At 72.8% G+C, this 113,457-nt stretch carries 85 protein-coding genes and 2 tRNA genes (2 of these 87 running past the window's edge); 61 read left to right on the top strand and 26 right to left on the bottom strand.

Annotated elements, in window-relative coordinates:
• From NQZ70_RS15955 to NQZ70_RS15925, 7 genes are all read right to left on the bottom strand, one after another.
• Positions 1-528, bottom strand: the 5' portion of a protein-coding gene (locus NQZ70_RS15955; protein WP_129574974.1) for a hypothetical protein. Its footprint begins 126 nt before the window's first position; only the first 528 of its 654 coding nucleotides appear in the window; it begins with the start codon at positions 526-528; its stop codon lies off the left edge, out of view.
• The gene (locus tag NQZ70_RS15950) at positions 525-1,508 is read right to left on the bottom strand and encodes a peptidyl-prolyl cis-trans isomerase (RefSeq protein WP_129574973.1); all 984 of its coding nucleotides are present in this window, start codon (positions 1,506-1,508) and stop codon (positions 525-527) included. The genes NQZ70_RS15955 and NQZ70_RS15950 overlap by 4 nt, the downstream gene beginning before the upstream one ends.
• Positions 1,505-1,687 (bottom strand): hypothetical protein, encoded by a 183-nt coding sequence (locus NQZ70_RS15945; RefSeq protein ID WP_020735049.1) that lies wholly within the window; start codon positions 1,685-1,687, stop codon positions 1,505-1,507. Before NQZ70_RS15945 ends, NQZ70_RS15950 begins: the two co-directional genes overlap by 4 nt.
• Positions 1,688-1,781: 94 nt before the next feature.
• Positions 1,782-2,612, bottom strand: a complete 831-nt coding sequence (locus NQZ70_RS15940) for a hypothetical protein (protein WP_129574972.1) — start codon at positions 2,610-2,612, stop codon at positions 1,782-1,784.
• Between the two features lie 10 nt (positions 2,613-2,622).
• Positions 2,623-3,474, bottom strand: coding sequence for a tRNA 2-thiocytidine(32) synthetase TtcA (gene ttcA, locus NQZ70_RS15935; RefSeq protein WP_129574971.1), 852 nt, complete (start codon positions 3,472-3,474; stop codon positions 2,623-2,625).
• 3 nt (positions 3,475-3,477) lie between these two features.
• On the bottom strand, positions 3,478-4,962 hold the full coding sequence (locus tag NQZ70_RS15930) for a leucyl aminopeptidase (protein ID WP_129574970.1): 1,485 nt from the start codon (positions 4,960-4,962) through the stop codon (positions 3,478-3,480).
• 296 nt (positions 4,963-5,258) lie between these two features.
• Entirely contained in the window at positions 5,259-6,185 is a 927-nt protein-coding gene (locus NQZ70_RS15925; protein WP_129574969.1) for a class I fructose-bisphosphate aldolase, read from the bottom strand.
• Between the two features lie 308 nt (positions 6,186-6,493).
• Between NQZ70_RS15925 and fbp the strand changes: the two genes are divergently transcribed.
• Positions 6,494-7,546: a class 1 fructose-bisphosphatase gene (gene fbp, locus NQZ70_RS15920; RefSeq protein ID WP_129574968.1), complete on the top strand. Its 1,053-nt coding sequence runs from the start codon at positions 6,494-6,496 to the stop codon at positions 7,544-7,546.
• A 66-nt stretch (positions 7,547-7,612) separates the two neighbouring features.
• Here fbp and NQZ70_RS15915 read toward each other — a convergent pair whose 3' ends face one another.
• The 3 genes from NQZ70_RS15915 to nadC form a co-directional block, all read right to left on the bottom strand.
• Positions 7,613-8,266 (bottom strand): radical SAM protein, encoded by a 654-nt coding sequence (locus NQZ70_RS15915; protein WP_129574967.1) that lies wholly within the window; start codon positions 8,264-8,266, stop codon positions 7,613-7,615.
• A gap of 118 nt (positions 8,267-8,384) precedes the next feature.
• Positions 8,385-9,206, bottom strand: a complete 822-nt coding sequence (locus tag NQZ70_RS15910) for a biotin--[acetyl-CoA-carboxylase] ligase (RefSeq protein ID WP_129574966.1) — start codon at positions 9,204-9,206, stop codon at positions 8,385-8,387.
• Positions 9,203-10,054: a carboxylating nicotinate-nucleotide diphosphorylase gene (nadC, locus tag NQZ70_RS15905; RefSeq protein WP_129574965.1), complete on the bottom strand. Its 852-nt coding sequence runs from the start codon at positions 10,052-10,054 to the stop codon at positions 9,203-9,205. Before nadC ends, NQZ70_RS15910 begins: the two co-directional genes overlap by 4 nt.
• A 309-nt stretch (positions 10,055-10,363) precedes the next feature.
• Between nadC and NQZ70_RS15900 the strand changes: the two genes are divergently transcribed.
• The 3 genes from NQZ70_RS15900 to NQZ70_RS15890 all read left to right on the top strand — a co-directional run bounded on the left by NQZ70_RS15900 (position 10,364) and on the right by NQZ70_RS15890 (position 13,683).
• Positions 10,364-12,421, top strand: coding sequence for a serine/threonine-protein kinase (locus NQZ70_RS15900; RefSeq protein ID WP_165373979.1), 2,058 nt, complete (start codon positions 10,364-10,366; stop codon positions 12,419-12,421).
• Positions 12,422-12,454: 33 nt separating this feature from the next.
• Entirely contained in the window at positions 12,455-13,381 is a 927-nt protein-coding gene (locus NQZ70_RS15895; protein ID WP_129574963.1) for a hypothetical protein, read from the top strand.
• A 98-nt stretch (positions 13,382-13,479) separates the two neighbouring features.
• Positions 13,480-13,683, top strand: coding sequence for a hypothetical protein (locus tag NQZ70_RS15890; protein ID WP_129574962.1), 204 nt, complete (start codon positions 13,480-13,482; stop codon positions 13,681-13,683).
• Positions 13,684-13,729: 46 nt separating this feature from the next.
• On the opposite strand, the gene uvrA is transcribed toward NQZ70_RS15890, so the two are convergent.
• The 3 genes from uvrA to NQZ70_RS15875 all read right to left on the bottom strand — a co-directional run bounded on the left by uvrA (position 13,730) and on the right by NQZ70_RS15875 (position 21,153).
• Positions 13,730-19,084 (bottom strand): excinuclease ABC subunit UvrA, encoded by a 5,355-nt coding sequence (gene uvrA / locus NQZ70_RS15885; protein ID WP_129574961.1) that lies wholly within the window; start codon positions 19,082-19,084, stop codon positions 13,730-13,732.
• Positions 19,085-19,388: 304 nt separating this feature from the next.
• Complete coding sequence (locus NQZ70_RS15880; protein ID WP_129574960.1) at positions 19,389-20,774, bottom strand: collagen-like protein; 1,386 nt, start codon at positions 20,772-20,774, stop codon at positions 19,389-19,391.
• A 13-nt stretch (positions 20,775-20,787) separates the two neighbouring features.
• Positions 20,788-21,153, bottom strand: a complete 366-nt coding sequence (locus tag NQZ70_RS15875; protein WP_272828461.1) for a hypothetical protein — start codon at positions 21,151-21,153, stop codon at positions 20,788-20,790.
• 323 nt (positions 21,154-21,476) lie between these two features.
• Here NQZ70_RS15875 and smpB point away from each other — a divergent pair, with 323 nt between their 5' ends.
• From smpB to NQZ70_RS15860, 3 genes are all read left to right on the top strand, one after another.
• Entirely contained in the window at positions 21,477-22,031 is a 555-nt protein-coding gene (gene smpB / locus NQZ70_RS15870) for an SsrA-binding protein SmpB (RefSeq protein ID WP_129574959.1), read from the top strand.
• Positions 22,028-22,339: a hypothetical protein gene (locus NQZ70_RS15865; RefSeq protein WP_129574958.1), complete on the top strand. Its 312-nt coding sequence runs from the start codon at positions 22,028-22,030 to the stop codon at positions 22,337-22,339. The genes smpB and NQZ70_RS15865 overlap by 4 nt, the downstream gene beginning before the upstream one ends.
• A gap of 201 nt (positions 22,340-22,540) precedes the next feature.
• The gene (locus NQZ70_RS15860) at positions 22,541-23,995 is read left to right on the top strand and encodes a DUF362 domain-containing protein (RefSeq protein ID WP_237245340.1); all 1,455 of its coding nucleotides are present in this window, start codon (positions 22,541-22,543) and stop codon (positions 23,993-23,995) included.
• Here NQZ70_RS15860 and NQZ70_RS15855 read toward each other — a convergent pair.
• From NQZ70_RS15855 to NQZ70_RS15825, 7 genes are all read right to left on the bottom strand, one after another.
• Complete coding sequence (locus tag NQZ70_RS15855; protein WP_129574956.1) at positions 23,973-24,515, bottom strand: hypothetical protein; 543 nt, start codon at positions 24,513-24,515, stop codon at positions 23,973-23,975. The two genes, NQZ70_RS15860 and NQZ70_RS15855, sit on opposite strands and share 23 nt — an antisense overlap.
• A gap of 45 nt (positions 24,516-24,560) precedes the next feature.
• On the bottom strand, positions 24,561-24,974 hold the full coding sequence (locus NQZ70_RS15850; RefSeq protein WP_129574955.1) for a hypothetical protein: 414 nt from the start codon (positions 24,972-24,974) through the stop codon (positions 24,561-24,563).
• 154 nt (positions 24,975-25,128) lie between these two features.
• Positions 25,129-25,893 (bottom strand): hypothetical protein, encoded by a 765-nt coding sequence (locus tag NQZ70_RS15845; RefSeq protein WP_129574954.1) that lies wholly within the window; start codon positions 25,891-25,893, stop codon positions 25,129-25,131.
• Positions 25,883-27,052: an ABC transporter ATP-binding protein gene (locus tag NQZ70_RS15840; RefSeq protein ID WP_129574953.1), complete on the bottom strand. Its 1,170-nt coding sequence runs from the start codon at positions 27,050-27,052 to the stop codon at positions 25,883-25,885. Before NQZ70_RS15840 ends, NQZ70_RS15845 begins: the two co-directional genes overlap by 11 nt.
• Complete coding sequence (locus tag NQZ70_RS15835; protein ID WP_237245339.1) at positions 27,049-27,789, bottom strand: hypothetical protein; 741 nt, start codon at positions 27,787-27,789, stop codon at positions 27,049-27,051. Before NQZ70_RS15835 ends, NQZ70_RS15840 begins: the two co-directional genes overlap by 4 nt.
• Positions 27,790-28,000: 211 nt before the next feature.
• Entirely contained in the window at positions 28,001-29,293 is a 1,293-nt protein-coding gene (locus NQZ70_RS15830; protein WP_129574952.1) for an SUMF1/EgtB/PvdO family nonheme iron enzyme, read from the bottom strand.
• A gap of 4 nt (positions 29,294-29,297) precedes the next feature.
• Positions 29,298-30,737 carry a sigma-54 dependent transcriptional regulator gene (locus tag NQZ70_RS15825; protein ID WP_129581378.1) on the bottom strand — a complete coding sequence of 480 codons (1,440 nt, stop codon included), beginning with the start codon at positions 30,735-30,737 and terminating at the stop codon, positions 29,298-29,300.
• Positions 30,738-31,001: 264 nt separating this feature from the next.
• Between NQZ70_RS15825 and NQZ70_RS15820 the strand changes: the two genes are divergently transcribed.
• From NQZ70_RS15820 to cyaY, 12 genes are all read left to right on the top strand, one after another.
• Positions 31,002-31,868, top strand: a complete 867-nt coding sequence (locus NQZ70_RS15820; protein WP_129574951.1) for a lipopolysaccharide assembly protein LapB — start codon at positions 31,002-31,004, stop codon at positions 31,866-31,868.
• Between the two features lie 154 nt (positions 31,869-32,022).
• Complete coding sequence (locus NQZ70_RS15815) at positions 32,023-33,237, top strand: hypothetical protein (RefSeq protein ID WP_237245338.1); 1,215 nt, start codon at positions 32,023-32,025, stop codon at positions 33,235-33,237.
• The gene (locus NQZ70_RS15810) at positions 33,234-34,550 is read left to right on the top strand and encodes a hypothetical protein (RefSeq protein ID WP_129574950.1); all 1,317 of its coding nucleotides are present in this window, start codon (positions 33,234-33,236) and stop codon (positions 34,548-34,550) included. Before NQZ70_RS15815 ends, NQZ70_RS15810 begins: the two co-directional genes overlap by 4 nt.
• Positions 34,551-34,561: 11 nt before the next feature.
• The gene (locus NQZ70_RS15805; protein WP_129574949.1) at positions 34,562-35,143 is read left to right on the top strand and encodes a hypothetical protein; all 582 of its coding nucleotides are present in this window, start codon (positions 34,562-34,564) and stop codon (positions 35,141-35,143) included.
• Between the two features lie 667 nt (positions 35,144-35,810).
• Positions 35,811-36,509, top strand: coding sequence for a response regulator transcription factor (locus NQZ70_RS15800; protein WP_129574948.1), 699 nt, complete (start codon positions 35,811-35,813; stop codon positions 36,507-36,509).
• 3 nt (positions 36,510-36,512) lie between these two features.
• Positions 36,513-37,883: a histidine kinase dimerization/phospho-acceptor domain-containing protein gene (locus tag NQZ70_RS15795; protein ID WP_129574947.1), complete on the top strand. Its 1,371-nt coding sequence runs from the start codon at positions 36,513-36,515 to the stop codon at positions 37,881-37,883.
• Positions 37,884-38,168: 285 nt separating this feature from the next.
• Positions 38,169-38,909, top strand: a complete 741-nt coding sequence (gene uppS / locus NQZ70_RS15790; protein ID WP_129574946.1) for a polyprenyl diphosphate synthase — start codon at positions 38,169-38,171, stop codon at positions 38,907-38,909.
• Positions 38,910-39,034: 125 nt separating this feature from the next.
• Positions 39,035-39,108, top strand: a tRNA-Arg gene (locus NQZ70_RS15785).
• 64 nt (positions 39,109-39,172) lie between these two features.
• Entirely contained in the window at positions 39,173-39,454 is a 282-nt protein-coding gene (locus NQZ70_RS15780) for a hypothetical protein (protein WP_020735016.1), read from the top strand.
• A gap of 106 nt (positions 39,455-39,560) precedes the next feature.
• The gene (gene phnA / locus NQZ70_RS15775) at positions 39,561-40,838 is read left to right on the top strand and encodes a phosphonoacetate hydrolase (protein WP_129574945.1); all 1,278 of its coding nucleotides are present in this window, start codon (positions 39,561-39,563) and stop codon (positions 40,836-40,838) included.
• A 32-nt stretch (positions 40,839-40,870) separates the two neighbouring features.
• Positions 40,871-42,319, top strand: coding sequence for a phosphonoacetaldehyde dehydrogenase (phnY, locus tag NQZ70_RS15770; RefSeq protein WP_129574944.1), 1,449 nt, complete (start codon positions 40,871-40,873; stop codon positions 42,317-42,319).
• Between the two features lie 57 nt (positions 42,320-42,376).
• Positions 42,377-42,715, top strand: coding sequence for an iron donor protein CyaY (cyaY, locus tag NQZ70_RS15765; RefSeq protein WP_129574943.1), 339 nt, complete (start codon positions 42,377-42,379; stop codon positions 42,713-42,715).
• Positions 42,716-42,725: 10 nt separating this feature from the next.
• Here the strand turns inward: cyaY and NQZ70_RS15760 are convergent, their stop codons facing one another.
• Positions 42,726-44,366: a hypothetical protein gene (locus NQZ70_RS15760; RefSeq protein WP_165373977.1), complete on the bottom strand. Its 1,641-nt coding sequence runs from the start codon at positions 44,364-44,366 to the stop codon at positions 42,726-42,728.
• A gap of 457 nt (positions 44,367-44,823) precedes the next feature.
• On the opposite strand from NQZ70_RS15760, the gene NQZ70_RS15755 reads away from it, so the two are divergent.
• The 8 genes from NQZ70_RS15755 (at position 44,824) to NQZ70_RS15720 (ending at position 58,887) form a co-directional block, all read left to right on the top strand.
• A complete protein-coding gene (locus tag NQZ70_RS15755; protein ID WP_237245337.1) occupies positions 44,824-47,031 on the top strand; it encodes a pseudouridine synthase in 2,208 nt (735 codons plus the stop codon).
• A gap of 239 nt (positions 47,032-47,270) precedes the next feature.
• Positions 47,271-48,758: an HD domain-containing phosphohydrolase gene (locus NQZ70_RS15750; RefSeq protein WP_129574941.1), complete on the top strand. Its 1,488-nt coding sequence runs from the start codon at positions 47,271-47,273 to the stop codon at positions 48,756-48,758.
• A 3-nt stretch (positions 48,759-48,761) separates the two neighbouring features.
• On the top strand, positions 48,762-49,610 hold the full coding sequence (gene lipB, locus NQZ70_RS15745) for a lipoyl(octanoyl) transferase LipB (RefSeq protein ID WP_129574940.1): 849 nt from the start codon (positions 48,762-48,764) through the stop codon (positions 49,608-49,610).
• A gap of 118 nt (positions 49,611-49,728) precedes the next feature.
• Positions 49,729-51,990: a hypothetical protein gene (locus tag NQZ70_RS15740; RefSeq protein ID WP_129574939.1), complete on the top strand. Its 2,262-nt coding sequence runs from the start codon at positions 49,729-49,731 to the stop codon at positions 51,988-51,990.
• A gap of 199 nt (positions 51,991-52,189) precedes the next feature.
• Positions 52,190-52,888, top strand: a complete 699-nt coding sequence (locus NQZ70_RS15735) for a hypothetical protein (RefSeq protein WP_129574938.1) — start codon at positions 52,190-52,192, stop codon at positions 52,886-52,888.
• A 127-nt stretch (positions 52,889-53,015) separates the two neighbouring features.
• A complete protein-coding gene (locus NQZ70_RS15730) occupies positions 53,016-53,570 on the top strand; it encodes a hypothetical protein (RefSeq protein ID WP_129574937.1) in 555 nt (184 codons plus the stop codon).
• Between the two features lie 54 nt (positions 53,571-53,624).
• On the top strand, positions 53,625-56,648 hold the full coding sequence (locus NQZ70_RS15725; RefSeq protein ID WP_129574936.1) for a hypothetical protein: 3,024 nt from the start codon (positions 53,625-53,627) through the stop codon (positions 56,646-56,648).
• Between the two features lie 145 nt (positions 56,649-56,793).
• The gene (locus NQZ70_RS15720; protein ID WP_129574935.1) at positions 56,794-58,887 is read left to right on the top strand and encodes a prolyl oligopeptidase family serine peptidase; all 2,094 of its coding nucleotides are present in this window, start codon (positions 56,794-56,796) and stop codon (positions 58,885-58,887) included.
• Between the two features lie 124 nt (positions 58,888-59,011).
• Here the strand turns inward: NQZ70_RS15720 and NQZ70_RS15715 are convergent, their stop codons facing one another.
• Positions 59,012-59,731 carry a hypothetical protein gene (locus tag NQZ70_RS15715; RefSeq protein ID WP_129574934.1) on the bottom strand — a complete coding sequence of 240 codons (720 nt, stop codon included), beginning with the start codon at positions 59,729-59,731 and terminating at the stop codon, positions 59,012-59,014.
• 170 nt (positions 59,732-59,901) lie between these two features.
• Here NQZ70_RS15715 and NQZ70_RS15710 point away from each other — a divergent pair, with 170 nt between their 5' ends.
• Together NQZ70_RS15710 and NQZ70_RS15705 are read left to right on the top strand one after the other, a co-directional pair.
• Positions 59,902-60,708, top strand: a complete 807-nt coding sequence (locus NQZ70_RS15710) for a hypothetical protein (RefSeq protein ID WP_129574933.1) — start codon at positions 59,902-59,904, stop codon at positions 60,706-60,708.
• A 39-nt stretch (positions 60,709-60,747) separates the two neighbouring features.
• Positions 60,748-62,991, top strand: a complete 2,244-nt coding sequence (locus NQZ70_RS15705; protein WP_129574932.1) for a type VI secretion system Vgr family protein — start codon at positions 60,748-60,750, stop codon at positions 62,989-62,991.
• Between the two features lie 260 nt (positions 62,992-63,251).
• Here NQZ70_RS15705 and NQZ70_RS15700 read toward each other — a convergent pair whose 3' ends face one another.
• Positions 63,252-64,103 carry a hypothetical protein gene (locus tag NQZ70_RS15700; protein ID WP_272828456.1) on the bottom strand — a complete coding sequence of 284 codons (852 nt, stop codon included), beginning with the start codon at positions 64,101-64,103 and terminating at the stop codon, positions 63,252-63,254.
• Positions 64,104-64,767: 664 nt separating this feature from the next.
• Here NQZ70_RS15700 and NQZ70_RS15695 point away from each other — a divergent pair.
• From NQZ70_RS15695 to NQZ70_RS15665, 7 genes are all read left to right on the top strand, one after another.
• A tRNA-Arg gene (locus NQZ70_RS15695) sits at positions 64,768-64,901 on the top strand.
• Positions 64,902-65,034: 133 nt separating this feature from the next.
• Positions 65,035-66,630: a TROVE domain-containing protein gene (locus NQZ70_RS15690; RefSeq protein ID WP_129574929.1), complete on the top strand. Its 1,596-nt coding sequence runs from the start codon at positions 65,035-65,037 to the stop codon at positions 66,628-66,630.
• A gap of 168 nt (positions 66,631-66,798) precedes the next feature.
• A complete protein-coding gene (locus NQZ70_RS15685; protein WP_165373976.1) occupies positions 66,799-69,465 on the top strand; it encodes a DUF2169 domain-containing protein in 2,667 nt (888 codons plus the stop codon).
• Positions 69,452-70,516 (top strand): pentapeptide repeat-containing protein, encoded by a 1,065-nt coding sequence (locus tag NQZ70_RS15680; protein ID WP_129574927.1) that lies wholly within the window; start codon positions 69,452-69,454, stop codon positions 70,514-70,516. Before NQZ70_RS15685 ends, NQZ70_RS15680 begins: the two co-directional genes overlap by 14 nt.
• An 18-nt stretch (positions 70,517-70,534) precedes the next feature.
• Entirely contained in the window at positions 70,535-71,203 is a 669-nt protein-coding gene (locus tag NQZ70_RS15675) for a DUF3540 domain-containing protein (RefSeq protein WP_129574926.1), read from the top strand.
• 22 nt (positions 71,204-71,225) lie between these two features.
• Positions 71,226-71,618: a DUF4150 domain-containing protein gene (locus NQZ70_RS15670; RefSeq protein WP_129574925.1), complete on the top strand. Its 393-nt coding sequence runs from the start codon at positions 71,226-71,228 to the stop codon at positions 71,616-71,618.
• A 268-nt stretch (positions 71,619-71,886) separates the two neighbouring features.
• The gene (locus NQZ70_RS15665; RefSeq protein ID WP_165373975.1) at positions 71,887-73,344 is read left to right on the top strand and encodes an SBBP repeat-containing protein; all 1,458 of its coding nucleotides are present in this window, start codon (positions 71,887-71,889) and stop codon (positions 73,342-73,344) included.
• A gap of 79 nt (positions 73,345-73,423) precedes the next feature.
• On the opposite strand, the gene NQZ70_RS15660 is transcribed toward NQZ70_RS15665, so the two are convergent.
• Both NQZ70_RS15660 and NQZ70_RS15655 read right to left on the bottom strand, forming a co-directional pair.
• Entirely contained in the window at positions 73,424-74,266 is an 843-nt protein-coding gene (locus NQZ70_RS15660; RefSeq protein WP_129574923.1) for a hypothetical protein, read from the bottom strand.
• A gap of 404 nt (positions 74,267-74,670) precedes the next feature.
• Complete coding sequence (locus NQZ70_RS15655; protein WP_129574922.1) at positions 74,671-75,918, bottom strand: aspartate kinase; 1,248 nt, start codon at positions 75,916-75,918, stop codon at positions 74,671-74,673.
• 397 nt (positions 75,919-76,315) lie between these two features.
• Between NQZ70_RS15655 and NQZ70_RS15650 the strand changes: the two genes are divergently transcribed.
• The 11 genes from NQZ70_RS15650 (at position 76,316) to NQZ70_RS15600 (ending at position 89,196) form a co-directional block, all read left to right on the top strand.
• The gene (locus NQZ70_RS15650; RefSeq protein WP_237245336.1) at positions 76,316-77,503 is read left to right on the top strand and encodes an ATP-binding cassette domain-containing protein; all 1,188 of its coding nucleotides are present in this window, start codon (positions 76,316-76,318) and stop codon (positions 77,501-77,503) included.
• Between the two features lie 5 nt (positions 77,504-77,508).
• Positions 77,509-78,243 carry an ABC transporter permease gene (locus tag NQZ70_RS15645; protein ID WP_129574921.1) on the top strand — a complete coding sequence of 245 codons (735 nt, stop codon included), beginning with the start codon at positions 77,509-77,511 and terminating at the stop codon, positions 78,241-78,243.
• Positions 78,244-78,251: 8 nt separating this feature from the next.
• Positions 78,252-80,093: a GldG family protein gene (locus NQZ70_RS15640; protein WP_129574920.1), complete on the top strand. Its 1,842-nt coding sequence runs from the start codon at positions 78,252-78,254 to the stop codon at positions 80,091-80,093.
• A 27-nt stretch (positions 80,094-80,120) separates the two neighbouring features.
• Positions 80,121-81,227 carry a DUF4340 domain-containing protein gene (locus NQZ70_RS15635; RefSeq protein WP_129574919.1) on the top strand — a complete coding sequence of 369 codons (1,107 nt, stop codon included), beginning with the start codon at positions 80,121-80,123 and terminating at the stop codon, positions 81,225-81,227.
• Positions 81,228-81,569: 342 nt separating this feature from the next.
• Positions 81,570-83,375 (top strand): fatty acyl-AMP ligase, encoded by a 1,806-nt coding sequence (locus tag NQZ70_RS15630; protein WP_129574918.1) that lies wholly within the window; start codon positions 81,570-81,572, stop codon positions 83,373-83,375.
• Complete coding sequence (locus NQZ70_RS15625; RefSeq protein ID WP_129574917.1) at positions 83,362-84,246, top strand: class I SAM-dependent methyltransferase; 885 nt, start codon at positions 83,362-83,364, stop codon at positions 84,244-84,246. The genes NQZ70_RS15630 and NQZ70_RS15625 overlap by 14 nt, the downstream gene beginning before the upstream one ends.
• 3 nt (positions 84,247-84,249) lie before the next feature.
• A complete protein-coding gene (locus tag NQZ70_RS15620) occupies positions 84,250-84,501 on the top strand; it encodes an acyl carrier protein (protein ID WP_061617417.1) in 252 nt (83 codons plus the stop codon).
• A complete protein-coding gene (locus NQZ70_RS15615; protein WP_129574916.1) occupies positions 84,498-85,376 on the top strand; it encodes an acyl-ACP desaturase in 879 nt (292 codons plus the stop codon). Before NQZ70_RS15620 ends, NQZ70_RS15615 begins: the two co-directional genes overlap by 4 nt.
• Positions 85,377-85,428: 52 nt before the next feature.
• Positions 85,429-86,736 (top strand): beta-ketoacyl synthase, encoded by a 1,308-nt coding sequence (locus NQZ70_RS15610; protein ID WP_129574915.1) that lies wholly within the window; start codon positions 85,429-85,431, stop codon positions 86,734-86,736.
• 73 nt (positions 86,737-86,809) lie between these two features.
• Positions 86,810-88,999: a thioredoxin domain-containing protein gene (locus tag NQZ70_RS15605; protein ID WP_129574914.1), complete on the top strand. Its 2,190-nt coding sequence runs from the start codon at positions 86,810-86,812 to the stop codon at positions 88,997-88,999.
• Entirely contained in the window at positions 88,996-89,196 is a 201-nt protein-coding gene (locus NQZ70_RS15600) for a hypothetical protein (RefSeq protein WP_129574913.1), read from the top strand. Before NQZ70_RS15605 ends, NQZ70_RS15600 begins: the two co-directional genes overlap by 4 nt.
• A gap of 81 nt (positions 89,197-89,277) precedes the next feature.
• Here the strand turns inward: NQZ70_RS15600 and NQZ70_RS15595 are convergent, their stop codons facing one another.
• Positions 89,278-91,032 (bottom strand): OmpA family protein, encoded by a 1,755-nt coding sequence (locus NQZ70_RS15595; RefSeq protein ID WP_237245335.1) that lies wholly within the window; start codon positions 91,030-91,032, stop codon positions 89,278-89,280.
• A gap of 255 nt (positions 91,033-91,287) precedes the next feature.
• Between NQZ70_RS15595 and rpmH the strand changes: the two genes are divergently transcribed.
• From rpmH to NQZ70_RS15525, 14 genes are all read left to right on the top strand, one after another.
• Complete coding sequence (gene rpmH, locus NQZ70_RS15590) at positions 91,288-91,437, top strand: 50S ribosomal protein L34 (protein WP_012235155.1); 150 nt, start codon at positions 91,288-91,290, stop codon at positions 91,435-91,437.
• Between the two features lie 10 nt (positions 91,438-91,447).
• Positions 91,448-91,987 carry a ribonuclease P protein component gene (rnpA, locus tag NQZ70_RS15585; protein ID WP_129574912.1) on the top strand — a complete coding sequence of 180 codons (540 nt, stop codon included), beginning with the start codon at positions 91,448-91,450 and terminating at the stop codon, positions 91,985-91,987.
• Positions 91,988-92,051: 64 nt separating this feature from the next.
• Positions 92,052-92,435 (top strand): membrane protein insertion efficiency factor YidD, encoded by a 384-nt coding sequence (gene yidD / locus NQZ70_RS53075; protein ID WP_129574911.1) that lies wholly within the window; start codon positions 92,052-92,054, stop codon positions 92,433-92,435.
• A 155-nt stretch (positions 92,436-92,590) separates the two neighbouring features.
• A complete protein-coding gene (yidC, locus tag NQZ70_RS15575; protein ID WP_129574910.1) occupies positions 92,591-94,372 on the top strand; it encodes a membrane protein insertase YidC in 1,782 nt (593 codons plus the stop codon).
• Positions 94,365-94,928, top strand: a complete 564-nt coding sequence (locus tag NQZ70_RS15570; RefSeq protein WP_236644599.1) for a R3H domain-containing nucleic acid-binding protein — start codon at positions 94,365-94,367, stop codon at positions 94,926-94,928. The genes yidC and NQZ70_RS15570 overlap by 8 nt, the downstream gene beginning before the upstream one ends.
• Before the next feature lie 324 nt (positions 94,929-95,252).
• A complete protein-coding gene (gene rplS, locus NQZ70_RS15565) occupies positions 95,253-95,606 on the top strand; it encodes a 50S ribosomal protein L19 (RefSeq protein WP_020734977.1) in 354 nt (117 codons plus the stop codon).
• Between the two features lie 282 nt (positions 95,607-95,888).
• Positions 95,889-97,040, top strand: coding sequence for an FHA domain-containing protein (locus NQZ70_RS15560; RefSeq protein ID WP_129574909.1), 1,152 nt, complete (start codon positions 95,889-95,891; stop codon positions 97,038-97,040).
• 228 nt (positions 97,041-97,268) lie between these two features.
• Positions 97,269-99,413 carry an FHA domain-containing protein gene (locus tag NQZ70_RS15555; RefSeq protein WP_237245334.1) on the top strand — a complete coding sequence of 715 codons (2,145 nt, stop codon included), beginning with the start codon at positions 97,269-97,271 and terminating at the stop codon, positions 99,411-99,413.
• Between the two features lie 42 nt (positions 99,414-99,455).
• Positions 99,456-101,819, top strand: coding sequence for a PP2C family serine/threonine-protein phosphatase (locus NQZ70_RS15550; protein ID WP_129574907.1), 2,364 nt, complete (start codon positions 99,456-99,458; stop codon positions 101,817-101,819).
• Between the two features lie 174 nt (positions 101,820-101,993).
• On the top strand, positions 101,994-102,128 hold the full coding sequence (locus NQZ70_RS15545) for a hypothetical protein (protein WP_257792778.1): 135 nt from the start codon (positions 101,994-101,996) through the stop codon (positions 102,126-102,128).
• Between the two features lie 226 nt (positions 102,129-102,354).
• A complete protein-coding gene (locus tag NQZ70_RS15540; RefSeq protein ID WP_129574906.1) occupies positions 102,355-105,402 on the top strand; it encodes an FHA domain-containing protein in 3,048 nt (1,015 codons plus the stop codon).
• A 4-nt stretch (positions 105,403-105,406) separates the two neighbouring features.
• Entirely contained in the window at positions 105,407-108,235 is a 2,829-nt protein-coding gene (locus tag NQZ70_RS15535) for a TonB-dependent receptor domain-containing protein (RefSeq protein ID WP_129574905.1), read from the top strand.
• A 1-nt stretch (position 108,236) separates the two neighbouring features.
• Positions 108,237-109,433, top strand: a complete 1,197-nt coding sequence (locus NQZ70_RS15530) for a hypothetical protein (RefSeq protein ID WP_129574904.1) — start codon at positions 108,237-108,239, stop codon at positions 109,431-109,433.
• A 575-nt stretch (positions 109,434-110,008) separates the two neighbouring features.
• On the top strand, positions 110,009-113,457 hold the 5' portion of the coding sequence (locus NQZ70_RS15525; RefSeq protein ID WP_129574903.1) for a PAAR-like domain-containing protein. 859 nt of this gene lie beyond the right edge of the window; only the first 3,449 of its 4,308 coding nucleotides appear in the window; its start codon is at positions 110,009-110,011; the stop codon falls past the right edge of the window.

Genomic DNA, 113,457 nt, shown 5'->3' with positions numbered 1-113,457 from the left:
CATCACCTCGATCGGCTGCCAGCCGCCGGCCCCGCGGAGGCGGGCTGGGCGGCCCCGATCCGAAGCCTCGGTCTCGACGTCGACGCAGTACCACCGCGTGGTGCGGGAAGTGGCCCAGCCTGCCTCGGCGCAGAGCCGCGCGTCGGCCTCCTGCAGCGCGCGGTGGGACGCCGCGAAGGCAGCCCGCGGATGCAGCACGAGGACCAAAGCGTAACCCGGTTGCAGCTGTCGAACGATATAGCTCCGGCGATGCGCGCGCACCGTGATCTGGCGCGGCGCGCCGAGGGGCCAGCCGGCGACCTCGGCCAACACGATCTGCCAGTGGGCCGCCGTGACCTTCACGTCGAAGGGATCGAGCCGGCCCGCATAGTCGATGGTCTCCCCCTCGAAATCCACGAGCGCGGCGGCATGCGCGCCCGGAATCGCGCACAGAAGATCCTCGAGGATCGAGGTGAACGAGGAGGGCGCCTGGTCGCGCGGCAGCCCGCGCTGGCTCCGCTTACGAGTTCCGTTGCGCGAGGTCGTCATGGCTCGATCCGAACGAGCTCGAGCAGCGCGTCGACGCCACCGACGATCTTCGGCTCGCGCCGCAGCACCTCGAGGAGCCTGGCCTGCGCGGCGCGCGCGCGCTCGGTCACGACCTCGTCGCGCACCAGACCGCGTCGCTCCTCGACAGGTATCACCTGCGCCGGGATGCGCTCGAGGAGCATGATGACGTGCACGCCGAACGACGACGCGACCGGCGCGCCGAGGTCTCCGCGCGCGTTCAGCGACGCCGCAGCGCGCGAGAACTCGACGTCGAAATGCTGCGGCTCCGGGCTGAGCACGCGGCCCGCGGCCGTCACCGGCGGGAGCGCCTCCGCGACGACCTCGAGGCCCTCCGCAGGCACGCCCTTCGCGGCGCGGATGAACGCGTCGGCGGCCGGATCGCTGGGAGCTTGCCGCGCCCCCGCGGCGGGCGGCGGCTCGGAGCTCCGGGCGACCTCGCGCGAGGACAGCACCGCCGTCCGGATCGCGTCGGCGAGCGCCCGCGCCTTATCACGGGTGGCCTCGCCGGCGTCCGCCGAGAGCCGCACGACGGCGTGAACGGTGCGGTATCCCTCGGGTCGATCGAGGTCGAGCCAGTGCCGTTCGGTCGCCGCGCGCAGCTCGTCGTCCGTCACGGGGCCGGCGTTCTCCGCCTCCTCTTTCAGTCGGTGGAGCAGGCGGCGCGCGAGCACCGCGCTGATGTCGCGCTGCACGTCGGCGTCGCGATCGAGGCCGCGGTCTCGCGCCGCGGCGGCGAGGAGCGCGTCGCGGATCGCGGCGTCCCGGGCCTGCGCGGGCGAGATGTGCTGCGCCGCCGCGATGCGAGCCACCGATTCTACGGAGATGTCGAGCGCGCCCACGCGGGCCGCCACGTCGGCCGGGAGCGGCGGCGCCCCCCGCGCGGACGTCGACGACGCGGCCCAGGCCGCGCACGCGCACAGGCACGCGACGGCCGCGATCCCTCGGCGCCCAGGGCTCACGCGCTGCCCCCGCGGGGGCGAAGGATCTCCGTGGACGCCTTGAGCGAGAGCCCGCCGATCACCAGGAGGTAGATGGCCTTGAAATCCTGGCGATCGCCGAGCGCGTGGACACCGAAGGCGAAGGAGAACGCGGCGGCGACGAGGAGCAGAATCGCGAAGACATCGACTGCGCGGGACACGCGCGTGAGTGTAACGCGATTTGACGTGGAACCGGCGGGGATGCGGGGCCGCTGCAGGGCAGCGGCTCTCGGCGAGCGGCGGCCGGGCCGCTGCTCAGCGCAGCATCATCACGACCGCCCCCAGGACGGCGAAGACGATCAAGACCAGCAGCTGCCGGACGGCGCGGTGGGTGAGCCGCCGCGCGCCCGCCGTGTGTCGGCGGCCGCGGGCGACCGCGACGCCGGAGGCCGCGGTGATCAGGGCGACGGCGCAGGCCACGGCGACGGCCTGGGCCAGGAGGGCGCGGTCCGGGTCCCGGACCCGCCACGCGAGCACGAGGATGGCGAGGCTCACCAGCGCGCCGAACGCGACGATCACGGCGGCGAGCGGGGGCAGGTGGGCCCGAGGCTGCAGGAGGGGGACGTCCGGGTCCGGCTCCGGCGGGCGCCGCACCTCCCAGCGGTCGCGCCAGGAAAGCGCGAAGAGGCCCCAGGCGATCCCACCGATGGCCGCCCGGACCGGGTCGAGGCGGGACGGCTGAAGGGAGGGCGCGGCGAGCAGCCACGTCAGCGTGACGAGCGCCAGAAAGACAGAGATGCCGAGGTGCCGCGCCGCCCGGCGGTGGGAGGCGGCGAGCAGCGGCGCGGCGATGCCGCACAGGAAGGCGAGCGAGGCGGCGACGCTGGCGGACACGGGCGCGCCGCGGCCGAACCCGGCAGGAGCGACCGTGATCATCCAGGCGACGACCGCCGCCAGCAACGCCTGCGGGGCGCGCCCCTCCCCGAGGCCCCGGCGCCCCGCTCCGGGCTGCGCCGGCTCGGGGCCATCCGCCGCGGACGGTCCATCGCCCCTGCGCGCCAGCGTTCCGCCGCGCTCGCCGGACGCGGTCGCCTCCGCCTCGCGCGGAGCGCCGATCGAGATCGCGCCGGGAGCCTCCGTGCTCATGCGCGAGCCGCTAGGCCAGGTTTCTGAGCAGGTGGCCCACGGGCAGCACATCCGGCGCCGGCGCGCCGGCGCCTGCCTCGCTGCTCGCGCCCCCCTCCTCCCGGGCGACCTCGAGCCCGAGCCGCTTCCAGAGGCCCGTGTCGAAGAGGTGGCTCGGGCGCACGTTGCCGAGGGCGGCGAGCATGTTCTGCCGGGCCCCGGGGTGGCGCTCGTCGAGCTCCGCGAGCAGCCGGCTCACGGCCTTGCGCTGGAGGTTCTCCTGTGACCCGCACAGATCGCAGGGAATGATGGGGAAGCGCTCCTCCGCGGCGAACGCGGCGAGCTCGGCCTCGGCGCAGTAGATGAGCGGGCGGATCACGACGTTGTCGCCGTCGTCGGAGATGAGCTTCGGCGGCATGGACTTCAGCTGGCCGGCGAAGATCAGGTTCAACAGCAGCGTCGTCACGGCGTCGTCGCGGTGGTGGCCAAGGGCGATCTTGGAGCACCCGAGCTCGCGCGCGACGCGGTAGAGGATGCCTCGCCGCAGGCGGGAGCACAGCGAGCAGTACGTCTTGTTCTCGGGGATCTTCTCGGTGACGATCGAGTAGGTGTCCTCGGAGATCATCCGGAACTCGTGGCCGCCCGCGGCCATGTAGTCGGACAGGAGGTGCCCGGGATAGCCAGGGTGTCCCTGGTCGATGTTGACCGCGATCACGCTGAACCGGACCGGCGCGCGGCGCGCGAGGTCGACGAGGAGCGCGTGCAGCGCGTAGCTGTCCTTGCCCCCCGAGACGGCGCAGAGGATCCGATCGCCGTCGGCGATCATGTCGAAGTCGGTGATGGCGCGGCCCATGGCGCGCGCGAGCTTACGGCGGAGTTGCACGGTTCAGCCGGTGAAGCCTTCGACGAGGCGGAGGAAGGTAAGCACGCCGTGACCCGTCCCGCCCTTGGAGAAGATGCCGTAGGGCTTGCTCGCCATCGACGGGCCGGCGATGTCCACGTGGGCCCAGGGGACGTCCCCCACGAACTCGCGCAGGAACAGGGCCGCGGTGATCGCCCCGCCCCAGCGGTCGGCCGTGTGCTTGATGTCGGCCCAGTCGCTCTTCAGGCCGTCGCGGAGCTCGTCGACCAGCGGCAGCTGCCACATCGACTCGCCCGCCGCCTTCGCGGCGCCCCGCAGGCGATCCGCGAGATCCTCGCGGTTCGAGAAGAAGCCCGACACCGTGGGGCCGAGGGCCACGACGCAGGCGCCCGTGAGGGTCGCGTTGTCGACGATGAGATCCGGCTTGAGCGCGCGCGCATAGGCGAGGCAGTCGGCGAGGACGAGGCGCCCCTCGGCGTCGGTGTTGATGATCTCCACCGTCCTGCCGTCGAGGGAGCCGAAGATGTCGCCCGGCCGGTAGGCCGCGCCGTCGGGCATGTTCTCGGCCGTGCCGATGATGCCGTGGACCTCGACGCTCGGCTTGGCGGCCGCGACGGCGGCCATCAGCGCGATCACGTTCGCGGCGCCGCCCATGTCGCCCTTCATCTCTTCCATGCCCTGAGCGGGCTTGATGCAGAGGCCGCCGCTGTCGAACGTCAGCCCCTTGCCCACGAAGACCAGCTTCCCCTTCGGCTTGCCGGGAGGCGCGTAGATCATGTGGACCAGCCGGGGCTCCCGCGCGCTCCCCTGCCCCACCGCCATGATGAGCTTCATGCCCCGCTTGATCAGCGCGGCCTTGTCGAACACCGTCACCTTGAGGCCGTGCTGCTTGCCGACCTCGGCGGCGACGCGCGCGAGCGCCTCCGGATACATCTCGTTCGGCGGCTCATTGACGAGGTCGCGCGCGACGCAGATCGCCTCGCCGACCTGCTGGCCGAGCGCGACGGCGTCGCGCGCCGCCTTGCCCGGCTTGCCCTCGACGACCACGGTGCCGCGCGCGAGCCCGAACTTGGGCACGCGATCGCCCGTGAAGTAGCGGGTGAACCGGTAGGACCCGAGCACGAGGCCCTCGGCGGCAGACCGCTCCGCGCGCTCGACGCCGGGCGGCACCACGACCGCGACGCTCTCGGCGCGCACGCCGCTCGCGAAGCGCGCCCCCTTCGCCGCGAGCAGCCGGACATCGACGTCGGTGAGCTTGCCGGACCCGAGCCCGAGCAGCAGCACGCGGCCAGGCTTCAGCGCGCCGCGCGTCGTGAAATCGACGCTCTGATCCCTCTTCCCCGTGAAGTCGTCACGCTTGACCTGGTGGGCCACGGACTCGCCAAGCGCCTCCACGAGCCTCGCGAGCACGCCCTCACCCGTCGAAGCGCCTTCAGGCACGCCGATGACGAGGACGTCGACGGCGAGGCTCAGCGGGTCTGACGAGGCGAGGTTCACTTTGATCGGCATGCGGTCTCCTGAGCCCGGACGGGGGGGGTGTATCCAGCGCGGCATCTAATCACGAAGGGCTAACCCCGTCGACGTGGACGATGCCGCAGGCGATCGGCCCGAGGCGCGGGGGAGCGCGCTCCCGGGCGCGGGGGGTGCGGCGCCGCTCGGGCTTGGCGATCGGCGACCGGCAGCGACGGGCGCCGCGGCGCCTCTGCGGCGGGTCGCGCGGCGCCTCCGCCGGCGGTGCCCCGCGCGGCGACGCTCACGGGGACGGCGGCCCGAGCGTCCCGCCCCGAGCGGCTGATCGATGGGCGTCAGCGCCCCGACCTGTAGATGTGGATGACGTCGGCGAGGAGCTTCAGCGCCTCGGCGCGCGGGCGCTGGAACGCGTTGCGCCCCATGATCGAGCCAAAGGACCCGCCCGCGGCCATCTCGCGCACCTCCTCCAGCACGGCGTCCGTCGCCTTGGACTCGCCGCCCGAGAAGATCACCACCCGCTTCCCGTTGAAGGTCGCCTGCACGACGTGGCGGACCCGCTCGGCGAGCGTCTGGATGGGGATTCCGTATTTTTCGTACATCTTTCTCGCCTCCTCCTGCTCGACATGAGCCGTCGGCGGCTTGACCTTGATGATGTGCGCGCCGAGCTGAGCCGCGATGGTCGCCGCGTAGGCGCAGACGTCGACGGCCGTCTCGCCCTGCTTCGACAGCCCGGCGCCGCGCGGGTAGCTCCAGACGATGACGACCAGGCCCTTGCGCCTGGCCTCGAGGGCGATCTCGCGGAGGTCCTCGTACATCCGGTTTCTCGCGCCGGACCCGGGGTAGATGGTGTAGCCGACGCCGACGCAGCCGAGTCGGAGCGCGTCGTCGACCGATCCGGTCACCGCGGACAGGGGTTGCTCCACTTTCGCCAGCGTGTCGCTGTTGTTGAGCTTCAAGATCAGCGGCACCTGCCCCGCGAACCTGGCCGCGCCCGCCTGCAACGACCCGAGCGGCGCCGCATACGCGTTGCACCCAGCGTCGATCGCGAGCTGAAAGAGGTAGTCGGGATCGTAGGCTTCGGGGTTCGGAGCGAACGATCGCACGGGGCCGTGCTCGAAGCCTTGGTCCACGGGCAGGATCACCATCTTGCCGGTGCCCGCGAGCGCGCCGTGGTTGAGCAGCCGGACGAGGTTCGTCAGCGTGCCGGGGTTCTCCGAGGCGTACCAAGAGAGGATCTGCTCTACGCGGGAGGTGAGCGCCATGAATCACTCCGTGGAGGGGTTGCTGCCGGAACGCGCGGCCGACCTGGGCGTGAGCCCGAGCCGCCCTGCCCGTGGCCCCGGGCCGAGGCCAGCGAGCGAGGGAGCCCTGGCATCGTCCGAGGACCCGAGACGAACGTATCGAGCCGAACACCCCGGTAGATCAGCGCTTGGAGGATGTTGTACGGAGCCGTCGGATACGCAATTCTCGTGGCCGCGCCGTTCGGCTCTGCGGGAGCAATCAGCAGCAGAGGCCGCGAGCGCGAGCACGTGGCGGGGCGGCGACGTCCTTGCCATCACGCGGAGGGATCATGTCGCTCTCATCGGACCAACGGAATCTGAGCTGGAAGCCGCCCGACGCGCAGTCGCGCGTCGGGATCACGCTCGAGACGTACATCCTCGAGGGAATGCTCGGGTTCCCCGCGGCGACGGGGGCGTTCACCTCCCTGCTGAACCAGTTTGGCCTGGCGGCGAAGCTCGTGACGTCGAAGGTCCGGCGCGCCGGCCTCGCCAACGTCCTCGGGTACACCGGGCAGACGAACGTGCAGGGCGAGATCGTGCAGAAGCTCGACGAGGTCGCCAACGAGACGCTGCTCAGCGTGCTCGGACGGCGCGGGCACTGCGCCGCCGTGGTGAGCGAGGAGCTCGGCGAAATGAGGCTCCTCTCCACGGATCCGCGCGCCAAGTACATCGTCGTCGTGGACCCGCTCGACGGATCGTCGAACATCGACGTGAACATCTCGATCGGCACGATCTTCGGCGTGCTCCGCAAGAGCGACGCCAAGATGGGCGCCGATCCCTCGGATTTCCTGCGCCCCGGCCGCGATCTGGTCGCGGCCGGCTACGTGCTCTACGGGTCGTCGACGCTGCTCGTCATCACCACCGGCCTCGGCGGCGTGCACGGGTTCACGTACGATCCGACCGTCGGCGAATTTTTCCTCTCTCACGAGAACATCCGGATCCCGGAGCGCGGCTCGACCTACTCGATCAACGAGGGCCACAGCGCGCGGTGGCCCGAGGACGTGCGCCGCTGGAACACGTGGATCAAGGAGGAGAACAAGCACGAGGGGAGGCCCTACGGCGCCCGGTACGTGGGATCGCTGGTGGCGGATGCGCACCGGACGCTGCTCAAGGGCGGCATCTTCGCCTACCCCGCCGATCGAAGCGGCCAGGGCAAGCTGCGGCTGCTCTACGAGGCGAACCCGTTCGCCTTCATCTTCGAGGCCGCCGGCGGCAAGGCGAGCACGGGCTCCGATCGCATCCTCGATCGGGTGCCGAAGTCGCTCCACGAGCGCGTGCCGCTCGTCCTCGGCTCGCCCCGCGACGTCGACGACTTCGAGCAGTTCCTGCGCGGCGAGCGCTGACGCCGCGAGGGAACGCCGCCGCCCCTCCCCTCACGAGCCGAGCGTGGAGGGGGGCGGCCCCGCGGGTCAGACCCCCTGCGCGTCGGCGCCCCAGATCACCTTGTGGAGCTGGACCTGCACACGGACGCGAAGGCCGTCGTCGAGCACCCACTGGACGAGATCTCTCGGCGCGAGCTTGCCCCAGACGCACGAGGCGAGCAGCGTCACGCCGCGCGCGTCGAGGCGGCGCTCGCGGATGGTGTCCCGCATCCATTCGTAGTCCGCCCGATCGGCGAGCACGAACTTGATCTCGTCGCGCGGCGTGAGATGGTCCAGGTTCGACCAGCGGTTCCGGTGGGATTCCCCGGATCCGGGCGCCTTCAGATCCATGATCTTGTGCACGCGCGGGTCGACCCGCGACACGTCCGCCTCGCCGCTGGTCTCGACGAGGACCGTGCGGCCGGCGTCGCAGAGCTCCTTGAGGAGCGGGAGCGACCCGGGCTGGAGGAGGGGCTCCCCGCCCGTGAGCTCCACGAGCGACGTGCCGAGGGCGAGCGCGCGCTCGAGGACGTCGCTGCGGCGGAGGCGCTTGCCGCCGTAGAACGCCTGCGAGGTGTCGCACCAGGCGCAGCGCAGGTTGCACCCGGTGAGCCGGACGAAGGTGCACGGCAGCCCAGCGAACGTCGATTCGCCCTGCACGCTGGCGTAGATTTCGTGGACGACGAGGGTGTCTTCTTTCAAGGAAGCGACGCCTCCGAGGAGCCCGGGCCGGCCTCGGCGGCTCCGCGCCGCCGGCGACCCGCGATGGGGGCGCAAGCTTTGGCCGCGCCGACCGCGCAACGCAAGCGGCGCGAGGCGCTCAGCCGGTGATGACGCTGACCTCGCCCGCCGCCACCGCGCGGAGGACGCCGTCCCCTCCGCGGATCAGCAGGTGCCCCTCCGGGTCGATCCCCGCCGCGACGCCGGCCACGCCGGCGACCTCGACGCGGCGGCCGCGCAGCCAATCCATCCGGGCGAGATCCTCCGCGAAGGGCGCGAGCCTCCCCGCCTCGAACCTCGCCGCGGCGTCGCCGATCGCCTGGAGCAGCTCCGCCGCGAGGAGCTCGCGCGGGACGTCGTCGATCCCGAGCATCGCGAGCGACGTGGCCCGGCCCGAGAGCTCCGGCGGGAAGCTCGACGCGTGGACGTTCAGCCCGACGCCGACGATCACGCTGCTCACCGATTCGCCGCGCAGCTGGGCCTCGACCAGGATCCCCGCCAGCTTGCGGCCCCCGGCGAGCACGTCGTTCGGCCACTTGAGCCGCACCTCGGCGGCGGCGCCGTCGCCGCGGCGCGAACCGGGCGCGAGCCGCGCGAGCCGTTGCTCGACGACCGACGCCACGGCGAGCCCCATGACGAGGGCGATGGGGGCCACGCTGCTCGCCGGCAGGCCGGGGCGCAGCACGACCGACAGGTACAGGTTCTCCCCGGGCGGAGAGTGCCATGCGCGCCCGCCGCGCCCGCGGCCCTGGGTCTGCGCGTCGGCGAGGAACGCCGCCCCGTGCGGCGCCCCGGCGGCCGCCGCGCTCCGGGCGTCGTCGTTCGTCGACGCCGTCTCCGGCGCGACGGCGAGCGGCCTCCCGCTCGGCGCGCCGAGGCGCGCGAGCTCGCGCTCGATGGCCCCGGCGTCGAGCCGCCTCACAGCGAGAGATCCAGCGCGATGTCGGCCGAGCGCGCCGAGTGCGTCAGCGCCCCGACGCTGATGATGTCGATGCCCGCCGCGGCGAGCTCGGGGATGCGCTCCAGCGTGATCCCGCCGGAGACCTCGAGGAGAGGCCGGCCGTGCTGCGCCGACCGGACGCGCGCGGACGCCGTCTTGACGTTGGCCAGCGTGAAGTTGTCGAGCATGATGATGTCCGCGCCGGCAGAGAGCGCCTCGTCGAGCTCGCGGAGCGAGGCGACCTCGACCTCGATCTTCGTCGTGTGCGGGGCGCGCGCCCGCGCGCGGGCGATGGCGGTGGCGATGCCGCCCGCCGCGACGATGTGGTTGTCCTTGATGAGCACGGCGCTCCCGAGGCTGTCGCGGTGGTTGTGCGCGCCTCCGACGCGCACCGCGTAGCGCTCCAGCGCGCGCAGGCCGGGCGTCGTCTTGCGGGTGTCGGTGATGCGCACGCCGGACCCCTGCGGGATCGCCGCGGCGTAGCGGCGCGCCTCGGAGGCGACGCCGCTCATGCGCTGCGCGAAGTTGAGCGCGGTGCGCTCCGCGCTGAGGAGCGTGCGCGCGAGGCCGCGCACCGTCCAGAGCACGGCGCCGGTGTCGACCGCGGTGCCGTCCGCGATCAGCACCTCGCCCTCGACCTGCGGATCCAGTCGCTGAAAGACGCGGAGAAACACGTCCCCGCCGCAAACGACGAGCGGCTTGCGCGCCACCGCCTTCGCGGTCGCGCGCGCTGAAGCCTCGACACAGGCCTCGGTGGTGAGATCGCCTCCCGCGAGGTCTTCTTCCAGAGCGCGATCGATCAGGGCATCGAGCAACGGCGCAGCCAGCACAGGCATCTCCTCGAGCGCCGCAACCCCGGCGGCGCCCCCAGGTATACTCGTTCCCGCACGCGCGCATCAGCGCCGTCGCACCTACCCGAGGCGGGCGACGCAACGCGTTATCAAGGGTCGTGCCAGGGCGTGCGAGCTCGGCGGCGAGGCTGCCCGGGACGGGAGCCCGGCGGCGCGGAGGGGGCCCGCGGGGCCGAAAAGCGGTGCGGATCGCGACCTTCGCGACGCTGTGTCGCACAAATGGGGCTGACGTTCGTCTACCAGCCTGTGAGACTCTCCGAGCAACTCCAGCGCCCTCAACGGAGATCGATGCGTCCGCAGGCAGGCCAGGTCATCCACAACAAGTACCGACTCGTGCGCCTCATCGGCGACGGCGGCATGGGGAGCGTCTACGAAGCCCGCCACGAGGTGCTGGGGACGACGGTCGCCCTCAAGTTTCTCCACCCCGAGCTGTCTCGCCGCTCCGGCCTGGTGCAGCGCTTCCTGCAAGAGGCGCGCGTCTCCGCGCAGATCCAGAGCGCGCACGTGGTCCGCGTCGTCGACGTCGACCAGACCGCCGGCGGCCTGGCGTTCATCGTGATGGAGTACCTGGAGGGGAAGACGCTCCAGACGCTGTACGAGGAGCTCTACCGGGCCGGCATCCGGCTCGCCTACGCCGACGCCCTCGAGTACGCGATGCAGATGCTCGAGGGCGTCGAGGCCGCCCATCGCGCGGGCGTGGTCCACCGGGACCTCAAGCCGGACAACGTCATCATCACGAGGACGGCCAAGGGAGAGCCGCTCATCAAGCTGCTCGACTTCGGCATCGCCAAGCTGAAGGTCACGGGGGAGCTCGATCGCGGGCTCACGCGACCGGGCGTGATCATGGGCACCCCCGAGTACATGGCGCCCGAGCAGGCCTACTCGGCGGACTCCGTCGACGCGCGCGCGGACATCTTCTCGCTGGGCGTCATCATCTTCGAGATGCTGGCCGGCCGCCGGCCGGTCGGCGGCGACGAGCCCCAGCAGATCGCGGGCGCCTACCTGTCGGGCCAGATCTCGCGGCTCTCAGACCTGGCGCCGGAGCTCGCGCCGGGCCTCTGCGCCGCCGTCCACCGCGCGATGGCGGCCTCGCCGGCCGACCGGTTCGCGACCACCGCCGAGCTCCGCGGCGCCCTCGAGCCGTTCGCCCGCGCCGCCCGCGCCCCCTCGGCGCTCACCCCCTCGCCCTCCGAGGTCAGCGTGGCGCGGTCGTCCGGGCCCGCCCTGCCGGCAGCCCTCGCCGCACCCGCGATGCACGCGGCCTCCGCGGCGGCCGCAGCCAACGCGATGGGCGACGGTCGCACGAGCTCCGTCCCCAAGACGATCCCGCCCGAGAACGGCGGCGCGCAGCACGCGGCGAGCGGCCCCCCGGGCGCGCTCGGGCCCGCGACGCCCCTGGGCGGCTTCGCCTCGGACGCGCGGGGTCCCTCGGCGTCGACGCCGGGGGCGCCAGGGTTCACGCCCAGGCCAGAGCCCTCCTCGGGCCCGTACTTCGCTCAGGGCGGCTACCCCCCGGTCGGCCAGCCGGCGACCGTGAGCGCCGCGCCCTACATGCCCCCGCAAGGGGTGCCCGGGGTGCCGGCGACGAGCTACGAGCCCGGACCGTTCGATGTGGCGCCTCGCCCAGGAGGCACCGCGGTCGGCAACGTGCCCTTCATGGACCGGAGCTCGGCCGGCGCGTTCAACGGAGCTCCGGCGCCCGGCTACGGCGGCGCCTACGGGGGCGGCGTGCAGGGGTACGTCCCTGGGACGGCGCCGATGGATCCGCTGCCCAGGGCCTCGCACGCCGCCTCGGCGCACGGGGCGAAGCAGCCCGCGCGGCGCGGGACCTCGCTGTTCACCATCCTGCTGCTCGCCACGGGGATCACCGGGGCCGTCGTGGGCGGCGTCTACATCGCCAGCGAGCTCGGTCGGAGCGAGCAGGCCGACGTAGCGCCGGCCATGCCGACGTTCCAGCCGACCGCGACGGTGCCGTCGGAGCCGACCACCCCCGCGACGACGGCGCCCCCCGCCGTGACGCCGCCCCCGGTCGAGCCGCCGCCGGTGGTCGCCAAGCCCCAGCCCCGGCCGACGTCGACCTCGACCTCGAAGCCGCCGGCGACGCCGAGCGCGACGGGGACACAGCCGGCGCCGACGACGCGCCCGAGCGGGACGTCGATCCTCCCCAACCTGCCGCCGATCGTCATCCCGTCGACGTTCCCGTTCCCGTTCCCCGCGCCGACCGGCGCGCAGCCGCCGGCCAACCCCCAGCCCACCCCGAACACGACGACCCCGGCGCCGACGACGCCGGCCACCACGCCGTCCAGCAAGCCGCCACGGCGCGTGATCATCGTACCGAACAACTGACTCGCCCGGCGCAGGCGGTAGGATGCGATCTCGATGAGCAATCAGAATAGCGGTCCGCCGCCCGGATGGCCTGCGCCCCCGAGCGGCATGTACGGCCCTGGCAAGACCGTGCCCGGCGAGCCTCCGCTCGCAGGGCTCGACTCGTCTCAGGGCGCCTTCCCCGTGCCGCCAGGCACCGCGCCGCACGATCCAGGCGCCGCGGGCGGAGCCGTCCCGCGGACGATCGTCGAGGGCGGAGGCAACAGCGCGCCCCCGCCCGGCGCGCCGGCCCCTTACGGCTCGCCGGCAGGCGCGTACGGCGCGCCGCCGGCCGGCGCGCCCGGCCCGTACGGCCCCGGCGCAACCGCGACGTACGGCGGCCCTCCCGGACCAGGGGGCGCCTACGGGCAGCCGCCCCCGCCTCCCGCGAGCCCGTATGGCGGCTCGCCGTTCGGGGCTCCGAGCGGAGCCGCCGGCGCGCCGGGGTTTCACGGCGGCGCTCCGGCGCTGCCGGGCAGCGGCGGGCCGTACGCGGCGCCGATCCCCGCGCGGCCTCGCCCGAAGAGCTCCGGCCCGACGCTCGCGCTGATCGGGCTCGCCGCCTTCGTGGTCATCGGGGGCATCACGACCACCCTCTTCGTGATGCGCAGCGGAAGCTCGTCCGACGACGCGACGGTGCTGCCGCCGATCGACGCGCCCCCGGCGCCGGCGTCGGTCGCCGGCGATCCAACGCCGCCGCCCCCGGCCGCGACCACGACGCCCGAGCCGCCCCCGCCGGAGCCGGTCCCCGTCCCCGCGGCGGCCCCGAAACCGCCGCCGAAAGCGCAGCCCAAGCCGGCGAACCCGACCACCACGCCGACGATCCCGTCGACGACCGCTCAGCCGACGATCCCGACGACGCCCAGCGCGACGACCCCGACGACCACCCCGTCCGCATCCTCGACGGGCCGGAAGAAGATCATCCTGCCCGGCAGGAATTGAGCGGATCTCCGCGGCCCACCGCGCCGCCGTGGGCACAATCCGAAGCTCTCGCCCGAGTCCGCTTGACAAGGCGGTCAGGGTGATCAGCTTCCGACCTCATGAGCAAATCCGGGATCGCCGCAGTTCTGTCCTTCCTCATTCCGGGCGTTGGGCAGCTCTACAACGGCGCTTTTCTGCGCTGCATCTTCTGGCTGATCGTCACCCCCGGCCTGTGGATCGGCACGGGCGGATGGCTCGGCTGGGTCTGCCACCTGATCTCGGCCTACACCGCGTACCAGTACGCGAAGCGCTCGGGCGGCTGAGCCGCGACCCGCGAGGCGGCGCGCCGGGGCGAGCCGGCGCGCCCGCTCACGTCGCCTTCGCGAAGATCCTCTTCAGCACCTCGCCCGTCGCCGTCGGCTGACGCGAAAGCTCGCGCGGGGTGCCCTCGGCCACGATGCGCCCCCCGCCGGCGCCGCCCTCCGGGCCCAGCTCGACCACGTGATCCGCGCAGGCGATGACCGCCGGGTGGTGCTCGATGATCACCAGCGTGTCGCCGCGCTCGACCAGGCGGTCGAGCACGCGGACGAGGCGCGTCACGTCCGCGAGGTGCAGGCCGGTCGTGGGCTCATCGAGGACGTAGAGCGTCGGCTTGGGCCGCGCGCCGGCCGTCAGCTCCGCCGCGAGCTTGAGCCGCTGGGCCTCGCCGCCCGAGAGCGTGTGCGAGCCCTGGCCGATGTGGAGGTAGCCCACGCCGAGATCGCACATGGTCGAGAGCGGCGCGCGGATCCGCGGGTGCGCCGCGAAGACCTCGACCGCCTCCTCGGCGGTGAGATCGAGGACATCGCCGACGGACAGGCCGAGGTAGCGCACGTCGAGCGTCGCCGGCTCGAAGCGCGCGCCGCCGCACGCCTCGCACGGCGTGGTCACGTCGGGCAGGAACGACATCTCGTGCGCGATGACGCCCTGCCCCTCGCACACGGGGCACCGCCCACCCGAGGCCGTGTTGAACGAGAACCGCGCGGGGCCGTAGCCGCGCACCTGCGCGTCGGGACAGGCGGCGTAGAGCTTGCGGACCTCGTCCCAGACGCCCAGGAACGTCGCCGGGATCGAGCGCGGCGTCCGGCCGATGGGCGACTGGTCGACGGCCACCGCCCGCAGGATGCTCTTCGGCAGCCGCAGCGCCTTGTGCGGGCCCGGCTCGGGCGCCTCGAGCTTCAGCGCGCGGCGCGCGGCGGGGTAGAGCACCTTCTGGATCAGCGTGCTCTTCCCGGAGCCGGACACGCCGGCGACCACCGTCATCCGGCCCGCGGGGATCCGGAGCGCGTCGCCCTGGAGGTTGTGCGCGCGGGCGCCGAGGAGCTCGATGTGCTCGCGCGCCGGCGGGCGCGCCGGGCGCGCGCTGAGCAGGGCGTCCTCGCCGGCGAGCGCGCGCGCGGTCGGCGAGTCGGGGTTCGCGAGCACCTCGCGCGACGGCCCCGCCGCGACGATCCTGCCGCCCTTGCGGCCGCCCGACGGGCCGAGGTCGATCAGGTGGTCCGCGGCGCGGATCGTGTCGGCGTCGTGCTCCACCATGAGCACGGTGCTCCCCATGGCGGCGAGCCGACGCAGGTTGGAGAGCAGCCGATCGGTGTCGCGCGGGTGGAGGCCGATCGTCGGCTCGTCGAGCACGTACAGCGCCCCGGTGAGGCCGCTGCCGAGCTGCGCCGCGAGCCGCAGGCGCTGCATCTCGCCGCCCGAGAGGGTCGACGCGCGCCGATCGAGCGTGAGGTAGCCGAGGCCCACCTCGCAGACGAAGTCGAGCCGGCGGCAGAGCTCCTTGTGCGGCGCCTCGGCGATCAGCGCGCGATCGCCCGTGAAGCGCAGGCCCCTCGCCCAGGCGGCGGCGGCCGCCACCGACCGGCCCGACGCCTGGTGGTAACGCTCGCCGGCGAGCCGGACGGCCCGGGGGATCGGCGCGAGGCGCGAGCCGCCGCACGCCTCGCACGGATCGGGCGTCGCGAGCGCGTCGTCGTCGAAGTCCGAGGCGCCGGTCCCCTCGCACGCCTCGCAGCGGCCCTGCTTCGTGTTGAACGAGAACCAGCGGGGATCGAGCTCCGGGACGCCGACGCCGCAGCGCGGGCAGGTGCGCGTGGTGGAGAGCAGCTGCTCGCCGCCACGGCCGCCGGCGAGCTTCACCGCGCCCCGCCCGAACGCGAGGGCGCGATCGAAGAGCGCGCGATCGAGGGCGTCCATGCGCCCCTCGTAGATCACGAGGTCGATCGAGTGCTCCCGGCGCTTGTCGAGGCGGGGAGGGCTGTCGGTCGCGCACGGCTCGCCGTCGGCGAGCGCGCGGGTGATGCCGGCGCGGGCGGCCGCGGTGAAGACGTCGAGGTACGTCCCCTTGCGCGCCACGACCGCGGGGGCGAGCAGCGTCCGCGCGCCGCGCGTCGCGAGCAGCGAACGATAGACCTCGTCCGGCGAGCGCGCCTCGATCGGCACGTCGCAGTCCGGGCAGCGCGCCTCGCCGACCTTGGCGTAGAGCAGCCGCAGGTAGTGCGCGATCTCGGTCACGGTCGCGACGGTGGAGTTGGCGCCGGAGCGCGTGGTGCGCTGCTCGAGCGCGATCGACGGGGGTACGCCGGTGACGCGATCGACGTCCGGCCGCGGCAGCGTGGGGAGGAACTGGCGCGCGTAGGGGGTCAAGGTCTCGAGGAAGCGCCGCTGGCCCTCGGCGAAGACCACGTCGAACGCCAGCGTGCTCTTGCCGGAGCCGCTCGGGCCGGTCACGACGACGAGCTCGCCGTGCGGGATCACCGTCGAGACCTCGGCGAGGTTGTGCTCGCGGGCGCCCTCCACCTCGATGCGCCGCCGGTCGAGCGAGGCGCGCGCCGCGCCGTTGCCGCTGCGCTTGCCGGATTTCGCGGCGGCGGCGGGCGCCGCGGCCTTGGCGCCGCGCCGCGGCCTCGGCGACGCGCCGTCGCCGCGCAGCGCGAACCACTCGGCCAGCGCGCCGCCGGTCCGCGTCGCCGTCCTGGCCACCGCCTCGGGCGTCCCCTCGGCGACCACGCTCCCGCCCTCGCTGCCCGCGCCCGGCCCGAGATCGATGACCCAGTCGGCCGCCGCGACGACGTCGAGGTCGTGGTCGACCACGATCACGGAGGCGCCCTCGGCCACGAGCACCGAGAGCGAAGCGTTGAGGTGCTTCACCTCCTCCGGGTGCAGGCCGGCGCTCGGCTCGTCGAGGAGGAAGAGCGCGCCCGCGCACGGCTCGCCGAGCGCGCGCGCGATCTTGAGCCGCTGCGCCTCGCCGCCGGAGAGCGTCGAGAGCGGCTGGCCGAGCGTGAGGTAGCCGAGGCCGAGCTGCTTGAGCGGCGCGAGCGCCCGCCGGATCGCGGGCTCCCGCTCGAAGGCCGCGAAAGCCTCGTCGATCGAGAGATCGAGCACGTCGGCGACCGAGCGGCCGTCGAGCTTCACCTCGAGCACCTCGTCGCGGAAGCGCTTGCCCTTGCAGGTCGGGCAGGTCAGCGACACGTCGGCCAAGAACTGCATCTCGATCGTCTCGCTCCCCTCGCCGGCGCACGCCTCGCAGCGCCCGAGCGCGACGTTGAACGAGAAGTGGCCGGGCCCGAGATCCCGCGCCGCCGCCTCGGGCTGCTCGGCGAAGAGCGCGCGGACGCGGTTCCACGCGCCGGTGTAGGTCGCGGGGTTGCCCCGCGAGGTGCGCCCGAGCGGCGCCTGATCGACGAGCGTGACGGTGCGGATGTCGGCCGTGCCCTCGATGCGCCGGTACAGGCCCGGCGCATCGATGTCCTTGTAACCGCGGGCCCTCGCGATGTGCCGGTAGAGCACGTCGTTCACCAGCGTGCTCTTGCCCGACCCGCTCGGCCCCGTGATCGCCACCACGACGCCGAGCGGGACGTCGACGGAGACGTCGCGCAGGTTGTTCTCGCGCGCGCCGTGGATCGTGATCTTGCCGCTCGGCGACCTTCGCTCCGCGGGCGCCGCGGGCAGCGGCCTCTGCGCGGCGAGCCCCTCGGGGGGTCCGTCGAAGGTGACGCGCCCGCCCTGCTTGCCCGCGCCGGGGCCGAGCTCGACGACGCGATCGCTCGCCCGGATGACGAGCGGCTCGTGCTCGATGACGAGCACGGCGTTGCCGCGGTCGGCGAGCTCGCGCATGGCCGCGATGAGCGGCGGGATGTCCGTCGGATGCAGCCCGACGGTCGGCTCGTCGAGCACGAAGAGCGCGCCCGTCAGCGACGTGCCGAGCGCCGCGGTGAGCGCGACGCGCTGCGCCTCGCCGCCCGAGAGCGTGCGCGCCTGGCGGGAGAGCGAGAGGTAGCCGAGCCCGACGCGCTCGAGGTAGCCGAGCCGCGCGATGAGCTCGCGGCGCGCCATCTCCCCCTGGCCCGTCTGGGGGCGCTCGGCCTCGATCCGCGCGCGCGCCTCGCGGAGCTCGAGCTCGTGCCACGCGGCGAGATCGAGGCCGCCGACGCGGTAGAGGAGCGACTCGGGCGAGAGCCGCTTGCCGTGGCACGCGCCGCACACGTCGTAGGTGCGGTAGCGCGCGAGCAGCACGCGGACGTGCATCTTGTAGGTGCGCGTCTCGAGCCAGCGGAACCAGGCCTTCACGCCGGGGTACTTGCCCTGGCTCCACGTGCCCTCGCCCTCGAGCACGAGCGCGCGCTGCGCCTCGGAGAGGTCGCGCCACGGCCGGTCGGTGCGGATCCCGTTCCGCTCGCAGAAGGCGCGGAGCACCTTCCGCTCCCACGTGGTGGAGCGGCCGTTCCAGGGGCGGATCGCGCCGCCCGCGATCGATTTCGACGGGTCCGGGATCACCTTGTCGTAGTCGATGCCGAGGGTGCGGCCGAAGCCGCGGCACGAGGGGCACGCGCCGGTCGGCGACTGGTACGAGAAGAGCCCCGGGCGCGGCGGATCGAAGGCGCGCGCGCACGAGGGGCAGGCGAGCCCGCGCACGAGCCGGAGCCGCGTCGACCCCGCCCCGTTGCCGCCCGGCTCCTCGGCCTTGCGCTGCAGGTGGAGCGACGCGTCGCCTCCGCCGCCCTTCCACGCCTCCTCGATGGCGGCGCCGAGGCGCCGGCGCTCCCGCGGGGCGACTCGGACGCGATCGACGATGACCTCGACCTTGTCGGTGCCGCTCATCGCCTCGGAGGGCGCCACGCCGTCGAGGTCGCGCGCCTCGCCGCGGACGAGCAGGCGCCGGTAGCCGGCGGCGAGCAGCGACTCGCGCACGTCGAGGAACCGCTCGGTCCCCGCGACGGCGATCGGGTACGTGACGAGCGCGGTCGCGCCCTCGTGCTCGCTCGCGGCGAGCTCGGCCGCCCGCACCGGGTCGGTCCGCGCGGCCGGCGCCTCGCAGGACGGGCAGACGGGCACCGCCTCGCGCGCGAAGAGCGCGCAGAAGTACGGCTCGAGATCGGCCATCGTGGCGACGGTCGACCGCGAGCTCTTGACCGGCGCGCGGCGGTCGACGGCGACGCCGGCCGCCACGGGCTCGAGCGCATCGATCGGCGGCCGCTCGAGCCGCTCGAGGAACTGGCGAGCGTACGGGCTGAAGCTCTCGACGAACCGGCGCTGCCCCTCGGAGTAGAGCGTGTCGAGCGCGAGCGAGGACTTGCCGGCGCCGGACACGCCGGCGATGGCCACGAGCTCGCCGGGCCGGAAGTCGAGGTCGATGCCCTGGAGGTTGTGCGTGCGGGCGCCGCGGAGACAGATGGATTGCATAGGAGGCGCGGATGGGTGGGCCCCGCGGGGGTGGCGTCCCGGGTGGACAGGCCCGCGTGAAACCGCGAGTGTTTAGCCCCCTTTCCGCCCATCGTCGCGGACGATCGTACGTGACGGCGCGCAGAGCGCGCGCCTCGCGGCATTGCGCCCTTCGGCGCGGGATTCTCGCGTTCGTGTCGAGGCGTGCGCGGAGGGAGCGCGCGTGCTCCGAGCTGCCCCCGTCTGCCCGTGCGTCCGTCGCGACCGACGGACTCAGCGGCTGGCCGCGCTGGACTCAGCACCTAGCCGCGGGCGGACCCAGCGGCTAACCGCCGTTGACGAGGATGAGCGAGAGGTAGCCGTAGTCGTTGCTGGTCCAGTTCGGGCTCAACGTCTGGCCGCACATCCCGATGTTGTACGTGCCCGGGCTGAGGCCGGTGATGACGGCGTTGACCCCGAAGGGCACGCGCGTGCCTGCGGGGACCCGGCCTCCGGTCATCCCGAGACCGACCGCCTTCGGCGCCTCGAACACCGGGCCGGACGGCTCGGAGCGAACCCGCTGGTAGCACATGAACAGGCTGAGGCTGTTCGCTGGCTGGGTGCCCGATCCCAGGTACCGATGCGCCGTCGCGTAGATCGACTGGCTCGCCGACGAGACCTCCACCGAGCCCGTCGGGCCGAAGAAGTCGACGCCCGCTCCCACCGGGAGCGTGACGTGGTCGCCCGCGCCGCTGACCATCAGCGAGAGCACGACCCCCTGGGGCCCGGTCGGCCCGACGGGGCCCGTGAAGCCGCGGGGCCCCTCAGGCCCGATGGGGCCCTCGGGACCGGCCGGGCCCATCGGCCCTTGGGGGCCCGTCGGACCGATCGGCCCCTCCGGGCCGATCGGACCTATCGGACCTATCGGACCTATCGGACCTTGGGGGCCCACCGGACCGATCGGGCCCATCGGCCCCTGCGGGCCCATGGGGCCGACCGGGCCCTCCGGCCCGATCGGGCCCACCGCTCCCGCAGGCCCGACCGGGCCTTCGGGGCCTCTGGGGCCGGCCGGCCCTTGCGGCCCCGTGGGGCCTTCCGGCCCCGTTGCGCCCGTCGGCCCCGCCGGCCCCGTCGGCCCTTCCGGGCCCGTCGCGCCGGTCGGCCCGGTGGGGCCCGGCGGCCCTTCCGGGCCTTCGAGCCCTGCCGGCGAGCCGACCCACTCGCCGTCCTCGTTGATCACCTGGCCGCCGTTCACGGAGACCCCGCTCGCGTCGATCACCACCGTGCTGCCGTTCGCGGTGTTCACCGTGACCGACGTCGGCGTGATGTCGCCGTTCACGTTCCCGGCGAGGAGCGCGTAGGGCACGCTCGCGACCGTCGCGCGCGGCTTCAGCTCGACGTCGTCGCCGACCGTGATGCCGAGGTACCGCTCGGCGCCGTCGAAGATCGCGCCCTGGAACGGCGTGATCGAGCCGAGGCGCACCGAGAAGAAGCCGTCCTCGAACGTGATCGCGTGGACCTCGCTCCAGATGGGCGTCGACGCGTCGCGCGCGTCGTACAGGGCGAAGACGACATCGATCGTCTCGTTGATCGGCGCGTCGCGATCGTCGAAGAGCCGGCCCTGATGGGTGATGGTCGCCGGCACCGCCGCGGCCGCGGTCCCTGCGCCCGCGAGAGCGCCCGCCGCCAGGGCGGCGGCCGTCATGCGCCGCGCGATCCTCGATGTCCTCATCGCCACATCCTCGTCATGGCAAGCTCCCGTTGGCTCCGAGGAGCCCACCCTGCATCCGCACCTTGGGCGAGGCCGACGTCCCCTGGTTCTGCGCCGGCTGGCCGAGCGTGAACACCATCCGGTAGCGGGAGCTCCTCGCGACCTCGCCGGCGGTCACCGTCTCGGTCGCCTCCACGCCCGTCTCGGCGGGCGCGCTCCCGCCCTGCCCCTCGCCGCCGTGGCCGCCGCCGCCGACGCCGCCCTCCCCGCCGCTGCCCGCGCTCGCGCCCTGACCGCCGTCGCCCCCGACCCCGGCGCCGCTCGCGGCGTACGGCGCGTCGACCATCGAATCGGCGGCGCAGCTGCAGCTGCACGCGGGGGCCACCGCAGAGAGCGCCACCAGCGCTCCGAGCCAGGCGGAAAAGCCCCGTCCGCGATTCACTCCGTCCTCCGGTCCGACAGCACGTCGCGCTCGATGCATCCCATTGGACGAGCAGCGGCGCTCGGCGTCAAGCGACCGCACCGCGGCCGCGCGGCACAGGAGCGACGGCACGGCGCGGCGCCGCGGGGCGCGCACGGCCCCCCACAGGGCCGCGCCGCCCCGGCGCGCCGGCGCGAGCCGCCGCCCCGGCGCGCCGGCGCGAGCCGCCAAGAGACCGCCGTCGACGGCGCCGTGCGCGGAGAGGCGGTGGACAGACGGCGGCGCGCGCGCTATGCGGCCGCGTGAGCCGCGCTGGCAAAGAGAAGGAACGAGAGGGGGAGAAGCTCATCGTGCGCAACAAGCGCGCGACGTTCGACTACACCCTCGACGATCGGTTCGAGGCGGGGTTGGTGCTGCTCGGCAGCGAGGTGAAGATGCTCCGCGAGGGCGCCGCCGAGCTGACGGACAGCTGGTGCGCCATCGAGCACGGCGAGGTGTTCCTGAAGGGCGTCAACATCCCCGTGATGCCCGGGGCCGCCTTCGGGCACGAGGCGAAGCGCCCGCGCAAGCTGCTGCTCCACGAGAGCGAGATCGAGGCGATCCGCAAGGGCGTGGAGCGCGAGGGCATGACCGTGATCGCGACCCGCCTCTACTTCAAGAACGGCCGCGTGAAGGCCGAGATCGCCCTCGCGAAGGGGAAGAAGACCGTCGACAAGCGCGAGAGCCTGAAGGAGAAGGACGCCGCCCGCGAGGCCCGCGCGGCGATCGAGCGGGCCCGCGGCGGCGACCGCGGGCGCAGCCACGCGCCCCGCGCGGCGCGCGGCGAGGCTCGCCCGAACCCCCGGAGGCCGGAATGACCTGGCACCTCACCTGGTCGAGGGGCGGCGAGGCGGAGCTCGTCGAGATCGACGGCGACCGCGTGCGGCTCCGCTCGACCGCGTCGTCGGCCCCCGGCGCGCGCGTCGAGGGCGCGCTCCGGTCGACGGGGACGGCGATCCGGCTGAAGGTGGCCCGGTGCCGCCTGCGCGCCCCCCACGAGCCCGGCGAGCCGGCGCCGGCCGACCGCATCTACGAGCTCGAAGGCCGGCTCATCGACGCGACGCGTGAGGTCCGCGCCGAGCTCGCGCGGCTGGTCGCCGACGAGCCGCGCGAGCGTCCGGGCTGATCCGCGCCGCGCGGCGGAGCTGGCCGCGCTGCACCACGGCGAGCGTCCGGGCCGATCGGGACCCGCTGCGGCCCGTCCGGCAGCAGGTGTTGCGGTGACTCACGGCGACACTTACGCTGGTGATCCATGAAAATCGCGTCGCGCCCTCGTGTCATTTTGCGGCGTTGCTCGACGTATGATGTGGAGAAGATCCGCAGCATCGTGCGCAGCGGTCTCGAGGAGCTCTCGCTGCGCCCGCGCGGCCGGACGCTCATCAAGCCGAACGTCGTCGCCTCCGGCGCGCACTTCCCGCACGCCTATACGCGGCCCGAGTTCATCGAGGGGGTGATCGGCGCGCTCAGGGATCGCGACGACGGGCGCGTGACCGAGCTCGCCGTCGGCGAGCGGTGCGGCATCACGCTCCCGACCCGCATGACGTACGAGGGCGCCGGCTATTACCCGATGTTCCGGCGGACCGGGGTCAAGCATTACCACTTCGAGGAAGAGCAGCAGGTCGAGATCCGGCTCACGCACGAGGGCCGGCTGCGTGACTACCTGTTCACGCCGGAGCCCGTCGCGAAGGCCGACTTCTTCGTGAACTGCCCCAAGTTCAAGTCGCACCCCTGGACCACCGTCACCTTCTCGATGAAGAACTACATCGGGATCCAGGACGACCGGCACCGGCTCATCGATCACGACCACCGGCTGAACGAGAAGGTCGCCGACCTCCAGTACATCGTGCAGCCGCAGTTCATCGCGATCGACGCCATCACCGCCGGCGAGGGCCGGATGCTCACGCCGACGCCGTTCGACCTCGGCCTCATCCTCATGGGGAACAACCAGGTCGCCTTCGATTCGGTGTGCTGCCAGATCATCGGCGTCGATCCGAGGAGCGTCGACCACATCCGCCTGGCCTCGGAGCGCGGCTTCGGCCCGATGGACCTCGGCGAGATCGAGATCACCGGCGACGTGACGCTCGAGGAGGCGAGGCAGAAGGCCAAGGGGTTCAAGGTGGGCCTCGTCCGCGTCGAGAAGTACTTCGAGGGCACCAACATCACCGCCTACGCGGGCGCGCCGCCCGAGCCCGAGCACACCGACTACTGCTGGGGCGGCTGTCCAGGCGCCATCGAGGAGGCGATCGAGATCCTGCGCGAGTACGACAAGGAGTGCGACGCGAAGATGCCGCGGATGCACGTGGTGTTCGGCGCCTACGAGGGCCCCATCGACGCCAAGCCCGGCGAGAAGGTGGTCTTCATCGGCGACTGCGCGACGTACAAGGGCAAGATCGGCGATCAGCTGATCAGCATCGACAGCCTGTACCGCGAGCGGAGCGCGCGCGACCCCTACACCGCGAAGCACGACGACGTGCTGGCGAAGATGGTGAAGGTGACGACGAAGCTCGCGAAGGCCCGGAACGAGAGCGTCATCCGGCTCGAGGGCTGCCCGGTGAGCGTGGCGGAGCAGGTGCTCACGCTCGTCACGCTGGGCAAGACGAAGAACCCCTACTTCGCCGCCGATCAGGTGCTCGAGTTCAACAAGGCCTACGTCGCCTGGCGCGGGGCCTCGCTCGTGAAGCGCCTCGCCGGCAAGCCCTACCAGGTCCACGGGGCGTGCTCGCGCGGCGAGGCCGCCCCGGAGCTCCCGGCCGAGCCGCCTAGCCCGCCGGCCGCAGAGTGAGGTCGAAGAGGACCTCGAGCTCGTCCCGCACCTTGAAGGCGCCGAGCGGCCCCTTGACCTCGCGCACGCCGAGCGCGGCCAGCGAGACCTGACAGCCCCCCGTCACCCCGATGCGCCCCTCGCCGAGATCGCGCGAGGACAGGCGCGCCGCCAGCGCGGCGCTCCCCGAGGCGACCTGCACGCGCACGTCGGCGCGATCGCGCGCGGCCCCCGAGGCGCGGACCTCCACGACCTCGGTGCCCCCGAGCACCTCGCCCTGGATGCGGCGCTCGATGTCGCGGCGATCCCCGGCCGAGAGCGCATCCGGGTCGAGCCGGTCGCCGCGCAGGACCCCCGCGACGCGGAGATCGGCGACGCGGATCTCGAGCTCGGCCGTCCACGCGTCGCCGTCGAGCCGCGCCCGGCCGCGCAGCGCCGGCGCGGCGATCTCGAGGTCGTGCGCGAGCCGCGCGAGCATCCCGGCGGCGCGGGTGCGGATCGTCAGACGGGACGCGGCAGGCTCGAGGTGCAGCTCGTTCACGGGACGGGGATCCTTGTCACGCTTTCAGGAAGGAGGACGCCGCGCTCAGCGGCGCTTGGAGCGGCGCGGTCCGTCGGGGACCAGCACGTACCGGCTCGAGGACGGCTCGGGCTGGCGGAGGAGCTCGGCGCGGAGCAGCGCCTCCGAGAGCCGCGCCTCGATGACCTCGTCCGTGACGCCGGGCTCCAGGGTCACCACCGCGGCCTGGATGTCGCGCGCCAGCGCGTCGAACTCCGCGCTGTCGAAGGCGTAGATGTCGTCGGGGAACAGCAGCGCGAGCGGCTTCCGCTCCACGGCCGTGTTCGTCAGCGTCGCGAGGTCGCTCTCGACGATGAGCATGACGCGGGCCCGCAGGCACATCCCCCTGCAGCGCGCCGCGAGCGCCTCCGCCGAGCCGACGAGCAGGACCGAGCGAGGCGTGTTGACCGCCTTGGTGGCCTCGTCGTCGTCGTGAGTCATTCCTCGAAGAGTACGTGAGAACGGGCGGATGAAGCCATCCCCCTCGCGTGGCCGGCGGCTCCGCGCCTCGGAACGGAGGTCGAGCGGCCGGCCGCGGCAGCTGGACCGGCGGCGGAAGCCGTAACGCGCGCCCCCGCCGCCGCGGCGCGCGACGCTACTCCCTGCAGCGCGCCGCCGCGGCGAGCGCGAGGAGAACGGCGCTCAGCGCGAGCCAGCCGGCGCTCGCCGCCTGGCCGAGCCCGAGCGGCGCGGGACCGCCGAGGAGGTTCACGGCGTTGCCCCGCGGCATCAGCGCGCCGACCACCCCGGCCGAGCCTCCGAAGAGGAAATCGGCCGCGAGCGGCGCGAAGCGGCCGAGGCCGCGCCGGTGGAAGGTCGCGCCGAGCGAGAACCAGCCGGCGTAGGCGGCGCCGGTGAGCGCGCCGATCCACCCACTGATGAGCATGTCATGGACGAACGGCGCAGCGCCGGGCCCCCGGGCGGTCGCGACGACGACGACGGCGAGCAACGCGCCCACCACGGCGGCGGCGAGGGCCGTGGTCAGTGCGATGCCGAGCGCGACATGGTGGGAGGAGGCGCCGAAGCGGGCCGCCGGCCAGGCCGCGTCGCGCAGCGCGGTCCGATCGGCGGCGTCGGCGGCGAGGGCGAAGATCGTGAGCGGTGTGACCAGGCGGAACGTGGCGAGCAGCGCCCGGTCGACGGCGCCGGACGACCCGAACGCGACCTCGATGACCGCCGCCGCCACCGCGAGCGCCACGCCGAGGCCGAGCGCCAGCAGCGGGCGCCGCGCGCGGAGGCGGCTCAGGGCCATCTCCATGCCGAGCCGGACGCCCACCCGCGCGGGCGTCCCCCGCTCGGAGCCCCCCTCCGCGGGGGGAGCCGGCTGCGCTGCGTCCATCGGGGCGCTCTCACCCACCATGCTGGCGTCCTGTCTCCGCGGCGCGCGGCGAGCCGTCGGCGGCCGGCGCGTCGAACGCCGCCACGGCGACGGGGCCCTCGGGCGGCGCGCCGGGCAGCGGCGCAGCGCCGTCCCCCGCAGGCGCGCCGAACGGCCGGCGCGGGCGAACGGCGGCGAGGTGCAGCGCGGTCGCGGCCCGCACGTCGTGCAGCGACGGCGCCGGGGAGGAGATCGCGATCAGCGCGACGTCCTCCCGCGCGGCCGCATCCACGAGCGCGAGCGCCGCCGCCTCCCGGTCCGCGGCCCGGATCCGCAGCGTCGACGACGCCTCGGCCGGCCCCGGCTCCCACGCGCCCGCGCGCACCGCGGGGGAGCGCGCGAGCGCGGCGGCGAGCACGCGAGCGCCGGGCGCGCCGGGCGCGCGCTCGTGGACGAGCACGTGGAGCTCGAGCTCGGGCCCCGCGGCGCCGGGCGCGGCCGGGCTCGGGGCGACCGCGAGGCGCTCGCCGTCGCCGGGCTCGGTCCGGGCGATGACGCCGCGATCGAGCACGTGGATGCGATCGGCGAGGGCGCGCGCGTCCACCGCCGAGGACGTGATGAGCACGACGCAGGCGCCGCCCGCCGCGAGCGCGCGCAGGCGCTCCCGGACCGGCGCGGGCGACGGCACGGCGACGTCGGCGAACGGCTCGACGAGGCAGAGCAGGAGCGGCTGCGGCCCCCCCAGGGCGAGCGCCAGCTCGATCGCCCGCGCCTCGGCGAAGCCGAGCGAGGCCCGGCGGCGGGCGAGGAGCGGCGCGACGCCGAGCGCGTCGAGCAGCGCGGCGGCGCCGCTCGCGGGCGCGCCGCGGGCGCGGAGCGCCACCGACATGGACGACGCCACCGACGCGCCGTCGGGCAGCTCCGGGGCGATGGAGAGGACGCCGATCCGCGCCCGCGTCGCCGCGCTCCGGTGCGGATCGCGCCCCCCCACGAGGACGCGGCCGGCGAGGGGCGCGGCGCGCCCCGCGAGCACCTCGGCGAGCGCCAGCGTCCCGTCCTCCGGCGCGCCGAGGACGGCGTGCACGCCCGGGCCGAGCGCCGCCGCCGCGCCGAAGAGGCTCCCGCGGGGGCGCCCCGCCTCGCCGGCGCTGTCGCGCGCGCGCACGCCCTCGAGCGCCGCGATGGGCGCGCCCGGGGTCATCCGGCGGGGCCCCCGGCCGAGCGGGCCGCGAAGGAGAGGAACGCGCCGAGCGCGCCCGGGATCGACCAGCGCGCGTCGCCGGCGAGGTCGGCGAGGGCCCAGGGGACGAGGGTCAGCGAGAGGAACAGGGCGCGCCCGCGCGCGCCGGCGACGCGGCCGCTCGCCGCGGCGAGCCCGCCGAGCGTCACGCCGGAGACGGCGCCGAACAGGGCGAGCGCGGCGCCGAAGGCGAGGTGCTGGAGCGCGAGCAGCACCGAGCCGGAGAGGAGCGCCGCGAGCGCCGAGAGCGCGGCCAGCGGGAGCGCGACGACGCGCGCGATCTCCAGCATCGCGGCGAGGCTGCGCGCGCCGTGCAGCGAGGCCCGCGAGATCCCCCGCGCCGCGGCGAGCGCCTCGACGCCGTCGCGGCGGTCGGACGCGGGCCGGTCGTGCGCCGCGGCGAGGGCGATGGGGCCGGCGGCGCCCCACGCGAGCCAGCGCGCCGCGGACCCGAGCAGCCCCTCGAGCGACGCCGTCCCGTCGTCCAGCCGGAGCACGAGCGCGGTGGCGCCGTACCCGAGCGAGATCAGCGCCGCCATGGCGAGGCCGACCTGCCCGCCGCGCGCGCCGCGCAGCCGCGCGCACGCCAGCGCGACCGCGGCGCGCAGCGCCTTCCGCGCGGCCGCGCGCCGCCGCCCGGGATCGTCCGGACGCCTGCTCGGCGCGTCGCGCGGTTCGGGGTCGTGCGGGCGGGTCATCGAAGGGGCGTGCCGAGAGAGCGTGCAGGCGGGCGCGCGGGCGGAGCGGCGCGCTGCTAGCGCTGCCCTTCCAGGCGCGCGGGCGCAAGGCCAATGTGCCACGGGCCGGCGCGCCGCTGGAATGTGATCGCCGCCGCGCGAAAGCGCCACCCCCGCTGGGACGAAGCGCCCGCGCGCCGCGTGGACACGCGCACCCTGCCCAGGCCGTCGCCTAGTCGAACGAGAGCCCGCGACGGCCCTTGTGCCTGCGCTTGCGCTCCTTGTCGGCGACGCCGATCTTCCCCCACTCGTAGGTGATCCGGCGGCGGAAGACGCCCAGCGCGTCGCCGCCGTAGAGCAGGAGCTCGCGCGGGGAGTCGGTCTCCCCGAGCGTGGGCTCCCAGAGGTCCGTCGAGACGAACGCGAGCAGCGCGGGCGTGCTCAGGCGCATCCGCGCGACGAGGAGCCCGCACGTCGCCTTGTCGCCCGGCCGCGCCCGCTTCGCGCGCTTGCCGCGGCCGCGCGCCTCCTCCTTCGCGCCGCCCGGGCGCGCGCAGCCGCCGCCGAGCACGAGCTCCTCGTTGCCCCGGGGGTGCCAGGTCCACATGCGCTCGACCTTGAACGTGGCCTCGGGCGATCCGGCCTGGGCCGCGGCGCGCGCCTCCTCCGGCGCGAGCTCGGCGAGCTGCGCCGCCGCGCGCGGGTCGACGAGCGGCTCCAGCCGGAGCGGGCGATCGCGCTTCACATCGAGCACCACCTCGAAGCTGTTCACCTCCCCGGCGCAGCAGCGCACGCCGACCTCGGGGCGGCGCGTGTCCGGCTTGACGCCGCGCCCGTGGGCGCAGCGCCCCACGAGATCGCCCGAGGGCCCGTTGCCCCCGCGCAGCGTCACGAGCCCCGGCTTGCTGGGGTCGCGCTGCCACTGGCTCGAGGTCCAGGTCCACACACCGCCGTGGAGATCGTGCACCCCGAACGCGCTCGTGCACCCGGCGTTCACGCCGTTCGGCGTCAGCACCCGGCTCTGCCCGGTCGCGCACACCGCGGCCTTGTACGTGTCGCCGTACTCGTACGTGGTGTTCGCCGGCCCCTTGCAGGCCCGCTCGATCTCGAGCTCCGTGCAGAGGCGCTTGCCCTGCGCCTCGCAGAGCGCGCGCGCCTCGTCCTGCGTGACGTTCGTGGTCGGGATCGCGCCGACCTCGTTGGGGTACGAGAAGACGTCGATGTAGAAGCCGTGCATCACGACCTGCGCGCCCGCCATCTCCTCGTCGGCGATGCGCGGCAGGCGATCCGGCGGCGTGCCCGCGATGAGCACGCCCTTCGGGATCCACGCCATGCCGGGGCGCGGCTCCGGCTCGGCCTGGGCCACGTCCCAGGGCGGCGCGGCGTCGAGGTCGCCGTCCGTGCCCGGCGCGGCGCCGCCGCGCTCGCAGCCGGCGGTGGCCGAGAGGAGGGCGGCGAGCGACGCGGCGGCCGCGAGGGCCTTCCCCCTCAGCGCGCGGACGGAGCGCTGCTCGCCGGGGCCCACGGGCTCACTCGGGGTCGCGCTCGCGGAGGTTCAGCTCCTTCATCTTGAGCTGGAGCCCCTTGCGAGAGATCTTGAGGAGCCGCGCGGCGTGGGTGACGTTGCCGTGCGTCTGCTTGAGGGCGCGCTCGATGAGGTCGCGCTCCAGCTTGCTCATCGCCGCCTTGACCTGCTCCTTCAGGCCGTCGGGCGTCGACGGCGCGAGGGCGGTGTCCGCGGCCGCGGGCGGCATCGACGCGCCGGGCGCCGACGCGGCGCCGCTGCGGATCTCCTCCGGCAGATCGTCGAGGCGGATGCGCGCGCCGTCGGCGAAGAGCAGCGCGCGCTCGACGACGTTCTCGAGCTCGCGGATGTTCCCCGGCCACGCGTGCGACGACAGGCGCTCGAGCGCCTCGGGCTCGGTGCCCTCGATGCTCTTCTTGAGGCGCGCGTTGAACTTCGCGACGAAGTGGGCGCAGAGGTGGGGGATGTCGCTCCTCCGATCGCGCAGCGCGGGGAGCGCGATCGGGACCACGTTGAGCCGGTAGAAGAGGTCTTCCCGGAACGTGCCCGCCGCGATCTCCCGCTTGAGATCGCGGTTCGTGGCGGCGACGAGCCGGACGTCGACGTGGATGGTCTTGATGCCCCCGACCCGCTCGAACTCGCTCTCCTGCAGGACGCGCAGGAGCTTCACCTGCATCTCGGTCGGGATCTCGCCGATCTCGTCGAGGAAGAGCGTCCCGCCGGAGGCGAGCTCGAAGCGCCCCGGCTTGGAGGCGACCGCGCCCGTGAAGGCGCCGCGCTCGTAGCCGAAGAGCTCCGACTCCATGAGATCCTTCGGGATGGCGGCGCAGTTGACCTTGATGAACGGCCGGTCGCGCCGGCTGGAGTTCTCGTGCAGCGCGCGCGCGACGAGCTCCTTCCCGGTGCCGCTCTCGCCGCTGATGAGCACCGTGGTCGGCGTGTCGGCGACCCGCTCGAGGATCGCGTAGAGCTCCTGGATGGGCGGGCTCTCGCCGATGATGCCGAAGCGGTCCGAGCCGCCCCGGGGCGGCGCCGCGGAGACGTCGCGCGTGGCGTCCGCGCTCGCGAGATCGCGGGTGCGGAGGGCCTTCTTCACGACGACGCGCACCTCGTTCTGATCGAACGGCTTCGTGATGTAGTCGAACGCGCCCGTCTTGAGCGCCTCGACGGCGTTGTCGACGGTCCCGTGCGCCGTGAGGAGCACGACGGGGCGCGAGGGGTCGTCGCGGAGCGCGGCCCGGAGCAGGTCCATGCCGTCGACCTTGGGCATCCGGAGATCGGTGATGACCAGGTCGATGTGGTGCTCCTTGAGGAACGCGAGCCCCTCCTCGCCGTCTTCGGCGGTGTGGACCTCGTAGCCATCCCGGCCGAGCTGGGCGCTGAGGACCCGCCGGAGGTTCGCCTCGTCATCGACGACGAGGATCTGCTTCTTTTCGGGGAGCATCACCGGGCGAGACTAGCAGAACCGGCAACCGGGCAAGCGCCGTGACCGATCCCTGGCGCTCCGGGGTCGTCGACCTCGACCAGGCCCGCGCACGGCGTGGTCGCGCCGGCGGGCGCTCGGCTCCTGCCCGCCGGCTCGCTCGGCCGGCCGTCCCGCGGTCGACGGGCCGAGCGCATTGCCCCGAGGTCCGCCGTGATGCCTTTTTCTCGCTGCCGGCGAAACGGATCAGTATGCTGCGCCCACTTCTCGTGGAGGGCGGCTCGGATGCGTGTGCTTCGGACTTGGCTGGTCGGTCTCGGCGCGGGGATGTTCCTCGCCGCGGGGTTGGCCGTAGCAGGAGATCCGGCCATCGAGTACCCCGAGTGCAACCGCACCGCGACACCCGCTGATCTGGAAGGCGCCAAGGGCGCGCACAAGGCCGCCACGCAGTTCTACGAGCGGGCCGACTACGACCGCGCCATCCAGTACTGGAAGGACGCTTACCGGCTCGACTGCGCGGCGCACGCCGTGCTCATCAACATCGCCAACGCGTACGAGAAGAAGGGCGACCGCGCCGAGGCGGTCACCGCGCTGGAGACGTACCTGGCCCGCATGCCGGACGCGACCGACGCGCAGACGATCCAGGACAAGATCCAGAACCTCAAGAACTCCATCCGGCCGGCGCCGACCCCGACCGCCAGCGAGTCGGCGTCCGCGCCCGTGCCGCCTCCGACGCTCCCCACCGCGTCGGCGGCCCCGAGCCTCTCCGCGGAGCCGCCCCCGCCGCCGCAGCCCCCTTACGGGTATGCGCCCTGGGTCGCGACCGGCGCCGGCGTGGTCACGCTGCTGGTCGGCGGCATCTTGACCTCGAGCGGCTTCGCGGACATCGGCGCCGCCGAGGACAGCTGTCCGATGCGCGTCGACTGCGAGCCGGACGTGGCGGATCAGGGCAACCAGGGCCGCACGCAGGCGACCGTCGGCGGCGTGCTCCTCGGGCTGGGCGCCGCCGGCGTCGCGGGAGGCCTCATCTGGGAGCTCGGGTTCAACCAGCCCCGGCCGGTCTCCAGCGCGCCTGCGCCCTCCGCCGGGATCCGGCTGACCCCGGTCGCCGGCCCAGGCGCAGCCGGGGTCGGCGTGTCGGGCCGCTTCTGAGCAAGCTCCCCGGCGCGCCGCCGGTCTCCGAGCGGGCGCCGGCGTGACGCGCGCGGCGCGACCCGCTGCCCTGGCCCGCGGGGGTGCACCCCCGCGGGGAGCGCCGTACCGCCCGCGAGCGAGCGCTCGCGGGCACATCGTCTACTCTTCCATCGTGCGTCTCAGCTCCTACGCCCGCTTGCTCCTCACACGGACCTCTCTGAACAGAATCGCGCTTCCGGGCGCGCTGCTCGCCGCGCTGTCGGTCGCGGGCGCCGCGGTGCTCGCCCGCGGCGACACCCCCGCGCCCGCGCTCGCGCGGATCGGCCACCTCCTCGTGCCCGCGGCCGCCGCGGCGCCCGCTGCGGCGGCCGCGGCCGCCCGGGTCGCGATCCTCGCGACCTCGCCCGGGGCGACCCGGACCACGCTCCACATCGCCGCCGTCGGGGGCGCCCAGGCCGGCCCCGCGCTCGCCACCCTCCAGCACCTCGGCGACGCGGTCGTCCGTGCCCGCGTCGTGCCGCGGACGCCGATCGTCGTCGCGACCGCCGACACGCGCCCGTCGCGCGATCGCTCGTTCAACGCGACCCTCTTCCGCGTCGAGCCGCACGCCGAGCCGGTCGCGCTCTGCGACGGCGTGGTGCACGCGAGCCGCCCGCTCGTGACCGCCGACGGGCGCGTCTTCGTCTCGCGCGGCGTCGCCGGCCCGGAGCCGCCGATGGACGGCGACCTCGCGCGGCTCCGGGTCGACGCGCTCACGATCGACGAGGTCGATCTCGCCACCGGCGCGACGCGCACCGCGCACCGGCACACGGGCTACCTCGCCTTCCTCGCCGGCGAGTGGAACGGCGAGCTCGTCGTCTACCGCGTCTCCCCGGGGTCGGCCGACCTCGTCCTCGTGAACCCCGACTCCGGCGCGACGCGGGTGCTCGCCCCGTCGATCCCGCCGTTCGCGCGCGATTTCTCGATCGACGCGACCACGGGCGCGCTCGTGTTCCAGGAGCGGCACGAGGCCGATCCCGGCCTCTGGGTCATCGATCGCCTCGATATCGCCCGCGGCAAGCGCGCCCGGCTCGAGGTGAGCGCGAACGGCGGCCTCGCCCCGCACGCCTGGCCGGGCGGCGGGCTCGCGTACACGCCCGATCGCGCCGCCGGGCTCCGCGTGGTCGGCGCCCGCGCGCAGGTCCGCGGCCCGCTCGGCGCCGGCGTCGACGCCATCCAGGCCGTCTCGCCGGACGGGGCGTGGGTCGCCGCGCTGCACACGAACCCCTCCGCGTTCGCCGTCCCCTTCGCGATCCACGCGGAGAGCGGCGAGGCGTTCGCGATCCCCGCGCCGTCCGGCGCGCGCATCGCCGTCGCCGGCTTCGCCACCGCCAAGGAGGAGCCGTGAGGCGCCGCCTTCCCCTGGTCGCGGCGGCCATCTCCGCGGCCGCGCTGGCGGCGCCGGCCGCCCGCGCGGCGTACTGCCCCTGCTTCACCGCGTCGAGCGCCTACAACGATCGCGGCTGCGCGGTCGAGGCCGTGCCCGGGATCAACCCGTCGGTCGCGGAGTGGAACGCCATCTTCGATCTCGTCTCGCGGGGCCCGGCGGCCTGGGGGGACGCCGGCCCGGAGACCATCGGTCTCGGTCAGGGCTGCGAGAAGCCCGAGGCGCAGCGGCAGGTCGACGCGACGTTCCCGTGCGAGCTGCTGAAGGCGATCGCCATGCAGGAGTCGGGGTGGCAGCAGTTCTGCGCGCCGGACCGGCCGATGGACCAGGCGGGGGCGAGCTCGCGGACGATCATCTCGTTCGACTGCGGCTACGGCGCCTCGCAGATCACGAGCGGCATGCGCGGCGGCGACAGCCCGGCTTTCGATCCGCGCCGCGTTGCCGCGGACCCGACGTACAACGCGGCCACGGGCACGCACATCCTCGCGATGAAGTGGAAGGCCACGCGCTGCGTCGGCGATCGGCAGCCGGCGATCGTCGAGCACTGGTACAGCGCCGTGTGGGCGTACAACGGGCTGTCGTACGTCAACAACCCGAACAACCCCAACTACGACGCGGGGCGCGGCGTCTACGATCCGGCGATCGGCGGCGCCGCCCCGTACCAGGAGCGGGTGTTCGGCCGGATGGAGCACACCGGCGGGCGCTGGGAGAAGATCGAGGTCGCCTACCCGGCCCTCGGCGAGATCGGCGCCGGCGGCGCGCCGGCCGCGCTCTCCGATCCGCGCTGCGCTTCGCCGACGGACTGCACGCGCACGCGCCCCCTCCACGTCACGCGCTGCGCCGACGACGGCGGCCCGACGGGCGACGGCGGCGCGGGCGGCGCGGGCGGCGGCAGTACGGGTGGCGGCGACAGCGGCAGCACAGGTGGCGGCGACAGCAGCAGCAGCGGCAGCGCAGGCAGCGGCGGCAGCACAGGCAGCGGCGGCAGCGGCGGCAGCGCAGGCAGCGGCGGCAGCGCAGGCAGCGGCCGACCGGGCGGCAACGCTGGAGGCGCGCCCGTGACCGCAGGCCAGGGAGGCTCCGGGCGCCCCGTGGACGACGAGGGCAGCGACGACGGAACGACCACGACCACGGTGGGCCTCTACGGCCGGTGCTCCTGCGACCTGCCCGGGAGCGGCGGCGCCGCGGGCGCGGCGTCCTGGATGGCGCTGGGCGCCGGCGCGCTCGCCGCGGCGTGGCGGCGGAGGCTTCCGAGCCGCCGTCGCGGGGATTAACCTCGCAGGCCATGCCGCCTTCGCTCGGCTCCGAGCTCATCGCAGCGTGGGCTGCCCGGCGGGGCCTCGCCTTCACCGCGCGCCCCGACGAGGCCTGGTTCCGTCGCTGGGAGCCGTACGACACGATCGCGCCCCCCTCCGCCTATCTCTCCTCGTGCACGTGGACGGCGAACCCCGGGCACGCGGTCATCGCCGAGCCGTGGTACGCGGACGGCGACGCCGAGCCGCTCGAGCGATCGCTGCTCGGCTTCGCGGCGCACCCGGCGCTCCAGCGCCGCGCGTCCATGCGCGTCGGCGAGCATTTCCTGACCCGCGTCGCCTTCATCGAGAGCGCCCCGCCGCCCCGGGTCGTCCTCGGCGACGCGCTCTGGGACACCCACGTGACGACCTTCGCCGCCTCGCCGCCCGAGGCCGCCGCCGCGTTCCACCCGCGCTTGCGCAAGCTCCTCGCCCGCCGCGGCTTCCAGGGTCACCTCGAGCTCCGCCCCGGCGGGCTCGTGGTGCACTGCGCCGGCCTGCGGCCGATCCCGGAGCACTACGACCGGCTGCTCGGCATCGTGCGCGAGATCGTGAACGCGGCCGTCGGCTCGTGAACCTGGGAGGAGGATCCGTACCGGCCGACGCAGCGCTTGCCCTGGCCGACGACGATCTTCTGCGCACGGGTCGGCCGGGGCGCGCGCGCCTAGACCATCGATCACGTTGCTCGAGCGAGAAATGAACCGCCAAGCCGCCAAGGACGCCAAGAAGACGACAATGTCTTGGCGTCCTTGGCGGTTCGAAAGTGGGCGGTCCGACCGCCTGTTGCACCTCGCAGGGACACGTCGGTGGGCGGTCCGACCGCCCGTGATCATGCGGATCCACACCTCGCTGGGCGGTCCGACCGCCCGTTGCACCTCGCAGGGACGCCTCCGAGGGCGGTCCGACCGCCCGTTGCACCTCGCAGGGACGCCTCCGAGGGCGGTCCGACCGCTCAATGCACCTCGCAGGGACGCCTCCGAGGGCGGTCCGACCGCTCGATGCACCTCGCAGGGACGCCTCCGAGGGCGGTCCGACCGCTCGATGCACCTTGCAGAGACACCTCGGAGGGCGGTCGGACCGCCCGTTGCGACGCGCAAGGACACCTCGGTGGCCGATCGGACCGCCCGTCGCCAGGCTGCACGAGCGCAGCCATGGAAACACGGAGCACCGCCCGAGCGCGCGCCGCCCTGATCCAGCCAGCCCTGTCGACGCGTCCGACACGCCGGTCTAGGCTCCCCGACCATGGCCAAGGTCCTGGTCGTCGAGGATGAGCCGGCCATCGCCGAGTCGATCGCCTACTTCCTGCGCCGCGACGGGTTCGCGGCCACGGTCGTCACCACGCTCGCGGCCGCCGAGCGGGAGATCGACAAGGCGGACCTCATCATCCTCGACCTGATGCTCCCCGACGGCAGCGGCTTCGATCTCATCGGCCAGGTGCGGCGGAGCGGGGCGCGCGCCGCGATCATCGTCCTGTCGAGCCGCGACAGCGAGGCCGACCGCGTCGCCGCGCTCGAGACCGGCGCCGACGACTACGTGACCAAGCCGTTCTCGCCGCGCGAGATCGTGGCCCGGGTGCGGGCCGTCCTGCGCCGCGCCGCGCGGCCGCAGGCGCCCGACGCCGCCCCGGCGCCGCTGCCGCTCATGGTCGACGAGGCCACGCGGAGGGCGCACGTCAACGGCCAGAAGGTCGACCTCACCCGCGTCGAGTTCGACCTGCTCGCCTGCATGCTCGCCGCGCCGGGCAGGGTGTTCACGCGCGCGCAGCTCATCGACCGCGTCTGGGGCGACGGGTTCGCCATCACCGACCGGACCATCGACTCGCACGTGAAGGGGCTCCGGAAGAAGGTCGTCGAGGCCGGGGGCGACGCCGACCTCATCGAGACGGTGCGCGGCGTCGGCTACCGCGTCACCGACAAGCCGAGCCCCCCGGAAGGCGGCTAGCCCATGGTGCGCCTCGTCGTCACCGCGGCGGCGGCGGTCTCGATCATCCTGCTCGTCGCGCTGTTCGCCTCCCGCCTCGTCCGCGCCCGGACGGCCGGGATGAGCATCCGGATGCAGATCTTCATCGCGCTCGGCGGCATCGTCGGCGCGTTCGCGTTCGGGCTCGGGCTGCTCGTCATCGATCGCATCGAGGCGCGCGCGACGCTGCTCGCCGAGGGCAGCGCGCGCGACGAGGCGGCCGCGTTCGCCGCCGTCGCCGCGATGGAGATGGAGGTCCGCGACGTCGACCTCGCGGCCGTACGCGCGCTCGACGGCGAGGGCCCGACGGCCCAGAACATCGCGCTGCTCGACCCGGAGGGGCGCGTGCTCCGGGCCCGCGGCGCCTCGCCGGGCGAGCCCGGGACGGTCTTCGTGACCGCGCCCATCGAGGTCCGCGGCCGGCGCGTCGGGAGCGTGCAGGTCGTGAAGCCGACCATCGTCGTGCAGCGGATGGTCGCCGACTTCGCCCCGCCGATCCTCGTGATCAGCACCGTGCTCGGCGCCGCGGCGGCGCTCTCGTCCTTCCTGATCGGCCGCGCCATCGCGACGCCGATCGAGGCGCTCACCGAGTTCGCCGTGCGCGTGAGCGAGGGGGAGGTGCGCGCGGCGCCGCCGCCGGCCCAGGGCCGCGAGGTCCAGCGGCTGACGCGCGCCATCGACTCGATGCGGCGCCAGCTCGAGGGCCGCCCCTTCGTCGAGACGTTCGCCGCGGATCTGTCGCACGAGCTCAAGAACCCGGTCGCCGCGATCCGCGCCAGCGCCGAGGTGCTCTCCGAGGGCGCGCTCGACGACCCCGAGGAGGCCGCGCGCTTCGTCGCCCGCATCCGCGAGGCGATCACCCGGATCGAGGCGCTCCTCGGGGAGCTCCTGTCGCTCGCCCGCCTCGAGGCGCGCGGCGTGGAGCACGCCGCGGTCGTCGACCTCGTCGCGATCGCGCAGGCCGCCGCGGCGCGGGCGCGGGAGCGCGGCAGCCGGGTCGAGCTCGACGCGCCGAGCTCGGCGGCCGTGCGCGGCGACGAGCTCTGGCTGTCGCGCGCGCTCGACAACCTGCTCGACAACGCGCGCACGCACGGCGACGCCGCGGCGCCCATCCACATCGCCGTGTCCCGCCTGGGCGGACAGGTCGCGATCGCGATCCGCAACCGCGGCGAGATCGGGCGGCACGTCGCCGGCCGCCTGTTCCGCAGGTTCGTGACGACCCGCGCCGACCGGGGCGGCACCGGCCTCGGCCTCGCGATCGTCAAGGCGATCGCCGAGGCCCACAGCGGCTCGGCCGAGTGCACCCACCGCGGGCCGCCCGAGGTCGAGTTCAAGATCTCGCTGCCGGGTGCCTGAGCCCGCTCGGAAACCGCGAGCTCCCCCGCTCCATCGTCACCCCCGGGGAGCATCTTGGTTTCCGGGAGGTTTCTCCGGTTTGACAGCGCGCCCGATCGGTGGTGCGAAGACGCGGCCGGCCGCCCGGCGGAGCGCTCCGCCGGGCGCGCGCTAAGGTCCACGGGCGGCGGCCCTTGAGCTCATCCGCGGCATCCTCCACAGAACCTCCACAATCGCATCACCGTCTGCCCCCCTACCGCGCCGAAGCTCGGCGCAAAGTGGGTCGTCGTCCCCACCAGGAAAACCATGACGTCCAGCACTCTCCCCAAGCACGTCGCGATCATCCTCGATGGCAATGGCCGCTGGGCAGCGGCGCGGGGTCTCCCCCGGATGCAGGGGCACCGGCACGGCGCGCAGGCCGTGCGCCTCTCGGTGCGCGCCTGCCGCGATCGCGGCATCCCGTACCTCACGCTCTACGCGTTCAGCGTCGCGAACTGGTCGCGGCCCAAGGACGAGATCGACGCGCTGATGCGCATCTGCCAGGAGTTCGCCGAGGGGGAGCACGACGAGCTGATCCGGCGCGGCATCGCGGTGCAGATCGTCGGCGACCTCGAGGACATCCCGACCCCGACGCGGCGCGCGATGGAGAAGCTCGTGGAGGACACCTCGGGCGGCACCGAGATGACCCTGGCGCTCGCGCTGAGCTACGGCGGCCGCCGGGACATGGCGAACGCGATGCGCGCGCTCGCGGTCCGCGCGCGCGCCGGGCTCGTCATCCCGGAGGAGATCAACGAGAAGTCGCTCCGGAACTTCCTGACGACCAGCGCGATGCCGGATCCGGATCTCATCATCCGCACGGGCGGCGAGAAGCGCCTCAGCGACTTCCTGCTCTTCGAGGCCGCGTACGCGGAGCTGTTCTTCACCGACACGCTCTGGCCCGATTTCACCGAGGCGACCTTCGACGAGGCGCTCGCGATCTACGCCCGGCGCCAGCGGCGCTACGGCCGGACCGGCGAGCAGGTCCGGCGGATGGCCGCGTCGGGCTGAACCGGCGCCGCGCGGCCTCCACGCCGCGCGCGCAGCGGCGCTCGCGGCGCTCGTGGCGCTCGTGGCGCTCGTGGCGCTCGATTCCGGGGCCGCGATGCAGTACGAAAGACGCGCTTGTCGTCCACGCGCCCGTAGCTCAGCTGGATAGAGCAGCGGCCTTCTAAGCCGCGGGTCGCAGGTTCGAATCCTGCCGGGCGTGCCGAACGTCCTCGGTGCGTCGCTTGACGGTCCTGCCCGCAGCGGACCACCATGTTCCTGGCATCATGGAGAAGCGGGTCGTGCTCGTGCTGGGCGGTCTGGTGCTGGGCGCGGCCTGCGCGCTCGCGGCGGGGCGGGTGCGCGCCCAGGGGGTCGCGCCGAGCGCCCCCGCGCCGCGGTGGGAGCAGGACTGCGAGCAGGCGCACGGCGTCGAGGAAGCGCGCGCCGTCGCGAAAGCGCGCGGGGAGAGCGGCTGGGAGCTCGTGGCGCTCGACGCCGGCGTGATGTGCTTCAAGCGGCCGGCCCCGGCGCCTCCGAAGCCGGCCGATCCCTGGCCGGGCTACTGACCCGCCGCCGCGGCGCGCGCCGCGCCCGCCGTTCGAGGCGGAGCGGCCCCGGCGGCGCCGCGGCCGCCGCCCTTCTCGGCCCGCGCGCTGCGTGTCAGCGTTCGGCATGATCGATCTCTGCGATCGGCGCTACGCGCTGCCCGCGCGCAAGACCGTGGTGTTCTGCGTCGACGGCTGCGCGCCCGAGTACCTCGACCAGGCGCTCGCGGACGGGCAGATGCCTCGGCTCGCGGCCACGCTCGCCGGAGGCGGCCTGTACGTGCGCGGCCGCGGCCAGATCCCGAGCTTCACGAACCCGAACAACGTGTCCATCGTGACCGGCCAGCCGGCGCGCGTGCACGGCATCTCGGGCAACTACTACTTCGACGCCGCCTCGGGGGAGGAGGTGCCGATGAACGACCCGCGGTTTCTGCGCGCGCCGACGCTCTTCGAGAAGATGGAGCAGGCGGGCGTCCGGACCCTCTGCATCACGGCCAAGGACAAGCTCCGCGCGCTGCTCGGCGCCTGCCGCGACGGGGGGCCGCGCCCGATCTCGCTGTCGGCCGAGAAGGCGCACGAGCAGGCGCTCCCGGAGCACGGCATCGCCTCGATCACCGCCGCGGTCGGCCGCGAGAACCCGTCGATCTACGACTGGGACATCTCGCACTACGCGATGGAGATGGGCCTCGCGCTGCACGAGCGGGTCTCGGCCACGCTGCTCTACGTGTCGCTGACCGACTACGTGCAGCACAAGGAGCCGCCGCGCGGGCCGATGTCGGATCGGTTCTACGCCCGCTTCGACGCGCTCTTCGGCGCGTACCTCGACGCCGGGTTCGTCTGCGGCATCACCGCGGATCACGGCATGAACGACAAGACCGCGCCGGACGGCTCGCCGAACGTGCGCTACCTCGAGGACGCGCTCCGCGAGGCCGGCCTCTCGGGCTTCCGGGTGCTCCTGCCGATCACCGACCCGTACGTGGTGCACCACGGCGCGCTCGGATCGTACGCGACCGTGTATGTCAGCGCCTCGGCGCAGCCGCGCGCCGCGGAGGTCCTCGCGCGGCTCCCGGGCGTGGAGCTCGTCCTGCCCCGCGACGAGGCCGCGCGGCGCTTCGAGCTGCCGCCGGACCGGATCGGCGACCTCGTGATCCTCGGCGATCGGAGCACGGTGCTCGGCAAGAGCGCGGCCTACCACGACCTCTCCGCCGTGCGGCGCGGGCTCAGGTCCCACGGGGGCCTGCACGAGGCCGACGTGCCGATCCTCGCGAGCCACCCGCTCCGGCCCGAGGAGCGCGCGAGGCTCCTCGGCGCGGACGCGGACGTGGCGAGCGGGCGGCCGTGCGCGCTGTCGAACGCGGACGTCTTCGATCTCTTGCTGAACCGACTCTCGATCGCCACGGCCTAGCGCCATCGATCGAGCACCTGAAGGGGGACAGGATGGGCTCGACGCTCTCCATCGAACGACCTGGGTTCCATTTTCCGTGCCTGATCGGGGGCAGGCCGGTGAGCCGGGACGAGCGCATCCTCGTGCGCTACCCGTTCACGGGCGAGGTGATCGGCAGCGTGCCGAGGCTCGACGAGCGGGAGGTGACGCGGGCGATCGAGACCGCGTCGTCCGGCCCGCCGCGGCTCTCGCGCCACGAGCGCAGCCAGATCCTCCTTCGAGCCGCGGCGCTCATCGAGGCGCAGGCGGACGCGGTCGCGCGGCTCATCACGTGGGAGAGCGGGCTCTGCCTCAAGGACACGGCGTACGAGGTGCGGCGCGCGCTCGACGTGCTCCGGTTCGCCGCGTACGAGGCGCTCCGCGACGACGGCCAGTGCCTCGCGTTCGACATCTCGGCGAACGGCAAGCCCCGCCGCGGCTACACGCTGCGCGAGCCGCTGCGCCTCGTGACGGCGATCACGCCGTTCAACCACCCGCTGAACCAGGTCGCCCACAAGGTCGCGCCGAGCATCGCGAGCGGCAGCGCGATGGTGCTCAAGCCGTCGGAGAAGACGCCGCTCTCCGCCGTCTACCTCGCGGCCGTGCTGCACGAGTCGGGGCTGCCGCCCGGCATGCTCAGCGTCGTGACCGGCGACCCGGCCGAGATCGGGCGGGCGCTCGTGACCCACCCCGCGGTGGAGCTCGTGAGCTTCACGGGCGGGGTCGAGATCGGCAAGCGCATCGCGGGCATGCTCGGCTACCGGCGCGCGGTGCTCGAGCTCGGCGGCAACGATCCGCTCATCGTGCTCGACGACGCGGATCTGGACGAGGCGGCGCGGCTCGCCGTCTACGGCTGCTACAAGAACTCGGGGCAGCGCTGCACGGCGGTGAAGCGGCTCATCGTGAGCGAGCGCGTCGCGGACGAGTTCGCCGCGCGCCTCGCCGCCGCGTCGGCAGAGCTCAAGGTCGGCGACCCGCGCGACCCCGCGACGGACATGGGGACGGTGATCTCCGAGGCCGCGGCGCGGCAGCTCCAGGCGGCCGCGGCGGACACGCTCGCGCGGGGCGCCAGGCTGCTGTTCGGGAACGCGCGCCGCGGGGCGCTGTACGGCCCCACCGTGATGGATCGCGTGCCGCGCGACGCACCGTCCGTGCAGCAGGAGACCTTCGGCCCGCACGCGCCGATCCTCCGGGTGAGGGACGTCGACGAGGCGATCGCGGTGGCGAACGGGACGAGCTACGGCCTCTCCGCCGGCGTCTGCACGAACGACATGAGGCACGTCCACCGGCTCGTCCGGGAGCTGCGCTGCGGCACGGTGAACGTGCGCGAGGTGCCGGGGTACCGCTCCGAGCTGTCGCCGTTCGGGGGCATCAAGGACAGCGGCACCGGGGTCAAGGAGGGCGTCGTCGAGGCGATGAAGGCGATGAGCAACGTGAAGCTCTACACGGTGCCCTGGGAGTGAGCGGCCCCCGGCGCTTCCCCATACCGCCGCGGCGCGCGACGTTGTAAGCCGATCGGCATGAGCGGAGAGCCCCTGTCGGAGCGAGAGTTCGACGCCGTGGCCGATCGGTCGCTGCGCGCGCTGGATCGGGCGATCAACGAGATCCCCGACGGCGTGGAGGCCGACCTGCAGAGCGGCATCCTCACCCTGGAGTTCGAGGACGGCATCAAGTACGTCGTCAACAGCCACCGCGCGGCGCGGCAGATCTGGATGGCCGCCGAGCGGGCGGCGTGGCACTTCGACTACCTGCCGTCCGAAGGCCGCTGGGTGGCGCAGCGGACCGGAGAGGAGCTCTGGAGCACGCTCGAGGCCGTCGTCTCCCGGAAGCTCCGCCGCGACGTGAAGCTCGAGCGCTGAGCCCCGCCGCTCACAGCGCGAAGCGGACGCCGAGCGCGCCGAGCGGACCCGTCACGGAGGCGCCGACCCGCAGATCGAAGGCGACGCGGTCCCATGGGCGGAACGAGAGGCCGAGCTCGGGGAAGACGACCCACGGATAGACGACCGGCTTCAGGCCCTGGGGCTTTCCCTTGGGGCGGGTGAACCAGCTCGGCTCGGCGTAGCCGGGGTAGTGATCCGCGTCGTAGTCGAGCTGGTTGCAGTACCGGAAGCTCCCCTCCGGGTTGTTCGGTCCGCGGCACTTCTTGTAGCGGTACGGGTCCCCCGGCACGAAGGTGCTCTGGTCGCCGGCGACGGCGTCCCCGGGGTAGGCCTGGGTCCGGTAGAGCTCACCCATGAACATCCAGCCCACGCCGAGGCCCGCCCCGACGCGGAAGGCGAACCGCTCGTCGCGATCGAGCGGAATGTTCCAGACCAGACGGGCGTCCGCCTGGAGCGCCTGGAGGTCGCTCTCGATGATCTCGTAGTCGGTGTCGGGGTGCCCGTTCGGCAAGAACGGCGTCTCCTGCAACCGGAAGCGCGCGTAGGCGACCGAGAAGACGAGATCGAACCGCCCGAGCCGCGTGGACAGCGAGACGTCTCCGCCGGGGAAGAAGGCGTGCCGCCCGCCCTCTCCGAAGAGCTCGAACATGACCTGGGGGACGAAGAAGCCCCGGAAGCCGGCGCCGAGCCACACGTTCCGCTGCTTGCGCGCGGCCGGCGACGTGGGCTCGGGCAGCTCGTCCGGCGGCGTGGGCTCGGGCATCGCGACCGGCGGCTTCGCCTTCGCGTCGGGCCCGGCCGCGACGCGCGGCTCGTCTTCCGCCGGCTCCTTCGCCACGGGCTTCGTCGGCTTCTTCTCCGGCGGCTTCGTCGCCACCGGCTTCTGCGGCTTCTTCGCCGGCGGCCTCTTCGCCACGGGCTTCTGCGGCTTCTTCGCCGGCGGCTTCGTCGCCAGCGGCTTCTTCTCCGGCGGCTTCGCCGCCGCAGGCTTCTCCGGCGGCTTCTTCTCCGGGGGCTTCTTCTCCGGCGGCTTCGCCGCCACGGGCTTCTCCGCCGGCTTCGCCACGCCGGGCTTCGGCTTGAGGCGCAGCTTGAGCTCGCGCCGTTGCTTCTCCTTCAGCGTGATCTTCTGCGAGAGCTCCTCGTACCCCTCGGCCCTGGCGACGACCGAGATCGGCTTGCCCGGATCGAAGCGCCGCGGCGTCGATGGGTCGCTGATCGCCTCGCCGTCGATCTCGACGACGAGCCCCGCGTAGGGCTCCGCCGGCGCGACGACCAGCGTCGGGATGCGCGCGTCGAGCTGCGCCGCCTTCTTCTTGGCCAATGTGATGGCCACGACATCCCGGCCGGTGTACCCGGGCGCCTTCTTCTCGCTCGCGACCGTGTGATAGATCTCGCTCGCCTTCAGCAGCTCGCCCTGCTTCGCGTAGCAGTCGGCGAGCGGGACCGCAGAGCTCGGGCGGTGCCGCTGGCCCTCGGCGGACTCGAGGAGCGGGATCGCCCTCTTGCAGAACCCGCCCCGGGCCGCGTTGATGCCCTGGTTCGCCTCCTTGTCGCCCGGCGCGGCGAGCGCCGCATGGGCGAACAGCACAGCCAGGACGCCGACGAGAGAAGCGATCGGAAGACGCAAGAGGCGCTCAGTCTACCACCTCATCCACGGCGCGCGCGGGACGGACGCGTCGATCGCGCCCACGGATGTCGCGAACGGCACGGCGGCCCGAGGTAAGGAGCCGCGCGGGCGCCAATGTGGCGGCGCCTCGCGCCGCTCCTTACCTCGGCTCGACCTCGGCTCGGGCCGCCTCGACGGAGCGAACGCGGCCTGGACGGCCCGCCGTCCGGGCGGCCGCGCAGGCCGCCGGGGAAACACGGGGCTTTTCCGGGATCCCGAGCGCCCCCGGACGCGTGCCCGGAACGCCGAAGCGCTGCAGACGAAAAGCTCGACGGACTCCTCTTTACACCTTCGACGCTGACCGAGAGCCCCTGTAAGCTCCCCCGGAATGGCTTCCGGCGCAGGTATCGAAGAACCGCACGGGCTGGGCGAGAGCACCGGCGCAGAGGGATCGGGCGGCGGCGTTTTGTCCGGACCCGTGCGGCGCACATTGAAGGCAGGCGAGATCCCGAACACGTTGATCGAGTGCGTGCACTCGGTCGAGTGCGCGGGCTGTCCGCTCATCGCGGGCGATTACGCAGAGCAGCTCAGCACGAAGCGCGCGCGGGTCGTGTCCGCGGCCGCGCACTATCCGTCGCTCGAGCTGCTCCAGACGAGCCCGGTCATCCCGGCTGATCCGATCACCGGCTATCGCGGCCGAGCGAAGCTCATCGTCGCCCCCTCCGGCGCGATCGGGCTGTACGGCCGCACAGGGCATCACGAGGTCGTCGACATCCCGGGCTGCCGGGTCCTCGCCCCGGCCCTCGCGGCGGTGACCTCGCGGCTCCGCGAGCTGATCGCGTCCCCGCCGCCGGAGGTCCGGCCGCTGCTCTTGCCGTACGATCCGGCGAGGGGCGGCGTGCTCCGCGCCCTCGACCTGCGCGAGGTCCACCTCGCGCCCGGCACGCCGCTCTACGCGGAGATGGGCGCGACCGAGGACAACCCGGCGTTCGTGCTGATCACGTTCGTCCTCCAGCGCGAGCGCGCGTGCACGCGCGACGAGCTGCGCGAGGCAGGCCGCGCCATCCGCCCGATGCTCCCCCGCGTCATCGGCGTCGCGGCGAACTTCCACGACGCGGAGGCGCCGCAGATCCTCGGCCCCGAGACGACCGTGCTCGACGGCGTCTCGCACGCGGAGGACCGGATCGGGCAGACCTACCACATCGCCGCGTTCGGCTCGTTCGTGCAGGCGCACCGCACGCAGGCCGCGCGCGTGCACGCCCTCCTGCTCCGCGAGATCGCGTCGCTCGAGAACGACGGGCCCGTGATCGAGGGCGAGGCCCCGATGGGCCCGGCCTCCCGGCGCAAGGAGCCGCCGCGCATCCTCGATCTGTACGGCGGCTCGGGCGCGATCTCGCTCGCCCTCGCGCAGGGCGGCAACCGCGTCCTGATGGTCGAGTCGTTCGCGCCCGCGGCGGCGAACGCCCGCGCGGCGGCCGAGGCCCAGGGGCTGAGCCAGCGCGTGGAGGTGCGCACCGGCGACGTCGCGGAGATCGTGAGCTCCCTCGTCAACGGCTCGGAGAAGTTCGACGGCATCGTGGTGAACCCGCCGCGCCGCGGCGTCTCCCCGACCGCGCGCGAGGCGATCGCGCGCCTCGGCGCGCCGCTGCTCGTCTACGTCTCGTGCGATCCCGACACGCTCGCGCGCGACCTCGATCACCTCTGCCGCCTCGGGTACTCGTCGACGGAGCTCACGCCGCTCGACATGATCCCGCTCACGGAGGAGATCGAGACGATCGCCGCCCTCCGGAGGACGCCGCCGCCGGCGCCGAAGGTCATCTACGACGACGACGGCGTGCTGGTCGTCGAGAAGGGCCCGCACGAGCCGGTGGCCCCGCAGCCGGAGTACCTCGGCTCGCTGCTCGCCCGCTGCGCCCGCATCCCGGGCAGCACCACGACGCCCGTGGTCGTGCACGCGCTGGATCCGGGCACGAGCGGCCTGGTCATGCTCGCGCGAAACGAGGAGGCGGCCGCGCGCTGGGGCGAGGCGCTCACGAAGACGGGGCGCCTCATCTACCTGGCCGCGGCCAAGGGCGTGACCCCGGGCAAGGGCGCGATCACCCGCGACCTCCGCGAGGGGACGCGCACGTACACCGCGCGCACGCGGTACCGCCGCCTCGCCGTCGCCTCGGGCCACTCGATCCTCCGCGTCATCCCGGACGGCGGGCGCACGCACCAGATCCGGCGGCACCTCGCCGCGATCGGCCACCCGATCCTCGGCGACGAGCGCTACGGCCACGTGCCCACGAACCGCTACTTCGAGGAGAAGCACGGGCTCGATCGCTCGTTCGTGCACCTCGTGCGCATCGAGATCGAGCACCCGCGCACCGGCGTGAAGATGATCATCGAGTCGACGCTGCCCGGCGACCTGCGCTCGGCGCTCGAGCGCTCGACCGGCCCGTCGGTCCTGCGCTTCCTCGAGCAGAAGCACGCCCTCGGCGAGCAGCGGGCCGTCGCCGTGCTGACGACGGCCACGGACGAGCCCGCCCCGAGCAGCAGGATGATCCCGCTGCGCACCGAGGACTCCGAGTCCGCGCCGCCGCCCTCCATCCGCAGCCCCGGGCCCATCTCGATCCGCGTCCCGGATCTGGACGAGTCGCCCCGGACCATCCGGCACCCCATCATCTCGACCGGCGACGAGGACTGAGCGGCCCGCGCCGCCGTTCCCGCGCGCGCAGCCGGCCGGCCGCCGCGGTCGGCGGCCGCGTCGCCCTCGGCCGCGACCACCTCGCTCGCGGCGGTCGCTCCCCTACCCGCGACGCCGTCCGCCTTACCCGAGCGCCTCAGGGTGGGCCGGTCCTCGCGGGGCGCGGGTCCGTCCGTGTGCCCGACCCGCCCACCTTGGAGCGATGGGCTGCGAGCGGATCTGGTAGGCTTGACGGCCGCATGTCCACGTTTCCAGAAGACCGCCCTCGCATCCTCGTCGTGGACGACGAGAAGGTGATCCGCGACATGCTGGCCGACTTCCTCGGCATGGAGGGCTACTACGTCCGCACTGCGGAGGACGGGACCAGCGCGCTGAGCGAGCTCACGAAGGGCCATTACGACCTCGTGATCAGCGACCTCAAGATGCCGCGGATGGGCGGCATCGCGCTGCTGGACGAGATCGGCAAGACGGCGCCGAACGCGCTCACGGTCATCATGACGGGCTTCGGCACCGTCGAGACCGCGATCGACGCGATGAAGCGCGGCGCCTACGACTACGTGCTCAAGCCGTTCAAGCTGGACGAGGTGGTGCACGTCGTCCAGCGCGGCATCGAGAAGCAGCGGATGGCCGCCGAGAACATCCGGCTGCGCGAGGCGGTGTCGCTCTACAAGGTGAGCGAGGCGATCGCGGCGAGCCTGTCGCTCGACCAGGTGCTCGAGACCGTCGCGGACAGCTGCCTGCACGAGGTGCGCGGCGATCTCATCTCGACCTGGCTCGACGACGGCGAGGGGAGCTTCTTCGAGCGGCAGCACCTCCGCGGCTCGTCGCTCCCGCCGGAGGCCGATCTCGGGCGGCTCGATCCGGCGGTCGTGCTCGATCATTTCCGCCCCGAGGCGCTGCTCCTCGAGCAGGGCATGAAGGGGCTCAGGTTCTTCGCGGCGGAGCCGTCGCTGCCGCTCCAGTCGCTGGTCGCGGTGCCGCTCCGCATCCAGAAGCGGCTCATGGGCTTCGTCGCCGTCGCGTCGTTCACCCGGACGAAGCGCTTCGACGAGGGGCAGCGCAAGCTGCTCAGCATCATCGGCTCGCGCGCCGCGGCGGCGATCGAGAACGCGCGCCTCTACCAGGACCTCCAGGCGACGTTCCAGCAGACGATCGAGGGGCTCGCCAAGGCCATCGACAAGATGGACCGCTACACCGCGGGCCACTCGGATCGGGTCGCCGTGTACGCGGTGATGCTGGCGCAGCGGCTCGGCCTCGGCCCGCACGAGATCGAGATCGTCCGGCAGAGCGCGCTCATGCACGACATCGGCAAGATCGGGTGCGTGCTCAACCTGAACAAGCCGGGCAAGCTCACGAACGACGAGTACGAGGTGTTCAAGCGGCACCCCGTCTACGGGCGCGACATCCTCGATCCGATCAAGTTCCTGCACCCGCTCATCCCCGGCGTGCACCTGCACCACGAGCGCTGGGACGGGCGCGGCTACCCGCTCCGGATGCGGGGCAACGAGATCCCGATCATCGCGCGCATCATCTCGGTGGCCGACACGTACGACGCGATGACGAGCGACCGCTCGTACCGCCGGGCGCTCCCGCACGAGGTCGCGGTGGCCGAGATCGAGCGGTGCTCGGGCTCGCAGTTCGACCCCGAGGTCGCGGCGAGCTTCACGACGCACATCGAGGCCTACCGCGACGAGCGGCGCGCGCACGGCCAGAAGATCCCGGAGTAGACCATGCCGAACACCTCGCTCCGCGATCTCCTGGAGCCGCCGCGGGACCAGGATGCCCAGCTCGGGCCGCCGAAGCCGCGGCGCGCGCGCGCCGTGTGGATCGGCCGGCGCCGCTACGCCCCCATCCACGATCTGCAGAAGCAGCTCGTCGAGGCGCGCGCCGAGGGGCGCGTCGGCGACACGATCCTGCTCCTGGAGCACGACCCCGTCATCACGCTCGGTCCGCGGGCGAACCCGGAGAACGTGCTGCTCGACTCCGGCGCGCTGAACGAGCGCGACATCGACCTCGTCGCGACGGGCCGCGGGGGCGACGTCACCTACCACGGCCCCGGCCAGCTCGTGTGCTACCCGCTGCTCGATCTCCGGCCGGACCGGTGCGACGTGCGCAGGTACGTGCGGTCGCTCGCGGAGGTGATGATCCTGCTCGCGCGCGAGCACCACGTCGAGGGCGGCGTGGTCGACGGGATGATCGGCGTCTGGGTCGATCGCGCGGCCCCGGAGCAGTGGGGCGGCTCCGCGTGGGCGGGCGAGCTCGCCAAGCTCGGCGCGATCGGCGTGCGCCTGTCGCGCTGGCTCACCATGCACGGCTTCGCGTTCAACATCGCGGTGGACCTCAAGGCGTTCGAGCTGATCGTGCCCTGCGGCATCCGTGACCACGGCGTGACGTCGCTCCACCAGCTCACCGGGAGGACGCTCACCGTCGCCGAGGTCGCCCTCGCCAGCGCGCCGCAGCTCGCCCGCGGGCTCGAGATCGAGGTCGACCGCGTCGAGGATCTCTCGGCGGTCGCCGACCTCGCCGGGGCGCTGCTCGCCCCGGACGCCGCGGCCGGCGAGAGCCGCAGCGCTCCGTAGCGCGGCGCGACGCGGCGAGCGAAGGCGGCGAGCGGCCGGCGACGCCGCGCGGCCGAGGCGGCGGGCCGCGCCGCCGAGGCAGTGTCGCTCGGCCGTGCCGTGGGCTAATAGCGGTCCCGTGCGCGCGCAGCCCACGACACGGCCCCGTGAAGGCGACGGCTCCCTCCTGCGCCGCGGCCCCGCGGCCCCGCGGCCGCGCTGGCGGCGCGCCCTCGCCCTGGTGCTCGCCACGGCGACCGTGGCGCTCGTCGTGTTCGCGCTCCTCGCGCCCGTCGCGGTGGTCTTCGCCGGCAGGCGCAGCGCCGCGGCGTGCCTCGCGTCGATCGAGGCGCCGCGCGGCCCCGCGCTCCCCGACTGCCGGCCCGAGATCCGCTGGTTCGCGCTGCCGTCGCGGCTGCCGTGGACCTACGGCGCGGCGAGCGCGCTGGCCGAGGAGCTCGGCGCGCGCGCCGCGGTCGCCGAGTACGTCGACGCCGCCGTCGGCCGGCCCGATGGCGCGGCGCTCGCCCGGGCGGCCGATGCGGTGGCGGCGGCCGAGGCCACGGTCGCCGCCGGCTCCAGGCGCATCACGTTCGACGAGCTGGGGCCCTCGTGCGGCGCGCCGAGCCTCGCGCGCGAGGCGGCGCGGCTCGGCGACCGCCGCGCGCTCCTCGGTCAGCCGGATCGCTGGCCCGACTGGCACGTGCGCGTGCACACCCTCCGCGCGGCGCTCGCCGAGGGCGACCTGCCGCGCGCGCTCGCGATCGCGAACGGCTACGCGGGGATGGACCCCCGCGACGAGGATCTGCGCACGACGGTCGCCGCGATCCTCTGCCTCGGCACGAGCGCGGACGCGAAGCGCGGCGCCGAGCTCCTGACGCTGATCCAGGACGACCGGGCCTCGAAGCGCCACGCGGGCATGGTGCGCAACTGGGGCGAGGTCCGCGCCGTCCTCGTCGCCTGCGCCGCCCGGGCCGGCGTGGAGCCCCCGCCGATGCCGGAAGCCCCCGAGGCCGGCGCGGCCGACGTCGTGGAGGTGCGGCTCGCGCAGCGCGCCCGCCTCGCCGCCGCCCGCGGGGACGCCGCCGAGGCGAAGGGGCGCGCCGTGCGCGCGATCCGGGACCTGCTCGCCTCCGCCGACGCGCTCGATCCGGACGCCCGCGGCGATCTGCTCGCCGTGGCGCTGGCGGAGGACGGCGCGCTCGACGCCGTCGAGGCCGCCGCGCTCGCGTGGCCGGAGGGCGACGCGACCGAGGCGGCCGGCGCGGACGCCCTCGCGGTCGTGGGCGCCGGAGCCGGCGCTGCCCCGGCGCGCCCGGCGGCCGGCGCGGCGCTCTCGCGGAGCGCGGGCTCGCTGCGCGCGCTCGACTGGCTGCCGGAGCGCGGGCTCGCGAGGCCCGTGGTCGCCGGCTCGCTGCGCGCGCGCGCCGCGGCGCGCGCCGCCGAGCTGGCCGCCGCCCCCGAGCTCTCGCCGCCCGACGGCGACGCCCTGCGGGCCGCCGCGGGCGCCCTCGCGTTGGCGGCCGCGCGCGAGCTCGCCCTCGAGGGCGACGCGCCCCGCGCGATCGACGCCCTGGACCGCGTCGGCGCGCTCGCGCCGGAGGCGGCCCGCGCGCTCGCGCGATCGAGCGCGTGGACCCTCGCCGGCGATCGCGCGCGCGCGCTCGACCTCCTCGAGCGCGCCGATCTCGCCGCGGCGTCGCCGGCCCTCCGCGCAGCCGTGCACCTGCAGCGCGCCGAGCTCCTCGCCTCGCTGGGGCGCCGGCTCGACGCCGCGCGCGCGGCGGTGCTCGCCGACGAGGAGGCCGCGGCCGCGCGCGCCGCGAACGCCGACGACGCGCCGCCGGGGCTCGCCGGGCTCGCGCTGCTCGAGGCGCGCGCGCGGTGGACCCGGCTCGCCCTCGCCGCCCCCCATGGCGGCTCGCCGCTCCGGCAGGGCGGCCCGCCCGCGCTGCTGCCGGCGGACCTCTCGGCCGCGTGGCCCTGGGTCGGCTTCGCGCGCCTCGACGCGCCCTGGGCGCGCGGCGACCAGCCGGCGTTCGCGCGCGCGCTCGCCGCCTGGAGCGCCGCGCGCGGCGCGCCGCCGGCCACGCGCCGCGCGCTCCGCTACGCCGCCCTCCGCCGCCGGGGCGACGCGCCGCCCGCGCTCGTCCCGTACGCCGCGCTCGCGGCGCAGCTGCTCGTCGAGGGCGAGGGGGACGCCGAGGTGTGGCTCGACGCCTTCCTCGCGCTCGACGCCCCCCGCTTCTCGCTCCGACACGTCGCCTTCGCCCGGGCCGAGGCGGCGCGGTGGCGCGGAGACGACGGCAGCGCGGCCGCGTGGCAACGCCGGTACGAGGCCCTGCGCGCCGTGGCCTCCGACCCGGCCCGCGCCGAGATCGCGCGCTACCTCGGCCTCTGAGGCCCGCGCGCGCCTCTGAGGCCCGCGCGCCCGCGCGCGCCGTGCACATCGCACCGGGACGGACCCCATCGCGCCGGCGTTCCGCGGCGTGCCCCCGAAAAACCTGGAGAGCACATCATCGTACATCTGGCGGTGGGGGTGCTCGGTTCCTACGCTACAGCCTGGCTCGCGAAGAGAGCTGCTCGCGGAGAGAGTCGTCATGTGTCCTCATTGCGGAAAGAACGCGCCGGTCATCCACCGCGGGCTCGCGGCGTACTGCACCGCGTGCGGCCGGGAGCGCCTGCCCTTCGCGGGCAAGTCGGTCAGCCTGGCGGGGAAGCCGTCCAGGGTCGGCGGGGCCGTCGCGGGCGCGCTCGGCTGGCTGGTCCTCATCGGGGGCACCGCGCTGGCGCTGCTGCTCGGGCTGGGCGCTGCCGCGCTGTTCCCGGGCTCGATCGCCGGCCTCGCGATCGGCCTGCCGATCGGGTTCGTCGCCCTGACGCTCGGCCTGCTCCTCCTCATCAGCGGGCGGAAGCTCTCCCGATCCGGGGTGAAGGCCTCCCGCGACGCGCAGGTCCAGGCGATCTTCTCCCTCGCGTCGCACCGCCGCCGCCCGCTCACCGCGCAGGAGGTCGGCGTCGCGCTCGACCTGCCGGCCCCGGAGGCCGACGCCCTGCTCACCGAGCTCGCCAAGGAGCGCCCCGACGACGTAGGCGTCGAGATCGGCGAGCGCGGCGAGATCCTCTACACCTTCCCCGGCGTCGCCGGGGCGACCGGCGTCCGCTTCCCCCAGCCCTCGCTCCGCATCGATCCGGGCCACGGCGCGGCCGACCCTGCGGCGCGGATCTACGCCGACGAGCTCGAGGAGGAGGACGTGGGCGCGTCCCGCGCCTCCCCACGCCGCGAGCAGCTCCGCTGAGCATGTCCCGCGGCGCGCGTGCTAGCCTCGCGCCGCGCGCGCCCCTCGAGCGCCCGGCGCGCGCCGTCGTCGCCCTCGCTCCCTGGTTCGGCGCGGGGGCGCCCTGGGCTGCTCGCCGCCACCGACCATGAGACGCTCCCCTGCCGCCCCGCTGACCGCCGCCGCCGCGCTCGCGCTCGCCGCGCTCCTCACCCCCTCGCGGGCCGACGCCTTCGAACGGCAATGGCACGCCGGCGCCAGCATCGGGTACGCGCTCCTCGCCGACGGCGGGACGTACCCGGGGCTCGGCGGCGGCCTGCACGTCGCCTACGGGCTCACGGACGCGTTCAACGCGATCGTCGAGCTCGACACCGCGTCGCACCCGGGGGGCGATCTCATGTTCCTCGGCGCCTCGGCCGGCGCCACCTACGTCATCGATATCCTGCAGTGGGTGCCGTACATCGGCGTCATGACCGGCGCGTACGACAGCGTGCGCCTCGCGCCGTGCGGCTCGTATGGCCAGCCGAGCTGCCACCGTGGGCAGTTCGGGGTCTCGGTCCCGTTCGGCATCGACTACGCCTTCAACCGCCAGTTCGCCGCGGGCTTCGCCGGCAAGTACACGCTGCTCCTCCCCGGCGCGGGCGACGGTCCGGGGAGCTACTTCACGGCGTTCGCCCGCGCGGAGTTCCTCTGGGGCTACTAGGTCGCCGCGCGCACGGGGGAGAGTTGACCGCGAGCCCTACGGAAGGAGCGGACCGTGGAACAGCTTTGGCAGCGCGTCTCTGAGGGCAGGCACACGGCCTTGCTCGACATCGTCCCCGGCGAGCCTCCGCCCCACCTCGGGCTGCGCGTCCTGCGCGTGCGCTGCGACGTGCCGGAGGTGACGCTGGGGCCGCTGCACGAGGTGCGGACCAAGGTCGAGCGGCTCGTCGGCGGGGCGCCCCCGCTGCTCGATCAGGCGCGGAGCCGCGTCGTCTCGGGGCTCCGGCGCCGGCTCCTCGGCGACGTGCACGAGCGGATGGTCGACGTCGAGTTCATCGAGACCGCGAACCGCCTCGCGCAGCAGACCGATCGCCGGTGGGCCATCGTCTTCGACGCGGTGGAGCTCGCCGATCACGCCTCGCTCGACGTGCTGCGGCGGGTGGTGGCCCGCCCCGAGGCGCTCCGGGTCGCGCTCGTCCTGTCCTTCCGCCTGCACGCGCCCGCCGGCCCCGCCGGCGAGCTGCTCAACGCGGTGCGCGCCGCCCTCGGCGCCGACGCGATCCTCCGGCCGCCGGAGGCGACGACCACGCTGACGAGCGTGAGCGCGCCCCCGCCGCCCGCGCAGATCGCGCTGCGCGAGCTGCCCGGCGAGGTGCTCCGGGTGCTCCGGGCCGGCGCGATCGTCGGCTCGGGGTTCGAGAGCGAGCTCGTCGCCGCGCTCCTCCGCGTGGACGCGGTCGACGTGCTCGAGGCGCTGCAGCGCGCCGCCGACGCGGGCGTTCCGGTCGAGGACCGCGGCGAGGGGCGGTTCCATCTCCCGCCGGCGACCGTCGAGGCGCTCCGCGGGTCGATCCTCCCGTCGCTCGCGCGGCTGTGGCACCGGCGGCTCGCGACGCTCCTCAGCGAGGAGCCGGTCGCGCCGGACGCCCCCGCCGCGCACGAGCCGCGCGCCGCGGCGAGCGCCTCCGCGCCCGACCCCGCGAAGAGCCTCACCGCGGCGCCTCCCGCGCCGCCCGCGCCCAGCGCCGCGCCGCCGGCGCACGCCGCGGCGCCGCCGACCCAGCACGCGGCCGCCCTGGCGCCGGCCGTCGAGCGGCACCTCGCCAGCGGCACTGGCCTGAGCGCGCCGCGCGGCGACGAGGCGGCCGCGCGGGCCGCCGGGCTGGCGAGGCCCGGCGCGGCGGGGCCGATCGCGGCCACCCCGTCGTCCACGTCGATCCCCGCCGTCGCGACGCCGCGCACGAGCGCCGCGATGCCCCCGCCGACGGCCGCCTCGCCGGGGGCGCCCGCCGCCGCCGCGCTGCACGGCCACGAGGGCAGCGGCGCGGCGGCCGCCGACGAGCGGGACAAGGGCGCCGACGCCGCGCTCCTGGCGGCGCGCGGCGGAGTACCTCGCGCGGCGGAGACGCTGCGGCCGCCGCCGGCCGCGGCTTATGCCGGCGGCCCGCCCATGAACAGCGCGCGCCGCGCGCCGCCGCGCGTCGGCCAGGACCGGTCCACGCCGATCGCGCCCGCCGGGCCGGGCAACCCGCCGTGGCCCTACGCCGAGCTGTTCCACCGCAACCCGGAGAGCCGCCGCCTCTCCGAGCCGCCCGAGTCCGTCCGGTTCGACGCCCCGCCCGACTCGCTGGACGCGCCCATCCCGGGCCCGGTGCGGGTGCCCCGCGATCTCGCGCCCGGCGGCGCCGGCGCCCCGGCGGACGAGCCGAGCCGCTCGCTCCGCGGGGCCGCGCTGCGCGTCCCCGCCGCGCTGTCCGAGCGGTCGTCTCCCGGCGGATCCCGCCCGTCCTTCCGGCCTCCGGCGGCCGACGCCGCCGGCGGAGCGCGCGTCGACCCGGCGCGCGCGGCGGCCGAATCGCTGCGCGGCGCGGCGCCGCTCGGCGTGTCCATGCACCCGGCCCCGCCGGAGCCCGACCCCGCCGAGGCGCCGAGCGCCGCGCCCGGCGCCGGACGCCGGCCCCACGACGCGCGCGCGGCAGCCCACCTGACCGAGGCCGGCGAGCTCGAGGAGGCGGCGCGGCGTTACCGCGCGGCCGCGGCGGAGGCGGCCGCCATGGGCGCGTACCCCCAGGCGCTGAGCTACGGGCAGAAGGCGCTCGCGCTGCTCGACGGCCTGCCGTCCACCCCCGCGCGCCGGCGGCTCCGCATCGGCGCGCTCGCGGGCATCGCCCGGGTGCAATGGCAGGCGGCCGTCCCGGATCCGGCGTTCACGCTCGCGGGCGCGCTCGAGGTGCTCGACGCCGCGCGGGCGCTCCTCACGCAGGGCGACCCGCCGGAGCTGCACGCCGAGGTCGCCGCGCTCATCGCGAGCGTCTGCTACGACGTCGGCGACCTGCGCTCGCTGGAGCGCGCGCTGGAGGAGCTCACGACGGCGAGCCGCCTGCTGCTCGACGCCGGGGACGCGCTCGGCTCGGCCCGGCTGCTCAACGATCAGGCGGCGGTCTACGTGCGCATGGGCGATCCCGTCCGGGCGACGCACCTCCTCACCGAGTCGCGCCGGGTCTTCGAGGAGCGGGCCCGGGTCGATCCGCTGGCGCGCGTCGAGCTGGCCGAGACGGATCACCTCTTCGCGCGGATCCCGCTCCACGTCCCCGCCCGGCCCGGGCGCGAGTCCGACGCCCTGTCGATGGGCATCGATCACGCGCTCGCCGCCGAGCGCACCTACAAGCAGCTCGGCGACACCCGGGAGCTCGCCCGGGTGTGGGAGACGATCGGCCGGCTGGAGCTCCGCAAGGGCCGCCTCGATCGCGCGACGCAGCGCCTCACCGCGGCGATCGAGGCCGAGGAGGCGCTCGGCGATCTCATCGGGCTGGCCCGCTCGACGGCCGCGCTCGCGGAGGTGCTCTCGGCGAAGGGGCTGCACCGCGAGGCGCTCTCGCTCCTGGCCGAGTCCATGGCGATGAACCTGGAGAAGGGCTCGCCGCTCGGGCTCGCGTACAACCGCCGGGCCTTGAACGCGCTCGTCCCGAACATCTCGCTCCAGGGGGAGGAGGCCGAGCTGCTGCGGAATATCGCGGCGGAGCTCGCGGCGGCGGAAGCGGCCCTCGGCCGCCTGAAGCTCCCCGGCGAGCCCGACTGAGCCGCCCCGCGAGCCCGACGGAGCAGCCCCGGTCGCCGCCGCGGCCTCGGGCGTCGCCGGGGCGCCGCCGCGCCGGCGATCCGGGCCGGTCGCGCCGCGGCCTTTGACCTTGCCGGGGCGCGGCCGCTCCGGCGAAATGCGCCGCATGTCGTCCCGCTCGACGCGGCGCCCGCGCCACGACGGCGCGCTGCGCCCCTTGCTCGGCTTGTTGGCCCTCTCCGCCGCGTGCGCGCCCGCCCCGACGGCCCCTGCGCCGGCCGCGCCCCGGCCCGCAGCGCCCGCGCCTTCGCCGTCGGCCCCCGCCGAGGCGGCGCGGCCTGCGCCCGCGCCGGAGCGGCCGGGGTACGAGGGGCACGGCGCGGCGAGCGTCGCTCCCGAGATCCTGGCGCGTTACGCCCCGCCTCCGCTCCCGGACGACGTGTCGCGCCGGATCCAGGCGCTGCTCGACGTGCGCGCGCCCGGGGGCGGCGTCCTCGGGCCGGACGGCAAGGCGCTCTACTTCACCTGGACGATCACGGGGACGAGGCAGGCCTTCCGGCTCGACGGGCCGCAGCGCTTCCCGCTGCAGCTGACGGGCGGCGAGGATCCGACGGTGGTGGTGGACGTCACGCCGGGCGGCGCGCACCTCGTCCTCTCGCGCGATCGCAAGGGCGAGGAGAACCCCGGGCTCTATCTCCAGGACGCGAAGGGCGGGCCGCTCCTCGCCATCCAGCACGAGCCCGGCGTGCAGACGCAGCTGCAGCTCGTCTCCGACGACGGGCGAACCATCTATTACCGGGCCAACGACATCAAGAAGGACGCGTATGCCATCTACCGGTATGACATCGCGTCGAAGCAGCGCGAGCTCGTGTTCGATCGCGAGGGCATCTGGCGCGCCGTGGACGCCGCGGCCGGCGGCCGCCTGCTGCTCGCCAAGGACGTCGGCTCCAACATGAGCGAGCTCTACGAGTGGGCGCCGGGCGCGCCGGGCGCCGCGAAGGCCGATCCCGCGGCCGGGACGCTGACTCCCCTCTTCGGGCAGGGCGAGCGCGAGGACTACAGGGCCCTGTACGGCGCGGCGCCCGGCGAGGTCCTCGTCCTCACGCCGCGCCTCGGGGAGCACCGCCGGCTCTACAGCTGGAAGGCGGGGAAGCTCACGCCGATCACGCCGGAGATCCCGTTCGACGTCAGCGCCTTCTCCATCGATCGGGCGCGGAGGCGGGTGCTCTACACGGTGAACGAGCGGGGCTACACGCGGCTCCGCGCGCTCGACGCGAGGTCGTACCGCGAGGTCAAGCTGCCCGCGCTGCCGGCGGCGGATCACGTGGTGCCGGTCGCGACGACGCCGGACGGCCGGTTCACGACGCTGCTCCTGGAGACCTCGAGGGCGCCGGCGGCGAGCTATGTCCTCGACTGGACGACGGGCAAGCTGACGCAGTGGCACACCCCGAGCACGCCCGAGATGCCGCCGGACGCGTTCGCGGCGGTCACGCTGGAGTCCTATCCGGCGCGCGACGGCGCGCAGATCCCGATGTTCGTGCGGCGCCCTGCCCAGTGCGAGCGGCCGTGTCCGGTGATCGTCCATTTCCATGGCGGTCCGGAGAGCCAGACCAGGGCGGGGTTCAACGCGCGGGCGCAGATCTTCGTGGACGCGGGGTTCGTGTTCGTCGAGCCGAACGTCCGGGGGAGCGACGGATACGGCAAGACGTGGCTGCACGCGGACGACGGCGCGAAGCGGCTCGACGTGGTCACGGACATCGAGGACGCCGCGAAGTTCGTCAGGGCGAGCTTCGGTCACGAGGGCCGGCCGCCGAGGGTCGGCGTCTTCGGCGGCAGCTACGGCGGCTACGCCGCGCTGATCGGCATGACGATGTTCGCCGGCGCCTACGACGCGGGCGCGGCCGTCGTCGGCATGAGCAACCTGGTGACGTTCCTCCAGAACACCGCGCCTTACCGGCGCATCCTCCGGATCTCCGAGTACGGTGATCCCGAGAAGGACCGGGAGGCGCTGCTCAAGCTGTCGCCGATCACGTACCTCGATCGGGTGAAGGCGCCTCTGCTGATCATGCAGGGGGTGACCGATCCGCGCGTGCCCGCGGGCGAGTCGGTGCAGATCCAGCAGGCGCTGGAGGCGAAGGAGATCCCGTCGGAGCTCATCCTGTTCGCCGACGAGGGGCACGGGGTGCAGAAGCGCGACAACCAGGTGCTCCAGTACGGGCACCTGGTGCGGTTCTTCCGGGCGCACCTCGGGGCGCGGTAGGCCCGTATTCCCGACGGCTCGACATCGGTGCTCCCCGCGCCGCGCGGCGAGCGCGCTCGCCTCGGCCCCACGGCGTGAGGCCTGCGCGTCGGACGCGGTCAGGCGCCGGAGAGGACAGGAGGCTTCACGCGGCGCGGGTGGCCGGACGCTGCGCCGGGCTCACCGGCTCGCCGGGGGCGCGGCCCGCGCCGGCGAGATCGTCGAAGATCTGCGGCATCAGGGCCACCTTGCCGTGGAGCCGGAGCACGCACTCCACGAGGAGCTTCGCCGCACCGTAGACGGTGAGCCACTCGGCGCGCGCGGCCTTCACCTCGGGGGTCATCGTGCGGCGGGCGAGCCGGGTCTTGCGCACGCTCCGGAGGAACGGATCGAGGGCACCCCGGGCGCGCTCCAGCTCGGCCCCCCACGCCTCGCCCTCGGGCAGCGGACGCTTGCGCTGCTCGAGCACCTCCGCCGCGTGCGCCAGCGCCTCGGCGAGCTTCGCGGGGCGGGCGCGGAGCACCGTGGCGAGGCTCTGGCCCTGAAGGAGGTCGCGGGCGAGCGCGACCCCGCCGGGCCGAGACGCGGCGCGCTCGACGAGGCGGCGCAGCAGGTCGCGGCCCCGCGCGACCGCGTCGGCCTGGCGTCTCCTCGCGGCGCTGGACGCCGGGGCCGCCGCCGCAGCCGCGATCGCCTCCAGCATCGCCTTGCGCGAGGCCGCGGTCGCGGCGTCGAGCCGCGCCGCGACGGCGCGCAGCGCCTGCTGGAAGCCCGCGTCGACCGGCACGACGAGCTTCCGGATCTGCGACGCGGTGAAGCGGCCGTATTCCTCGATATCGCGCTGATAGATGTAGGAATCGGACATGGGGGCAGCTCCACGGCGCAACGGGCGGGCCCAGCCAGAGCTCTCTACCCGAGCCGCGCGAGCGGCGGGAGGGGATTTCGTGGTCCGCGACGACGCCGGCACCGTGGTACCTGTCGTGGACCTCCACGACGGCAAGCCGGCCTGGGGAGCATCGGAGCGGCGGGACAGCGATGATCACGAAACAACTCAAGAGCCTGCTGATGATCCCATCGCCCAACGCGTCTCGCCCCCGATCTAGCGCGCTGCCCCCGGAGCCGGCGGGCGCACGCGTGGAGGGAGCCGCCGCGGCTCGCCCGGAGACGGCTCCGCCGGCCGGGCCGAGCGAGCCCCCCGCGCCCAGACCGACCGGCGACGCTGCCCAGCGCCGCGCGCCGGCGGTGCCCAGCTTCCTGCGCGCAGCGCCGACCGCCGCCGAGCCGACCCGCGCGCCGCCGGCGCCGGCCGACCCGGCGTCGCTGGTCCCGCCGGGCATGCGCAAGTTCACCGATCTCCGGGCGACGCAGCCCACCTCCGACGCCGCGTCCTCCGCGCCCGTGCTGCCGTTCGGCCTCCCTGCGCCGCCGGAGCCCGCGCGCCTCGGCGCAGCCGCGGCCGAGGTGCCCAGGGGCATGCGCCACTTCACCAGCTTGACCGGAACGCAGCCGACGTCCGGAGCGCCCGCGGGCGCGGCGTTGCCGTTCTCGTCCAGCGCGCGCGCCGCGCCGGCTGCGCCCGCGGGCGCAGCCGGCGCGGCGCGCGCGCTGTCCCTCGAGCAGTACGCCGCCCTCTGCGCCGACCTCGCCGTCGCCCCCGCCAGCGCGGAGGCCCTCTTCGCGCAGTACGGGCTCCGGGAGCCCGAGGCGCGCCTCGCGGTGGACGGCTTCTGGCGCGATCGCCTGGCGCGCGACCAGGCGGCCTACCAGCGCTGGCAAGAGCTTTACTGGCAGCACCGGTCCCGCTCTTCTCCCGCCGGGAAGAGCCCGAACGAGCCGAAATGACCGCCGCGCCCGGCGGCGCGCCCCCGAGGAGACCCGATCATGGCCATCGACGTGCGCCTGACGTTCCCCCGCTCCGGAGTCACCGGCTTCGAGGTCCACCAGCTCGACTACAGGGACGCGCTCAACGAGCTCTTCGAGCTGACCCTCGACGTGGTGAGCACCGATCCGGAGGTCGATCTCTCCAGCGTGGTGGGCGAGGAGATCGCCGTCGAGCTCGACGGCGAGCCCCTCCTCAAGGAGGTTCACGGCATCGTGCGGCGGGTGCGGCAGCTCTCGGCGGAGCCCACCGGCGTGTCGCGCTACGAGCTCGCCGTCGTGCCGCCGCTGTGGCTCGCCACGCGGGGCGCGGACCACCGCATCTTCCAGGACCTCACGGCGGACGACGTCTGCAAGGCCGTGGCGGGGGCATACGGCGGCCGGATCCCGGCACCGCGATCGCTCATCGCCTCGCCGGACCGGCCGGCGCGCGAGTACCGCGTCCAGTACGGGGAGACCGACTTCGACTTCATGTTCCGCGCCCTCGCGGAAGAGGGCCTCATCTCGTATTTCGATCACGGGTCCGGGAGCAGCGACTGGGTGCTCACCGAGGACACGGCCTTCACCGACGGCGGCGCGCCCCGCGTGCCGTTCGTGCCGCCGGCGGGCGCCGGCATGAGCGCGGCGGGCCCGACGGTCTCGTTCATCGCGATCACCTCGTCGATCGAGACGTCGATGGTCACGGTGCGCGATTACGACTTCAAGAAGCCGGAGTACGTCCTCGAGCAGCGGGCCGAGGCGTCGCAGAGGGCCTTCGTCCGCGAGGCGACGCTCGAGCGGTACGAGTTCGCGACGAACAGGTTCACCGCTGCCACCGAGAAGCACGGCGAGGCGCTCGCCCGGCGGGCTCTGGAAGAGGCCCGGTCGGAGCGGCGCGTCCTAGAGTGCCACACGAGCTTCGCGCTCGGCGCCGGCGGCCGCTTCACGGTCGAGGAGCACCCGCGCGCCGACGTCAACGGCCAGCTGCTCGTGATCCGGTCGCGCTGCACGGTGACGGAGGGGGCCGACGGGCACCCGGTGCGGCGGCACGCGCTCGTCTGCGTGCCCGCGGGCGACCCGTGGCGCCCTGCGCGCCGGCCCAAGCCGCGCATCTTCGGCACGCAGACCGCGTTCGTGGTCGGAAGCAAGGCCGGCGTGGACGAGATCGACGTCGACGAGCACGGCCGCGTCAAGGTCGAGTTCCGGTGGGATCGCCGCGATCTGCACGAGGGCAACCCGACCCGCTTCGTCCGCGTCTCGCAGGGCTGGGCGGGGCTCGACTACGGCATGGTGATGCTGCCGCGCGTGAACGAGGAGGTCATCATCGCGTACCTCGACGGCGACCCGGACGAGCCCGTCGTCGTCGGCCGCCTGCACAACGCGTGGAGCGCCTCGCCGCTGAAGCTGCCGGCGGAGAAGACGCGCTCGATCTGGAAGAGCAAGACGTCGCCCGGGGGCGAGGGGTTCAACCAGATCATGATGGAGGACAAGAAGGGCGAGGAGCTGCTCGAGCTCCACGCCCACCGCGACAACGTCGTCACGGTCGGCGCGCAGCAGGCGGTGGACGTGGGCGGCGACCAGAAGGTCCACGTCGGGGGCAAGCGGGGCGACCACGTCGAGGGCGCGGTCGAGGAGGACTACGACACCTCCCTGAAGACGACCATCGGCGGGAAGCAGGAGACGACCGCGAAGGCCGTGGTCGAGCGCTACGCCAGCCAGGACACCGAGATGGCGGGCAGGAAGCACACGAAGGCCGGCGCCGTGGACGAGGATTTCGAGAGCCTCGAGACGACGGTCGAGGGGCTGCACAAGGACAAGTTCGGGACGATGAAGCTGGAGGGCGGGGGCGTGGAGTGGCGGGTCGGCGCGCTCGACTGGGAGGCGAAGGGGCTCAAGTGGACGCTCGGCGGGGGCGGCACCATCAAGGCGCCGAGCTTCGTGATCGACGCGCCGGAGTTCAAGGTGACCAACGCGGGGAGCCACAAGGAGGTCACGGGCGCGTGGGAGACGTTGCGCGCGTCGTGGAAGGACACCACCGCGCACAAGGCAGCATTCCTCACATCCGACACGAAGGGCGTTACCGTAGAGCACAAGTTCTTCGGCACCAGCCACAACTTCGGCGTGCAAAAGCTCGACGTTACCGTCATGAAAGTCGACCTTGCCGGCTTCAAGCTCCAGAACAATGCTTACAACCTCAAGAAACTCGGAGAGGTTTCGGACATCGCCGGAGTGAAGACAATGATTGCCGGCATCTTTTCCATCGCGTGAGCATCGCCACGCCCTCTCTGGAAGCATATCATTCGAGCAAGGAGGGAATGGGGTCGACGTAAGTTAGCCCAGGCTTTCCAGGAACCATCCAGGCACGCACCCTGCCCCCCTCGCCGCCAAGCTCATCAAACCGCCTCCTGTCGAGAGCCCAAAGATCTGCGCGCGCGAGCACGTCGGCGGGCCGATTGGGCGACGTAATCAGCACTTCCGTGCGGAACCCCGAACTCCAGTGCGCAGACAAGCGACCGACGACTTCGTTCTCAGGACGGCATATGCGCCAGTAGCGCATTCTCGTCCATAGCCACAAACATAAGAACACAGCAGCAGGAACGCCAAAACCTACAAACATCGCCGTGTCGCCGTGCTCGAACCAGACTGGGGCGAAGAGGATAAAAAAAACCACCCAGGATTCCTAGGATGCCACCTATGGTGACGGCAGGCATCTGGAATCGTAGGATATTGGCCGGCCCCCGCCGCGGGTCGTCCGCCGCGTGCACGACGAGCCACCATCGCCTCTTGACGCGCGGCGGGTGCAGCGCAGCCCAGACCGCGTCGGGCAGCGCCACCCGCGCCGAGCAGTAGCCGCACGGCACGATCCGGCTCGACCCGTCCGCGACGAGCGGCCCGCCGCACTGGGTGCACGCGACCTGCACAGGCTCCCGCGGCCGCTCCTCGGCAACGGCGGGCTCGTCGCTCACGAACCCGAGCACCGGGCTGCCCGGCGGCAGCCACGGCGGCTTCGGCAGGATCGCGCGCCCCGCGCCGCACGCGGCGCAGACGCAGCCCCCCTGCGGCACGAGGCGCATCGGCCGCTGGCAGCGCGGGCACGGCGGCGCGTCGTGGCCGCGCTGCCACGCCACGTGCGGCCCCGGCGGCGGCCCCCCCTCGCCCCACTCCGGACCGTGCCGCAGGTACCCGGGCGCGAACTGCACCACGTCCTTCTCAACGCCGCGCAGCGCCTCGTCCCAGGCCGACGGCGGCAGCGCCGACTCCATGAGGCAGCTCGAGCAGCGGCACCGGTCGGTCAGCGTGTTGACCGCCATCGGCGCGCTGCAGTGGGGGCACGGGCTGAGGAGCTCGATGCCGGCAAACTCGACGGTCGCGGTGCTCATCCTGTCCTGGGTCGACGGCGCGCTCGGGCGCGTTGCGTGAACTGTACACGAAGCGGCAGCGCGCAACGCGGCTCGGCGGCGCCCCTCCGCAGGCTCGACCACGACGACCCCGACCTCACCCCCTCGTCTCGGAGCCCCTGCGGAGGCCGCAACCAATCCACCCCCTCGTTTCGCAGGCCCCGCCCACATCGCGACCTGTCCGTTCCGTTGAAATCATGCTGCGCGATAGGTCGCGACCTGTCCTTTCCTTCAAAATTACGCTGAGCGATAGGTCGCGACCTATCCGTTCCGTCGAAATCATGCGGTGCGATTGGTCGCGACCTCCGCGCGCGCTCGTCACGAGCGCCCGCCACGGTCGCCATCCCCCGGCCCCCTTCCGGCCATCCGGCCGGTGCCGCGCCGGCCCCATCCCCGGCCGTGCGCCCCGGCGCGCCCGCCCCACAGCCCCCATCGCTCACCGCCGGCCGGGCGGCGGGAGCTCCGCCGGCCGCGGCGCGCCCCCGCGCCCGCCGCGGCGGGCTCCCCCATCTATCCCAAGGTCTACGGTTTTATCCTCCAGGATAGGCCACCACCGAGCCCCGCGCTCGCTCCACGCGGCTCCCCCCCGGAAAACCCCGCCCGAGGCCGCCTGGCATCCTCCCTGCAATAACCCTTCAGCGTCCACGCCAGAGTAGCTCAGCGGTAGAGCGCGATAACAACTCCGGACGGTGTTCTCCGGCGCGATGAGCGCCGGCAGTGAGCTCCGGGGTTACTTCCCTCCTAAGGACGAGGTCGCGGGTTCGAATCCCGCCTCTGGCACAAGGGCGCAGCGCGGCAGTGAGCGTCACGGCTCCTTCGTTTCGACACGACAACCCCCGTGACCACCGTCCTCCGCGCTGCGCCCGCTCTCTCGACCCCTCGTCGCGCGTGCGCCGAGGGAGGAGGTGTCATCATGGCGTTCTTTCAGCATCTCAAGCGTAAGGCTCAGCGCGACGGCGCCTCGCACCTGAACTGGATGGGCGGGCGCTCCTACGACATCGCCGATCCGCTGAAGCGCCTCCGCCTCGCGGCCTCCTCGTGCTTCTTCGGCGAGCCCATGTACTACCACCGCGATCCGGCGGACCCGCGCCCGGCGAAGGCCAAGAAGAAGGCCGCCGACCGCGCGCGCCTCTCCGACGCGGACGTGAAGCGCCTGCGCGAGACGCTCGGCGCCGTGGATCCGGCCGAGTGGCGCGCGCTCTCGCCGGCGGCGCTGATCGAGAAGGCCATCGACGAGGCGCTCGCGTCCGACCCGGAGGCGACGCTCGCCGAGGCGGCGCGGCTGCGCGAGGAGGAGCACCTCCGCACGACGCCGCAGGTCATCCTGGTGCGGGCGGCGAACGCCGCCGCGGCGCGCGGGACCGGCCTCGTGCGCCGCTTCGCGCCGCGCATCCTGAAGCGCGCGGACGAGCCGGCGGTCGCCCTCGCGTACCAGCTCTACCGCTTCGGCAAGCCGGTGCCGAACGCGCTGAAGCGCGCGCTGCGCGACGCCATCGAGCGCTTCGACGATCACGCCCTCGCGAAGTACCGGCTCGAGGGCAAGGGGAGCAAGACCGTGGACGTCGTGAACCTCGTGCACCCGAAGAGCCCGAGCGTCGACCGCCTCGCGAAGGGCGCGCTCCGCGCGACCGGCCGCACCTGGGAGGCGATCGTCTCGGCCCGCGGCTCGAACCGGTGCGCGTGGCGCAAGGCGCTGCCGGCCATGGGCCACATGGCCCTCTTGCGCAACCTGCGCAACCTCATCGAGGCGGGCGTGCCGGCCGAGGCGTTCCTGCCGAAGCTCGTGGCGACGGCCGCGGAGGGCAAGCAGCTGCCCTTCCGGTACTACAGCGCCTACCGAGCGGTGAAGGGCTGCGCGCCGGGCGCCGTGCTGGACGCGGTGGAGCAGTGCCTGCACCGCGCGCTCGGCGAGGTGCCGCGCTTCCCCGGCCGGGTGATGGTGCTCTGCGACAACAGCGGATCCGCGCAGGGCACGACCACGAGCAGCCTCGGCACCATGCGCGTCTCCACGATCGCGAACCTCACGGGGGTCGTGGCCGGGATGCGCGCGGACGACGGGCACCTCGGCGTGTTCGGCGACCGGCTCGAGACCTTCGCGGTGCGCAAGCAGGAGAGCGTGTTCTCGCAGCTCGACCGCGCGGAGCAGATCGCCCGCACGATCGGCATGGCGACCGAGAACGGCGTGTGGCTGTTCTGGGATCGCGCGATCCGCGAGCGGCAGCGCTGGGACGCGGTGTTCGTGCTGAGCGACATGCAGGCCGGCCACGGCGGCCTCTACGGGTCGCGCCCGAAGGACTACGCGGACTTCGCCTGGAACGGGCACTACATCGACGTGGCGAAGCTCGTCGCGGCGTACCGCGCGGCCGTGCACCGCGACGTGCGCGTGTTCCTGGTGCAGGTCGCCGGCTACCAGGACACGCTGGTGCCCGAGTTCTACGATCGCACGTACATCCTCGGCGGCTGGGGCGAGGGGCTCCTGCGCTTCGCCGCGGCGATGGCGCAGGCGTAGCGGCGCGCGCCGGACATGCGTGGCGGGATTCCGGCCGCTGCATTGACGGACGCGAGCGGCTCGGAGACAGTGCCGCCGCGGCGCAGGCCGCGGCGACCCGGCTCCACGGCCTCGCACCCCTCGGCGCGGGGCCGTGGGCCCGCCCTCCCGCGGCGCGCCACTCTCCCCATGAAGACGATCAAGCCCCAGAAGCTCGGCCTCCTCCACAGGGTCTTCGAGGATGGAAGCGACTGCTACCTGTCGGTCACCATCCTGGCCTTCTTCTCGTTCGGCCCCGAATCGGCCCTTTTGTCCGAGATCGATCTCTGGAAGTTCGCCGCGGCCGAGCTCGGCAAGGACGCCGTGCTCGACATGGGCATGCCCAAGCCGAGAGGAGAGCTCTTGATCTCCGGGCGGGCTTACCCGCGAGAGCGCCCAGCGCAGGCCTGCGCGGTGAGGGCGCGGCTCGGCGCGGTGGACAAGACGCTCTACATCATCGGCGACCGGACCTTTCGGCGCGGCGTGCCCACCGAGCCGGAGCCGTTCACCGAGATGCCGATCGTCTGGGAGCGCGCCTTCGGCGGCCCGGGGTTCGCGCCCAACCCCGTCGGCAAGGGTCTCCAGCGGATCGAGACCGAGGCGGGAGAGATCCACCCGCTCCCGAACATCGAGCTGCCGAGGCATCTGATCACCTCGCCGAGCGATCGCCCCGCGCCCGCGGGCCTCGGCCCGATCGATCTCACGTGGCCGCAGCGCTTCGCCAAGATCGGCACGTACGACCAGAAGTGGCTCAAGGAGCGGTTCCCCGGCTTCGCCGAGGACACCGATCTCGGCGTGTTCAACGCCGCGCCGGAGGACCAGCAGATCCAGGGGTTCTTCCGGGGGGACGAGCCGATGGTGCTGGAGAACATGCACCCGGAGAGGCCGGTGCTCGAGGCGGCGCTGCCGGGGATCGCGGCGCGGGCGTTCATCAACCGCAAGAGCGGAGAGGCGGAGACGTTCAGCGAGATCGCGACGCACCTCGAGACCGTGCACCTCTTCCCGCACGCCGAGCGCGGGGTGCTCCTGTTCCGCGGGCTCGCGCTCATCGACGAGGACGACGCGGCCGACGTGCTGCAGATCGTGATCGGCGCGGAGGCGCTCGGCGAGCCCAGGACGGTGGAGCACTACCGCGAGGTGCTGCGGCAGCGGCTCGACCCCAAGGCGGGGCACCTCGCCGCGCTGCGCGACGGCGATCTCCTGCCGCCGCTGCGCTCGGGCGCGCGGCCGCCGCGCGACAGGTCCGACGTCGAGCGGCTGCTGGAGAGCGACGATCTCCTCCGGAAGAACCTCCGGGACGGCGCGCGGCGCCGGGCGGAGGCGAACCGCCGAGCGGCGCGCGCCACCGTCGTGGAGCTCGGGCTCGACCCGGCGCAGTTCGGCCTGGACGAGCCCGAGGAGCCGCCCGTCGAGGAGGCCATCCCCGACATCGAGGACCTGGGGCCGTTCGTCGAGGAGCTCGAGGCGCGCGCAGAGCGGGAGCGGGCCGAGGCGGAGAGCCGCCGGGCGAGCGCTGAAGCCGAGGCGCGCGCGGCCTACGCCGCGGCCGGGATGGACTACGACGCGCTGCAGGCAGACGCGATGAAGCAGGCCGCCGGCCCGCCGAGGTTCTCGGCGAAGGCCGAGCGCGAGCGGCTGGAGGATCTCGCCACGCTGCTCGCGAACGCCGGCTCCCCGAACGCCGCGCTCGAGGAGACGCTCGCCGACCCCGACCTCGATCGGAAGCTCGCCGAGATGGAAGCGCAGGTGCTGGAGGGGTACCGGCAGACCGCGCACCTCGGCCCCGCGGCCGGCCGGCTCGCGGGCGAGGCCGCGCAGCGCGTCCGCGACGAGGTGGTCGAGGCGCACCGCGCGGGGCGCTCGCTCGCCGGGCGCGATCTGACCGGCGCCGACCTCTCCGGCCTCGATCTCCGCGGCGCGATCCTCACCGGCGCGCTGCTCGAGGGCGCGAGCCTCGCGGGCGCCGACCTGGAGGGCGCCGATCTGGAACGGGCGGTCCTCGCGCACGCCGACCTCCGCCGGGCCGCGCTGCGGGGCGCGAGGCTCGAGGACGCGAACCTGGGGCTGGCGACGCTCCGGGGCGCGGACCTCTCCGGCGCGGACCTCTCCGGCGCCGTGCTCTACCGGGCGGACCTGACGGGTGCCTCGTTTCGCGGCGCGGAGCTCACCCTCGCCGACCTCTCCGAGGCCATGTTGCGCGACAACGATTTCTCCGACGCGCTGGCGCAGCTGCTCACGCTGCTCCGGGTAGACTTCGCGGGGTCGAAGCTCGCGGGCGCGGATCTCTCGCGGTCCACGTTCATCGAGTGCAAGCTCGGCGGCGTCGATCTCTCGGGCGCCCGGCTGATCTCGACGGCATTCTTCTCGTCGGAGGGCCGAGGCGCCGTGTTCCGGGGCGCCGTCGCGGAGAACCTGCGCATGGTCAAGGAGTGCGCCTTCGACGGCGCCGATTTCCACGGCGCCACGCTGACCGGCGCGAACCTCCGGGGGACGAGCCTCCCCGGCGCCGATTTCACCGAAGCGCGGATGAACGGCAGCGATCTCAGCGACTGCGACCTGCGCGGCGCGAGGATGGCGTGGATCGCGGCGTGCGAGGCGCGGTTCATCCGCGCCGAGCTGTCGGACGCCGATCTGACGAACGCCGATCTGATGCTGGGCGTCCTCCAGAAGGCGAGGCTCACGGGAGCCGATTTCACCGGGGCCAACCTCTTCCGGGCCGATCTCGCGAAGGCGCTCGGCGACGAGCGGACGCGCTTCGAGGAGGCAAACGTCCGGGAGGTGCGGTTCGTGCCGCGGAGGCAGCGTGGACAGGGCTGAGCTCATCGCGGCGATCCAGGGCGGCGAGGCGATCGCGGGCGCCTGCCTCGACGGCGAGGACCTGAGCGGCGCCGACCTCTCGGGCGGGCTCTTCGAGCAGGTGAGCTTCAAGGGAGCGCGCCTCGCCGGGGCCTCGTTCAAGGAGTCGATCCTCACCGCGTGCGACCTCAGCGGGGCGGAGCTGACCGGCGCCAACCTGCACCATGTGGCGATGCACCGGTGCGACCTCGCGCGGGCCACGCTGGTCCGTACCCGCTGGGCGGCGGCGCAGGTCGCGGCGTCCGATCTGTCGTCGGCCGACCTCTCCGAGGCGGATCTGGTCATCGCGGCGTTCGCGCAGTCGAGCTTCCAGGGCGCGAGGCTCGCGCGCGCGAGCCTGGATCGCACGGTGCTCGTCGACGCGAACGTGGCGCACCTGGATCTATCGGGCGCTCGGCTGGAGTTCACGCACCTCGTCAGGGCGGACATGACGACGGTCGCGCTGGCCGGGGCGCGCTGCCGGAGCGCCGTGTTCATCGGCAGCCGGTTCGCGGGCATGGACCTGACGGGGCTCGACCTCACCCTCAGCCAGTTCACCGAGGCGGATCTCACCGGGGCGAACCTGACCGGCGCGATCCTCGCGCAGTGCGGCTTCAAGGGCGCGAAGCTCACCGGCGCGCGGCTGGACGACGCCAGGGCGGAGAGCGCGATCTTCGTCGAGGCCGATCTGAGCGGCGCGAGCCTCCGCGGCGCGTCGCTCAAGCAGGCGATCTTCGTCGACGCCGAGCTCGGAGGCGCCGACCTCTCGAGGTCCGGGCTAGAGCAGAGCATCTGGCACCGCGCGCGCTGCGAGCGCGCCCGGTTCCCGGGCGCGGAGCTCACGTACGCCGACTTCTCCCATGCCGACGTGCGGGGGGCGGATTTCACGGGGGCCACGCTCTTCCGGGCGCGCTTTCACCGGACGCGGGACGAGGGGGCCGTGTTCACCGGCCGCGCGCTCGCGCTGGGCGACGACGAGCCGCTCGCCGAGGCGGAGATCTGGCAGGACGAGCGTCGAGGCAAGGCCGGCTGAGCCGGCGCGGGAGGCGTGATGCGAAGCAACGTTGCGAGGAAGCTCGAGAGGATCGAGACGGTCGAGCCGGAGGCCGCCTACCAGGCGGTGGGGCGCGTGGTGCGCGCCGCGGGCACGGCGTTCGTGGTGGCCGCTGGCGCCGCCGAGATCGAGGCGTGCCGCGCGGTGAGCTGCATGGTGGAGCCCGTGGCCGGCGACGAGGTGCTCGTCTCGGTGCTGCCGGAGCGCCGCGCCTATATCCTGGCCGTGCTGGAGCGGGAGGGCCGCGACGTCAGCGTGGTGCTCGAGGGGGACCTGCACGTGAAGCTGCCCCGAGGGCGCTTCGTGGTCGGCGCCGCCGAAGGCGTGACGCTCGCGTCCGGCAAGGAGGTGGGGGTGGTGGCCGGCGAGCTGAAGGTCAACGCGCGCCTCGGCAGCGTCCTCGTCGAGAGCCTGTCGTACCTCGGGACGGCGGTGCAGGCCGAGATCGAGAAGGCGAAGGTGAAGGCGGCGGCGCTCGACGCGTCGGTGGAGCGGGTGACCCAGCGGCTGAAGCGGGTGTATCGCTTCGTCGAGGAGTTCGAGCAGCTCCGGGCGGAGCGCGTCGACTACGTGGCGAAGAAGAACATGAGCCTGCGCGGCGAGAACACGCTCGTCACGGCCGAGGAGCTGGTCAAGCTCGACGGCGCGCAGATCCACCTCGGCTGAGCAGAACGGGGATTGAGAAGCGATGTTTGCGAATTCACAGATGATGGGCGTCGACCTGGGGCTGCCGGACGTGTGCTTGACGCCCTCGCCCGCGCCGGTGCCCGTGCCTTACCCGAACATCGCCGCGGGCCCGATGGGGGTGCCGGCGGTCTACAACGTGCTGTTCATGGCCGCGCCGGCGCACAACCTGGCGACGACGATCCCGCTGACGAACGGGGACAACGCCGGGGTCGCGATGGGGGTGGCGTCGGGCACGGTGATGGGGCCGAGCCGGCACCTGACCGGGGCGTTCACGGTGCTGATCCGCGGGATGCCGGCGACCAGGCTGACGAGCATGTCGCTCCAGAACAGCACGAACTGCCCCGGGATGCGCGTCGTTCCGAGCCAGGTGAAGGTGCTGCTGCTGGCGCCGTGAGGGGTGCCGGTATGGCGCTGAAGGGATCACGGCGTGCCATGGCCCAGATCCACGTCGTTTTACGGGGGTGTTGGTTATGCGAAATCGATGGCTTCGGCGCTGTTCCCGGCTTCTCCTCGTTGCGTCTGCAGGGACCGGAGCGGGTTGCGGGCGGCTCCTGGGATTGGACGAATTCAAGGACGCGCCGTCCTCGGAGTCCGGGGGAGCCGGCACCGGCGCTGGCACCGGAGGCGAAGGAGGAGGCGCAGCGTGCGAGCCTGGCGAAGCCGTGAGCTGTTACGAGGGCCCTGACGACACTGCGAACATCGGCATCTGCAAGGCTGGCCAAAAGAGATGCAACGACGAAGGCACCGCCTATGGCAGCTGCAACGGCCAGAAAACGCCGGGAGCCGAGACATGCACAGACCCAGCAGACGAAAACTGTGACACTTACGACTGCGCGATCTGGTCAAAAATCCTCGGAGATGCCAGCAACCAAGCCATAGGCGACATCGCGCTCGACAGCGATGACAACATTTTCATCGCCGGCACGTTCAGTGGAACATTGGCCATTCCCGATTCAGCCCCCCTAACAACAGAATCTCGCGCGCTCTACCTGGCAAAATTCGCAGCAGATGGCACCCCCATATGGAGCAGAAAGTTCGGTGGAGAGTATGCGAGCGCGACCAGCCTAACCGTCGACTCAGAGGACAACGTGATTCTAGCCGGGACCTTCCAGTCCCAGCTGCAAATCGAAGACACGACGCTCGAAGTCAGCGACCGCGGCATCTCCTCTGCATATGTAGCCAAATGGAACCCGTCCGGCAGGCTATCATGGGCCGTCAATGAAGCTGTATCTAGAGAAGCTCTGGAGATAGCCGGAGTTGCGACCGACACACCGGGCAACGTGTTTGTCTATGGGCGCGAAACCTGTAGATCCGTCTGCAATATCGCCGGGGAAGGGCTCTGGCTATGCAAATACAACACCGGCGGACAGCGCACTTGGTGCAAATACTTTGTCGGCTCGGACTCTGAGGGAAAACGCCTCGCCGGAGGCATCGCCATAGACCAGACGAACGACGTCTACATCACAGGGTCTCTGGCCAGCAACGAGGAGGCTCGTCCAGTAGAATTTGGTGGTCCCATCTTGGAGCTCAGGGACGATCTCGACGGGTTCATCGTCAAGCTCGACAACGAAGGGAAATTCAAGACACAGCAGACCCTTCGTGGCCCTGGGATCCAGGTAAGCGTCGACATAGCAACAGACAAAGACAACAACGTCATCGTATTGGCAAATCACGACGGCATGACAGCAGTAGGCAGGTATGGCGCCTCGTCGGCTGGCATGAGGGACATACTCGTCGCAAAGCTCAACAGTCAGTTATCTTGCCTATGGACCAGATCTCTCGGAGGTTCCGGCGACGAGACCGCCATCGAGCTCGCGGTCGCAGCCGATGGCACCATCGCTGTCACCGGGAGGGCTCAAGGAGATGTTGACTACGGTGGAGGTCCTCTGGTGGGAGCCGGCGGCTTGGACTTGCCGCTGATCAAGCTAGCCCCAGACGGAGCGCACGTCTGGAGCAGGCTCTTCGGTGACGAAAGGAATCAGATTTCGAAGGCGGTCGCGATGCTGCCCGCTGGAGAGCCGATCTTGGGGAGCGATATCGAGGGTAGCGTCAATGTCGGCGCAGGCACACTGCACTCCAGCGGCGGCAGTGACATCCTGCTAGCCAGGTTCGGACGTTGAACGGTCGTCGATTACACGTACCTCGACCGATCCCGACCTCGTCGCAGAGTCTCGCCGCTGTCGGTGACGACTGAGGGCTCTACTCGCAGACCACCCCGTCTGTGCAGTCCTCCCCCGCTGGGTCGAAATCCGCACATTTGTTCGAGGGCTGCAGGCTCCAGGTACAGTAGTCAAGCGTGCTGAAGCCATCGATTCGAGCCCACTCGACGTCAGTACTGCTGTAGTCAGGCGCTCGATGACAGACATCCATGGATCCCTGCAGGTAGTAAACCTTATCCCCCACCCGAAGCCCGCTCCCAGCAAGCACGATGTTCCCATACGCGCCTACGACGGTTTGCATCTCACCCTGGAGTGTCGGCCTGAGGGGACCGGCGACACGAACTTTCACGCCGCCCCATGCATCGTGGACGTTCTCCCCATCTGGATTTGATGGGGCGGCAAGCTTAGCGATGTCCTCGCCGGCAAACACGTGGGGTTCCGGGATCGGCGCCGAACCGACGCGCTTCACCTTGGTCACGTTGGCCAGCTGACGCTGCTTGACTCGAGTTGGGTTGGCTTCCGGCGGCTGCTCGCCGCAATCGGCCGGACTATAGTAGGACGTTCTTCCGGTCACATCGAGAACATCGCCAGGCTTGACGTCGTCCGGGAATGCATCGCCTGCAGACTCTTTCTCGATATTAGGGCAAATGAGGTTGTCTTGCTCATCGGTCACCCCTGGAGTGCCGTAACTTAGAGCAAGAATGCCTGAATTGGGCTCCGTCACGGAGATCCCGGGAGCGGACAGAAACACGCCCCACAGGCATGAACCGCTTCTTTTGCTCTTCGATACGAGCCATTTCCGGCCCATCGCCACGACGCCCTGTACCTCGACGTCGATCCCCTCCCCTACGGCCCCTGTGGTGATGTCCTCGATCGTCACCACCCGCGCCGACGGATCCTCCGTCCCTCCCCCGCCCCAACCGGCGCTCCCCGTCGTGGCCGCCCCCGCCTCGCCCCCGCTGCCGCCCTCTCCCGCGTTCGTCCCTGCCCCGCTGCCGCTCGCGCCGGTCGTCCCTCCCGGCCCCCCAGGACCCGTCGGCAGGCTGCTGTTCCCCTCCGGCTGACACCCGCCGGCGCCCACGAGGAGCGCCACGGCGCAGAGCGCCCCCAGCCCCAGCAGCCCAACATCCCTGCTACGCATGCGAACCTCCACGACGACAAAGAGAACGCCGTGCGCCCCTCGCGGAGCGATCGCGACGCCATAACGCAACGCGCTGCGAGCAGCCGCACCGACCATGTCGGTGAGCCGCTCACAGCGAGCGCATTACGACCGTAGCACAGGTTTCGTTACGCTTTTGCGCCGAGCCCGAAGCCGTCGTGCAGCGCGCGGACGGCGAGCTCAGCGTACTTCGTCGAGACCAGGCACGAGATCTTGATCTCGCTCGTGGAGATCGCCTGGATGTTGATCCCCTCGGCCGCGAGCAGCTGGAACATCCGCGCCGCCACGCCCGAGTGCGTGCGCATCCCGAGGCCGACGATCGACACCTTCACGATGTCCTCCTCGTAGCGGATGCCCACCGCGCGCACGCCGCCGGCGATCTTCTCCATCACCAGCTTGGCCCGCGGAAGATCGGCCTTGCCGACCGTGAAGGTCACGTCGGCCTTCACCTCGCCGGACGCGCCGCGCGCCTCCATGCCGTAGCTCGGCGCGTTCTGGATGATCATGTCGACGCTGATGTTCTCCTCGGCCAGCGCGCCGAAGATCTGCGCCACGACGCCCGGCTTGTCGTCGACGCCGACCAGCATCACCCGCGCCTCGTTGCGGTCGAGGGCCACGCCCGTCACCGTCACGCTCTCGAGCGACTGCTCCTCGCCGACGACCCACGTGCCCGGCACGTCCGAGAACGACGACCGCACGTGCACCGGGACACCATACTTCATCGCAACCTCCACGCTCCGTATCTGAAGGACCTTCGCGCCCAGCGAGGCGAGCTCCAGCATCTCTTCGTAGCTGATCCGCTCGATCTTCCGCGCCGTCTTGCAGATGTTCGGGTCCGTCGTGTAAACGCCGTCGACGTCCGTGTAGATCTCGCACTCGGCGCCCACCGCCGCCGCGATCGCCACCGCGCTCGTGTCGCTGCCGCCGCGCCCGAGCGTCGTGATGTTGCCCGCGTCGTCCACGCCCTGGAAGCCGGCGACCACCGCGATCTTCCCCCCCGCCAGCGCCTCGTGCAGCCGCTGGGCGTCGATCGCCTTGATCCGCGCCTTCGTGTACGCGCTGTCCGTCAGGATCTTCAGCTGGTGGCCGAGGAAGCTCCGCGCCTTGCCGCCCTGCGCCTGGATCGCGATCGCCATCAGCGCCGCCGAGACCTGCTCGCCGGTCGCCGCGAGCGCGTCCATCTCCCGCGCGTCGGGGACCGGCGCGATGTCCGACGCCAGCTTGAGCAGCCGGTTCGTCTCGCCGGCCATCGCGCTCACGATGACCACGACGTCATGGCCGGCCTGCTGTGTGGCGAGCGCCCGGGCGGCCGCCCGCTGGATGCGCTCGATGGACCCGACGGACGTGCCGCCGAACTTCTGGACGATGAGGCTCACGCGAGGTGTGGCCAACTAGTCCAACATGGACGCCCGGGTCAAGAGGAAATTTGACAGCGGCGTGAAGCAGACGAACACGGCACGACCGGGACACGCCGACCGGGACACGCCGGGGGGGAGCGCCGCCGTCCCACCCACCCACGCAAACCGTGGATACCCCGGACAACCGCGCCCCGCGCGGGCCCGGCAGCCGGGAATAAACCCCCGGCTCAGCCGCTTCGGGTCGGCGCTGTTGACACAGATCCCCCCGCCGCTACGATGGCGCCCCCTTCGCCTGGGTAATGGGCGATCCAGGGGCCCCGACGGCGAGGTCGCCGGTGAGGGGCGGGGGATCGCCAGGGGCGAACCGCGGAGCAGGGCGCTCCGCTTCTCAAGGAACCATCGTAAGGAGGTCATTTTGGCTAGCGATGTGATGATCGAGGCGAGCTCGCTGACCAAGCGCTATGGGTCGCTGCGCGCGCTCGACAAGGTGAGCTTCGAGGTCCATCGCGGCGAGGTCGTCGGCTTCCTCGGACCAAACGGGGCCGGCAAGTCGACGACGATGCGCATCCTCACCTGCTTCATCTCGGCCTCGGCCGGGACGGCGCGGGTCCACGGATACGACGTCTTCGACGAGCCGCTCGATGTCCGGCGCAAGCTCGGGTACCTGCCCCAGCGCGCCCCGCTCTACGGCGAGATGAACGTCTGGGAGTACCTGTCGTTCGTCGCGGACATGCGCGGGCTCGACCAGTCGGTCTTCAAGAAGCGGATGAAGGGGATCGTCGAGGTGTGCGGCCTCGCCCAGGTGCTCGGTAAGGACATCGGCACCCTCTCCCACGGCTATCGCCAGCGCGTCGGCCTCGGCCAGGCGCTCGTCCACGACCCGCCGATCCTCATCCTCGACGAGCCGACGAGCGACCTCGACCCGAACGAAAAGGCGGAGGTCATCCGTTACATCAAGGAGATCGGCAAAGAGCGGACGATCCTCCTGTCCACCCACAACCTCTCCGAGGTCGAGGCCGCCTGTGCCCGCGCCATCATCGTCTCCAAGGGGCGCGTCGTCGCCGACGGCCCCCTCGACGACATCCGCGCGAAGAGCGGCAAGGTCCGCTACGTCGTCACCGTCCACGAGAAGAAGGTCTTCGAGGGCGGCGACGGCTACCGGTCGAGCGCGCGCAAGCCCCCGACGGCCCAGGAGGTCCAGGAGGCGCTCGCCGGGCTGCCCGGCGTCACCAGCGTCACCGAGCTGCCGACCGACGACAGCGCCCACAGCTTCCAGCTCCTCGGCGCGCTCGGCGGCGACATCCGGCCCGAGCTCTTCCAGCTCATCGTGCAGAAGGGCTGGCTCCTCCTCGAGATGCGCCGCGACTCGCAGAGCCTCGAGGACGTGTTCAAGGCGCTCACGCGCGGCGACGAGCGCAAGGACCGCGGCCGCCGGCTGATCACCGACGACCTCGACGACGAGGACGAGGCGAGCGCCGCGGCCGACGACGAGGACGAGGACGACGAGGACGAAGACGAGGACAGCGCCGGCGACGAGGCGAAGAGCGCCGGCGACGAGGACGAAGGCGCCGACGACGAAGCGCCGGCCAAGAAGAAGGGCTGAACGGTATGAGCACCACCCTGACCATCGCGAAGCGGGAGTTCCGCTCCAACTTCGATTCCCCCCTGGCCTATGTCGTGATCTGCTTCGGGCTGATCGCGCTCGGCGTCACCTTCTTCTTCATGAACGGCGGCTTCTGGCAGGCGGACCGCGCCTCGCTCGTGCAGCTGTTCTCGTGGGCGCCGATCGGGCTCTCCTTCCTCATCATCCCCGTCATCACGATGCGGCTCCTCGCCGAGGAGAAGCGGAGCGGCACGCTCGAGATGCTGATCACCCTGCCCGTGCAGGACCACGAGGTCGTCCTCGGCAAGTTCCTCGGGGCGTGGGGGCTCGTCCTCGTGCTCGTCTTCTCGACCATCCTCTACCCGATCCTGATGTTCTCGTGGCCGTGGCACCTCGGCGCGCTCGACAGCGGGCCGGTGATCTCGGGCTACATCGGCCTCGTGCTCTACAGCGCGGCGGCGGTCTCGATCGGCCTCCTCATCTCGTCGCTGACGGACAGCCAGGTGATCGCCTTCTTCATCACCTTCCTGCTGCTCGGGTTCCTGCACGGCGTGGACAACCTCGCCGACTACGCCCCGTCGGCCATCCGCGACATCCTCGCCTTCATCAGCTTCGACACCCGCCTCACGCCGTTCGCGCGCGGCATGGTGTCCACCCGAGACATCGTCTTCTTCCTCTCGATCACCGCGGGCTGCCTCATGGCCGCGTTCAGGGCGCTTGAGCGCAGGAAGTGGGCGTAAGGATTACCATGGAACGCAAAGCCAAAGCCGCGACGCAGACAGGCGTCTATCTGGCCATCGTGGCCGCCATCCTCGTGGTGGCCAACGTCATCTCGCACGGCGTTTACAAGCGCTTCGACATGACGAAGACCGAGAGGTTCACCCTCTCGAAGGGCTCGGCCCACCTCGTCCGCGAGGGGCTCAAGCAGGATCTCCAGATCGACGTCTACGTCACCCGGGGGCTCCCGAAGCACGAGGCGTTCATCCAGGACCTCACCGACCTGATGAACGAGTACGAGCAGGCCTCGAACGGCAAGCTCCACTACTCGATCATCGAGGCGAAGACGGACGAGCAGCGCGCCGCCGCCAAGGAGGCGGGCCTGCAGGAGGCCGCGTTCGGCGAGGGGAGCGAGACCGGCCAGGACCAGGCGACGATCACCCGCGGGTTCATGGGCATCGCCTTCAAGTACGGCAGCGAGAAGGAGGCGATCCCGATGCTCTCGCCCGATCAGGGGCAGGGCCTCGAGTTCTGGATCACGAACACCATCCGGGAGATCCGCGACAAGGCGGACGGCATCGACACGAAGATCGGCGTCGTGACCGGCAAGGACGAGATCAAGCTCACCGACCCGAACCTCGTCGCCTCGCAGGGCGGCCGGGGCGGCCCGTCGATGCGGGCGCTGCTCGAGCACCACTTCCCGTTCTACAAGTTCGAGGACGTCGACCTGAAGGGCGGCGACGCCGAGATCAACAAGGAGCTCTCCGGCCTCGTCATCACGCAGCCGGGCAAGGAGTTCACCGAGAAGGAGCTGCGCCGCATCGACCAGTTCCTGATGCTCGGCGACAAGTCGCTCGCCGTGTTCGCCGGCGCGGTGAACCTCAAGGCGTCCGACCCGTCGATGAAGGCGACGCTCAACACCTGGGGCCTCGAGAAGCTGCTCGACGGCTACGGCGTCGAGATGAAGAAGGAGGCGATCCTCGACTGGAGCCGCTCGATGGCCATCCCGGTCCAGTCGCAGTCGGGCCAGCTCATGTGGTTCCGCGCGCCGGGCATCCTCCAGCTCCAGGAGGACAGCCGCTTCGACGAGAACGAGCAGATCCTCGACTCGTCGTTCCCCGGCTTCTTCCGCCTCCCCGAGCTCGCCTTCCCCTTCCCGTCGACCCTCGTGCCGCACCCGGAGAAGCAGCCCGAGGCGGCGATGAAGGTCGTCGCGCGCTCCACCCCGAAGACCACGGCCGACACGTCCGAGACCATCGACATGAAGTTCTCGGCCGACTGGAAGCCGAAGGGCGAGTACGCGCAGCGCGCGATCGGCGTGACGATCGAGGGCAAGCTCAAGAGCGCCTTCGGCGGCCAGGAGGGGCTCGGGATCACCGCGCCCGCGGAGAGCGCGAGCCCGAGCCGGATCCTCGTGCTCTCGGCGTCGCAGTTCCTCGCGAACCCGTTCGCCCGCGCGGGCAACCCGCCCCCCATGCCGCCGCAGATGGCGATGATGGGCGGGATGGGCGGCGACGAGGACCTCCTGATGCTCTCGCAGCCCTACGCGCAGAAGTACCTGACCGCCACCATCCTGGCGTTCAAGAACACCCTCGACTGGATGGCGGGCGACAGCACGCTGCTCGCGGCGACCGCGAAGATGTTCGGCGAGACCAACCTGACCTACGCGGACATCGAGAAGCCGAAGCAGGAGGCTTCGGACGACGAGGCCACGCTGGCCAAGAAGGCCGAGGAGTACCGGGCGGAGCGCAAGACCGTGCAGCAGCGCGTGCAGTGGACGCTCACGCTCCTGCCGGCGATCCTCTTCGCGGCGTTCGGCATCGTCCGGTGGCGGCGGCGCGAGAGCGCGCGCGAGAACATCACGCTCGACTGACGCACTGCGATGGTGGGTGAAAGAGCCATGAAGACCGAGCATAAAATCTACATCGCCCTCGTCGTCCTCGCGCTCCTCGGCGTCGGCGTGTTCCTCACGCAGAAGCGGCAAAAGGACCAGCTCGCCGCCCACTCGGCGACCGCCGCGACGGCGGACTTGCCGAGCGTCGGGGTCTCGAAGGACGACGTCGAGAAGATCACGAAGATCTCGATCAAGAACGCCGACAAGTCCGACGTGACGCTCGAAAAGAAGGGCGACACGTGGGAGGTCACGAAGCCCGTGAACGCCAAGGCGAACGCGGCGAACGTGCGGAGCCTGCTCGACAACCTGAAGGAGCTCAAGCTGAAGGAGGTGATCGACAGGACGAGCGGCACCTACGGCCAGTACGAGCTCACGGACGAGAAGGCCGTCCACGTGGTCGCGTACAAGGGCGACGAGAAGGCGCTCGACATGTACTTCGGCAAGAGCGGGTCGCGCGGGCAGATGTCGCGCGTCGACGGCAAGGACGGCGTCTACATCGCGGGCGGCTACTCGAGCTACCTCTACACGCGGGAGCCGAAGAACTGGCGCGAGAACTCGATCCTCAAGTTCGAGGACGAGAACGTGATCCAGGCCTCGGTCGAGAACAAGAACGGCCTGTTCAGCTTCTCGAAGAACGGCGACAAGTGGGCCGGCACGTTCGCGCCCCGCGACAAGGGCGGCAAGCTCGGCGCGGCCTCCGCCAAGTGGGAGAAGTTCGACGAGGCGAAGGTGAAGGACCTGCTCCGCGCCTTCAAGACCCTCGGCGCGGAGGACTTCGGCGACGGCAAGTCGGACGCCGACACCGGGCTCGACGCGCCGACCACGAACGGCGGCATCGTCACGATCAAGCTCAAGGACAACGCGGGCGACCACACCATCAAGGTGGGCAAGACCGCGAAGGGCCAGAGCCGCTACGCCGTCAAGGAAGGCGGCGACGGCACGATCTACGTGCTGTCGTCGTGGTCGGCCGACTGGGCCCTCGCGGACCAGAAGAGGTTCGAGAAGAGCGAGAAGAAGGACGACAAGAAGGACGCGAACCCCCACGACGACGAGGCCGCGGGCCACATGGGCATGCCGGGCATGGGCATGCCGGGCATGGACGACGGCGAGTAGCCGGCGACGTCGCGCATGAGATCGGGAGGCGCCGGGCGACCGGCGCCTCTTCGTTTTTTGTGCGTCGAGGCGGGCGGCCGCCCGCGCTGCGCGAAGCCCGGTTCGCACACCTGGGCCGATGTGACGAATATTCGACGCACTCTGCGCACGGATTTTCGTCACCCGGGACGCCAGGATCAGGCGGATTCATGAGCCTGCATCGCGGAATCAGGCCCAAACCCGAATTCCATTGTTTTCTGTTTGCCCTGGCCCGGATTTCGCTTATGGCTGCGCTCACTCAAGCCCCGGGCGTCCTTGTCGGACGGATACCTACGTCCGGCCGGTCTGAGCCAGCAGAGATCCATGCGAACGTTCGTCGAAGTTCTCCAGCAAAATTCGGTGCACGCCGACCGAGCGATCACGTTCATGCGCAGCTCGGGAGACGAGCGGTCGGTCAGCTACGCCGAGCTCTGGCTCGAGGCGCGGCGCAGGGCCCACGCGCTGCGCAAGCTCGGGCTCAAGAAGGGCGACCGCGTCGCCCTGATCCTGGCCGAGGCCGACGAGTTCGTCCTGACCTTCGTGGGCGCGCTCACGGCCGGCATCGTCGCGGTCCCGATGTATCCGCCGCAGTCGCTGGCCAAGCTCGAGGCGTACAGCGAGACGGTGCAGCACATCCTCGCCGCCTCCGGCGCGCGCGTGCTCGTCACGAACGAGCCGCTCAAGGAGATGATCGACGCCCACCTCGCCGCGAGCGGCGATGGCCCGGCGGCCCTGCGCGTCGTCCTGGAGCGCGATCTGCGCGAGCCCGAGGGGTTCGACGCGTCGGACGCGGCGGAGCCGTGGCGGGTGTCCCTCGACGACCTCGCGTTCCTGCAGTTCACGTCGGGGAGCACCTCGCGGCCCAAGGGCGTGATGGTGACCCACCGCAACCTGACGGTGAACAGCCACGCGATCATGTTCGACGGGCTGCGCTCCACCCCGGAAGACCGCGGGGTCAGCTGGCTGCCGCTCTACCACGACATGGGGCTCATCGGCTTCGTCATCGCGCCGCTCTACGCGCTCGTGCCGGTGATGTTCCTGCCGACGACGGCGTTCATCCGCCGCCCCTCGCTCTGGCTCGACGCGATCCACAGGTTCCGTGGCACGATCACGTTCGCCCCGAACTTCGCCTTCGCCCTGGCGACGCGCGCCGTCACCGAGGCGCAGGCGGGCCAGTGGGACCTCTCCTGCCTGCGCGCGCTCGGGTGCGGGGCCGAGCCGATCCAGGCCGACGTGCTCCGCGCGTTCCTCGATCGCTTCGGCAAGCAGGGGCTCCGCCCGGAGAGCATCCTGCCGTCGTACGGCATGGCCGAGGCCACGCTGGCGATCACGTTCAGCGACCTCGCGGCCCCGCTCACCACCGACCGCGTGGACGCGAAGGCGATGCAGTCCGGCAAGGCGCGGCCCGCGAACGGCGGCGCGTCGCTGGAGCTCGTCTCCTGCGGCCGTCCCCTCCCCTGTCACGAGCTCATCATCGCGGGACCCGACGGCGCGCCGCTCGGCGAGCGCGAGGTGGGCGAGATCTGGGTGCGCGGCCCGAGCGTCGCCGCCGGGTACTTCAACGAGCCGGAGGCGACCAAGGCCGCGTTCGGAGGGGGCTGGCTGCGGACGGGCGATCTCGGCTATACCGTGGCCGGCGAGGTGTACCTCTGCGGCCGCTCGAAGGATCTCATCATCCTCGGCGGCAAGAACTATTTCCCCCAGGACATCGAGCGCGTCGCCTCCTCCGTGGAGGGGGTGCGCGAGGGCCACTGCGTCGCGTTCTCGTGCCTCACCGCGTCGGGGTCCGAGCGGGCGGTCGTCGTCGCCGAGGTCAAGCGCGGCGTGGCCGGCGTGGCCCAGGCGATCCTCCAGGCGGTGCGCGCCCAGCTCGGCGTCCAGCTGTCCGAGGTCGCGCTCATCAAGCGGGGGACGCTGGCCAAGACGTCGAGCGGCAAGGTGCGGCGCCGCGAGATGAAGCGGCGATTCGAGGCCGGCGAGCTCGAGGTCGCCTCGGACGTTGACGAGGGCGTCACGCCCTCTCCCCAAGCCGACGCGGTCCGCGCGAGCGGAGCGGCGGCGCGAACCGAAGGGGGCCGCGCGGGCGGCGCCCCGGCACGTGTCGAAGGAGTCATCGATGGGATCCAGTAAGTCCGAGGTCGAGGTCAGCTACGACGTCTCGAACGAGTTCTTCAGGCTGTGGCTCGACGAGCGCATGAACTACACCTGCGCCGTCTACGAGTCCCCCGAGCAGTCGCTCGAGGCCGCGCAGCTGAACAAGCTCCGGATCCTGTCGGACTTCGCCAAGGTGGGGCCCGAGAAGAAGGTCCTCGACATCGGCTGCGGGTGGGGCGCGGCCCTCGAGTACGTGGCCTCGGCGCGCGGCGTGAAGCGCGCGGTCGGCGTCACCCTGTCCACCGCGCAGGCCGCGGAGGTGAACGCCCGCAAGATCCCCGGCGTCGAGGTGATCGGCGGCGACTTCCGGACCTTCACGACGCCCGAGCGGTTCGACAGCCTGATCTCGATCTGCATGATCGACCACCTCTGCTCGCCGGAGGAGGCGCGCCAGGGCAAGGCGATCGACATCTACCGGGCGTACTTCAAGAAGGCCTGGGAGCTCACGAACAAGGGCGCCTGGTTCGGCCTCCAGACGATCCTCCGCAACCGGACGCCGCGGATGACGCCCTGGGGCGGGCTCCCGGCCGGCACGAGGAAGGAGCTGGAGGACATCTACTTCGTCACCAAGGAGATCTTCCCCGGGGGCTTGAACCCGCGGCTCGAGGACATCATCCAGGCGGCGAACCCCTACTGGGAGGTGATGCAGGTGAACACGCGGCGCGAGCACTACCAGCGCACCACCGCGGAGTGGCTCCGCCGGCTCAGGCTGAACGAGAAGACCATCCGGTCGACGTGGGGGGACAAGGTCTTCGACGACTACGATCGTTACCTGTCGACGTGCGTGAACGCGTTCGACAAGCACTACAGCTCCCTCGCTCAATACGAGCTTCGCAGGATCGACTGAACCATGACGGACAAGACCAATCTGCTCGAGATGTTCAAGACGGTTGCCGCTCGCGTGGACAAGCGCGAGTTCCCCAACGTCACCGCGGCGTCGGTGATCACGGAGCTCGGCATCGACTCGCTCTCGATGATGCAGATCGTCGGAGAGATGGAGACCGAGCTCGGGATCATGATTCCGGACGAGGATCTGGTCGAGCTCATCACCGTGGGCGACCTCTGCAAGAAGGTCGGGGAGCGGCTGGAGGCGAGCGCATGAGCCGGCTCGAGGAGAAGATCTTCCGGGAGTACATGACGTTCTTCGAGAAGGCGGAGCGCGAGCGCCGCTGGAACATCTTCGAGGACATCCCCTGGGACCGCGTGAACAAGGAGGCGAGCGAGGAGCTCGCGCTCTGCGCGGAGACGTTCTGCTCGGTCGAGATGTACCTGCCCGACTACGTGTCGAACGGCATCAACCTCGTGCGCAGCTACTTCGGCCAGGCGTGGTTCCAGGCGAACTGGGCCTACGAGGAGTCGAAGCACTCGCTCACGCTGATGCAGTACCTCCTGCGATCCGGCAAGCGCACCGAGGAGCAGCTCACCGATCTGCAGCACCAGATCTTCGCGAAGAAGTGGGACCTCCCGTTCCACACGCCGCGGCAGATGACGTTCTACGGCTGCGTGCAGGAGATGGCGACGTTCGTCATCTACGTGAAGCACCGGGAGCGCGCGGCGGGGGAGGGCGACGAGTGCCTGCGGGCGATCTACGACTACATCGCCCGCGACGAGATCGCCCACTGCCGCTTCTACCAGAGCGTCATCAAGGTGCTGCTCGAGGAGGACCGGCAGGGCACGCTCGCCGACATGGCGCACGTGTTCGCGAACTTCGAGATGCCGGGCGTCGGGATCGTCCCCGACTACGACTCGCGCATCCTGAAGATGCGCGAGGCGGGCGTCGATCGGAACGTGTTCATCCAGAAGGTCTACATGCCGATCCTCAAGTACCTCGGGGTGAGCCGTCACGAGATGCTCGCGGCCCAGCGCGCCGCGCTCGATCTGCGCCGCGGCGGAGAGCGCCGCCGCGACACGTCGATCGAGGGCCTCGCGATCGCCCCCAACCTGAACGACGCCGCCCCGCAGGCGCTGTCCGCCTGAGCGCGTCCGCCCCTCCCTGAACCCCTTCCCTAAAGCGAGCACGAGCAGTCCGATGCGAAGGCGCGTCGTCGTGACCGGGATCGGCGCCGTCTGCCCGCTGGGCAACGACGTCGCGACCACCTGGCAGAACCTCCTCGCCGGCCGATCCGGCGTGGACTACATCCGCGATTTCCCCGTCGACAAGCTCCGCAGCGACATCGCCGCCAGCGTGAAGGGGTTCGACGTCGGCAAGTACCTGTCGCCCAAGGAGGCGGACATCTACGGCCGGGTGACCCACCTGAGCCTCGCGGCCGCGGTGGAGGCGCTGCGCGAGGCGGGCATCACGCCGCTCCAGCGCGCCCCCGCCGACGACGACGAGGCGGCGGAGGGCGGGGCGCCGGGCGCGGCGCCGCCGGGCGGCGGCGGCCTCGACCGGACCCGCATCGGGTGCCTGATGTCGACCGGGATGGGCTCCGTCGAGATCTTCGAGGAGCAGATCGCGAGGAGCGCGGCGCGCGGCCCGAGGGCCGTGTCGCCTTACTTCATCCCGGGCGTCATGCCGAACGGCGCGGCGGCGCTCATCGCCATGCGCTACGGGCTCATGGGGCCGTCGTACAACCTCGCGAGCGCGTGCGCGACGGGCACGCACTCGATCGCGACCTCGGCCCTGCTGATCGAGGCGGGGGAGGCCGACGTGATGGTCGCGGGGGGCGCCGAGGCCGCGACGCGGCTCAACACCGTCGCGGGGTTCGGCAACGCGAAGGCGCTCGCCAAGGCGGTCGACGGCGACCCGACGCGCGCGAGCCGCCCGTTCGACCGGCGGCGCCAGGGCTTCGTGATGGGCGAGGGCGCGGGCGCGCTCGTGCTCGAGGAGGAGCAGCACGCGCGGGCGCGCGGCGCGACGCCGCTCGCCGTCGTGGCCGGCTTCGGGATGACCACGGACGCCGAGCACCTCACGCGGCCGCACTCGGAGGGGCTCGGGCTCGCGCTCTCGCTGGAGCGCGCCCTCGCCAGGGCGGACGTCGCGCCGGCGGCGATCGGCTACATCAACCCGCACGCGACCTCGACGCCGCAGGGCGACGCCGCCGAGGTGCTCGCCCTCCGGCGCGTCTTCGGCGAGCGCCTCCCGCGCATCCCGATCTCGGCGACGAAGTCGATGATCGGGCACCTGCTCGGCGGCGCCGGCGCCGTGGAGACGATCGCGGTCGTGTGCTCGCTGCGCGACCAGCTGCTGCACCCGTCGATCAACGTGGATGAGCTCGATCCGGAGTGCGCCCTGGACATCGTCCGCGAGCGCCGTTCGGTCGATCTGCGTCACGCGGTGAAGTGCTCGGCGGGCTTCGGCGGGCACAACTGCGCGCTCGTGCTGGAGCGGGCGTAGCCCGGCGCGGCCAGGCCCGCCGCCGCCCGCCGCCCGGCTGGCGGCCCCCCTCGCCCGGCGCTAGGTGGGCCCCATGGCATCCCCCACGAACCGGCTCGCGAGCGAGTCCTCGCCGTACCTCCTGCAGCACGCGCACAACCCGGTCGCGTGGTACCCGTGGGGCGCCGAGGCGCTCGAGCTCGCGCGGCGCGAGGACAAGCCGATCCTCCTGTCCATCGGCTACGCCGCCTGCCACTGGTGCCACGTGATGGAGCGCGAGTCGTTCGAGGACGAGGCGATCGCCCGGCGCATGAACGAGCTCTTCGTGAACATCAAGGTCGACCGGGAAGAGCGGCCCGACCTCGATCACATCTACCAGCTCGTCGTGCAGCTCATGGGCCGGAGCGGCGGCTGGCCGCTGACCGTGTTCCTCACCCCCGACCAGCGGCCCTTCTTCGCGGGCACGTACTTCCCGCCGAGGGACAAGCACGGCATGCCCGGCTTCCCGAAGGTCCTCGACGCGGTCGCCGACGCCTACAGGAACCGGCGCGGCGACGTCGAGCTCCAGGCGAAGGAGATCACCCAGGCGATCGAGCGCGTGCAGCGCGCGCCGGCGAGCGCCGCGGGGCCGGCGAGCGCCGCGGGGCCGGCGAGCGCCGCGGGGGCGGCAAGCGCCGTCGAGCCCGCCTCGTCGGACCTGCTCCGGCGCGCGTCGCGGCAGCTGCTCGCGCGCTTCGACAACCGCCACGGCGGCATCGGGACGCGGCCGAAGTTCCCGAACACGATGTCGCTCGACGTGCTGCTCCGCCGCGGCGTGCTGGAGGGCGATCGCGTCGCGGCCGAGAGCGTCGAGCTCACGCTCGATCGGATGCGCGACGGCGGCATCTGGGACCACCTGCGCGGCGGCTTCCACCGCTACTCCACGGACGAGCGCTGGCTCGTGCCCCACTTCGAGAAGATGCTCTACGACAACGCGCTCCTCCTGCGCCTGTACGCCGACGGCTTCCGCGCGTTCAAGAAGCCGATCTACGCCGAGACGGCGCGCGAGATCGTCGGCTACCTGCTCGCCGAGATGCGCGCCCCGGAAGGCGGGTTCTACGCGTCGCAGGACGCCGACTCCGAGGGGAGCGAGGGCAAGTTCTTCGTGTGGACGCTCGACCAGCTGCGCGCGGCCGTCGGCGAAGATCCGCTCGCCTACGACGTGGCCCGCCTCGTCTTCGGCGTCACCGAGGAGGGCAACTTCGAGCACACCGGCGCGACGGTGCTCTCGCAGCACCGCACGCTCGAGCAGGCCGCGGCGATCCTCGACGCGGGCCCCGGCGGCGGCTCCGCGGCGCACCTCGAGGAGCGGTGCCGCGAGGCGCTCGCGCGCGCCAGGGTCAAGATGCTCGCCGCGCGCGAGGCGAGGCCCCGGCCGGCGCGCGACGACAAGGTGCTCGCGAGCTGGAACGGGCTGCTCATCGGGGCGCTCGCCGACGCGGGCCGCGCCATGGATGAGCCCGCCTGGGTCGACGCGGCGGCGCGCGCCTTCGCGGCGCTCGAGCAGAAGCTCGTGCGCGGCGGCCGCGTCGGCCGGTACCTCAAGGACGGCGCGCCCGCGGGCGCGAAGGCCGCGGGCGGCGACGGCGCGGCCGACGTGCGGCCGGGCTTCCTGGACGACCAGGCGTACCTCGGGAACACGGCCCTCGATCTCTACGAGGCCACCTCCGACCCGCGCTACGTCGGCGTCGCGCGCGCGATCGCCGACGCGATGATCGCGCACCACTGGGACGACGCCGCGCGCGGGTTCTTCTTCACGCCGGACGACGGCGACGCGCTCATCGCGCGCACGCAGGACATCTACGACCAGGCCGCGCCGTCGGCCACCTCGATGGCGGCGCTCCTCTGCCTGCGCCTCGCCGAGATCGCCGACGAGCGCTACCTCCCGCCGGCGGAGCGGCAGCTCGAGGCCCTCGCCCCGGCCGCCATCGAGAACCCCTTCGGCCTCAGCCAGACCGTGTGCGTGCTCGACCGCCTCGCGCGCGGCAGCGTGACGGTCGTCGTGGTCGGCGAGGCGGGCTCGTCCGCGTCGGGCGAGCTCGCGCGCGAGGCGTTCAAGGCTTACCTGCCGAACCGGGCGGTCGTGCTCGTGGATCCGGCGCGCCCGGAGACCGTCGCGGCGGCGCAGGTCGTCGCCGAGGGCAAGCCGGCGCGCCCGGGCTCGGCCGTCGCCTACGTGTGCCGCGGGCGGACGTGCTCGGCGCCGGTGACGACCCCGGCCGAGCTCAAGGCGCTGCTGGGGTGACGCGGCAGGCGCTGAGCTCGCACGGCCCGCGCGCCGGGACGCTCGAGCACGAGCATCCGGACACCGGGCCGGGCGCGTGGGTCTGCGCGCACCCGCGCCCGACGCCCTCGGCGCGGGCCTCGGCCTTCGAGCAGACCTCGACGTCCAGCTTCGCGTCGGCGTCGAAGTCGGTGACGAAGGTGCAGCTGCAGCGATAGGGCGTGCCCTGCTCCGGGCCGCACGCGGACGCGAGCGCTGCGCTCAGCAGGACGCCCGCGCGCGCCGCCCGGATCTCGGGTCTAGGGCGTGACCGTGCCGCCACTGTTGCCGCCGGTGTTGCCGGAAGCCTTGTTGCCGCCCGTGTTGCTCTCCCGGATGTGGAACTCGACGCGCCGGTTCTTCTGGCGCCCGGCCTCGGTGTCGTTGGTCTCGATCGGCCGCCGCGGCCCGAAGCCCGCCGCCGTGAGCCGCGCCGGATCGATGCCGCCGCGCTCGATGAGGTAGGTCCTCACCGAGTGCGCGCGGTCGTTCGAGAGCCGCTCGTTGAGCTGATCGGACCCGCGGTTGTCCGTGTGGCCCTCGATCGCGACGAGCGTGATCTCGGGGTTCACCTTGAGCAGCCGGACGACCTCGTCGAGGATGCCGTAGCTGTTCGGCAGGATCCGCGCGCTGCCGGTGGCGAACTGCACCTGCTTCAGGATCTGGATCTCGCTCGAGCCCGTGATGCGGCGGATGAACTGCGGGCAGCCGTTCTTCGCCGGATCCGCGCTCGGCTCGCCCGGCTCCTTGGGGCAGGCGTCCTTCGCGTCCGGGATCTTGTCCTCGTCGGCGTCGTCCTCCGGGCAGCCGTCGGCGTCGTTGATCTTGTCGAAATCCTCGGGCTCGTCCGGGCACTTGTCGCTGACGTCGGGGATGCCGTCGCCGTCGCGATCGGGCAGCGCCGGGCAGCCGTCGCTGGGGTTCGGCGGCTTGTTGTCCTCGGGATCGGTCGGGCAGAGGTCGATGTCGTCCGGGTAGCCGTCCTTGTCCGTGTCCGCGGCGCGCGGCGGGGGCGCCTGGAAGCGCCTGCCGGGCGACATGGGCTCGACGTCCGAGATGCCGAACGCGTAGCCGATGACCCCGGTCAGCCGGAAATCCGGCGCATAGCCGCCGGTGAGCCGCGTGCCGCCGCCGACCCCGAGCCACGCCTTCTTCCGCTGGTCGAGGGCGAGCCGCCCCTCGGCCATCCACTCGAGCGGGGTGTTGTCCCCGTCGAACGTCGTGCCCCGGCCGAGCCCGGTCGATCCGAACAGCTGCGCGCCGAGCCGCAAGGTCCCGTTCCGCAGCGGGACGAAGCCGCCGATGCCCCACCGCCACTCGTGCGACACGTCGAAGTCGTTGAGCGAGGCGTAGGGCCGGAAGTGCACCCCGGTGTTCAGCACGAAGAACATGCTCTTGAGGTCGATCTCGCCCGAGAGCCCGATCAGCGCGCTCGCGCTCTTGTCGCCGGCGAACGAGAACCTGTGGCCCGTCGGCACCCACGCCGCCGCGTTGACGCCGAGCTTGAAGAAGCGATCGTCGGACCGGTACAGGATCGCCCGCGCGTCGAGCCGCAGGTCCATGAGCGCGGCGGCCGACGGGCTCGCCGCGTCCTGCGCGCCGGCGATGGTCGAGTCGTTCGTCTGGTTGCTCGTCTGGAAGGCGATGAACGGCAGCCCCACCTGGACGCTGAAGCGGTCGAGGAACTCGACGCCCCCGTTGAGGTACCCGATGAGCTGCGAGGACACCGGCGCGCCGTAGTCCCGGCTGAACCGCTCCGCGGAGCGCTCGTCGTCCAGCATGTTCTCGACCCGGAAGGGATTGAGGCCGAAGCCGAGCCCGAACTGACCGAAGAAGCGCGTGTCCGGCGCCACCTGCGGCCGCCAGAGCGCGATCGAGTCCTCGGGAGCGCCGGCCATGATGAGCCGGTCCAGGTAGAACGTCCTGGTCTGCGCGCTCGCAGGGAGCGCGCTCAGGAACAGGGCTCCCGCCGCAGCAGCGCCCAGCGCGCGTCGCCCGACGCCCCGCGCAGTCACGTGCTGCTTCTCCCCCACATGTCCACCGGTGCGCGTCAAATTCCCTCCTGTGACCCCTTGAGAACGGCCGTCGCGGTCGATCGGAGGCTACACGCTAACCCAGGTGCCTAGAAAGGTGAGAGAGAACGGCGAACCGAGGCGGCGCCGCGTCGTCTGGTGTTGACCTGGACCAAACGTCGTGCTTTCTTGCGCGCCCGCTTGACGTGCGGCCAGGTCGCCGCCGTTCGCGGTCCAAACGCCAAGGGACGACCAGCCATGAAGCGCACTTACCAGCCCCACAACACCCGCCGCGCCCGGACCCACGGCTTCCGTGCGCGTATGGCGACCGCCGGCGGTCGCAAGGTCATCAACAACCGCCGCCGCAAGGGCCGCGCCCGGCTCGCGCCCACCATCTACAAGAAGTAACACGAGCGTGATGGCGCCAGCGCGCCCGCGCTCGTCGGCGTCCTCCTCCTCGTCGTTCCCGCGCGGGCGCCGCATCCGCAAGCGGGCCGATTTCGTCCGCATCCAGAACGGGGGTCAGCGTGTCACCACCCGGCACCTGCTGATCCTCGTCGCGGCCCCGAACGACGCGGCCACGCGCGGCGCGGGCTCCCGCCGCGCGGAGCGCAGCGCGTCGCTCGCCCCCGAGCCCGTACCAGGGGCGCCTCGGCTGGGCCTCGTCGCCTCGCGCAAGGTCGGCGGCGCCGTGGCCCGCAACCGGGCGAAGCGCCTGCTCAGGGAGGCATTCCGGAGATTCCCGGAGCTCTTCCCGGAGCGCGTCGACATCGTGGTGATCTTGCGCACCGGCGCCGGCGCGCTCGGCCTCGACGACGTGCTCGCGGAGCTGCGCAGCGTGGTCCCGGTGCTCCGGCGCCGGGCGCGGGAGGCGCTCGCCGGCGGGCCTCCCGCCGCGGCGCGCGGCGCGCCCAAGGCCGCGGACGAGCGCGGCGCAGAGGATCCGTCGGTCCGATGACGTAGCTTACCTTGCGCCGTGGTGCGCCGGGCCCCAAGCTCCCCGCTCATCCACGGGTCACCGCATGCTGGCGAAGCTCCTCCTCGCGCTGATCCGCGCCTACCAGATGACGCTCTCCAAGGTCATCGTGGCGTTGATGGGCCCGGTCTGCCGGTTCGAGCCCTCGTGCTCGCGCTACGCCGCCGCCTGCATCGTGGGTCACGGAGCGCTTCGGGGGAGCTTGCTTTCGCTCAAGCGACTGTGTAGGTGTCACCCGTTTCATCCGGGCGGGTTCGACCCTCCGCCACCACCTCGTCTTCGCCGTGGCGCGGCGGCTCGGGCGCCGACGCCACGGGACGCTGACCCGCGGGATACGGCACGCTGTTCGTCTACTGGCACGGAGCACGCCTCGCACGCCTCGCCCCCTCGGCGAGCGGGCTCCAGCGGCCGGGTCACCCTCATGGACTAATCCCGCTCGACCATCGACACGGCCCCGGCGGCACGACGCCCGACGCCCCGCGGGGCAAAGCCCGTCCGAAGCGACCCTGGGCAGCCTCGTGAGGCGTCACGAGACGCCAGCAGCGAAGGGCGCGGCTCGAGATCCTGGGATCGACGAAGGACTTCATGGAACGCAGCAATATCGCCAAGTGGCTGTTCCTCGGCCTCGCCATCATCCTGTTCATCCAGTTCGGCAAGCCGCTCCTCTTCGGTGAGAGCGCGGAACAGCTCCAGCCGCTCGACGTCAACGACAGCACGGCCCCCGCGGAGCGCGCCCCCGCGGAGGCGTGCGTCATCGACGGAGATCGGTTCAAGGCCGAGCTCTCCACGCGGGGCGGGTCGGTCCGGCACGTATGGATGACCGACCCGAAGTACACGACGGGCAACGGCGAGCGCAGGCCGATGGACCTGGTCACGACCTCGCTCGAGTCGCGGATGCCCCTCCGGACGGATCTGCGCCTGCCGAGCGGCAACGCGCAGCAGGTGCCGTTCGACGACCTCGACTGGAAGCTCTCGGCGCAGGACGGCAAGAGCTGCACGTTCACCTACAGCGACGACGCGACGAGGCTCACCAAGGTCGTCGCCGCCACCGGGCGCCCGTACGAGCTGTCGCTGCAGGTGACGGTCGAGAACCTCGCCCAGGAACCGCGCAAGCACCGCTTCGCCCTCGAGCAGACCGCGTGGCGAACCCAGAAGGAGACCGAGGGCCACCTCGGCCTGATCTCGGAGTGGATCACCGAGACGGTCGCCGCGACCGACCAGACGACCGAGCGCCAGCACCCCGACGCCTTCGAGCCCGGCGACTTCAAGGACAAGGAGTTCACGGCAGAGCGCTGGCGCCGCACGCCCGGCAACGCGCGCTTCGTCGCGGTCTCGAGCAGCTACTTCAGCAAGATCGCGATCCCGCTCGAGGGGCCCGGGAAGCCGGTGGCCGAGACCCAGATCGAGGAGATCTGGGACACGTCGAAGTTCCAGCAGAAGGCCAAGGACCCGAGCCACGGGTACGTCTACCGCGCGCGGCTCGCCTACCCCGAGCAGGAGCTCGCGCCCGGCGGCGCGGTCACCTACAAGGCCCTCTCCTTCACCGGCCCGAAGGAGCGCGACGTGCTCGGCGCCGTGGGCCACGGGACGAGCGAGGTCATCAACCTCGGCTGGTTCTCGCCGATCGCGAAGCTCCTCGTCTCGTACCTCTACGTCCTCTACCGCGCCGTGGGCAGCTGGGGCTGGGCGATCGTCCTGCTCACCATCACCGTCCGGCTCCTGCTCTTCCCGCTGAGCATCCAGCAGATCAAGAGCGCCGCGGCGATGCGCAAGCTCAAGCCGGAGATGGATGAGCTCAACGCGAAGTACAAGGACGACGCCACCCAGCGCGGCCTCGCGATGCAGGAGCTCTGGCGCAAGAACAAGGTCGCCAACCCCGTCATCGGCTGCTTCCCGATGCTGCTCCAGATGCCGGTGTGGTTCGCCCTCTACACCGCGCTCCAGACCGCGGTAGAGCTCTACCACACGCCGTTCGGCCCCGTGATCCCGGACCTGTCGGCCCCGGGGAAGTACTTCATCATCCCCATCGTCCTCGGCGCCTCGAGCTTCATCCAGCAGAAGCTCATGCCGCCGCAGGGCGACCCTGCGCAGCAGAAGATGATGATGTACCTCATGCCCGGCATCTTCACCGCGATGATGCTCTTCCTCCCGGCCGGCCTCGGCGTTTACATGTTGACCAACACCTGGCTCGGCATCGGCCAGCAGGTGCTCGTCGAGCGGTACCTGAAGGCGAAGAACGAACGGGCCGGCGGCATCGAGGTGCGAGAGATCGCGAACGCGGAGCCCCAATCCGCGATGAAGAAGACTCAGGGCGACGACAAGTCGGCGCCTGCTCTCGGAAAGGGAAAAGCACGTGTCCGTGGATAGTGAAGCTGCCGAAAGGGGAATCGACGCGGCGGACGTCGATGTCGACGCAGAGGCGCAGGGCGCTGGAGACGCGGCCGAGTTCGAGGAGGACGGTCGCGCCGACATCGCGCTCGACTTCGTCATCGACGTGCTCGCGGCGATGGGCATGGACTGTACCGTCGACCTGCTCGAGAACGAGGAGGAGGATCCTCCCGAGGAGATCCGCCTCGAGATCGAGGGGAAGGACGCCGGTCGCGTGATCGGCAAGAAGGGGCAGACGCTCGCGGCGCTGCAGTTCCTCGCCAACCGCGTGATCAACCGGCCGGGCAAGAAGCGGCGCCACGTGATCATCGACGCCGAGGGCTACCGGCAGCGCCGCGAGGACACGCTCTCCTCCATGGCCCGCCGGCTCGGCAAGCAGGCGGTCGAGGAGGGCAAGATCATCACCTTCGAGCCGATGAACCCGCAGGACCGCCGCGTCGTCCACCTGGCCCTGGCGAAATTCCCCGGCGTCGTCACGAAGAGCGACGGCGAGGGCGAGGCCCGCCGCGTCCAGATCATCCCCGTCCGTCGTTGAACCATCGATGAGCCATCGATGAGCCATCAATGAGACCGCGCGCTCGCGAGAGCGCGCACGTGCGCCGCGACCGGCGTTGACACGGGATCGCCCGCATGCATAATGCCGCACCTCTCCGGTACCCTCCGGGGAGGCGCGCGGGCCGCGCTCGCGCCGCATGCTCCCGGAACCGCAACCGGGCAAGCATCTGCGTCATGGCGTGAAGCACCGGGCCGCGCGCGGCCCCCGCTCCGCCGGACGCAGTCCACGAACTGCGGCGGCCCTGCCCCCTTGAGCACGGGACCGCGAAGACGGATCCCCGACCCCTTGAAGGATTGACCGACCATGCAGACCTCGAACATCCTCGCGAAGATCGAAGCTCCCCTGTTCCGCGAGGGGATCCCGGATTTCCGCGTCGGCGATACGGTGCGCGTCCACTACCGGATCGTCGAGGGCGAGAAGGAGCGTATCCAGGTGTTCCAGGGCGTGGTGCTGAAGCGCCACCGCGCCGGGGTCCGGAGCACCTTCACCGTGCGCAAGGTGAGCTTCACGGTCGGTGTCGAGCGCATCTTCCTCCTCCACAGCCCCCGCATCGACAAGGTCGAGATCGTCTCGCGCGGCGTGGTCCGCCGCTCGCGGCTCTTCTACCTGCGCAACCTCGCCGGCAAGGCCGCCCGCGTCCGCGACGCGAAGGATTGATCCGCGCCGGCCGGCGTCCCGGCCGCACAGAGCACTTTCCCCCAGATCAGGAGGCCAGGGGGCAACCCGCCCCTGGGTTCGAGCGCGCGCTGGCGCTCATGGCGCAGCGCCGCGGCGCCGCAGCAGACGCGCGCCGGACGGCGCTGCGAGCAGGCGCGCGCGAGCCGCATTGCCGGTCTCTGGCAAGGATTCCCGCATACTTCTTCTTGATCCTCGGCCGAGCGCCCACGGTATGCTCGCGGCCGCGGCGCCGCGGCGCCGCGAAACCCGAGAAGGATCACCATGCTCTGTCCGCGTTGCGGTGCGCCCGCGACCCCCGCCGATAAATTCTGCGCCGTGTGCGCCTCGCCGCTCGCCCCGTCCGGGCCCGGAGCGTTCGGGGCGCCGCCTCCGCCGCCGCCGCCTCCTCCTCCTCCGCCGTTTCCTGCCCCGGGCTTCGGCTCGCCCCCTGAGCCTCCTCCCAACTTCGGCTCGCCGAGCGGCGGCTTTGGTCCACCGCCGCCGGCGCCCTTCGGGGCACCGCCGGGCTCGCCGCCCGGCTTCCCGCCGCCGCCCGAGGGCGGCGCGTCGGGCTTCGGTCCCCCGCCGCCCTTCGGGTCGCCGCCCGGCGGCTACGGCGCTCCCCAGCCGCCTCCTCCGCTGCCGCTGAAGCCGCCGCCGTTCCCGCCGGAGCCGCCGATCTTCGGCGCCCCGGGCGGCAGCGGCGGCTTCGGCCCGGCCCCGAGCTTCCCGGAGCAGCCGCAGGGCGGCTATCCCGTCCCGCCGGTCCCGCGGCCCGGCTTCGGCCCTCCGCCGCAGCCTCAGGGCGCGCGCTGCGTGCAGGGGCACGCGATCCCGGCAGGCGGCTCGTTCTGCATGGAGGGCGGCCACCCGATCGCCCTCGACGGGATCCAGATGAGCGGCGACGCCTTCAACCAGACGGCGTACGCGCCCAACCAGCCGGGGCCGTCCGCGCCGCCGCCCATGCAGCAGGGGGGCGGCATCGGCGGCTACGGCGAGCCGCCGCCCCAGCAGAACATGCCGCTGCCGGCGCCGCCGCCTCCGTACATGTCCGCCCCGCCGGCCGTGCGCCCGCCGACGCCGGCGCCGCCGAGGGGCCAGGAGCGGCGCACCCTCGCGGGCTTCCTCGTGAGCTTCCAGGACGAACCGCTCGGCAGGTTCTGGCCGCTCTGGCAAGGCAAGAACTCCGTCGGCCGCGCCGAGACCGGGCAGAAGGTCGACATCGAGATCGCCCACGGCACGACCTCGACCCACCACGCGACGATCGAGGTCGACGGCGGCCGGCTCGTCCTCGCCGACCTCGGCTCCACCAACGGGACGTTCCACAACGAGGAGGCGATCGGCTTCCAGGGCCGGCGCGAGCTGCGCGATGGCGACAAGATCCGCTTCGGCGGGTTCAGCGTCATCCTGTTCAGCGTGGCCGCGCGGGCCTGACCGGCCCATCGCACGAGGAGAGGCGTTGCCGAGCCTGGCCCCCTTCCCCCGCGACGTTCGACCGGCACCTGGCGCCCCGGCCAGGCTGCGTGAAAACCAACCGGATTGCCGCCGCCATCGCGCGGCGGCCGCCCCGCTCGCGCGGGGAGCGCTCCTCTGCTCCCTCGCGCTCGCTGGAGATCCCCACGCATGACTCCCTCTCATGACGCGACTCGCCCGATCCACTCCATGAGCGCCTCCGCACGTCGCGAACGGCGCCGGGGCAAGGCCCTCCGCTGCGCTCCGCTGCTCGCGCTCGCCGCCGCCGTCCTCGCGCTCCTCGGCGGACAGCCCCGCGCCGAGGCCGCGCCCGAGGCGCACCTGCTCCGCGTCGACCCGCGCGCGAGCACCGTGGACGGCTCGCCCGTGCTCACGACCGTGCTCGAGGTCGTGCAGAACAAGCGCCTCAGCGACATCACCCGCAACTGCGCCGCGCTCACGGGCGACGCGAACCTCGACTGCGTCGCCGACGCGATCGAGCAGCCGTCGGCGCTCTACTCGTCGTTCGACTTCCCGGAGAAGAACGCGATCTTCTCCGTCACGGTCGACGGCACGGACCTGCCGGCGAAGTTCGAGTCGAAGGCGCGGTGGGGAGACAGCGCCGGGCAGCCGGGCGTCGGGACGGCGTGGCTCATCCTGATCGACGCCGCGTCGAGCATGGGCACCCGCTTCGACGAGGCGAAGGCGGTCGCGAGCGCGTTCGTCAACGCGATGCAGCCGAACGACATCGTCGACGTGATCTTCTTCAACGATCGCGGCGTCGTCGAGGACTCGAAGTGGGTCGGCAACAAGCAGGCGGCGGCGCAGGCCATCGCCGGCGTCACGCGCACCTACCCGACGCAGGGCCGCACGCGCCCGCTCTTCACGATCATCAAGAACGCCGCGACCGACGCGTTCAAGGAGCTCGGCAACGCCGGCCAGGGGGTCTCGGTGCCGATGCACCAGGCGATGGTCGTGCTCTCGAACGGCTCGGCCGGCGCGGACCCGAGCTCGACCGCGGCGGCGTCGAACCTGCTCCGGGACTACCTCACGAAGGGGCGGTTCCCCGAGAACAACGACGTCCTGCCGAAGACGCCGGTGCCCGTCATCTCGATCTGGTTCCCGAGCCGGCTCGTCGAGGAGTTCACGGCGAACTCCCGCGAGTTCATGGAGGGGATGGCGAACACCGAGATCGGCGGCTTCTTCAGCGTGGTGCGCGACGGCCAGCAGCGGCGCGCGGCCAACCTCGTCAACGCGATCCGCACCCGCTTCAACAAGATGCACATCGTGAAGTGGCGGGTGTCGTGCGTCGCGCCGAGCATCACGCAGACGTTCAAGCTCGCCTTCATCAACACGGATCCGCCGATCGCGGGTGACGCCACGTTCCAGAACGTCCCCGTCGGCATCGATCCCACCGCGTGGCCGCTCGACATCGACCGCGACGCGACCGACCGCGCGGCGAAGAAGACGCCGCTCTACCCCGGCGGCACGGTCAAGATCTTCGGCAACTTCTGCTGGGGCGGCAACGCGCAGCGGGCCGAGATCTACATGGTCCCGAAGAACCAGGCCGCGCCGCAGTCGCTGCAGGGCGGGAACCTCGAGGACGCGAAGAAGGCCCAGCGGACGCTGATCGAGGGCGGGATGCGCGGCAAGGCGATCTCGGCCGGCGACAGCGTCGTGGAGTTCGAGCTGCCGGACACCGACAAGTTCCTCGTCGGCAAGGGCGACCAGATGACGGCGCGGCTCATCGTCTACGACAACCAGGCGCGGCGGACGAGCGCGGTGACGGCCGACAAGATCCTCACGCTGAAGGCGAAGGAGGCGCCGCTGCCGTACCTCTTGATCGCGGGCGTGACCTTCGGCGGCGTCGTCATCGTGCTGCTGCTCGTCTCGATCTTCCGCGGCGGCGGCGGCCGCCGCCGCGGCGGGACGGCGGCGGCGGCGCCCCCGAGGCCCATCGTGGCGGGCGGCGGGTCGCCTCCGCCGTACGCGCCCGCGCCGCCTCCGCCGGGCGACTTCGGCTACGGCGGCGGGCCGATGATGGCGCCTCCCCCGGGCGGCGCCAGCCGCGCGACGCTCTCGGGGCCGGCGGGCATCTTCACCGTGCACCCCGGCGTCGAGGTGCGCGCGGGGCGCGACGGCGCCTCGTGCATGATCGCGCTGTCGGAGCCGCGCGTGTCCGGCACCCACGCGAGCGTGAAGCTCGAGGCCGGTCAGCTGTTCGTGCGGGACGAGGGCTCCAACAACGGGACGTACGTCAACGGCCAGCGCGTCGCCGCGGGCGTGTGGACGCCCGTGCCCCCCGGCGCGTCGTTGCGGTTCGGCCCCGTCGAGTTCAGCGTCCGTTTGGAGTAGCGTGTCCGGGGCCCGGCCTCACGCCCCAAGCGACGCCCCCCCATGATGCCCCCGACCGAGTCCTCCCCGCACCTCAAGATCGAGTTCGCCCAGGCCAGCGATGCGGGCAGGGATCCGAACAAGCAGGTCAACGAGGACGCGTGCGGCTATGCCGAGACCAAGTTCGGTTACCTCTGCGTCCTGTGCGACGGCATGGGCGGGCACTACGGGGGCAGCGAGGCGAGCCGCACCGCCATCAAGACCATCTTCGAGGTGATCGAGCAGACGCCGGCCGCGGTGGATCCGAGGGCGGCGCTCAAGGCCGCGATCGAGGAGGCGGGGCGCCGCGTGTATCAGCTGGGCGGGCCGGCGGAGAACCGCGTCCGCCCGGGGTCGACCGTCGTCGCGATGGTCCTCCACGACGGCGGCGTCGACGTCGCGCACGTCGGCGACAGCCGCGCGTACGTGATCCGGAGCCAGCAGATCTACCCCCTCACGCGCGATCACTCGATGGTGCAGGGAATGATCGACGCGGGCATGATCACGGAGGCCCAGGCGATCGGCCATCCCGACGCGAACAAGATCACGCGCGCCCTCGGGATGAAGCCGGAGGTGGAGGTCGAGGTTCGACCCGAGCCGATGGAGCTGTATCCGGGGGACGTGCTGATCCAGGCGAGCGACGGCCTCACCGATCTCGTGCTCAGCGCGGACATCCTCGGGTGCACGCGGCAGGCGCTCGCGTCGGGCTCGGTCGATCACGCCTGCAAGATGCTCGTGCAGCTCGCGAACCATCGCGGCGGTCACGACAACATCACCGTCCAGATGGTCCGGGTGCTCGAGACGGGCAGCCGCTCGCTGACGATCGCGCACGGGCCGCCGGGGGCAGACGGCGCCGGCGACGGCGTCGCCCTCACGCGCGCGTCGGGCCCGCAGGAGACCGTCGCGATGACCCGGCCCGGCGGCGCGGCGAGCGCAGAGAAGGGCGCTGCGGATGCGCCGCTCGCCCACGGGCACGGCGCCGCGGCGGCCGGAAACGCGCCGGCTGGAGGCGCTGTGTCGCCCAGCAACGCGACGACCGTGGTCCCGACGGGCAACACCGGCACGCCCGCCCCGGCGCCGAGGACCACGGGCGACGGGCTCGCCTTGGCCCCCACGGCCACCGACAACGTCCCTCCTGCCCTGGTCCCGACGGCGACCGACGACGTGCACGCGCTGGCCCCCACGGCCACCGACAACGTCCCTGCCCTGGTCTCGACGGTGGCCGACAACGCCGCTGCTGCGGCGCCAGCAGCCGCGAGCAGCGCGCCCGCCGTGGCGCCGACGCTCACCACCGGGGCCCCGGCGGTGCGCCCGACGACGGCGGACGACGTCCCCACCATGGCGCAGACGATCACCACCGGCGCTCCGGCGGTGAGCCCGACGGCCACGGACAACGTCCCCGCCGTGGCGCCAGCAGCCGCGAGCAGCGCGCAGGCGCTGCGCCCGACCATCGACAGCACGCCGACGGTGAGCCCGACGGCGATGGACGCCGGCCTGGCGCGGCCTGCGACGGTGCCAGGGAGCCCTGCGCCCGTGCCTCACGCGATCGCGCCGGATGCGCCCGCCGTGCTGTCTCCCCTCCCCTTGAGCGCTCCCGCGGCCCCCGCGCCGCCCCCGATGGCCCATGGCGCGCCACCTCACCCGGGTTCCTTCGGCGCTTCACCTCAGCCTCACCCCGGCGCCGCCTTCGGCCCGCCGCCGCACCCGGGTTCCTTCGGCGCTTCACCTCAGCCTCACCCCGGCGCCGCCTTCGGCCCGCCTGGCGCCCATGGCGCGCCACCGCACCCGGGTTCCTTCGGCGCTTTACCTCAACCTCACCCCGGCGTCGCCTTCGGCCCGCCTGGCGCCCACGGCCCGCCGCCGCACCCGGGTTCCTTCGGCGCTTCACCTCAACCTCACCCCGGCGTCGCCTTCGGCCCGCCTGGCGCCCACGGCCCGCCGCCGCACCCGGGTTCCTTCGGCGCTTCACCTCAACCTCACCCCGGCGCCGCCTTCGGCCCGCAGCCTCACCCGGGCGCCACGCCTCACCCGGGCGCTCCGCCTCACCCGGGCGCCGCCTTCGGCCCGCAGCCTCATCCGATCGACCCGGACGCTCCTCCTCCTTCGGTGGCCTTCGCGGGGCACCATGCCGCCGCGCCTGGAGGTCCCCCTGCCGCCGCCGCGCCGCACCTCGCCCCCGGCTCGCCGCACGCGCCTGGCTACGCCGCGACCGCGCCGCGCGCCGTGCCGGCGCCGGGCCTCTCCGGGCCCGTGTCCTCGTCCACGGCCTCGGGTATCCCGAGCACCGTGCGCGTCTCGCGCGGCGTCTACATCGCCGTTATCGCCTCGATCTCGGTCATGGTCGTCGCGCTGGTCGCCCTCCTGCTCTGGAAGCTCACCGCGGATTGAGCCGAGCGGCGCGACGACGCCACCGCGTGCCCCGACGCAACCGACGCAACCGACACAGCCGCCGCAGCGTGAACGGACGCGCGGACGAACGCCGGAGCGATGGGGACGCAGAACGCAAATGCAATTGAAGAAGGACGGGATTCCGGATTAGCCTAGCTCTCCGGAGGTTCCTCCATGCTTGGAGATCAAGAGCTCGAGGTCGGACACGACATGGAGGGCGCGCCCGCAGACATGGAAGACGAGCCCCCGTCGACCCGTACGCCCTCCCTCGAAGAAGCCCGCGCCGGCTTCATGCTCCTCGACCTCTGATGCGCTGAGCCGCCCGGCTCCCGGCCGCCACCACGCGCCGCGCTGAGGCCCTGTTCGCCCAGCGACGAAGGCCTCCCGCCGCTCCACACGCCCCACACCGCGCGACGCCAGCCCACGCGCTCATCCTCACGCACCCAGCCGCCAGCAGCGCCGCGGCGAGCGATGGCGCGCACCACGCGCCTCTTTCCTTGCCCTCCCCAACGGCCTGTGGTGAAACGCGGCCCGCATGATCCCGGGGCTAGGTAAACAAAGCATCACGATCGGCAGCGCCCCCACCTGCGATGTGGTGCTCGTCGCTCCCGGCGTCCTGCCCGAGCACGCGCGCATCGTCCACCAGGGCGGCGGCAAGCTGCTCTTCCTCTGCGGTCAAGGGCCCGCGTCGGCCAACGGGCGGCCCCTCGCGCCGGGCGAGCAGGTCCCGTTCGACTTCCGCACCCAGTTCGTCGTCGCGCAGGCGCCGGTCCCGCTCAACCACCCGGCCATCACGCTGATGATGGCGTCGCCCGGTCAGCTCGCGCCCGCGCCCGGACAGGTCGTGATCGGGCGAGACCCCGCGCGCGCCTCCCTGGTGCTCCAGCACCCGAGCGTCTCGAGCCAGCACGCCACCGTCACGCTCGATCGCATGATGGTCATCGACCACAACTCGACGAGCGGCACCTACGTGGGCGCGCAGCGCATCGCCCCCGGCGCGCCGACGCCCATCGATCCGCAGGGCGCCGTCGCCTTCGGGCCCGTCCCGGTCCAGATCAGCCTGCTCATGCAGTTCGCCCAGGCGGCCCGGCAGTCGTCGCTGCCCGCCGCGCCCGGCGCGAGCGCCCTGCCGCCGCAGCCCGCCGTCGTCAGCTACACGCCGCCGCAGGCCGGCTACGCGCCGCCGCCGCAGCCCGCCGCCGGCGGCTACGCGCCGCCGCCCGCGCCCGCGGCGTCGTCCGGCCCCGCCGCGGGCGCGCCCGGCAGGAAGAACAAGACGGTCCTCGGCCAGCTCGACTTCTCCGGCGGCGGGCCGAACGTCAAGAAGATCGGCCGCACCCCCGACAACGACATCGTGCTCGCCCACCCCCAGGTGTCGAGCCACCACGCCCTCCTCCACTCGATCAACGGGCAGCTCTACGTCGAGGATCGCGGCAGCGCCAACGGCACCTACGTCCGCGGCAACCGCATCGCGCCCGGCCAGAAGATCGCCGTCCAGAGCGGCGAGAAGATCTACATCGGGCCGATGCCCCTCCAGATCGAGATGGGGGGCGCAGGCGCGGTCGAGGTCGTCCAGGAAGAGTACGCCGCCGACCGCTGGGCAGGGCGCCCGCTCTACGAGATCGAGGCGTGGAGCCTCGTCCTCCAGGTCCCCGACCGGGACAACCCCCAGGAGCAGAAGACGCTCCTCGACAACGTGTCGTTCAAGGCGCTGCCGGGCGACATGATCGCGCTCATGGGGCCGTCGGGCGCCGGCAAGACGACGCTCCTGCTCACCCTGAACGGCTACCTGCCGCCGACGAGCGGCGTCGTCCGCATCAACGGCGAGGACCTCTACAACATCTACGACACGCTCCGCGGCTCCATCGGTTACGTGCCGCAGGACGACCTCGTCCACCCGGAGCTCACCGTCTTCGAGGCCGTCCGCTACAGCGCGAAGTTCCGCCTCCCGCCCGACTACACCGAGGACGAGATCGACGCGCGCGTCGAGCAGACCATCAAGGACCTCGGCCTCGAGGGCGTCAAGAACCTCCAGATCGGCAAGCCCGAGAACAAGATCCTCTCGGGCGGGCAGCGCAAGCGCGTCAACATCGCGCTCGAGCTCGTCACCGACCCCGTCATCCTCTTCCTCGACGAGCCGACCTCGGGCCTCGCCGCCGACGACACGACCGCGCTGATCAGCCTGCTGCACGACCTCACCAAGGCCACCGGCAAGACGATCATCATGACGATCCACCAGCCGGCGAAGGACGAGTTCGAGAAGTTCAGCCACGCGCTCATCCTCGGCTACGGCGGCATCCCGATGTTCTTCGGGCCGACCCGGCCCGACGCGTACCGCTTCTTCGGCAGCTGGAAGGAGCGGCACGGCCAGCCCAACGACGTCGACAACCCGCGCGACATGTTCGAGATGCTCGCGCTCCGCGAGCGCCCCATCTTCGATCAGCTCCGCGCGCGGGACCCGAACGCGTCGCGCGGCGAGGCGAGGCGGCTCGCGGCCCTCGAGTGGCGCAAGGAGTTCTTCAGCGACGCAAACCCGACGTACCGGCGGATGTACTCCGGCCGGCGGGAGATCGGCACCGGGCAGGGGCAGCGCGGCATCCCGGCCGGCCGCGCCACGACCAAGGGGCAGCTCGGGCTGCTCCTGTCGCGCTACTTCAAGGTGAAGAAGCGCGACGTCGGCGGGACCCTGATCATGCTCCTCCAGGCCCCGATCATCGGCATCCTGCTCGCGATCGTCTTCGGCGGGCAGGAGAAGGCGATCCCGGCGTGGTGCCTCGGCGCCCTCCAGGAGCTCGGCCGACGCGCCGGCGGCGCGGATCAGAGCACCGACATCCTCAAGGGGATGGAGGCCACCACCGATCACACCGCGGCGATCTTCTTCCTCGTCGTCGCCGCGGTCTGGTTCGGGACGTCGAACGCGGCGCGCGAGATCGTCAGCGAGCGGGCCATCTACCTCCGCGAGCGCATGGTCAACCTGGGGCTCGTCAACTACGTGCTCTCCAAGTACCTGCTGCTCGCCGGGTTCTGCCTCGTCCAGTGCACGATCCTGCTCGCGATCGTGTTCTTCGCCCTCGGCTTCCACGGCGGCATGCAGGCGTTCGCCATGCAGCTCGCCGCGCTGACCGCCACCTCGCTCAGCGCCGTCGCGATGGGGCTCCTCCTCTCGACGGTGGTCGCCTCGTCCGAGGCGGCCATGGCGCTCACGCCGATCGCGCTCATCCCGCAGGTCGTCCTCGGCGGGCTCATGGTCCCGATGACGACCGTGCCGCACCTCCGGCCGCTCATGTACATCATCCCGGCGCGCTGGGGCTTCGAGGGCGCGATCGCGCCGGAGCGGCTCGCCGTCGCGGAGGACCCGGCCTGGGTCATCGATCTGCACCGCACCGACACGAGCGCCGCGGACTTCATCGAGGGCGGCAAGTTCAAGTGCTCCATCGCGCAGATGGCCGCCGACAACTACGCGGGCGCGTGGGGCTTCACCACGTACGATCAGACCTGGATCCCCTTCGCGGTCCTCGCCGGGATGACCGTCATCATCCTCGTCACGCTCTGCGCGGTGCTCAAGCGGCGCGACCCGGTGTGACCTCGTGACGAAGCAGGAGCCGGCCCACGCCCGCACCGATGTCGATGGCCCGCTCCCGGGCGCGCGCCCTCGAGGGCCCCGCGCCGCGGCGCTGCTCTCGCTCGCGCTCGCCGCGCTCTCGCCGGCCGCGGCGCGCGCGCAGCAGCAGGAGCAAGGCCAGCAGGGCCAAGGCGAGCCGCAGGCGCCCGAGGGCCCGACGAGCGTGCCCCGGGGCGAAGGCGGCGCGATCGTCACGCCGCCCGCTCCCACGGCCGCGCCGGCGGGGCGGGCGACGCCGCCGCGGGCGCTCAACTACACGCCCCCGGCGTACCCGCCCGAGGCCGAGAAGCAGGGGCTCGAAGGGTCGGTGACCCTGCAGCTCGACATCGATCGCAACGGGCGCGTGAAGCAGGCGATCGTCGTCGAGAGCGCGGGGCACGGGTTCGACGAGGCGGCGGTCGCCGCGGCCCAGAAGCTCGAGTTCGAGCCCGCCCGCCGCGCCGACGGCACGCCCGCCGCGGCGCGCATCCTGTACCGCTACTCGTTCACCCTGAAGGCGGCCGCGCCGCCGCCCGCCGCCGGCGAGCAGGACAGGCCCGCCGAGAACCTCCGCGGCACCGTGCTCGCCAGCGGCGGCGACGTCCCGCTCGCCGGCGCCACCGTGTCGGTCGCGCGCGTCGCCGGCGCGGGCGCCGCGCCGGGCGCCGCGCCGCCGGAGCGCACGACCGACGAGGGCGGCGGCTTCGTCTTCGCCGAGCTGCCGCCCGGGCGCTACCAGGTCACCGTCGCCGCGCCCGGCTTCGAGCCGCTCTCGGTCGAGGAGGACATCGCCGCGGGCGAGCAGCTCGAGGTGAAGTACCGCCTCCTGCCCCGCGGCGAGGGCCTCGAGGTCACCGTCCGCGGCGACAGGCCGCCGCGCGAGGTCACGAAGCGCACGCTCGAGCAGCGCGAGATCAACCGCATCCCCGGCACGAACGGCGACGCGCTGCGCTCGCTCCAGAACCTGCCGGGCGTGGCGCGCCCGCCCACCCTCGCCGGCCTGCTGATCGTGCGCGGCTCGGGCCCGCAGGACACGCAGACCTTCGTCGACGGCACGCAGGTGCCGCTCATCTACCACTTCGGCGGCCTCTCCTCGGTCGTGCCGACCGAGATGCTGGAGAAGATCGACTTCTACCCCGGCAACTTCAGCGCCAAGTACGGCCGCGTGCAGGGCGGCATCGTCGACGTCGCCCTGCGCTCGCCGAAGGAGGACGGCGCGCTCCACGGCCTCGCGCAGATGGACCTCATCGACGCGCGCGTCCTGCTCGAGGGGCCGGTGCCGTTCCTCAAGAACACGCGCTTCATGGTGGCGGGCCGGCGGAGCTACATCGGCGAGTCGTTCGGCCCGGTGCTCGAGGCCGCGGGCGCGGGGGTGACGCAGGCGCCCGTCTACTACGACTACCAGGCCCTCCTCGAGACCGAGCCGACGCCCTCGTCGCGCCTCCGCCTCACCTTCTTCGGCTCGGACGACGCGCTCGAGCTGCTCCTCAGCGACCCGGCGCCCAACGAGCCGGCCCTCTCGGGCAACGTCGGGCTGCACACCGCGTTTCAGCGCCTGCAGCTCCGCTACGATCACGAGCTCACCGATCGCGACCGGCTCGACGGCGTGCTCGCGATCGCGCGCGACGACGCCGATTTCGGGGTCGGGCCGCTCTACTTCCAGCTCGATCTCAAGACGCTCTCCGGCCGCCTCGAGTACGCGCGGCGGCTGTCCAAGGGCGCGGTCCTCAACGCGGGGCTCGACGTCTTCGCCGGCCTCTACGCGGTGAACCTGCGCGCCCCCGCGCCGAACCGCCCCGGCGAGCCGCCGAACCAGCCGTTCTCGACGCGCACCCTCCAGGAGGTCTCGCGCGACGGCAGCTTCTTCTACCCCGCGGGCTACGTCGAGCTCGAGTTCGCCCCGAGCCCCCGGGCGAAGATCGTCCCGGGCCTGCGCCTCGACTACCAGGACCTGAACGAGCAGCTCACCGTGAGCCCGCGCGTGAACGGGCGCGTCGACGTGGTCCAGGGGTTCCCGCGGACGACGGTGAAGGGCGGCGTCGGCGTGTTCCACCAGCCGCCGCAGTTCCAGGAGGTGATCCCGCCGCTCGGCAACCCGGGCCTGAAGTCGACCCGGGCGCTGCACTACGCGGCCGGCGTCGAGCAGGAGATCACCCGGCACATCGAGGCGTCGGCCGAGGGGTTCTACAAGCAGCTCGACGCGCTCGTCGTCGGCGTGAACCGCCCCGGATCGATCCAGCTCGATTACCAGAACGCCGGCTCCGGCAGGGTCATCGGGGGCGAGTTCCTGCTCAAGTACAAGCCCGACGATCGCTTCTTCGGCTGGGCCGCGTACACGCTGTCGCGCAGCACGCGGGTGCCCGGGCTCGGCGAGCCGGAGCGGCTCGTCTCGTTCGATCAGACGCACATCCTGACGGTGCTCGGCAGCTACCGCCTCGGCGACGGCTGGGAGTTCGGCGCGCGGTTCCGGCTGGTCTCCGGCAACCTGGTCACGCCCAACGTGTGCAACGTCAACGAGCAGAGCTGCGACGCATACCGCACCAACGCGCTCTTCTACGCGCCCACCGGGACCTATACGCCGATCCCGTTCTCCGGCCCGAGCAGCGAGCGGCTCCCGGCGTTCCACCAGCTGGACCTGCGCCTCGACAAGTCGTGGAAGTTCAAGCGCTGGCAGCTCTCGGCCTACCTCGACGTGCAGAACGTCTACAACAACGCGAACAGCGAGGCGATCCAGTACAACTACAACTACACCGCCCGCCAGTACGTCACGGGGTTGCCCATCTTGCCGAGCTTCGGGCTGCGAGGAGAGTTCTGAGATGCGATCGAGGCGGGCGATGAGCGGCGCGGGCGGCGCGGGCGGCACGGCGAAACACGCCGGCGCGGGCCGAGGGCGCGGGTGGCGGCGCGCGGTGCTCGGGACGCTCGCGCTGGGCGCGCTCGCCGCGCCGGCGATCTCCTCCGGGTGCGTCGCGGGCTTCGACCCGCCGAGCCTCGTGAACGGGCTCCGCGTCTTCGCCGTGGTCGCCGACGTCGCCCCGACCGAAGACCACCCGGAGGCGAGCTCTTCGTACGCAACCCCCGGCGCTCAGGTCACCTTCAGGATCCACTACCAGGACGGCCTCGGCGGCCCCGAGGAGGGGTCGCGGCCGGTCTCGGTCTACTGGTTCGGCGGGTGCGAGAACCCGGTCGGGGACGACTACTACGGCTGCTATCCGCAGCTCGCAGCGCTCGCCCCGGAGATCGCTGCCTGGTTGAAGCGCCTCGAGACCGACCCGAAGGCTCCGCTGCCCGAGCTCAACGGCGTGCCCATCGGCATCTTCAGCGACACGTACACGATCACCATCAGCGACACGATCCTCGACGGCCGCGAGGCGCCCGCCACGGGGGGCCCGCGGTTCGGGAGCGCGTACGTCTTCTTCGTCGCCTGCACCGGGCAGCTCCGCGCGGTGCAGGACCAGGGCACCGGGCGCGCCGGGACCTTCCCCGTCGGGTGCTTCGACGCCGACGGGCGGAGGCTCGGCCCGGACAGCTTCGTGCCCGGCTACACGCAGGTCTACGTCTTCGAGGACGGCCGCACGAACGAGAACCCGGAGATGCAGGGGCTCACCTTCGACGGCGACGAGATGTCGGAGGACCTGGCCGCGATCCCGACGGTGGAGCGCTGCCCCATCGACCGCGATGAGCGGCGCGACACGGGGTGCAGCGCGGAGGATCCGTTCACCGCCTGCACCACCCACGCGATCGACGCGATCATCCCGCCCGACGTGGCGGAGGACGACCTCGACGCGAAGCAGAAGGCGCTGAAGGAGATCGTCTGGGTCAACTACTTCGCCGACATGGGCGACCTCGACGGGGGCATCAAGCTCGTGAGCGACGCGGCCGAGGGGTACCTCGGCGACCACGCCGTGACGTGGATCCCGCCGTCCGAGCCGGGCGTCGCCACGATCACCGCGGTCCTGCGCGACGCGCGCGGCGGCTCGTCGGTCGTGCAGCGCCTCGTGCGCGTGAGGTGACGGCGGGCCTGGCGGCGCGCTCGCGGTCGCGCGCGCGGCGGGCGACGCGAAGCGCGCGGCGCGCGGGCCCGTCGGCGTCGCGGCGGAGGGCGTCGTCATTCGGAGAGGGAGCCGTCGTCATCCGAGGTGGCGCCCGTCGTCATCCGGCCTGGAGCCGTCGGCATCCGGCCCGGAGCCGTCGGCATCTGGGCTGACCCGTGTCGGCATCCGGCCGGAGGACGTCGGCATCCGGCCGGGGCACGTCGTCATCCGGTCCGGAGCCGTCGTCGTCCGGCCGGGAGCCGTCGTCGTCCGGCCGGGAGCCGTCGTCATCGGGGCCGGGACACGTCGTCATCCAGCGGGGAGCTCGTCGTCATCCGGCGAGGAACCCGTCGTCATCTGGCCAGGAGCCGTCGTCGCGCGAAATCAGGGCGTCGTCGTCCAGAGCCGGCGACGTCGTCATCCAGAGCCGGCGACGTCGTCATCCGGAGCCGGCGACGTCGTCATCCGGAGCCGGCGACATCGTCATCCGGCGATGAGGTCGGGCGCGGCGCGTGTGGACCGCCGGATCGAGGCGCCGATATGCTCGCCGCACCGTGAGCAAGGTCACCGCGCTCGGGATGGACACGATCACCGAGAAGTCCGGCCACCAGATGACGGGCATGGCGGTGAGCGTGTGCACGACGCCCGCGGCGCCGAGCGCGGTGCCCATTCCTTATCCGACCGCGGGCACGGTGGCCGAGGGCGTCATCGACGCGCCGATGCGCACGAAGATCGACGGCGCGAAGATCCTGACGGTCGGCGGGTGCATGAAGGCGTGCCACGGCAACGAGCCGGGCACGCTGAAAGAGGTGGTCAGCCTCAACACCGGCGGGCCGTGCTTCCCGTGGCTCGGGGCGCCCAACGTGCTCATCGAGCTCGGCATGGCCGGCATCACCGGCAGCATGGGGCAGATGAACAAGTCGGTCACGGTGGGGGCCGGCACGAGCGCGAGCGGCGCCGGCGGGGCGGGCGCAGGGGGCAGGCACGCGGCAGGCGGGGCGGGCGGACCTGGCGCGCGGGGGCCGCAGGGGGCGAGCAACAAGGGCGGCGGCGGGGGCGGGGGCCATCAAGGCGCGGGGCCGCCGGACCCGCCGGCGCCGCCGGGCGCGGAGGGGCAGGCCAAGGCGGGGCATCCGGTCGACGTGATCACCGGGGCGATGTACACGACACCCGCGGTCGACGTCGATCTGCGCGGCCCGCTGCCGCTGCAATGGGCGCGGCAGTACCGGAGCTCCGCGGTCCGCCGGCAATGCGGCATCGGGTGGGGGTGGACGCACGCGTTCGCGTGGTCGGCCGAGATCGGTCCGGCGAGCACCACCGTCGTCGACAGCGAGGGCAGCCCCCTCGTGTTCCCGCGCCTCGAGCAAGGCGAGTACGCGCTGGCGCCGTTCGGGCGGCGCCTGGAGCGGCGAGGTGACGACCTGGTGCTGGTCACGCGCGATCGCGTCGAGCGCGTGTTGCGGCGCGCCGGCGAGGGGCGCTTTCGGTTGGAGGAAGTGCGCGACCTGGCCGGCAACACGACGGCGCTCACCTGGGACGGCGAGGAGCTCGTCGCGCTCACCGACTGCGTCGGGCGCCGCGTCGCGCTGGAGCGCGACGGCAGGGTCGTCTCGCTCTGGATCGTGGTCACCGATGCCGACGGCAACGAGCACCGGCGGCTCGGGGTTGCCTACGAGCTCGACGCGCGCGGCGATCTCGCGCGCGTCGTGGACAGCGGCGGCGCCGAGACGGCGTACCGCTACGACGAGGAGCATTTCCTCGTCGAGGAGCGCCTTGCCGACGGGCTCGTCTATCACTTCCGCTACGAGGACGGCCCCGACGGCAAGCGCCGCTGCGTCGAGACGTGGGGCGAGCTGCCGGGCCGCGACGTGCTCGCCGAGCTCTCCGGCGCCGCGGAGAGCGGCGCGGGGGCGGGCGCCGGCGATGCGGGCGCGGGGACGCACGGGCATCGAGGCGCGAAGGGGATCTTCCACATGCGCCTCGCGTACGGGCCGGAGCCGTTCTCGTCGCGGGTGACCGACGGCACGGGCGGCGTGCACCGCTACGAGGGCAACGCGCTCGGGCTCGTCACCAGATACACCGATCCGCTCGGCCGCGTGACGCGGCTGTCGTCCGACGCGCAGGGGCACGTGACGGCAGTGTGGGACGCGATGGGCTACGTCGAGCAGGCGCGCGTCGACCCGATGGGGCGGCTCCTGTCGGCGACGGACGCGCTGGGGCGGTCGACCCGGCTGCGCCGCGACGAGCAGGGGAACGCCGTCGAGCTCGCCGACCCGGCCGGCGCGCGCTGGGCGATGCAGCACGACCGCGCCGGCAGGATCGTGCGACGGACCGATCCCTCGGGCGGCGTGACGACCTGCGCGTACGACGAGCGCGGGCTGGCCGTGAAGACGGCGGGCCCGGGCGGCGAGGAAGAGGCGCGGTACGACGCGCACGGCAACCCGATCGAGCGCGCCGACGTGCGCGGGGCGCGGTGGCGGTACCTGTGGGACCTGCTCGGCCTGCCGGTGCGGATCGAGGCGCCGGGCGGGGCGGTGCACGAGATCGCCTACGACGCGCGCGGCGACATGGTGACGGTCGCCGGCCCGCTCGGCCGGCACATGGAGCGGGCCTTCGACGCCCGCCGCAGGATCGTGACCGAGCGGCACCCGGGCGGCGGGATCAGCGCGCACCGCTACGCGGGCGAGGCGCTCGTCGAGACGGTCCTGCCGGATGGATCGCGCCTCCGGTACGGCTACGACGCCATGCTGCGGCTCACCTGGATCGAGAACGCCGCGGGCGAGCGGCACCTCTTCGAGCGCGACGCGGCGGGGCAGCTCGTGGCGGAGAGGAGCTTCGCCGGGATCGAGGTCCGCTACGAGCTGGACGCGCTAGGCCGGTGCGTGGCGCGGATCGACGCGGAGGGCCAGGCGCTGCGGCTGACGCTCGACGCCGCGGGGCAGGTCGTGCGCAGGGAGCACGACGGCGGGACCGTGGCCGAGATCGAGCACGACGAGCGCGGCTTCGTCACGCGCGCGCGGAGCGAGGTCGCGACCGTCGAGATCGAGCGCCACCCGCGCACGGGCGCGGTGGTGCGCGAGACGCAGCGCGTGGGAGGCTTCGCGTTCACCGTCGAGCGCGAGATCGACGCGCTCGGCTACGAGGTCGGGACGCGCTACTCGACCGGATGGCGCGTCGCGCGGCGGAGGGGGCCGGGCGGCGCGATGGATCAGATCGAGGTCCGCGGGCGCGACGGCGAGGTGGAGGAGGCGATCGAGATCGTCGCCGCGGAGGACGGTGAGCACGTCACGCGCTTCCGCGAGTGCGACACGGGCATCGGCGTGACCCGCGATGTGCTCGGGCGGCCGGCGCGCATCCGCGTGCTCGGGCCGCGCGGCGCGGTGCTGCGCGAGCGGACGTACGCGTGGGCGGCGCAGACGGGGGTCACCGAGATCGCCGACAGCGCGCGGGGCACGCGGGTGTACGAGCTCGACGTGCTCGGCCGGCCCGTGCGCGCGAGCGGGCTCGGCGTCGAGGAGCGGTATACGTACGCGCCGCAGGGCACGCCGATGGCGCGGCGCGAGGCGCCCTGCGCGCTCGGGCGCGGCGGCAGGAAGATCTCCACCTGCAAGGCCCGCTTCGCCTGGGATGCGCTCGGGAGGCTCGCGCGACGGATCGACGCCGAGGACGACCCGCGGCGGTGCTGGGAGTACCTCTATGACGGCGAGAACCGGCTGGTTGAGGCGCGCCGGGGGGACGGGTTCTCCGTGCGGTACGTCTACGACCCGTTCGGGCGGCGGCTGGCGACGCTGCGCAGCGACGGGACGAGCACCTTCTTCGGATGGGACGGCGATGCGGTCGTCGAGGAGGTCCACAGCGACGGCTCCTCGGTGCGGTATGTGTTCGCGGACGATGGGTACACGCCGCTGCTCGTGAGCGCGGGCGAGCGCGACGACGGCTGGCGGATCGTCGCGACCGACGCGGTGGCCACGCCCTGGCTCTACCTGAACGCCGACGGGGAGAT

Source organism: Sorangium sp. So ce836, from assembly GCF_028553905.1.
GTDB lineage: Bacteria > Myxococcota_A > Polyangia > Polyangiales > Polyangiaceae > Sorangium > Sorangium cellulosum_D.
Note: the sequence above shows the minus strand (reverse complement) of the source record. Positions and strands in the feature narration are given on the sequence as shown.

Bases quoted from the DNA above. Each gene is read 5' to 3' on its own strand.
- phnY (WP_129574944.1), top strand. From the start codon at position 40,871: ATGGGCTCGACGCTCTCCATCGAACGACCTGGGTTCCATTTTCCGTGC.
- NQZ70_RS15845 (WP_129574954.1), bottom strand. From the start codon at position 25,893: ATGGTGGGTGAGAGCGCCCCGATGGACGCAGCGCAGCCGGCTCCCCCC.
- NQZ70_RS15880 (WP_129574960.1), bottom strand. From the start codon at position 20,774: ATGAGGACATCGAGGATCGCGCGGCGCATGACGGCCGCCGCCCTGGCG.
- NQZ70_RS15805 (WP_129574949.1), top strand. From the start codon at position 34,562: ATGCCGCCTTCGCTCGGCTCCGAGCTCATCGCAGCGTGGGCTGCCCGG.
- NQZ70_RS15800 (WP_129574948.1), top strand. From the start codon at position 35,811: ATGGCCAAGGTCCTGGTCGTCGAGGATGAGCCGGCCATCGCCGAGTCG.
- NQZ70_RS15670 (WP_129574925.1), top strand. From the start codon at position 71,226: ATGTTTGCGAATTCACAGATGATGGGCGTCGACCTGGGGCTGCCGGAC.
- NQZ70_RS15940 (WP_129574972.1), bottom strand. From the start codon at position 2,612: ATGAGCACGGAGGCTCCCGGCGCGATCTCGATCGGCGCTCCGCGCGAG.
- NQZ70_RS15530 (WP_129574904.1), top strand. From the start codon at position 108,237: ATGCGATCGAGGCGGGCGATGAGCGGCGCGGGCGGCGCGGGCGGCACG.
- rnpA (WP_129574912.1), top strand. From the start codon at position 91,448: ATGGCGCCAGCGCGCCCGCGCTCGTCGGCGTCCTCCTCCTCGTCGTTC.
- NQZ70_RS15780 (WP_020735016.1), top strand. From the start codon at position 39,173: ATGGAGAAGCGGGTCGTGCTCGTGCTGGGCGGTCTGGTGCTGGGCGCG.
- NQZ70_RS15640 (WP_129574920.1), top strand. From the start codon at position 78,252: ATGGAACGCAAAGCCAAAGCCGCGACGCAGACAGGCGTCTATCTGGCC.
- NQZ70_RS15925 (WP_129574969.1), bottom strand. From the start codon at position 6,185: ATGGCGCTCACCTCCCGCGTAGAGCAGATCCTCTCTTGGTACGCCTCG.
- NQZ70_RS15750 (WP_129574941.1), top strand. From the start codon at position 47,271: ATGTCCACGTTTCCAGAAGACCGCCCTCGCATCCTCGTCGTGGACGAC.
- NQZ70_RS15610 (WP_129574915.1), top strand. From the start codon at position 85,429: ATGCGAAGGCGCGTCGTCGTGACCGGGATCGGCGCCGTCTGCCCGCTG.
- NQZ70_RS15705 (WP_129574932.1), top strand. From the start codon at position 60,748: ATGGCCATCGACGTGCGCCTGACGTTCCCCCGCTCCGGAGTCACCGGC.
- rpmH (WP_012235155.1), top strand. From the start codon at position 91,288: ATGAAGCGCACTTACCAGCCCCACAACACCCGCCGCGCCCGGACCCAC.
- NQZ70_RS15550 (WP_129574907.1), top strand. From the start codon at position 99,456: ATGATGCCCCCGACCGAGTCCTCCCCGCACCTCAAGATCGAGTTCGCC.
- NQZ70_RS15835 (WP_237245339.1), bottom strand. From the start codon at position 27,789: ATGACCCGCCCGCACGACCCCGAACCGCGCGACGCGCCGAGCAGGCGT.
- NQZ70_RS15630 (WP_129574918.1), top strand. From the start codon at position 81,570: ATGCGAACGTTCGTCGAAGTTCTCCAGCAAAATTCGGTGCACGCCGAC.
- NQZ70_RS15840 (WP_129574953.1), bottom strand. From the start codon at position 27,052: ATGACCCCGGGCGCGCCCATCGCGGCGCTCGAGGGCGTGCGCGCGCGC.
- rplS (WP_020734977.1), top strand. From the start codon at position 95,253: ATGCAGACCTCGAACATCCTCGCGAAGATCGAAGCTCCCCTGTTCCGC.
- NQZ70_RS15715 (WP_129574934.1), bottom strand. From the start codon at position 59,731: ATGTCCGATTCCTACATCTATCAGCGCGATATCGAGGAATACGGCCGC.
- NQZ70_RS15605 (WP_129574914.1), top strand. From the start codon at position 86,810: ATGGCATCCCCCACGAACCGGCTCGCGAGCGAGTCCTCGCCGTACCTC.
- NQZ70_RS15820 (WP_129574951.1), top strand. From the start codon at position 31,002: ATGCGTGTGCTTCGGACTTGGCTGGTCGGTCTCGGCGCGGGGATGTTC.
- uppS (WP_129574946.1), top strand. From the start codon at position 38,169: ATGACGTCCAGCACTCTCCCCAAGCACGTCGCGATCATCCTCGATGGC.
- uvrA (WP_129574961.1), bottom strand. From the start codon at position 19,084: ATGCAATCCATCTGTCTCCGCGGCGCCCGCACGCACAACCTCCAGGGC.
- NQZ70_RS15685 (WP_165373976.1), top strand. From the start codon at position 66,799: ATGAAGACGATCAAGCCCCAGAAGCTCGGCCTCCTCCACAGGGTCTTC.
- phnA (WP_129574945.1), top strand. From the start codon at position 39,561: ATGATCGATCTCTGCGATCGGCGCTACGCGCTGCCCGCGCGCAAGACC.
- NQZ70_RS15560 (WP_129574909.1), top strand. From the start codon at position 95,889: ATGCTCTGTCCGCGTTGCGGTGCGCCCGCGACCCCCGCCGATAAATTC.
- yidC (WP_129574910.1), top strand. From the start codon at position 92,591: ATGGAACGCAGCAATATCGCCAAGTGGCTGTTCCTCGGCCTCGCCATC.
- NQZ70_RS15545 (WP_257792778.1), top strand. From the start codon at position 101,994: ATGCTTGGAGATCAAGAGCTCGAGGTCGGACACGACATGGAGGGCGCG.
- fbp (WP_129574968.1), top strand. From the start codon at position 6,494: ATGTCGCTCTCATCGGACCAACGGAATCTGAGCTGGAAGCCGCCCGAC.
- NQZ70_RS15700 (WP_272828456.1), bottom strand. From the start codon at position 64,103: ATGAGCACCGCGACCGTCGAGTTTGCCGGCATCGAGCTCCTCAGCCCG.
- NQZ70_RS15625 (WP_129574917.1), top strand. From the start codon at position 83,362: ATGGGATCCAGTAAGTCCGAGGTCGAGGTCAGCTACGACGTCTCGAAC.
- NQZ70_RS15895 (WP_129574963.1), top strand. From the start codon at position 12,455: ATGAGCAATCAGAATAGCGGTCCGCCGCCCGGATGGCCTGCGCCCCCG.
- NQZ70_RS15615 (WP_129574916.1), top strand. From the start codon at position 84,498: ATGAGCCGGCTCGAGGAGAAGATCTTCCGGGAGTACATGACGTTCTTC.
- NQZ70_RS15900 (WP_165373979.1), top strand. From the start codon at position 10,364: ATGCGTCCGCAGGCAGGCCAGGTCATCCACAACAAGTACCGACTCGTG.
- NQZ70_RS15540 (WP_129574906.1), top strand. From the start codon at position 102,355: ATGATCCCGGGGCTAGGTAAACAAAGCATCACGATCGGCAGCGCCCCC.
- NQZ70_RS15620 (WP_061617417.1), top strand. From the start codon at position 84,250: ATGACGGACAAGACCAATCTGCTCGAGATGTTCAAGACGGTTGCCGCT.
- NQZ70_RS15890 (WP_129574962.1), top strand. From the start codon at position 13,480: ATGAGCAAATCCGGGATCGCCGCAGTTCTGTCCTTCCTCATTCCGGGC.
- NQZ70_RS15735 (WP_129574938.1), top strand. From the start codon at position 52,190: ATGTGTCCTCATTGCGGAAAGAACGCGCCGGTCATCCACCGCGGGCTC.
- yidD (WP_129574911.1), top strand. From the start codon at position 92,052: ATGCTGGCGAAGCTCCTCCTCGCGCTGATCCGCGCCTACCAGATGACG.
- cyaY (WP_129574943.1), top strand. From the start codon at position 42,377: ATGAGCGGAGAGCCCCTGTCGGAGCGAGAGTTCGACGCCGTGGCCGAT.
- NQZ70_RS15865 (WP_129574958.1), top strand. From the start codon at position 22,028: ATGACCTGGCACCTCACCTGGTCGAGGGGCGGCGAGGCGGAGCTCGTC.
- NQZ70_RS15720 (WP_129574935.1), top strand. From the start codon at position 56,794: ATGTCGTCCCGCTCGACGCGGCGCCCGCGCCACGACGGCGCGCTGCGC.
- NQZ70_RS15690 (WP_129574929.1), top strand. From the start codon at position 65,035: ATGGCGTTCTTTCAGCATCTCAAGCGTAAGGCTCAGCGCGACGGCGCC.
- NQZ70_RS15930 (WP_129574970.1), bottom strand. From the start codon at position 4,962: ATGCCGATCAAAGTGAACCTCGCCTCGTCAGACCCGCTGAGCCTCGCC.
- NQZ70_RS15635 (WP_129574919.1), top strand. From the start codon at position 80,121: ATGAAGACCGAGCATAAAATCTACATCGCCCTCGTCGTCCTCGCGCTC.
- NQZ70_RS15730 (WP_129574937.1), top strand. From the start codon at position 53,016: ATGAGACGCTCCCCTGCCGCCCCGCTGACCGCCGCCGCCGCGCTCGCG.
- NQZ70_RS15645 (WP_129574921.1), top strand. From the start codon at position 77,509: ATGAGCACCACCCTGACCATCGCGAAGCGGGAGTTCCGCTCCAACTTC.
- NQZ70_RS15850 (WP_129574955.1), bottom strand. From the start codon at position 24,974: ATGACTCACGACGACGACGAGGCCACCAAGGCGGTCAACACGCCTCGC.
- NQZ70_RS15795 (WP_129574947.1), top strand. From the start codon at position 36,513: ATGGTGCGCCTCGTCGTCACCGCGGCGGCGGCGGTCTCGATCATCCTG.
- NQZ70_RS15675 (WP_129574926.1), top strand. From the start codon at position 70,535: ATGCGAAGCAACGTTGCGAGGAAGCTCGAGAGGATCGAGACGGTCGAG.
- lipB (WP_129574940.1), top strand. From the start codon at position 48,762: ATGCCGAACACCTCGCTCCGCGATCTCCTGGAGCCGCCGCGGGACCAG.
- NQZ70_RS15710 (WP_129574933.1), top strand. From the start codon at position 59,902: ATGATCACGAAACAACTCAAGAGCCTGCTGATGATCCCATCGCCCAAC.
- NQZ70_RS15825 (WP_129581378.1), bottom strand. From the start codon at position 30,737: ATGCTCCCCGAAAAGAAGCAGATCCTCGTCGTCGATGACGAGGCGAAC.
- NQZ70_RS15555 (WP_237245334.1), top strand. From the start codon at position 97,269: ATGAGCGCCTCCGCACGTCGCGAACGGCGCCGGGGCAAGGCCCTCCGC.